Origin of the sequence: Acetivibrio sp. MSJd-27 (assembly GCF_018918095.1) — a bacterium.
Taxonomy (GTDB): domain Bacteria; phylum Bacillota; class Clostridia; order UMGS1840; family HGM11507; genus HGM11507.
Genome location: NZ_JAHLPV010000002.1, coordinates 57,672 through 146,331 on the forward strand (window position 1 = coordinate 57,672; position 88,660 = coordinate 146,331).

Genomic DNA, 88,660 nt, shown 5'->3' on the forward strand with positions numbered 1-88,660 from the left:
TCACAACGGCACACTGGGTTTTTGACACCAGTTTCTACTTTAAGTATTTGACGAACTGGGGGCAGTATTCCTTAGCTGTCAGCAATGACATCAAAAAATACTTAATGGATAATTACCATGTGCCGGAAGAACATATCAAGGTCACAATCAATGGTATTTCCACCCAGCGTTTTAACGATAAAATCAATTACTCCCACCTTTTAAAAGAGCTGAATCTGCAGCCGGACAATCGTCACATTGTGTATATCAGTAGGATGGACGTATCCCGCAGCCTTGTCGCTCACCATATCTGTGATATCGCACCTTATCTGTTTGAAAAGTATCCGGATATTGATATTACCTTGGTTGGAGACGGAGATGATTTTGCCCAAGTTCAGAAAAAAGCGGCCCTTCTTCAGGAAAAGTACGGTAAAAACAAGATTGTTATGGCGGGAGCGCGTACAAATATCAATGAGTTCGTATCCATGTCTGACTTTTTTATCGGTGTCAGCCGCTCTGTAATGGAGGCAATGGCAGCCGGCAAGCCAGTTATCGTATCTGGGAACGAGGGCTATATCGGCATTTTTGACCGTGATAAGCTAGAGCCTTCCATCCTGACGAATTTCTGCTGCCGCGGAGAACAGCCCGCCACCGCTCAGCTTTTAAAAAGGGACTTAACTAAGCTTCTGGAACTCCCGGAAGAGAAAATTGAGGAACTGAAAGCCTACGGAAAGGAAGTCATTTTGGAGCGGTATTCGATCCAGAAGATGACCAATGATAACATCGAAGTCTACAACCTGTTTTTAAACCGTTAATCCGTAAAAAAAGGAGCATATATATGATTGATATATTGATTTCCGGGTTCTACGGATTCAGTAACAGCGGTGACGAGGCCGTATTACAGTCCATTGTAGAACTATTGAAAACAAACAAGCCGGAAATAACCATCGGGGCTCTGACACAGAACGGAAAAAGTATTTATGTCAGAGGGATTCAGCCCGTCAACCGGACCAACCTGTTTCAAATTATAAGAATCATGAAAAAAAGCAAGCTGTTTATCAGCGGCGGCGGAAGCCTTATCCAGGACGTGACCAGCTCCCGTTCCCTTTATTACTATCTGGGCCTTATCCTGCTGGCTAAAATGATGGGAACCAAAGTGATGCTTTATGCCAATGGGATCGGCCCTGTCAACGGTTCTTTTAACCGCTGGCTGTCCAGACGTATTGTGAACAAAGTGGATTTAATTACCCTCCGGGAGACGGATTCCCAGCATGAGCTGAAAGCGATGGGAATTACCAAGCCGCCCTGCTATGTCACGGCCGATCCCGCAATCGAAATTCCTCCCATTGGAGAGCAGGAAATTGCGGCTTTAAAGAAAAAAATCGGAATGGATCCCGCAAAAAATACGGTTTGCCTTTCCATCCGAAAATGGGGAAAATACACGGATAAAATGGTGGATATCCTCGCAAGAACAGCCGACCGTCTGATAGAAGACAGCGGTGTTCAAATCCTGCTGCTTCCCCTGCATTTTTCGAACGACTATAAAATTTGTGATCGTCTCAGAAACACTATGAAACACAACTGTATCCTCCCCGACAAGGATTACCGGGTGCCTGAAATTTTAGGACTCATGAAAGGGTCTCAAGCCGTGATAGGAATGCGTCTGCATTCTTTGATTTATGCCGCTTCGCTGAATGTCCCTGTCGTCGGAATCGTTTATGATACCAAAGTCAAGGGCTTTTTAAATTATATCGGTCAGCCTTTTATGGAAACGGTGGAAGAGATTCAGTTTGAAAGTCTCTTTGAGAAGATAACATACGTCATACAGCAGCGCGGCGCCATCACACAGGAACTCGACAAAAGAATGGCTGAACTGCGGAAACTGACCAAAAAAGACGCGGAGATGGCTATCGGTTTTCTAGAGTAAATGCGCTGTATATCGTATGTCAGCGTCTAAGGAGGCACTATTTTGATAAAAAAAAATACGGCGGTCAAGACGGTCAGCATTATGTTTTTACTGACCTTCTCCGCAAAAATACTGGGACAGCTTCGGGAAATGCTTGCGGCCAGCGCTTATGGCACCGGCGATATGGCAAACGCTTACCAGGTGGCATCACAGATTCCGCTTCTGTTCTTTGAAATCAGCTTGGGTGCGGCAATCTCCTCCACCTTTATCCCGGTGTTCAATGAGATCATGCAGCTGGAGGGACGGGAAAAAGCCTTTCGCTTTTCCTCCAATTTTGTCTGGATTGTATGCGCGATAGCGGCATTTTTCAGCGTAATCGGCATCGTGTTTGCCGAACAAATTATCAGTTTTCAAGGCTCCGGGTTAAAGGAAAATGCGTACAATGCATATCTTATGGCTGTCAATATCCTGCGGATCATGATGCCCATTATGATATTCACGGCGGCTTCCTACTCCTTTGCCGGGATTCTTCAATCACTGGATGAATTTAATACCCCGGCTTCCATGAGCCTAGTTTCCAATTTGTTGGTTATTCTGTATTTTCTGCTATTAAACCGCTACCTTGGCGTCTATGGTTTAGCCGTATTTGTTCTGCTGGGATGGATACTTCAGCTTGTTATCCTGATTCCGGCCTTGAAGAAAAAGCAGTACCGTCTGTCTTTTGTATTCAATCCCAAGGACAGCGGAATCATCAAGACGGCAAAGCTCGCCCTTCCTGTCTTTATCAGTGTATGGGTACAGCCGATCAACAGCATGATTAACACCAAGCTTGCTTCCTATCTAAACGATGGACAGGCCGTTTCGGCTTTGAGCTATGCGAACAAGCTGTATGTGATTATCTCCAGCGTTTTCACATTGGTTCTGACCAACTATATCTTTCCGAAAATGTCCCGGCTGTATACCGCCGGGGATAAGGAGGGGGTTGCTGATGTTTTAAGATCCTCTCTGCGGATTGTTGTTTTGATTATACTGCCGATTATGATTTTGTTTATGACACTGGCAACGCCCATCATCCGTCTGATATATGAACGAGGTGCATTTGACGCAATGTCCACTCGTCTGACAGCTACCGCCTTGCTTTTCTACAGTGTGGGGATGCTGGCTTTGGGATTGATGGAGGTCTTCAACAAAACCTTTTATGCCATGCAAAAGTCTAAGATACCCATGCGGGTATCCATGATAGGCATTACCCTCAATATTATCTTAAGCATTGTGCTTTCCAAGGCGATGGGGTTAGGCGGAATTGCTCTGGCCTCCTCCATTGCGATGATTAGCATGGCCTTTCTTCTGGGATTTCAAATGCGCAGATATGTGCCGCATTTGTTCGACCGCGCTTTTGTGAGCAACACCGTGAAGATTCTGATTTCCGGCGGAGTGATGACGGCTGTTGTCCTGCTTCTGAATCCGATTCTCGCCGCACATTTCACAGGCGGATTTCTGAAAACATTTTTGTGGCTGGCGATTGCGGCCTCCGCCGGAGGAATCGCCTATCTGGCAGCCGCTGTTTTTCTGAGAGTAGATGAAATCATTATGGTTCTAAATAAATTTTTGAAAAAAGGAAGTGACTCCGATGCATGACAGCCTAATCTTAGGATTTTTTCTCCGCATTGCCGCCATATATCAGCAAAGTGGAATAAAACATCTGATTGACCGTATTTTTGATCCACTGAAAAAAAAGTGGAACGACAGTTTTCTGTATCATCTGCTTTTTTTGAAAAAAGCAAGCGATCAAGAATGCAGATTGCTCAGCAGTTTTGTTCATATTATCAACCGTATCATTCGCTGGTTATCCAAAAAACTACAGGCATTTTTCGGTCTTTTCAGCAACAGCGCAATTACATACGGAACGCGAAGTACCGTGAATTATCTAGCCAATCTTTTTCACAAAAGTTTTTTCGGCAAGCTTTTTTATCGGTATATGGAGTTGAAAATTCCGGAGGGATACAGCAGCGTTAATAAAAAAGCAGTTCTCTACACGATAGGAGCCTGGTTTTTGGTATCCCTGTTAGGTGCCGTTCTGCTGCCGCTGAAATATGCCGTTCTGTTAAGCGGCGGGATAGTCTTTGCCGCACTGGTTTTTGTATACCCTGTGTTTGGTGTTTTTACCGTTGTAGTGGGCTCCGCTTTTCTGCCCACAATGGCTCTGGTGGGAATGATTCTTCTAACCATTGTTTCTTTTATGGCAAGACTTATTAAACAGCCGAAGAAGCCTCTGAAAATCGATCTGCTGGGCATTGCCATCGGTGTGTTTTTCGTGGTCATTGTCATTTCCAGCCTGTTTTCTTATGAGCGCACAGAAAGCTTAAAAGTAGCCGCTGTTGTTTTGGTTTTTATGACTTTTTATGTTGTTTTATATAATCTGATTGAAAACAAGAGACAGCTGAAAGCTTTGATCTCCCTGTTTCTTTTGACCGGTCTGGGAATTGCCCTTATCGGCATTTATCAAAACTTTGCCGGAACATCGGCCGGAAACGTATGGATTGATCAGGATATGTTTTCGGATATCCAGGGAAGAGTCTACTCCACCTTTGACAATCCGAATGTGTTCGGTGAATATCTGCTTTTGCTGATCCCACTTTCTTTTGCATGGTTTGTCCATATGAAAAAGCCCCTGGCAAAGAGCGTCACTTTAATGAACACGCTGTTTTTGTGCCTGTGTATGATATTCACCTATTCCCGCGGATGCTGGCTTGGCCTCATCTTCGCCGTTGTCCTCTTTACGGCATTTTACAATAAACACTACTTTGTGCTTTTCGGGATTGTTGGCGTTGTAGCTGTTATGTTCCTGCCTGACAGCATTATCAACCGGTTTACCAGTATCGGAAATTTGGAGGATTCCTCCTCCCTTTACCGTTTATTTATCTATCTGGGTTCCATCGGTTTATTGAGGCATTTCTGGTTCTCCGGCATCGGCCCCGGTACGCCTGCCTTCAACCGAATATACCCCTATTATTCCTATAGCACCATCATTGCGCCCCATTCCCACAACTTGTATCTGCAGACCTTTATCGAATATGGACTGGCCGGGATCGTTTCTTTTCTGACTATCTGCTGCGTATTTTTCCAGAGGGCTTTTCATACTGTGAAGGAATATGGGGAAAACAAAGAAAAAATAATTGTAGTCGCAATGATTGCAGGGATGACCGGCTATCTGATTCAGAGTGTGTTTGACTATACGTTTTATAATTACAGAATGATATTGATATTCTATATGTATCTCTGTTTCAGTTCGCTATACCGCAAATTTTTACTCATCGAAAAGGAGCAGACAAATGCTGAAAGTATTTAACGTAACCTCCGATTCCAATATCGGCGGGGCGGGAAAATGTGTGCTGACTTACGCAAAGTATCATGATCGTTCCAAAATTGATTTGAGTGTCGTGATCCCCACCGGAAGTTTGCTTGAGCCCGCTTTAAAAGAGTTAAAAACCCGTTACTTTGCATTACCCAACTATGCGGATAAATCTCTCTCTTTCAAAGGAATCAAAGAGTTTTACAGGCTGTTTCAAAAAGAGCACCCGCAGATTGTTCATACCCACGGAAGTTTATCTGCCCGAATCGCCGCACGGCTTGCCGGCGTTGACAGGATTATCTATACCCGCCATTGCGTGTTTGAGCCAAAGCCTTTTCTTACAACACCGATCGGGAAATGGGTGTCCCGCCTGACCACCAAGCTGTTTACCGACAAAATCATTGCGGTGGCGGAAGCAGCCAAGGATAATATCGTTGCGGAGGGCGTATATCCCGATTACATCACGGTGGTCAAAAATGGAGTCGAACCCCTGTCCCCAGCGGATCCGACTGTCATTTCCGCCCTGCGGGAAAAATACCATTTCAAAGAAGGAGACTTTGTCACTGCACTAGTGGCAAGATTACATAAAGTAAAAGGACATGAATACTATATTCAAGCCGCAAAAATATTCAAAGAGAAAGGCTTACCCATTAAATGCTTTATTGCCGGTACTGGCGATGAAGAGGAAAACTTAAAGCAGCTTGCAAACGATTTGGATGTCACGGATTATGTGGTGTTCGCGGGTTTTGTGAGCAATGTATCTGAGATCATGAGTATGATCGATTTACAGATCAACGCTTCTTACGGCACCGAGGCGACCAGTCTCTCCCTTCTTGAGGGAATGAGCTTGCACAAGCCGGCTGTGGTCACCGATTTCGGAGGAAATCCCGGTGTGATTTATCCGGAGAAAAACGGCTTGCTGGTTCCGATTAAGGACGGTGACGCGCTGGCGAAAGCCGTTATCCGTATCTATGAGAATGAAGCGCTGAGAAACCAGTTAATTCGTGGAGCCCAAGAAGTCTTTGAAAAGGAATTCCGTGCGGAAATTATGACAAGAAACATCGAGCAGGTTTACTTCGATGTGATGGGAGGAAAAGTATGAGCAAAAAGAAATTGAACGTAATTGATTATGTGATCATTATTTTGATCATCGCCGCAATCGGAGTGGCGGCTTACCTGTTAAAGAGCACTCTAAACCAGCATTCCCAGGGAAACGACGCGTCCACCGTCACTTTTGAAGTGTTTCTGCAGGAGCAGAATACCTATATGGGAGAAGCTGTGCAGGCGGCTATCGGGGAAGAACTTCTTTTGAGCCAGAAGGAGAAAGATTACGGCACTTTGAAGGATGTAAAAGTGGAGCCCGCCAAAAGAGCTGTTCAGGATAAAGTCAGCGGAACCTTCCGGGAAGAAACCCTTCCAAACAAATATGATATCACCTTGGTTATTGAGGCAAAAGCGACGGTCAGCGATATGGGCATCTCCATCGGGCAGGCCCCGGTGAGAACGGGAACGCAGATGGTTGTGGGCAACAAGGCTTTTGCCGCCGCCGGATATATATTTAACATTACCGCAAATTAGAAAGAGGTGAGTCCCATGAAAAAGAAATTTAATGCTTTAGATATTTTGTTCATCGCTGTTATTGTTGTCGCCGTTATCGCCGTGGGGGTGCGCTTCACCTCGTCCAGGACGGCAAAGGCAACCTCTCCCGTCAAGCTGGAGGTTGTTGTCCGTGTGGATAATATCCGGGAATGCTCTGTCAATTCTATCAAGAAGTCTGAGACATTTTATGATAAGGATAAACTGTTTGGAAAGGTGAAAAACGTGACTGCTGAGCCGTTCCGGGATAACATTGAGAAAATTGACGGCACAGTAGTCAGCGCCGAAAATCCGGAAAAGTACACCGCTTATATTACAATGGACGTGGAAACCGTTCAGAACGATCACAATTATTTTACCCCTAATCTGAAGACGTTTGGTGTGGGTTCTTCCTTGTCTATTCAAAGCAAATATGTCGCCTTTGAGTCCAGAGTGCAGAGTATTAAGCTGATTCAGTAAGAGATTTTTATGTTCGGCAGATTGACCGAAAAAGGAAAGGGTGCTCCGTCTTCTAATAGACGGAGCACTTCCTCTTTTCATAAGGGGCATTGCCTCATTATGTAACAATGCAACAAGAGTTTACACTTCCATTGAAAAAAGAAGCATCTTTTCCGATGCTTCTTTTTCTTTCATTTTAGTTTGCCTTAAAAGTTATATTTGGTTTTGCCCCAAAACAAAGCAATCTGATTATTTTGAAGATTTGATGTTTGCCTGAGCAGCAGCCAATCTTGCGATCGGAACTCTGAACGGTGAGCATGATACATAATCGAGTCCCAGTTTGTGGCAGAACTCAACCGATGTCGGATCGCCACCATGCTCGCCGCAGATACCTACGTGCAGGTTCGGGTTGACCGGCTTACCAAGCTTGATAGCCATATCCATAAGCTTACCAACGCCTGACTGATCAAGTCTTGCAAACGGATCGTTCTCGAATATCTTTGCATCATAGTAAGCGTCAAGGAACTTCCCTGCATCGTCACGTGAGAAACCGTACGTCATCTGTGTAAGGTCGTTTGTACCGAAACAGAAGAAGTCCGCCTCTTTTGCGATCTCATCCGCTGAAAGTGCAGCTCTGGGGATCTCAATCATTGTACCAACCTCATACTTAAGATTGCTTCCTGCAGCTGCGATTTCAGCATCGGCTGTTTCTACAACCATCTGCTTAACGCATTTCAATTCCTTAACCTCACAGATAAGCGGAATCATAATCTCCGGAACGATTGTCCAGTCCGGATGAGCCTTTGAGACATTGATAGCCGCACGGATAACAGCCTTTGTCTGCATCTTTGCGATTTCCGGATAGGTTACTGCAAGACGGCAACCACGGTGTCCCATCATCGGGTTTGACTCGTGCAAGCCGTTTATAATATCCTTAATCGCCTCAACCGACTTACCCTGTGCCTTTGCAAGTGTTTCGATGTCAGCTTCCTCTGTTGGAACGAACTCGTGAAGCGGGGGATCAAGGAAACGGATTGTTACCGGATGTCCCTCAAGCGCCTCATAAATAGCCTCGAAGTCGCCCTGCTGCATGGGAAGGATCTTCTCAAGTGCAGCTTCTCTTTCCTCAAGTGTATCCGCACAGATCATCTCACGGAATGCATCGATTCGGTTGCCCTCAAAGAACATGTGCTCTGTACGGCAAAGACCGATACCCTCTGCGCCAAGCTCTCTTGCCTTCTTAGCATCAGCCGGAGTATCTGCGTTTGTTCTTACCTTCAATGTTCTGAACTTGTCAGCCCATGCCATAATTCTGCCGAACTCGCCTGCGATTGAAGCATCAACGGTCGGGATTATGCCGTCATAGATGTTGCCAGTTGAACCGTCAAGTGAAATAGCGTCGCCCTCATGGTAAACCTTACCGTTCAGTGTGAATTGCTTGTTCTCCTCGTCCATAACGATGTCGCCGCAGCCCGATACACAGCATGTCCCCATACCACGTGCAACAACGGCAGCGTGTGATGTCATACCGCCGCGAACAGTAAGTATACCCTGAGCAGCCTTCATACCCTCAATATCCTCAGGTGATGTTTCAAGACGAACAAGGATTACCTTCTCGCCCTTTGCACTCCATGCCTTTGCGTCATCAGCTGTGAATACAACCTTACCGCAAGCAGCGCCGGGAGATGCACCCAAAGCCTTGCCCATCGGAGCTGCAGCCTTAAGAGCAGCTGCATCAAACTGCGGGTGAAGCAATGTGTCAAGGTTTCTCGGATCGATCATCTCAACAGCCTCTTCCTCTGTTCTCATTCCCTCGTCAACAAGGTCACAAGCGATCTTCAAAGCTGCCTGAGCGGTTCTCTTACCGTTTCTTGTCTGAAGCATATAAAGCTTACCGTGCTCTATCGTAAACTCCATATCCTGCATATCTCTGTAGTGATTTTCAAGATTCTTACATACGTCCTTGAACTGTGCAAATGCCTCGGGGAACTTTTGCTCCATCTCGGCAATCGGCATCGGTGTACGAACACCTGCAACAACGTCCTCGCCCTGCGCGTTTGTCAAGAACTCACCCATAAGCTTCTTCTCGCCTGTTGCCGGATCACGTGTAAATGCAACACCTGTACCGCAATCGTCACCCATGTTACCGAACGCCATCATCTGAACGTTAACGGCTGTACCCCATGAATAAGGAATATCGTTGTCACGGCGGTATACGTTAGCTCTGGGGTTGTCCCATGAACGGAATACTGCCTTAACAGCTCCCATAAGCTGCTCCTTCGGATCGGTTGGGAAGTCCTCACCAATCTTTGACTTGTATTCCGCCTTGAACTGGTTAGCAAGCTTCTTCAGATCATCCGCTGTAAGGTCAACATCCTGCGTAATGCCCTTCTCCTCTTTCATCTTGTCGATGAGCTCCTCAAAGTACTTCTTGCCAACCTCCATAACGACGTCTGAGTACATTTGGATAAATCTTCTGTAGCAGTCCCAAGCCCAACGCTCGTTGTTTGACTGCTTTGCCATATAATCAACAACCTCTTCGTTGATACCGAGGTTAAGGATTGTGTCCATCATACCCGGCATTGACGCTCTTGCACCTGAACGAACAGATACTAAAAGCGGATTTTCGGGATCACCGAACTTCTTGCCTGTAATTTCTTCCATTTTAACGATGTGCTCGTTTATCTGAGCCTGGATTTCATCGTTTATTGTTCTGCCATCCTCGTAATACTTTGTGCAGGCTTCTGTTGAAATTGTGAAACCCTGCGGGACAGGAAGTCCGAGTTTTGTCATTTCCGCCAGATTGGCCCCTTTGCCGCCCAGCAGATTTCTCATAGAAGCGTCGCCTTCTTTGAAAAGATAAACATATTTATTGCTCATCTTTCATCCTCCTTACACATTGTTTTGTATCATTATAAATTTTCAGCGATAGATAAAAGCATTATCCTTTGGCTTTTCTGTACCGGATATAGCACCTGTATCCTTAATAGTTTAGCATATATCAAAGACGTTGTAAAGATTTTTTCATTTAATTAAGAAAGTTTTTGTCTTATTTTCTGTGAAATAATCCAACTTTTAAAAAACAACGTTACTTTCTGATTTTTTTGACACGGCGCATCTATTTGTATCAAAGAAACGGTTGAAGAGCCCTCAAACAGGTTTGCCATACTCTTTTTCAGCTCGTTTCGCCTCATCGGAAATTTTTCTGTTAAAGTCTTATTATAACCCTATTCTTTCTTTTTTATACTCTTATCCCAATTCATTTTATCTCTGTGATAAAAACAGCAGAAAGGAAAGAAAACAATGTGATTTTTAGAATCTTTTGAAATAATTAAATAAATAAATTTATAAAGATATTTGTGTGTGTACACAATTTCAGAGTGCCTTTAAGGGAGATTTCCGTTCGTTAAAGAATTCATCCTATAACTGCGGGCAAGACGTCCCCCGCCTCTTAAGCATTAGGGAGGCGAACCCTATATGCCCTGCACTTGTTAAACTTTCGCCTTTTCGGATTGTCGGTCTTGCAAGGCGTCAGCCTTGCTGCACTCTTACGCACCAAAAAAACGAAATTTTTCCTGCATGCAGGGTCGCAGAGTTTCCACAGAGCAAATTTTTTGTAAGACAAGGAAAAAGCGCAGATCATCCTGACGGATTGACGAGCATTTTGACGCAGGATTGCGGGAAATTTGCCTGTGGAAACCATATTGTGTTTGCCTCCCTAATGCTTAAGGCCGCAGGTTCCATATCCGCAATCAGCGGGAGTACAATCTCCCGCGCTGATCGCGACACTGCTATGCAGTGTCCTTGTCCTCGTTGAATGACGGGACAAACCCTTATTGAAAAATGGATCTGCAAGGATATACAGACAGAAAAAAAGGTCTTCCGCAAAACGGAAGACCTTTTTGATTAGTTAAATTTTTCACACTTCTGATTTGCCACCGTGCAAGAAGTTTTGCAGGCTGACTGGCAGGAAGTCTGGCATTCGCCGCAGCCGCCTTTTGCAGCCGTCTTGGCAAGATTCTGCCCTTTTAACGTTTTAATATGTTTCATTGGTATCAACCTCCTTACGCTATGTACAGATTTCTTTCCTTATCATACCACAAACGACGCCAAATGAAAAGTGTTTTTTTGTATTTTTATTTGCATATTTCACAGAATCCATACATAGTGTATACTAACAGATCAAACCGGGAGGATGACTTATGAACACACCGACGCCTTATAAGGAATTTCACGACAGCACAATCAGCATAAAAAGAAGCTTTACGACAGCACTGATCGCCATGGCACTGAGCGTTGTATGCTATCTTCTTTTTTCCCTGCTGATTTATCTTGGGCTTTTGAGTGAAAGAACCATCCGCCCAATTGTGTTTATCGTAACCTGCCTTTCAACCTTTACCGCCGGTTTTATGAACTCCAAGAAAGCCAGGCAATGCGGCTGGGCTAACGGAGCGGCTGTGGGCGGTATCTATATGGTTTTTTATTATCTTTTCAGCATTATCACCAGCGGTCAGTTTATTTTCTGCCTGAACATGATGGCTATGATTCTTCTGGGACTGTTGATGGCGGTTATCGGCGGTATTCTTGGAATCAATTTCAGGGCAAACAAAAAATGCAGAAGAACTTAATTTTCTTTTTTCAGCGGGAGTCACATTCCCGCTGAATTTTTGTAATGCGGCGGCTCCTTCTCTTCCGTGACTTTATTCTGCTGTTCGCCGCTCCATCCTTTGCTGATATTAAAAGCCTTTATCTGGGCAAGATGCAGATCCTCCAGCACTTTCGTCACACTCTCATACAATTCATAAAATGCTCTTTGGTAATCCGTCATTATTTCTTCCTCCATCCATCACTTTTGCATTTTTAGGGCACGGGGACATTCGCGGTCAATGCAATGCCTGCAATCCTCTTCCCATCTCTTTTCCAGACAGCACAGCATGTAATCACACTCGTCACAGCAACATTCGATCAAGGCTCCATCTTTTCCAATCTGTTCCCCGTTTCCGGCGCAATCCTTTCCGAGATTGCCCGGCGTCAATTCAATTCCGGTTCTGTCTATGATCATTTTTCTTCTCTTCCAAAATATTTTTCTATTTTTTGTTTACCATACGTTTATGTAACGTATTTTATCACGAAAATTATGTTAATGTCAAGTAAAATACGTGAATTTATTGTATATGAGGATAAAAATGAAGAAAATTGAATTTGATGGAAATAAAAACGTAATATACAAAAATGTAAAGCTTTTCCGAGTAAAAAGAGATTTGACACAAAGTCAGTTAGCTGCAAAATTACAAACAATGAATATTAATATTGATCAGCAGATGATAAGTAGAATAGAAAACAACAGCCGATTTGTAACCGATTATGAATTAGCGTGTTTATGCCTTATTTTAAATGTGGATGTGAAAGACATGCTTCAGGATTTTTATGATGGGCTGGATAAAGATTAAATAATATGAAATTTTACAATACGTAAACGGCAGGAGAAAACTCCTCCCTTACGGTAAACAGTAGACGGTATACTGGGCGGGGCGATGTGGGCATCGCCCCCTACAGTATGTGCCAAAGAATAGCGGCGGAATGCCACCTCGGCGGAACATGCCGTTCTACTGTATATTGTCAACTGTATACTCACTACTCATGTAGGGGACGATGCCCACATCGTCCCGAAACAAATCATTTGTAGAGCAGGAGCAGACTCCTGTGCTACAATATTAAATGAGATTGTATTTTGTAAAAGTTACGATGGGCGGATATTATCCGCCCCTACGGTGTGTACATGGTTTTGTTTTATTTTTCGGGAAGGGATGGAACCCCTCCCCTACAAGTCGACGTTTGTATTTTGCGGTACACATTGTCATTCCGAGGTACGAGGAATCTCCAATAAGGTACAGAGGCAAAGCACAAAGAAACTGTATTTTGTACGCTGCGCGTTGAGCTGGCTGGGCGATTTTTCGCTTTGCTCAGAATGACAGACTGCGAAAATACATCATAACCGTAGGGGCGAACTGCGTTCGCCCGTTCTTCAGTTCTCTTTTGCTCGGCTTTTTCCTCCGTTCCCCATCGAATCATCTCCAAAAGAAAAAAGACCGGAACACCGGTCTTTTCCCATTTATGCTTTTTCTTTTGTTTTGACTTCCTTGATACCCCATTTATAAAGGTGGACAGGTGTTTTTTCAACGGTACCCATCTCCATAACAATGGTTTCATCCTTTATTTTGGTTATCTTACCAAACATTCCGCCGATGGTTGTGACTTCATCCCCCACCTGCAGATTTGCCAGCAATTCCTTAAACTGTTTGTCCCTCTTTCTCTGCGGACGGATCAAAATAAAATAAAAGATGGCAACCATCAAAACCAACATAATAATAGGCTGTATATAAGCCGCCATTCCAACTGCTTGTGTTTCCATATTCCGCACACCTCCTTCATTTGTATATATTATAGTACATTATACCTGTTTTCTCTTAGAATAGCAAGCATTTTTTCAAAAATCCCAAACGAACGTCAAAGTTCGCGCTTTTTTCAATTATTCCGCCTTCTGCCTGTACAGGGAAGATTTTTCGCTGCGGAAGGAAGAAAAGGTTCCCTTATCCAGATGATCCCGGATATCCTGCATCAACTGATTATAGAAATACAGATTGTGCAGCACACAAAGGCGCATGGCAAGCATCTCTTTCGCCTTAAACAAATGGCGGATATACGCCCTGGAATAATGGCGGCAGGCTGGACATCCGCATTCCTCGTCGATCGGACGGTCATCCCTCTCATACTTTTTATTCAGCAGATGGATCACGCCCTGATGGCTGTACAGGGTTGCATGCCTGGCATTTCTGGCGGGCATGACGCAGTCAAAGAAATCCACACCTCTGGCCACCGCTTCTATGATATTGGACGGCGTCCCCACCCCCATCAAATAGCGGGGTTTGTCCTCCGGCATATAGGGTTCCACCGTCTCTATGGTTTCATACATTTCCTGTTCGCTTTCCCCCACAGCCAGACCGCCGATGGCGTATCCCTCACAGCCGATCTCTCGGATCTGCTTCATATGTTCTATTCTCAGTTCTGCATATGTGGATCCCTGATTGATACCAAACAGCATCTGATGAGGATTAAGCGTCCCCTCCTGTCTGTTTAGCCGATCCATCTCGTCCCGGCAAACCCTGAGCCATCTTGTGGTGCGCTCAATGGACTGCTTGGTATAGGAATATTCCGCAGGATTCTCAATACACTCGTCAAACGCCATCGCAATGGTGGAAGCCAGATTGGACTGAATCCGCATGCTTTCCTTCGGCCCCATAAAAATTTTTCTTCCGTCGATATGGGAATTGAATTGAACTCCCTCCTCGCTGATTTTGCGGAGCTTCGCCAGGGAAAAAACCTGAAATCCTCCGCTGTCGGTCAATATAGGGCGATCCCAATTCATAAATTTATGAATTCCGCCCATATCCCTCACAACCTCGTCTCCCGGGCGAAGATGCAAATGATAGGTGTTGGAGAGTTCTACCTGACAGCCTATCTCCTTTAAATCCATACTGGAAACCGCTCCTTTGATAGCGGCAATTGTCCCCACATTCATAAAGACCGGGGTCTGTATTTCTCCGTGTATTGTCTGAAAGGACCCTCGTCTTGCAGAACCTTCTTTCTTTTTAAGCTGATACATAGTTACTCCGTTTCTTTTATTTCTTGTTTTCTATCCCGATTCAATGGACGATTCCACTCCCGCCTTCTGCACAGGCGGAGATATTTTCGTTTCTTCCCATTCTATTCAATAAGGGCTTGCCCCGTCATTCAACGAGGACAAGGGCACTGCATAGCAGTGCCGCCTTAAGAGGCGGGGGACATCTTGCCCGCAGTTATATAATAAGCATGGCGTCCCCAAAGCTGAAAAAGCGATATTTCTCTTTGATTGCAATTTCATATGCCTTCATGGTTTTCTCATAGCCGGCCAAAGCCGAAACCAGCATAATCAAAGAGGATTCCGGAAGATGAAAATTCGTGATAAGTCCATCCAGAATTTTAAACCGGTAGGATGGATAAATATAGATTCCGGTGTAGCCGGACTGCTGACGCACTCTCCCTTTTTCATCCGCTACGGTTTCCAGCACTCTGCAGGAGGTGGTTCCCACACCTATCACCCGGTTTCCCGCCTGTTTTGTGCGGTTTATGATATCAGCGGTTTCCCCGGTCATAATGTAATACTCCTGGTGCATCTGATGTTCTTCGATATTCTCTGTTTTCACGGGGCGAAATGTTCCTAAGCCTACATGAAGGGTGACGAACACTACATTGATTCCCTTTTTCCTGATTTCATCCAGCAATTCATTGGTGAAATGAAGTCCTGCCGTAGGTGCCGCGGCGGAACCCTCATACTTTGCATAGACGGTCTGATACCTCTCTTTATCCTCGAGCTTTTCGTGAATATAGGGTGGCAGAGGCATTTCCCCCAGCCGATCCAACACTTCCTCGAAGACTCCTTCAAAAGCAAACCGCGCAATCCGGTTTCCGTTTTCTAGAACTTTTATGATTTCGGCAGAGAGAATGTCGCCTCCAAACCGGAATTTCGCCCCTTCTCTCGCTTTTTTGCCTGGGCGCACAAGAATTTCCCAATCGGTATGATTCATGCGCTTTAACAATAAAAATTCGATGGCTGAGCCGGTTTCTTCCTTTAAGCCGTGCAGCCTGGCAGGAAGAACCCTTGTGTCGTTCAACACAAGGGTATCTCCTTTATTCAAATAATCGATCACATTGTGAAAGGTTTTATGTTCCACACTATCTTTTCTTCTGTCCAGCACCATCAGCCGAGAGGCTGTGCGATCTTTCAGCGGAACCTGGGCGATCAACTCTTCCGGAAGATCATAATAAAAGTCATGTCGTTTCAACTCTGTTTGCTCCTCTATTTCCCTGTTGTAATTTCAACACCGGTATAATAATGTTTTAAAATCTGTTCATAGCTGTATCCATGATCCGCAAGCCCTATCGCTCCATTCTGGCACATTCCGACTCCATGACCGTTTCCTTCCCCTTTGATTACAAAGGATTCCGATACAGTGGGAAGTGTTTTGGGTACAACTTCACCATTCTCCACAGTCAGCACAGTGACCGCGTTTCCTTCTATTTTGGTGATGCCGTTGGCATCGAGCTTTTCTCTCCCTCCCAGATTCCAATACAAAAATCCACTGGCAGTCAGAATGCGGAATGTATTTTGCGGTACAATGTCATAAAACTGGCTTTTCAAATTCAAAATGGTGCGGGCTTGTTCCCGCTCAAACACTTTGGTCATCTTGTCACCGGTAATTTGTATTTTCAAAACTCTTCCGGTTGGCGTGCGTTCCAAGATCTCAAGGGACTGAAGGTTTCCAAAATCATATCCCTTGGCAAGAAGCGTCTGATTGATCGTGGAAAAATCCAGAGGAAGTTCCCAGCTGACATCTTTGCAGTAGGGATCCTCCACCGATTTCAAATAAGGATGCGGACTGCCCCATACATTTTCCACATCCTCCGTTCTCCCCCCGCAGCTTGCAGAATAAACTGCTGTTATAATTTTTCCGTCATAGGTCAATACCTGCTTATTCGTTTCATTGACGGCCTGCGTTGTGCTGTCTTTTTCCCAGCTTACCCCTTTATATACCTGACAATGCTGGGAATCGCACAGTGAAAAACCCATAGAAGCATGGCGGCCGCTGTTCTGCACCGCATAGGTTCTGGCGCACACTGCCTGGGCTTTCAAAGCTTCCAAACCGGAACCCGCAGGAATTTCAGACGGAGTTACACTGTACAGATATTCGTTCATCGAAACCTTTGAGATAACCGTCATATCGCTTGCGTCCTGACGGATAAAAACAACAGATCCCCTGTATTCCACCGAATCAATTAGCAGTGTGCCACCGTTTTTTGACGCAATCTCCAGATTTTCACCGGTTTGTTCACTGAACACCAGCTTTGTCTGTCCGCTTTTCTGATCGGATATCCGTATTCTCTTCTGATTGGGTTCAATCATATAGGCAGAGGGATTGGTTTGCCGAATTTCCCAAAGCAGATTGTTCGCATCGGTGTGATTCATTATTTTTTCACGGGCGGCATAGAACACATTATCCTCGTAATAGATCATATCATTTTTATTTTCTTCCGTATAGGTTAATGCACTATTATAATCCAAAAATCCGCCTTTTTCTATAATAAGGTAGGTTTCTTCATTATTAATTTGCGCCTTTTCTACCATAATGTTTGTTTCATCCAGAACAGCTACCTGCTTGCCGGATTCGGTCCCAATCCGAAAACCGTTATTGTTTTTTAAGTTTACCGATTTAACCGCTGTACTCCCATATTTCAGGCCAATTTTTATGGTTTCAGGCACAGCTATATCAGCCTGTACAAAAATACAGGACATTAATAACATGATTCCAATCAAAAAAATGGATTTATATCTCAAAACATTTTCTCCTTTTATACAGCAAGGATTTTTGCCGACCACACTTTTTTTTTTCATTTTCTACTGTTCAGACAAGATGATATTCCTGCAGTCAGCAAATAACGTTTCTTTCTTACAATAGAGCGGAAAATAATCTTCTTTTATTATAATATGTAAACCATTTAAAGTCAACGATTATCCTTGTTTTTCTAATATATATTTTTTAAAATGTTTCACATGAAACATACCTTGTTTTTTGTTTCACGTGAAACATTTTGAATCATTTCTCTTTCTTTTTTTTATAAAACATGATATAATAAAAACATGCCGTGGGCGGAAAAGGATCTTCCGGCGGCTGAATTCTTATTAAATCACAATACTGCGGCGATATTATGCCGTCTTCATTGTTGTGGTATCATAATTTTGTATAGATTGAAACATGTTTAGGATGTGATTTTGTGGCTAAAATTATAGCTGTAGCCAATCAAAAAGGCGGCGTCGGAAAAACGACTACGGCGGTCAATCTTGCCGCATGTATCGGCGCACTAAAGAAAAAAGTTCTTGTCATCGATTCCGATCCTCAGGGAAATGCTACAAGCGGATTGGGGATCGATAAAAATGAAGTATCCAAAAATTATTATGATGTTTTAATGGAAGGGGAGTCAATTGAAAACACGGTTATCCCCACAAATTATAAAAATGTTTCGGTCGTTCCCGGAAATATGGATCTGTTGGGTGTTGAGGTGTCCCTGGATAAAAAGGAAAACAAAGAATATATTTTGAAAAACAGCCTTTCTCAATATCAGAACGATTTTGATTTTATTTTTATCGACTGCCCCCCTTCCCTCAACTATATTACAATCAACGCATTTGCCGCGGCGGATTCGATTATTATCCCAATTCAATGCGAATATTTTGCTTTGGAAGGGGTTAGTGATTTGATTGAAAATATTAAACTGATCAAAAATTCAATCAATCCGAGACTAGAAATCGAGGGTATTTTACTTACCATGTTTGATTCAAGAACAAACCTTTCCATCCAGGTTGCCCAAGATGTGAAGGATTGCTTTCCAAAAAAGGTATATAAGGTTGCCATTCCCAGAAACACACGGTTGGGGGAAGCTCCCAGTTTTGGAACACCTATCATTTATTATGACAAATATTCCAAGGGTGCCGAAAGCTATAAAGCCCTTGCCAAAGAATTTTTAAAGCAAAACAGATAAGGAGGATTTACATGGCCAGAAGAGGTTTGGGAAAAGGACTTGCCTCCCTGATTCCCGAAGAGAAGCAGCTCTCTCCCTCCGGTGAAAATGTGGTATCTGAACTGAATATTGTGGATGTAGAGCCAAATAAAAACCAACCCAGAAAACATTTTGATGAGGATAAGCTGGAAGCCTTGTCCACTTCGATCAAGGAAATGGGTGTGATTCTGCCTATTATCGTAGTGAAACAGGAAAACGGAATGTATCTCATCATCGCCGGGGAGCGCAGATGGCGCGCCGCAAAAAAGGCAGGGTTAAAGAAAATTCCCGCCATTATAAAAGATTATGAATCCAAAGAAGCCGCGGAAGTGGCTATGATTGAAAATCTGCAGAGAGAGGATCTCAACCCGATTGAAGAAGCGGAAGGTTATAAATCTCTGATCGATTCCTTTTCTTTGACGCAGGAGGAAATCAGTAAGCGTGTCGGAAAGAGCAGGACAGCCATCACAAACTCTATGCGTCTTTTAAGTTTGCCTGATACGATTATTCCACTGATTATATCGGGCGATTTATCCAGCGGGCATGCCCGTGCGCTGATTACGTTACAATCAGATGAATTGAAATTGGAGATTGCCAAACGTATTATAAAGGAAGGGCTGAATGTCCGCCAGGTGGAAGCTCTTGTGAAACATTTAAATACCGAACCCAAAGAGACGAAATCAAAAGATGATCCAATCCAAATAGAAATCCAGCATATCGAATCTGATTTGTGTAAAAAATTATCCACCAAGGTTCATATCAAACATGGAGTGAAACGCGGAAAAATAGAAATAGAATATTATGGGAATGATGATTTGGAACGGATTTTGAAGTTTTTGAATTAAATGTAATAATATGTAAGCTAAAATTTCGCGTTCTATTTCATTTTTAAAACTACAGTAATGAAATATATCAAATGAAGACATTTTTTAAATACAGCTTGATTTTTTAGGTTTTAGGGTTTATAATAAAATTATTCCATTTTTAATTGGATGATAAACGGTTTTTTCATTCATTTTATTTTGTTAAATGAATTATTACAATAAATAGGAGGTTTGTCATGTTTGACATCAAATTGATCCGGGAGGATGTGGAACGGGTTCGCAAATTGGTTTCCACGAAAAAAGACAACTCCACTGATCTGGATAGAATTTTAGAATTGGATACGAAAAGAAGAGATATTACTTTTCAGGTTGAAAATTTAAAGAGTAAACAAAATATGGTTTCAAAAGAGATTCCAAGATTAAAAAAAGAAGGTAAGGATGTTTCTTCTGTTTTACAGGAAATGAAAGATTTATCCGATAAAATAAAAGAGGATGATAAAGTTCTTTCGGAGATCGAATCCGAACTGAAGGATCTTTTACTTCGGGTTCCGAATCTTCCCCACGAATCCGTCCCCATCGGAGATTCCGATGAGGATAATGTGGAAGTCAGAAAATGGGGCGATGTAAAAGATTTCTCTTTTGAGCCGAAGGCTCACTGGGATATCGGAGAAAAATTAAATATTCTCGATCCAACCCGCGCAGCCAAGGTAACAGGCTCCCGCTTCACCTTTTATAAAGGACTTGGAGCCAAACTGGAAAGAGCTATCATCAATTTCTTTTTGGATACCCATACCAAAAGCGGATATGAAGAAGTTTTCCCCCCTTTTATGGTAAACCGCGATTCTCTGACTGGTACCGGACAACTTCCAAAATTTGAAGAGGATGTCTTTAAACTGGAGGGAATGGATTATTTCCTGATTCCCACAGCAGAGGTTCCTGTAACCAACCTGTATCGGGATGAAATCCTGTCTGCAGATCAGCTTCCTTTAAAACATGTGGCTTACTCAGCCTGCTTTCGTTCAGAAGCTGGCAGCGCCGGGAGAGATACCCGCGGCTTAATCCGCCAGCATCAGTTCAATAAAGTGGAATTGGTGAAATTCGCAACACCGGAATCCTCTTATGAAGAACTTGAAAAACTAACAAGAGATGCGGAGCTTGTTCTTCAGCTTCTTGGTCTTCCCTACCGTGTTGTGTCAATCTGTACCGGTGATTTGGGCTTCACCGCGGCGAAGAAATATGATATAGAAGTATATATGCCAAGTTACGGCAGATATGTGGAGATTTCCTCCTGCTCCAATTTTGAAGATTTTCAGGCCAGAAGAGCAAATATCAAATACAAAGAAAATCCCAAGGATAAGGCGAAACTTGTTCACACCCTAAATGGTTCGGGTGTTGCTATCGGAAGAACGGTTGCAGCGATTTTGGAGAATTATCAGAATGAGGACGGCAGTGTCACCATTCCGGAAGTTTTGGTGCCTTACATGCATGGAATCACTGAAATAAAATAAAGTTTTACACATATTTTTCATGACTTTTCCCACGAAACGGTGGAAAAGTCATGAAATTTCCCTGTTTATCCGCATTTCGGAGTGTCAAAAACTTTATTTTCCTATATTTAAATTGATAACCATTTTTTTGAATTCAATTGGCAGATTGTCCAAAATAATCTTTGATTTTTATAGAATCTTCTCAATGAAAAACTTTTTTTATTTTTTGCTTGACAATCTTGTAATAAATGAGAAAAAGCTACATTTAAAAAATATCTTGATTTATCAGGTTTTAAAAAGTTTTTCACATGTTACGAAAATAATAGTATTATGTAAATAAAAAAAACTGAGCAATCCTTTGAAAACAGTGTTTTTCATGTTTTCCACTGATTTATTTAAGATTTTCCACCGATTTCGTGGAAAAGTAATTTTTCTTACAGAAAGCAGATATTCTCTGACTTAAATTTTTTTACATGAAGTTTACATAAAGATAATACTTTTTTTGATATGGTGTTTTCTGAGTAGAATAAGATTCTTATTTTTGAATTATTTGGAATCGAAAACAAATTTTAAAAAAAGAAAAAAGTCGAAAGAAAGAAAAAAATTATTTTCCACTTTATTTGTTTTATGTTAACTTATCGAAAGAGGCTAATTACTTTAGTTCCCTAAGAATCAAAGTTATCCACTGTTTTTAAGACATTTTTCCACCGATTTTGTGGATAACCCTTAAACCTTTCGTACAAAAGGGATAAAATGATTTTATTATGCCGCTTATTTCTTTACATAATGAACAGACCAACGAAAATTTAAATATTCCTATTTTTCGTTTTATGATATATAATTGATTTTTTCTGTCAATTGATTATATATGATAAAATGAAAAGAGAATTGGTTGAAAGAGTCATTTTTTATTACGTACAGAATGTATCTATTATCCACATAAATAGTGGATAACCTTGCTTTTTTATGTGCGTAACTTCTCTATTTCTATCCGTTCTCTCATAAACTTAAGAAAAAAGAGGTGGATAAATGTGCGAAATCCAGTTGACCTATGGAACGAGATGCTCTCTATCATAGAGAAGGAAGTATCTCCCCTGGGATTTGAAACTTGGATTAAAACGATTAAACCATATCGTTTTCAAAATCAAAATTTAATTCTCACCGTCCCATTGGAATGGAATAAGGATATGATTGAAAAGAGATATCTGCTTCTGATCAAAAACGCCCTTATTCTTCTTGCCGGAAATGACTGCAGTGTTGAAATTTTAGTGGAGGATGAGGCACAGAACTTACTTGAGGAAGATATGGCGTCGCCGGAAGATTTTTCAGGCGATATTCAAAAGATACAGGAACTTTCCAATTTAAATCCAAAATATACATTTTCCTCTTTCGTTATAGGTGAATCAAACAGGCTTGCCTGTGCTGCCGCACAAGCAGTCAGTGAAAAGCCGGCTGAGAGCTATAATCCTCTCTTTCTGTACGGGGATGTAGGGCTTGGTAAAACCCATCTGATGCACGCTATCGGAAACAGCATTTTAAAGAATAATAAGGAAGCGAAAATACTTTATATTACAAGTGAGATGTTTATCAACGATCTTGTAAACGCTATCAAGGACAATAAAAATGAAGAATTTCGCAATAAATACCGTAATCTGGACGTTTTGATGGTAGATGACATCCAATTTATCGGAAGCAAAGAATTAATGCAGCAGGAATTTTTTCACACCTTTAATCATCTGCACCAATCCAATAAACAGATTATCCTTTCCTCCGACCGGCCTCCGAAAGATATCAGTACTTTGGAAAGCCGCCTGAGATCCCGTTTTGAGTGGGGGCTTATCTGTGATATCAAACAGCCTGATTATGAGACCAGAGTGGCGATTTTAAAGAAAAAGGTACAGACCGACCATCTGGATATATCGGATGACATTCTCACCTTTATCGCGGAGAGAGTGAAATCCAATATAAGAGAACTGGAAGGGGTTTTAAACAGACTGACAGCTTACAGCCAGCTGACAAAAATGCCTATCACCAAGGATATGGTTCAGGATATGATAAAGGATATCACAGAGACAAAGGTAAACCGAGTTGTCAATGTGGATACCATTATTCTGGAGACTGCAAATTATTTTGATATGGATCCCAAAGAATTGAAATCCAAAACACGGAAGCAGGAAGTGGTTAATGTCCGTCAGATCGCTATGTATATTATAAGGGAATTAACCGGGCTTTCCTATAAAAAAATAGGAGAGGATTTCAGCGGAAGGGATCACACAACCGTTATGAGTTCCATCAATAAGGTAGAAGATCAAATCAATGAAGATGAGAATTTAAAAAATAATATTGAAGAAATTATCTCAAATATTAAAAATATGATGTGATAGATTTTCAACACAAAAAATTATCTTTCCACGTGGAAAGCGGTGTGTTTTGTGGATATTTATTGATTGCCACAGATTATCCAAAATACTTTTTTGTGAACACACATTATTATACCCATTTATAAAATTGACAACTTCATCCCATTCATAGCTTTCCGCGATTTTCTACTTATACACATAACTCTATTACTAATACTACTATAGAAATATAAAAATAATATATATCATGATCATAATGATTTATTTTTTTAAAATGAAAGGAGTTTTTCATTTGAAATTTTCATGCGACAAACAGATTTTAACAGAAAATATTTCTGTGGTTTTAAAAGCGGTTTCCCCAAAGAGTAACTATCCTTTGCTGGAAGGTATTTACATGAAGGTGACACCAAACAATGTAAAAATGCTTGGAAATGATTTTGAGATTGCAATTGAAAGTAATTTTGAAGCGCAGACGGAAGAAGACGGCGAGATTGTTTTAAACGCAAGAATGCTGTTTGAAATCGTTCGGAAACTTCCAGATGGAATTATCACAATCTCCAGCGATGAAAATCTGAAAACTACTATTTTTTCAGAAAAAGCGAAATATGAGATATTCGGTTTGAACGCCTCCGAATATCCAGCTATTGATTCCTTTGATTCGGAACAAAAATTCTCTATTTCCAAGCTGCAGTTAAAGAGTATTATCCGTCAGACGGCCTTTTCCATCGGAACCAACGAAAACAAAATAACATTTACCGGAGCCTATTTTGAGGTAAACGGAGACGTGCTGAAAGTGGTTGCCCTTGACGGTTACCGTATGGCATATCGGAAAGAAAACATCAGCAACACGTTACTAAACAGTAATTTCATTATCCCAGGGAAGACATTGAACGAACTCTCCAAGATTTTAAATGACAAGGAAGAGGAAGTTGAAATCTGTTTTTCCGATAAAAAGGCAACCATAAAAATTGACAATTATGTTGTGTATTCCAGGCTGATTGAAGGGGAATTTTTCAACTATGAACACATTATTCCCACAGTATCTGATTTGACGGTTACAACGGATACAAAAGATATTATCAATGCAATCGAAAGAACCTCTCTTTTGATTACAACCGATTCGAAAAGCCCGGTAAAGATGGATATCACAGAAAATAATATTTATATGAGCTGTATTTCGCGGATTGGAAAAGCGGAGGATAGTTTTTTCTGTGAAACGGAAGGAAATAATCTGGAAATTGGATTCAATCATAAATATTTATTAGATGCCCTGAAGGCATGCGAATGTGAAAAAATAAAAATGCAGTTTACCACCTCGTTAAGTCCTTTGGTGATTGTCCCCATAGAGGGAGATTCTTTTCTGTATCTGGTACTCCCTGTGAGGCTGAAAAATGAATAGTAAGGGCATTCAAATCAAGACAGAATTTATAAAATTAGATTCTCTTTTAAAATGGGCGGATCTGGTTCAATCAGGCGGAATGGCAAAGGAGATCATACAGGAAGGTTTGGTTCATCTAAACGGTGAGATCTGTACAATGAGGGGAAAAAAAATCCGCAGCGGGGATTGTGTGACGGTTTCTTTAAACGGGAAAACCGTTACGCTGGATGTCAAATGAAAATAGAAAGTATCACATTGCACAATTTTCGAAATTATGCGGATGAATCGATCCTTATGGGAGATGGGATCAACATCTTTTATGGGGAAAATGCCCAGGGAAAGACGAATATTCTGGAGGCGGTATACCTTTTTTCATCCGCAAAATCTCACAGAGGAGCAAAAGATAAAGAATTGATACGCTTTTCCAGCCCGGAAGCACAGATTTCTATGAAGTTTTACTCCCAGCAAAGATCGCAGGAAGCAAAGATGTATTTTTATCAAAATAAAAACAAGCAGCTTTTTATCAATGAAATTGAGCAGAAAAAGATAAAGGCACTGCTGGGGATATTTTCTACAGTCATTTTTTCACCGGAGGATTTGGAACTGATCAAGGATGGTCCTGAGGCAAGAAGAAGATTTTTAGATACCGACATTTCACAGCTGCGTCCGAATTATTACAAGATATTAAAAGATTATGGAAGAGTTCTTGAAATGCGGAATAATCTGCTGAAAAAAGAGAAAATAGATAAAGATTTACTGGAAGTTTATAGCATGAAATTGGCCAAATACGGTGCTAAAATTATGATTCATCGTCAATTGTTTATTGACAAAATGAAGCAGAAGGCAAAGGAAATTTATTTTTTTATTTCGGACAAGAAGGAAGAATTGTCAATATCCTATCGCCCCTCTATTGATAAAACTTATGAATTGAAGGAAAAAGAGATCGTACCAAAGTTATATGAGGCGCTTTCCTCCGGCGAGGATATTTTAAGAAGATCCACATTAAAAGGTCCTCATCGGGATGAAGTTATTTTTCTGATCGATGGAAAGGATGCGAAAAGCTATTGTTCACAAGGACAGCAGAGGAGTATTGTTCTTTCGTTAAAACTAGCTGAATTTGTTTTTATGGAAGAGGTTTTGGGAGAATCTCCGGTTCTGCTTCTGGATGATATCTTATCGGAATTGGATGCAAAGCGCCGGGAAAAATTAATCTCCTTTATCAAGGATAATCAAACAATTATCACCTGCACCGACAAGGATTTTTATTATCATCTGGATAAACCGTTTATCGCACGGAAAATTCAGAATGGCAGAGTGATAGGAAAGTAAAGGAATCGTTATGTATCTTCATTTAGGTCAGGATTATATTGTGAAAACAAAGGATATTATTGCTATATTCGATATGGAAAAGACCTCAATTTCACAGATAACCAAAAACTTTTTGAGAAACGCCAGTAAAAAAAATATGGTAACCTATGTCAGCGATGAATTGCCAAAATCTTTTATTGTGCTGAAAAATGAGAAACAGGAGCGCATCTATGTCTCCTCTATTTCCAGCACGACATTGGCTAAGCGGGCATCGCATAAAAAGAAAGGCTTTTTGAATTTATAGAGAAAAAATGTCCCCCGTCTTATTGGGCGGATGATTCCGTTTTTTTCGATGGTGATGAAATCCATCGCCGAAAGGTTTCATGATGGGACACTGCCCCTTCAATAAGGGCTTGTCCCGTTATTCAACGAGGACAAGGGCACTGGACGAAGAGGGAGATTGTAATCCCGCTTCGTGCGGATATGGAACCCGCCACCTAAAGAGGCAGGGGACATCTTGTCCGCAGTTATAACCTCGCTAAGAAAGCATTAGGATTCTTCAATATCAGAACATAGCGGCGCTTATACATCCTACTTGCTGCGAGGGTAAAACATTTTGCAAGGTGATTTTTGCCGCACGTTGTGCGCAAATGTGTTTTTATCTTGTTATAAAATCGAAAGATAACCTCTTTCAAAAATCTGCATGGGAGGCTAAATGAAAATGGAACAGAATGAACATGTATACGACACCGAAGTAAAAAATACATATGATGCCAGTCAGATTCAGGTATTGGAGGGACTGGAGGCTGTCCGAAAACGACCTGGTATGTATATCGGAAGTACCTCCATCCGCGGACTGCATCACTTGGTATATGAAATCGTAGACAACAGCATCGATGAAGCCCTGGCAGGATATTGTACTCATATTGAAGTGACGATCAACAAGGATAATTCCGTTACGGTATCGGATAACGGGCGTGGTATTCCTGTCGGAATACAAGAAAAAACGGGAAAACCAGCTGTGGAAGTTGTATTTACCATTCTGCATGCAGGAGGAAAATTCGGCGGCGATGGGTATAAGGTATCCGGCGGTTTGCACGGCGTTGGCGCTTCTGTTGTAAATGCGCTCTCCACCTATCTGGAGGTAACCGTATACGATGGACAACATATTCATCATCAGAGATATGAGCGCGGCAATGCAACCGGACCTCTGAAGGTGATTGGAGATACTGAAAAAACAGGAACTACAGTCACGTTTATGGCTGATCCTGAAATTTTTGAAGATATTCATTATGAGTATGACACTCTTCTCGCGCGTTTGAGAGAGCAGGCTTTCTTAAATAAAGGAATTCGAATCACTTTTACCGATTTGAGAGAGGAAGAGCCTGTTGTCAACACTATGAAATATGATGGCGGGATCATTGAATATGTAAAATATATCAATCATTCCAAAACACCGCTTCATCCCGATGTCATATATGTGGAGTATGAAAAAGACAGCACTTATGTAGAGATTGCAATGCAATATACGGACTCCTATACAGAAAATATTATCAGTTTTGCAAACAATATACACACAACAGAAGGCGGTATGCATGAAACTGGTTTTAAAGCGGCTTTGACCAGGACGCTGAATGATTACGCAAAAAAAAGCGGTATTCTCAAGGAAAATGACAAAGCATTGAGCGGTGATGATACCAGAGAAGGAATTTCAGCTATCATCAGTGTAAAGGTGATCGAAGCTCAGTTTGAAGGACAGACAAAGACAAAACTTGGAAACAGTGAAGTGCGCGGGGTTGTGGAAACCATGATCTCTGAAAAATTCGGAGACTTTTTACAGGAAAATCCGCAAGTTGCCAGAATTATCATCGATAAGGCGATGACTGCCTCCCGTGCCAGAGAGGCTGCCAGAAAAGCAAGAGAACTAACCAGAAGAAAATCTGCATTGGAATCTTCTACCCTGCCGGGGAAGCTTGCAGATTGCTCTTCAAAGGATACAACCATGACAGAAATTTATATTGTCGAGGGAGACTCCGCAGGAGGAAGTGCAAAGCAAGGAAGAAACCGGGAATATCAAGCTATTTTGCCTCTTTGGGGTAAAATGCTGAACGTGGAAAAAGCTAGAATCGACAGGGTTATCGGAAATGATAAACTGATGCCGGTCATTACGGCATTGGGTGCTGGAATCGGTGATGATTTCAATCTTGATAAATTAAGATACGGTAAAATTATTATTATGGCCGATGCCGATGTGGATGGTTCCCATATCAGGACGCTGCTTTTGACTTTCTTTTTCCGCTATATGAGACCCTTGGTGGAAAAAGGACACGTCTATATTGCACAGCCTCCCCTGTTTAAAGTGACAAAGAACAAAAAAGAGTACTATGCCTATACCGATGCAGACCTCCAAAGAATTTTGGAGGAGGTGGGGAAAGATCAGAATGTTCCGATTCAGCGCTATAAAGGTCTTGGAGAAATGAATCCGGAACAGCTCTGGGAAACCACCATGAATCCGGAAACCAGAATTATTTTGAAAGTCGAACTGGAAGATGCCGTGGAAGCCGACCGCATCTTTACCATCTTAATGGGTGAAGAAGTGGAACCCAGAAGAGAATTTATTGTCACAAATGCAAAATATGTAAAAAATTTAGATGTGTGATAAATAAAATAGATAAGAGAAAAATTCTGGTAAAAAATTCTATGTTTCATATGAAACATTTTCTCGAAATTTGGAGGGTATTTCATGAGTGAATTTGAAAATCAAAAGATAATTCCGGTTGAAATTGTCAAAGAAATGAAAAAATCCTATATCGACTATGCCATGAGTGTTATCGTCAGCCGTGCGCTTCCCGATGTCAGGGATGGATTGAAGCCGGTACATAGGAGAATTTTATATACAATGCATGAAAGCGGACTGTATCCGGATAAAGGATATCGGAAATGTGCCACAACGGTGGGTGACGTACTTGGTAAATATCATCCACACGGAGATGCCGCAGTATATGACAGCATGGTGCGTATGGCACAGGATTTCTCCCTGCGTTATCCCCTCGTTGACGGGCATGGGAATTTTGGTTCGGTAGATGGTGATCCGGCTGCTGCATATCGGTATACCGAGTCAAAAATGGCAAAATTGAGTGTACAAATGCTCAGGGACATTGAAAAAGAAACGGTTGACTTTACACCGAACTATGATGAGAGGCTGAAGGAACCTGTTGTTCTTCCCGCACGTTTTCCCCAGCTTCTTGTGAATGGGTCTTCCGGAATTGCGGTAGGAATGGCAACCAATGTTCCTCCTCATAACTTGAAAGAGGTCATTGACGGCGTGATCGCTTTGATCGATAATCCAGATATTACGATTGAAGAATTGATGGAATATATCAAAGGTCCCGACTTTCCTACCAGTGGTGTTATTATGGGAATGAGCGGAATACGCAGTGCTTATACCACCGGACGGGGTAAAATTATAATTCGGGCAAAGGCGGAAATAGAGGAAGACGGCAATCGGCAGAAAATTATTGTAACGGAAATTCCTTATCAGGTAAACAAAGCACGGCTGATTGAAAAGATTGCGGATTTGGTTAAGGACAAGAGATTGGAAGGAATCTCTGATTTAAGGGATGAATCCGATCGTGATGGTATGCGGATTGTCATAGAACTAAAAAGAGATGCAAATGCCAGCATCGTTTTAAATAATCTGTATAAATTCACACAGATGCAGGAAACCTTCGGAGTTATCATGCTCGCATTGGTTGACAACAAGCCGGCGATATTGAATCTGAAGGAAGTGCTGGAGCATTATCTGAAATTTCAGGAAGATGTCATTGTCAGAAGAACTAAATTCGATTTGAGAAAAGCGGAAGCAAGGGCACACATTCTGGAAGGTCTGCGAATTGCACTGGACAATATTGATGAAATTATCCGAGTTATCCGAAGCAGTTACAATGACGCGAAGGAAAAACTCTGTGAACGGTTTGGGTTGAGTGAGATTCAGGCTCAAGCAATTCTGGATATGCGTCTGGCAAGGCTGCAGGGGTTGGAACGGGATAAAATTGATCAGGAATACGCAGAGTTGGAAGAAAAAATTGCGTATTACAAAAAAATTCTTTCGGACGAAGGTATGGTTCTTGATATCATCAAGGACGAGCTAAACGAGATAAAGGATAAATATGGTGACGAAAGAAGAACTTCGATTTCTTTTGATTACTCCGAAATTGATATGGAAGATTTGATTGATGAGGAAGATGTCGTTATCACATTGACTCATTTTGGGTATGTAAAACGATTGAAAACGGATACCTACCGCGCTCAGAGAAGAGGAGGAAGGGGGATCTCCGGCCTCAGTACCCGGGAGGAGGACTTTGTGGAGGAATTGTTCGTCACTTCCACTCACAATTATATTCTCTTCTTTACCAATATGGGAAGAATGTTTAAACTCAAAGCTTATCAAATTCCGGAGGCCTCCCGAACGGCAAAAGGAATGGCGATTGTAAATCTGCTGGAACTGGAAGCAAATGAAAAAATTACAGCTACCATTCCGCTGAAGGAATTTGAGGATGGAAAATATCTGACAATGGTAACCCGTAAGGGAACCATAAAGAAAACCGGCCTAATGGAATATAATACAAATCGCTCCGGCGGTCTGCGCGCGATTGGGTTAGAGGAAGATGACGAGCTTATTCGGGTAAAACTTACCGATGGAACCAGAGATATTATCATCGGGACACATAAAGGAATGGCGATCCGATTTAATGAGCAGGATGTTCGTCCGATGGGAAGGACGGCGCACGGTGTTCGCGGTATCAAATTGAAAGATAACGATTATGTGGTTGGAGCTTCCTTGGTAAGTGAAGGTGTGGATCTCTTAATTGTATCAGAAAATGGTATGGGAAAACGTACGAACGTAGATGAATACAAAGTTCAGCAGCGTGGAGGAAAGGGCGTCAAAACCTATAAAATTACTGAGAAAACAGGAGATATTGCCGGAATCAAGACGATTGATGACAATCATGATATCATGCTGATTACCTCTGATGGTGTGGTAATTCGCACCGGTGCGAATGAGATATCTACTCTCGGAAGAGATACTTCAGGAGTAAGGCTGATGCGCTTGGCGGAAGATATCAAAGTTGTCGCAATTGCGAGAATAGACAAAGAAGAAGAGGATGTTACCGATGATGCGGAAACAGAATTGTCTGACGGGCAGAAGGAAGAGATAGCAGAGACGGAAGAATAATAGAATGAAATGAAAAGATCTCCAAATGAAAAATGCGGAGATCTTTTTGATTTTAACGGTTAGAGTATAATCCAGGCATTTGATACAAATATTATAGAATACAGAAAATAATTCATATTATTTAAGAGAAAAAGTTATAAATCAAAAAAAGCTTGCATTTCGAAATCTGTTGTGATATAATATTTTAGGTTTAATACGCACATTTCGTGATCTTACAGGCGGTGCTCTGGAAATAATGCTTTGTTTTCAAGGGTTCCTGTAAGAGTTGAGCGGAATGGAGGAAAAAATAATAACCAAACGGAGGATTTTAACATGGGCGTAATTTCGATGAAACAGTTACTGGAAGCAGGTGTTCATTTCGGACATCAGACAAGAAGATGGAATCCGAAAATGGCGGAATACATCTTCACTGAAAGAAATGGAATCTATATTATTGACCTGCAGAAAACCGTAAAGAAAATTGAACAGGCTTATGACTTTATCAGAAGCGTCGCAGAAGAAGGCGGCGATGTTCTGTTCGTCGGCACAAAGAAACAGGCTACCGACTCCATCAAAGAGGAAGCGGAAAGAGTCGGTATGTACTATGTCAACGCAAGATGGTTAGGCGGTATGCTGACCAACTTTAAAACCATTAAAAAGAGAATTGACCGTTTGTTCCAGCTGGAAAAAATGGAAGAGGACGGAACGTTTGATTTGCTGCCGAAAAAGGAAGTTATCAAATTAAAGGCGGAGAGAGAAAAATTAGAGAAATTCCTCGGCGGTATCAAAAATATGAAAAAACTGCCGGCAGCGCTTTTTGTAGTTGACTTGAGAAAAGAAAAAAATGCGATTTTAGAAGCAAAAAAACTGGGTATTCCGGTTGTTGCTATTGTTGATACAAACTGTGATCCGGACGATGTGGATTATGTTATCCCCGGCAACGATGATGCGATTCGGGCCGTAAAATTACTTGCTTCCACAATGGGAAATGCCATTATTGAAGGAAGACAGGGTACGGAAATGTCTGCTGAAGCAGAAAAAAATGAAAAAGAGGAAGAAAAAACCGAAGAGTAAGAAGGATATCCCCTGTTTGCCGGGTTCAATGGATTTTAGGAAACAGGGGATTTTAATAGAAAGATTTCTCACCAGGTATATTTCCGCCTTTTAGGCGGACAGGTTCTGGCTTCACAGCAAGCGGCGACAAGATATCCTCTGCTTGGCGAGATTGAAATATTTTTATAGTTGATTTTTATAATGTATTGAGATATAGGAGGAAATAGCAATGATTACATCTGCTATGGTAAAAGAATTAAGAGAAAAAACCGGCTGCGGTATGATGGACTGTAAAAAAGCCCTGACCGAAGCAAACGGTGATATGGAAAAAGCGATTGAATTATTAAGAGAGAAAGGTCTTGCAGCTTCCGCGAAGAAAGCTGGAAGAATTGCCGCAGAAGGTATTGTATCCGATTATGTGGAAGGTAATGTAGCTTCTGTGATTGAAGTAAACTCCGAAACCGATTTTGTCGGAAAAAATGAAGAGTTCAGAGCTTTTGTGAAAAAGCTGGCCGAGATTGTTGCAAAAGAGAATCCGGCAGATGTAGAAGCTCTTTCCGCATTGAAATACGATGATAAACTGACGGTTGCTGAAATGCTACAGGAAAAAATTCTGACCATCGGTGAGAACATCAAAATCAGAAGATTTGCAAGATTTGAAGGAAATGTAGCAACTTATATCCATGGGGGCGGAAGAATCGGCGTTGTTGTAAATTTTGATTCTGATGTTGCTTCCAATGATGGATTTGGAAGATTTGCAAAAAATATTGCAATGCAGGTTGCCGCTGCAAATCCGACCTATGTGAAAAAAGAGGATGTTCCGGCTGAAGTGATTGACAAGGAGAAAGAAATTCTCATGGCTCAGGCGATTAATGAAGGAAAACCTCAGAATATCGCTGAGAAGATGGTAAACGGCAGAATCGGAAAATATTATAAAGAAGTCTGTCTGGAAGAACAGGAATATATCATCGATACCGACCTGTCCGTAAACAAATATGTGGAGCAGACAGCAAAAGAATTCGGCGGATCCATCAAAATCAAAGAATTTGTCCGGTTTGAAAAGGGCGAAGGTCTGGAAAAAAGAGAGGACAACTTTGCAGAAGAAGTTGCAAGCATGTCCAAATAAAGGATTAATTAGAAAAGGAACACAGAAATGTGTTCCTTTTTTTTCAATAGGGGAAGTATATTGTTCTTTTGGCATTCAACAGGAGAAAAATCTCTAACTGCAAAAAAGAGGATATATTTGTAGAGACAGAAACGTATGGATGGCAGCTTTTGTGCAAAGTTGTGCGGAAAAAAATTGTTTTTGACTGTAATTTATATTTTAATCCGACTCCCTGATTAAAAAATCATTTTTATCATTATCTTTAAATGAAAACATTTTTCCATAGGGAAAAGACATCTTCTCCCCCACTTCTATTTTTTGCGATTGAAAGTGCGTATAAATTTCATCGATATGTTCTGTGCTTAAAATAACCGATGGATGAGAGACATTTGCTTTCGGATTCTGTGCCAGCATAACACCTTTGTCGTAGAGGACAAAGGAAGTCTCCGAAGATTCTTCCGGAGCGACTTCAATCCAGGTTACAGGACCCAAAGTCTGTTCTCTTTTCAGGATAAAACCGCATTGGTCAATCCAGAAATGTTTTGATTGCTGCTGATCCGAAACATAGAGCGTGATTTTTGAGATTTTCATTTGAAATCCTTTCTGTTGGAAAATGATATAACTGCGGGCAAGATGTCCCCCGCCTTTTAAGGCGGCGGATTCCATATCCGCAATCAGCGGGAGTGTAATCTCCCGCTGATTGCGGCACTGCTATGCAGTGCCCTTGTCCTCGTTGAATGACGGGGCAAGCCCTTATTGAACTTTGCTTCTGTGAGTATCCTAAGCGGAAAGGGTAGGAAAGGAGAACGGAAAGAGAAGATAATGTTTCTGAAGACGATGCATATCTTTCATTCCTATTATCTGTTGAGGATGGTAAAATATACGGTACAAAATACCGTTAAAAGAAAATTTAATCTTTTCATTTTGTATAAACTATGATAGAATAGATACAATGAAATATTATGGTTAGGTGGTAGAGAGATGAGCGCAAAATATAACAGAGTACTTTTGAAAGTAAGCGGTGAAGCCCTTGCCACAGAGCAGGGATTTGGTCTGGATTTTCATAAAATCAATAACGTCTGCGAGCAGATCCGGAAACTAGATGAAATGGGCGTAGAGGTAGCTATTGTTGTAGGAGCAGGAAACTTCTGGAGAGGAAGAAACGGTGCGAATATGGACAGAACACGGGCGGATCATATGGGAATGCTCGCAACCACAATCAATGCGCTGGCGATTCTGGATACCTTGGAAAGCATGGATGTACCGGCCAGAGTGCAGACAGGGATTGAAATGAAACAAATAGCGGAACCTTACATTCGAAATAAAGCAATCCGCCATCTGGAAAAAGGAAGAGTTGTTATTTTTGGATGCGGAACAGGCAATCCCTTCTTTTCCACTGATACAGCTGCCGCTTTGCGGGCAGCGGAGATTGAAGCCGATGTCATTCTCCTGGCCAAAAATGTAGACGGTGTGTATGATTCGGATCCCAATATCAATAAGGATGCCGTAAAATACGATTCCATCCGTTATATCGATGTGCTGAACAAGGGATTAAAGGTGATGGATTCCACTGCTATTTCCCTGTGTATGGACAATGATATTCCCATTGAAGTGTTCGGACTGGAACAGCCGGAAAACATCGTCCGGGTTGTGAAAGGAGAAACACTTGGAACATTTGTGGGAAATGAATTGAGGGAATCATTCAGAGGCGAAAAAATGTGTTAAAAAACGCAAAAATTTGCGGATAAAATAGGAGGGTATCAAATGCAAGAAATTTTAAAAGATGTAGAGATTAAAATGGGAAAGACCGTTGATATTTTAGCAAAAGATTTTGCCGCAGTCCGTGCTGGCCGTGCAAATCCTGCTATTTTAGATAAGGTAACCGTGGATTATTATGGAACGGCTACCCCGATTGCGCAGGTGGGAAACATTTCGATTCCCGATGCGAGAACGATTCTGATACAGCCATGGGATGCCAGCATTTTGGGCGATGTGGAAAAAGCGATTCAGAAAGCTGATTTGGGAATCAACCCGAACAACGATGGAAAATGTATCAGATTGTCCATCCCTGCGTTGACAGAGGAACGGCGTAAAGAATTGGTAAAAGATATCCATAAAATTGCCGAAAGCGCCAGGGTATCTATCCGAAATATCCGCCGTGACGGTGTGGATAAGCTAAAGGATATGAAAAAGAAAAGTGAGATTACGGAAGACGATTTGAAGGACGCGGAGGGAAAAGTACAGAAATCTACCGATAAATATGTTAAAGAGGTAGATACTCTGCTTGCTGCAAAAGAAAAAGAAATTTTGACTGTTTAAGAATGTAGAGTACCTCAAAAGAGGTACTCTTCTTTCCATATTTTAAAAATAAAAAGGTTTGAAAAAATGAAAGTAATTTTACAGATTGGTATTGTTTTAGGGATCTGTTTTTTGGGGGAAGGGATCGAAAAACTTCTCCCCTTCCCTTTTCCTTCCAGTGTTATCAGCATAATTCTATTGTTTGTTCTACTTTGCTCCGGATGCGTGAAGCAGAAGCATGTGAAAGAAAAGAGTGATTTTTTACTACAGAACATGGCTTTTTTCTTTATTCCGGCAGGTGTTGGAATTCTGTCAAATTATGATGCTCTGAAAGGCAGTATTTTGCCGTTGTTTGCAGTTTGTTTGCTGACAACAGTAATTACATTCACTGTGACTGCTTTTACGGTAAAAGGCGTTATACAGATTCAGAAAGCGAAGCGGAAAAAGGAGGATTAAAATGACAGAGTTTACCCAGTCTCCTCTTTTTGGTATTGTACTCTCTATCTTTGCCTATGAATTTGGGGTACAGTTAAACCGAAAATTGAGAACGCCGGTTGCGAACCCATTGCTTATCGCGATTACGCTGATTATTTTGGTGTTAAATATCTTCCATATTCCTGTGGAATCCTATCAGCAGGGAGGAAATATCATATCCCTGTTTCTCGGTCCGGCCACCGCGGTATTGGCGGTTTCCGTTTACAGTCAGTTGGAAACGCTGAAAAAGAATCTTCTCCCAATCATAGCGGGATGCCTTGCTGGGGCAATCGCATCGATGGGAAGTGCATTGCTTTTATGCAAGGCTTTCGGCCTTGATGATAAACTGGTGGCATCTATGATTCCAAAATCCGTGACGACACCTATTGCAATGGAAGTCAGCAAAAATCTTGGAGGAATTGTACCGATTACGATAGCAGCGGTAATTGTGACCGGAATTATGGGCGCGGTATTGGCACCGACCCTGATTCGATTGCTTAAAGTAGACAATTCTGTGGCGGCAGGTGTTGCGATCGGAGCAAGCTCGCATGCGGTCGGAACTTCAAAAGCGATTGAGATAGGAGAGACAGAAGGGGCAATGAGCGGGATTGCCATTGGGATCTCTGGTATTATCACAGTGGTTCTTTCGATGTTTCTTTAGGAGGATAATGCAATGAACGAGATGAGAAGAAAAGACAGGAAGATGGATGAAGATTTTGCGTGGAGTGTGTTTGACCGATCGGACTGCCAGGTTCTTGCCACCGTAAATAAAGACGGCACACCCTATGCGGTTCCTCTCTCCTGTGCCAGAATTGGAAAAGATATTTATTTTCATTGTGCCAAAGAGGGGCAAAAGATAGAAAATATGATAAACCAAGAGGATGTATGCATCACGGCAGTTGGAGAGATTCATATACCGACCGGGAAATTTACAACCGAATTTGAATCCTGCATTCTGTGCGGGAAGGCATCTTTTGTGGAGGGGGCGGAGGAAAAAAAGGAGGCGCTGCGTGCCATCTGCATGAGATACACACCGGAGAATATGAACCGTTTTGAAGAGGCGATCGAAAAAAGCATGAAGATCACCGCAATTGTGAAAATAGAGATATGCACTGTTTCCGGAAAAAGGAAGAAATATGGTAAAGACGGAAAAGAATTAAAATTCAGAGAGGCGGATAAATAGAAAAAATATGTTGTGGAAAGGAAGAAAAGGTATGGAAAAAGCAAAGGTTTATTTTACCGATGAAATTGCGCCGGAAGCGGTTATCAAACTTTATCAGGCGCTGGGCGCCCGCCTTCCGGGAAAGGTTGCGGTAAAGGTGCATTCCGGCGAGGCGGGAAATCAGAATTTTATAAGGCCGCCCTTTTTTGCGCCGATGATAAACCTTGTTGATGGAACGATTGTGGAGTGTAATACAGCGTATGAGGGAAAGCGGAATACCACAAAAGCGCATTGGGAAACCATGAAAGCGCACGGCTGGACGGATATTTCCTCTGTGGATATAATGGATGAGGAAGGAGAATTCACCCTTCCGGTGGAAAACGGAAAACAGATCCCAATCAATTATGTTGGAGATCATTTAAAAAATTATGATTCCATGCTGGTGCTGTCCCATTTCAAAGGACATCCAATGGGGGGATTCGGCGGCGCCATCAAAAATATTTCCATCGGGATCGCTTCCGCCCACGGAAAAGCATATATCCACGGAGCGGGAGATCCCGAAAAACTGTGGACGGCGGATCATGATTCCTTTCTGGAATCTATGGCGGACGCCGCAAAGTCAATCGTCTCTTATTTTAATGGTAAAATGGCCTTTATCAATGTCATGTGCAACATGTCTGTAGACTGTGACTGCTGTGCAGTGGCGGAGGATCCAGCCATTGCGGATATCGGCATACTCGCCTCCCTGGATCCGGTAGCGTTGGATCAGGCCTGTGTGGATCTTGTGTATCAGTCGGAGGATCCGGGGAAGCCGCATCTCATTGAACGAATTGAATCAAGAAACGGAATTCATACGGTTGAGGCGGCGGAAGCGCTTGGCTTTGGATCGAGAGAATATGAATTGATCCATATATTATAAAGAAAAGAGCCGGAGCAGCGTCAGAAAAGATGCTTCGGCTTTTGCTTTTTCATATCCTTAAGTGTCAAACTCGTAAAGATACAATATTTTGTCATCAGGGGAATACTGTACAATGATATAATTGGGGGAATATGTGTTCGGTCCGGGAATTTTAAAATTCATTGCACGCTCATTATAAAAACAGTAATAGCCGTTTTCCAATGCCGGTATTTCGGAATGAGTATAGCCGTCATCATTATATTCGGAATTTACATCACCATACAGATAAGAATAGCTTTCTTCATCGATCCGTTTCCAGTTTCCGTTGTTTTTGATATCCGTCTCTATCTTTTCGATTTCCGATCCGGTCAAATGATATTGCATAATACATTCGCCGTCCCCAAGAAAGCCGTCGTGGGTATCCTTTAGCTCATCCGGTTTTCTGTCGGGAATATATATCTGCATTTTGGAGCTGTATCGGTACTTATCTATGTAACCGGTTTTCAATATATAGGGAATATTGTACTGCACATTGTCAACCGAAAGAGTGTTTTCATCGATCCATACCAGATCATATTCTTCTCCGAAGCGGCCGTAACGCAAGCGTTTTTCTTCAGCCTTAAATGTACCGATGCCTATAAATACGTCTTTTTTGATATTACGTACATATAAACAAGTGTCACCGCCCAATGCGCCCTGATCGGATGAGACCGCCCATGCACAATAAGCTTCATCCGGTGAAGTTACGGTCTGTAGGATCGTATTTGAACCAAAATTACTGAAAAGCAGCATAATATACAGAAAAAACACACAAGGAACTGACAGAACAGCGGTCAAAATGCCTGCCGCGATCCGGATACCTTTTTTCTTTACCGAACTGAAAAATATAATAAGGGCGCATATCATAAAAACGGAAGATATAACCACATAGCAGAAGTTATGGGGTTCAATGTATTCCGGATTGAAATCAAGCACAAAGCCTGATGATATGACAAAAACAAGGGCAAACAGTGGCATAAGAGCCCCGAAAACAGCTGACAGCTTGCTGTTTCCCGCTCTGTTTCTGAGTGAAAAAACAGTCGCCGTGACGGCGCCGGCAATACAAAAAAGAAGGAATAATCCATAATTGACAGGCTGAAAAAGATAGTCTATGGCGTACAGAAAAATATTGATTGCCGAGAAAACAAGCAGGATCATTGCCAAAATGACATTGGTATTTTCTTTTTTCATGATCTTTTTTCTCTCTTCCTCTTGCTTTTAATGCGAAACCTTTTCGGTATGAACTGCAATTCCGTTTTCAAACATAATATCATACGTGATAGGATCAATAAACCCAGAGCCGATATAATATTCAAAGGTTCTGCCTTTGTATTCAGAGATGCTGGCAGGCTCTCCAAGCAGTGCGAGGATCTCCTGCTCGGTTTTTCCTGTTACATGATAATTGTTTTCCAAATCATCTGTCATATAAATGCGAAGTTCGTGATTAGTGTCCCATAATTTTTTGCGAAAGACGGATACATAAGAGACCGCGGCATTGAAAATGCCGTAGCTTGCAAGAAGAGCAAAGCCGGTCAGAATCAGCATGGCAGCCGGTTTCATCCAGTCGGAAGAAAGCTTTTTCCGAAAGATCACCGGCAGAATAAAAGCCAATATTCCCAAAAACCCGAACAGCAGGATCAAACCGCCGTTCCAAAAATGCAGTAAAAGAGGGCTGAAGCAAAATGCAAACAGAGAAAATCTCAAGATGATGAACCAGACAAAAGCGAGAAGGACATATAAAAGAACTGTTATGAGTTTATTGCGCATTATGACCACTCCTTTTAAAATCTTTCACATTATATTTCTTTATTTTTCCCTCACCTTTGTCAATATAGAATTCTGTATCGGAGATCGATCCATAGCCTGCTGGAACAGTTTCTCCCGTGAAATATTTTTTCGTAAAAAAGAGTTTCTTTTCCGTAAAATATATTTTTCCTCTGTACCCCCAAGCACCGATATCGATCCAGTTTGCTTCCACGGTATATTTTCCGTCCGGAGAGGGGTGAGATATTTTTTCTGTACCAAAAAGATAGAAAACAGAAACAGCGACAGAGTACATTAAAATGACTGTGATCAGAATGATACTTATTTTCAGCAATTTTTTCATTTCATCACCCGCTTTTAATATATCACGGAAAAGAAAATGCGTCAATCATTGATTTATTACAGCGGTTTATGCGGTGCAGTAGAGAGCATGGAAACAATGCTATTGAATGATAATGGTTTACGTGAGGATCCATTTTTTCAGCGCTTCTGCAACGCCGTGTTCCTCCGCTGTTCCAGTGATTTTATCGGCTGTCTTTTTGACTTCTTCGGGTGCATTGCCCATCACAATACTCAGTGCAGTGTACCGGAGCATATCCAAGTCATTGGGGCTGTCTCCAAAGCTTACGCTGTCTCTTTGAGTTAGATGGCAGTCATTCAGGACTTTTTCGATTCCCGTGGCCTTATTACATCCCTTTATGACAGCCTCCTGATAATAGGGATGCACAATTAAGGAGAAATAGTTATCCAAGAGAATTTTGGAGGCCTCGCCCGGCGTTCCGTAAAGAGTTAACTTTGTAATAGGATGGCCGGCCGCGAAACGGTCGAAATCCTCAGGATCTTTAAGAACCGGCCATTGTGTGTGTGAGGATTTCCCTTCGTTTATGACAAACATGGCGTCCTCCCCCTCCAGCACACAGGTCTGACCGTCGCTCCGGAAATGATGAAAAATTTCTCTTACCATATCTTCCGGCACCGATACGCGAAAAATTGTTTTATCACCGATTATAACATGGGAGCCAGCACCGCAGACAATGCCGTCAAAGCCAAATTCCAGTGCTTCTTCCGGGATAAAAGCATAGGAACGCCCGGTGCATAAAAAAGCCAGATGGCCTTTTTTTTGAAGCTTGCGGATTGCTTTCCTGTTTTCCGGAGACATATGATTTCCGTCAAAGGACAGTGTTCCGTCCCAGTCAAAGAATACTGCTTTTTTCATTTCCTTCCCCTTTCGTTTGCAATACTCCTTTTATTATACTTTATTTTTTTGTATATGCAATGATTCTGTCACAAATTTTTAAAACAGTATCCTTGACAGGCATCTCTTTTGAAATACATACAGGAATATGTGCATACTTCTGATAAAGGGGCATCCGCCTTTGAAGAAGTTCCGCCAGTTTTACTTCCATATTTCCTGCAAGCAAGGGGCGTTTGGTATCGCCGGAAAGCCGGGACAGCAGAATCTCCTTGGAGGGCATAAGGGAGACAACAATGTTATCCGGATTTTCAAAAAGCCGCTGCATACAGGAAGCAGTTTCCACGATACCTCCGCCTGTACTGATGACTTTGCCGGTTTCCGCACACAAATCCAAGGCGGTTTCCTCCTCAAGCTGCCGGAAATATCTCTCTCCTTTGAGAGAAAAAATTTGTTTGATTTCCATTCCGGTTTTCCGCTCGATCTCTGCGTCCAAATCCACCGCGGAGCTTTGGAATATCCTTCCGATTCCCTTCATCAGGGACGATTTTCCGGAACCGGGAGGACCGATCAAAATGATATTTTTCGGAAAAGAAAATCGTTCTAACTGTTTTTTTACCGTGTTTTCCACCGCTCGAAACTGTTCTGTGGAAAAGACGGCGTCATAAAAATATTTTTGTGCATAACCCGCCTGACAGACCAGCATTTGAAGCCCATTCACACCGGTTCCGCCGGAGAAGTTTACCGCATTGGTCAGCAGAGTGGAAATCGGATTGTAAATGGTGTCAAAGGCAAAGCTTATATGCCTCAGGGAGAACAGAGGAACGGGAGAAGCTGCGATGTTGGGATACATTCCGGCAGGGGTTCCCTGCAGCACAATCTCATAGTCTTCCTCTGGCTCTGTGATGACCGAAACCACTTTTCCGGTTTTCTCTTTGATTTCCCGCTGTGTATCCCCTGCCTTTGACTCGTCGCGCAGGCAGATGGTGACATCTGCTCCTGCGAGAACGCTCTCGGTAACCATCATCTTGGAAACACCGCCAAATCCTGTCACCAAGACCTTTTTATTCGCAAGATTTATGTTGTGGGAGCGAAGGCTCTCCAAAAAACCGTCCACATCAGTATTGTATCCACACAGGGAATTTCCATGCCGCACTACGGTATTGCAGGCATGATAAAGGCGCACCTTCTCATCCATTTGAGAGAGGTACGCAATGATATTTGTCTTATGTGGAATGGTCACATTAAAGCCGTCCAGCATAAGGATATTAGAAAAATCTTCTAGTGTCTTTCTGGCGTACAGATCGTATTGATATTCCGGTTTCCCGGCAAGAGAAAACAGCATCCGGTGAATTTCCGGAGAAAGACTATGTCCCAGCGGGTAGCCCAATAATCCGTATTTCATACCTGCCCTTCTTTCCGATTCAAAGTTCAATGGTTTGATAATTTCCCGTGATTTTAAAATAGTCAAAGAGATATCCCATGGATTCCAACTGGCTCTTCAAATTCTCCGCGTTTCCTTTCACGTCAACGTAAAAAAGATATTCCCATTTTCCTCCTTTCAGGGGCATGGATTCAATCATTGTCATGTTGAGTCCGCGCTGGGCAAAGTGCTGTAAAACGCGGGAGAGGGAACCCACATGATGCGGGATGGAAAAGATCATGGATATGGTGTCTGCACCGGTGAGCAGAAGCGGCTTTTTTGTGATGACAATAAAGCGGGTTTTGTTGTCGTCGGTATCCGCGATATTTTCCTCCAAAACCTTTAGACCATATAGATCTGCCGCCGCTTTGGATCCGATTGCTGCTGTATCAGGACATGCCGCGTCTCTGACCAGCTTGGCGGCGACAGCCGTGTTGGGGGCGGGGATTCTCTCAAAACCGTTTGAACGGATAAAACAGCCGCATTGGCTCAGTGCCTGCGGATGGGAGGTGACGGTTTGGACTTCCTCACGTGTGCCCATTCCCATCAGCACGTGCCGGATGGGAAGAATTGGACTGGCTGCAATATAGAGATCCATCTCGTTGAGTGCTTCGTAGACCTCCGTGACTGCACCGGCCGTAATGTTTTCAATCGGAACCACACCTGCCGTACAGGCTCCCTGTGAGACCTTCTCAAAAACTTCACGGAAGGAATCCGTGCGGGTGAACGCGGCATTGTGAAACAAGCGCGAGCACACTTCATGGGAATAACTTCCCGGAATGCCCTGATAGCAGACGGTCTTTGTATCACGAAAAAAAGTTTCACGGGAAACATGAGAAAAGGAAGGAACTGGGTTTCTCTTTTTTGACATCAATCTTTCCTGGTAATCACAGCTTATATCGATCATATTCCGGAAGAAAGACTCTGTCTCTTCGGTGAAACAGCTGAGATTCTGCAGTTTTTCCGCAATCAGATTATCTTCTCTGTCCTGATTTTTGACCGGAAGACCATGTTCTTTTTTATAGATACCGACCTCGTCAACCAAATGCATCCGTTCTAAAAAAAGTTCTTTGAGCTGACGATCCACCCGGTCGATATCCGGGCGGATTTCCTCTAAATTTCGCATACAGTTATTCTCCTACTCATGTGTGGTATTCAATAAGGGCTTGTCCCGTTATTCAACAAGGACAAGGGTACTGCATGGCAATGCCGCAATCAGCGAGAGATTGAACTCCCGCTGATTGCGGATATGTCCCCCGCCGCCTAAGCGGGGGCGGACATCTTGCCCGCAGTTATAACAAGTAATCCAGCATACCGATAGCCGTAATGCATTCAATAACAGGGACAGCCCGTACCAGAATGCAAGGGTCATGCCGTCCCTCAATGGACAGCTTATCGTTTTTTCCGGTTTTCAGATTTACCGTCCGCTGTTCTTTGTATATGGATGCGGTTGGCTTGATGCAGACTTTAAAATTCACTGGCATTCCACTGGTGATTCCGCCGAGGATCCCTCCGTTGTGATTGGTGTAAGTTTTGATCTGCCCGTTATCCATATAAAATTCATCGTTGGCTTCACTGCCTTTTTGCCTGGAGAAGCCGAACCCGGTTCCGAATTCGACTCCCTTCACAGCGGGAATACCGTATAAAAGGGAGGAAAGTCTTCCCTCCATCCCTTCAAACAGAGGACCTCCCAGCCCGGCAGGCATATGGAAGGCAGCACATTCGATTACGCCGCCGACCGAGTCCAGATTATCTCTGGCCGCCTCAATTCTCTGAATCATTTCTTTTCCCGTTTTATCATCAATTGCAGGAAAACTCTTTTCCGCCAAAGAGGGCAGATATTCTAAAAGAGATCTGTCCCGGACGCCGTCCAGCTCCAAAATGTGCGCGCTGACAGCAACACCTTTTTCCTTTAGAAGCTGTTTGCAGAGACTTCCCAGAAATACAATGGGAGCAGTCAGACGACCGGAAAAATGACCTCCGCCCCGGATATCATTAAATCCACTGTATTTCACAAAGGCAGTGTAATCCGAATGGGATGGACGGGGTAATTCCTTTAATTTAGAGTAGTCCTTCGAATGCTGATTGGTGTTTTCAATCAATACACAGAGCGGCGCGCCTGTGGTAACGCCGTCCAAAATACCCGATACAACTCTTGGAATATCCTCCTCCCTCCTCTGGGTAGACAGCCGGTTTTGCCCGGGCTTTCTGCGGTTCATGTCCTTCAGGATAGCTTCCATTGGAAGAGGAAAGCCCGAAGGAAAGCCGGTGATCACACCGCCTATCATAGGAGAGTGGGATTCCCCGAAGATGGTCAGGGATAAATTTTTTAAATCAATATGGCTCATGGACACGGCCTCCTGCCTCAATAAAGTCTTTATAAAATGCCGGATAGGATTTTTCAATGCAATAGGGCTCTCGAATCACAATGTCTCCCTGGGTTCCGAGGGAGCAGACCGCCAGAGCCATGGCAATACGGTGATCGTTGTGGGAGAAGATTTCTCCGCCGTGCAGAGGCTTTCCGCCGCGGATTTCCAGACAATCCTCCTCCATGCTGATATCGGCGCCCAGCTTCTGAAGCTCAGTGTACATGGCGGACAGCCGATCGCTTTCCTTCAGCCGTAGGCGTGCCGCATTATACAGACGGGTTTTGCCCTGAGCATAGCATGCCAAAACAGCCAGAACAGGAACCAGATCGGGGACGTCACGCACATCCACATCCGCAGCTTGCAGACGGCTTTTTTTCACATGAATGCAATCCTGTTCCACCGTGATATCAGCGTGAAAATCATTCAGAATATTTAAAATTCTCTTATCCCCCTGTCTGGAACAAAGATTCATTCCCGTCAGGCAAATATCTCCGCTGATTGCACCTCCGCACAGAAAAAAGGCGGCCTGTGACCAGTCTTTTTCAATGGTGTAATCTTTTAATGCCGGCAGGGTATTCTCAATCCGGTAAAACGATCCGTTTTCCTCTGCCGGAACACCAAACGTTCGGAGCATATCCAGGGTGATATCCACATAAGGTTTGGATTCAAAGTCTCCTGTGACCGTGATTTCAGCCGGTCTTTCAAACAGAGGCGCGCTGAGCATCAGCCCTGTGATAAACTGAGAACTGATGTTCCCTTTCACCTGAAAACTTCCTCCGAATAAGGTTCCGCTGACCGACAGAGGGAGGTAGTTTTCCTCATGGGAATAAGAAAGTTTTTTTTCGTCAAAGAGTTCAAAATAAACCGTAAGGGGGCGCTTGGGAAGCCGTCCCTCTCCGCGGAATATCGTTTCGTTTCCCAAGGCTTGGGAAAAAGGAATGAAAAATCGCAGAGTGGATCCAGACTCGCCGCAGTTCAAGCTCACCGGCATATTGCGTTTCAGGTGTGCCGGTGAAAAATGTACGGTACCGCCCTCCACCCTGGAGGTAACACCCAGAGCATTTAAGCAGTCCAGGGTGGCAATAATATCCTTGGAATAATCCACATTCCGGATGGTCGCGCCAGCTATTGCACCCAGCATCAGTGCACGGTGCGCTATGCTTTTGGAAGGAGGGATAAAATCAATTTTTCCCCGAAGGGAAGATGGACTACACACAAATTTCATCTGCGGCACCTTTGATCATCTCAAAGATGGACGGATAGTCCATTGTGAGAATGACTCCCTTTCCTGTTTCTTCAATTACAACCAGATGGATTCCGCTGTCGGTAGATTTTTTATCATTCTTTGTATATTCCAGCAGTTCATCCAGATTCTCATGCTTCAATTGGTATGGTATCTCATATTTGATTAGCAGTTCCCGAATATCATCCGAGACTTGCTGTAATTTTCTTTTTTTCTCATAGGCTCTCTGCATGCAGTACATGCCGATGGCCACCGCTTCCCCGTGGGTAATTCCGGTGAAGTTGTGATATTTTTCAATGGAATGGGCTAGGGTATGTCCGAAATTCAGAAGCATCCTCTCGTTCTTTTCAAACTCGTCTATCTCCACAATATGTCGCTTTACTTGAAGTGCCGAGAGAATAAAACGTTCCACATCCCTCTCAAAATGATCCGAATCCTTCAATTTTTGAAAGAGGGCTTTGTCCGCGATGAAAGCGGATTTTATAATCTCTGCCAGACCGCTTTTTATCTGAATCTGCGGGAGTGTTTTCAATGTGTCGATATCAATGACCACCAGGGATGGCTGCCAGAAAGCACCTACCAGATTTTTTCCGGCAGACAGATCCACGCCGGTTTTTCCCCCGATGGAGGAATCCACCTGTGCAAGAAGGGTGGTGGGGATCTGAATAAAGGGAATACCACGCATATAGCTGGCGGCACAAAAGCCGGCGATATCGCCCACAACCCCGCCCCCCAGTGCGATCACCAGATCACTGCGCCGGATTTTTGCTGTGGCCATCTTCTCGTAGATGGAGAGAACCGTCTGCATATTTTTGTGTTCCTCCCCTGCAGGCAGGACGGTGTGGAAAACCTGATATCCGCCTTCCTGCAAGACCGACCGGATCTCTTCAAAATAGAGAGGAAATACATTGGAATCGGTTATCACAAAAACATTTTTGGATTTCACGATGGGGTTCAGATAAGTTAAAAGATCGTTCCGCAAGCCTCTCCCCACAAAAATATCATAGGTTTTGGAGGAGGTGCGGACAGTGATTTGATTCATCCTCTATCATCCTTTTCTTCCATCCGGAGCCTGGAGTTTTTCAATGTTTCTCTAAGCTCCTCTGGATTGTGGTTTATCATTTCTTTTAAACGGTTCAGATTTTGTATCAAGGCATCAATCTGATTTGTCAGCATTTCCTGATTATCACAGAAAAGCTCGCTCCAAAGAACCTCATTGATCCGTGCCACACGGGAGACATCCTTGAAACTGCCGGCATGATAGCCGTCACATTCGGAAAATTCCTGCATCATGACATAGGCGACCGCGAGGACATGAGGAAGCTGGGATGTGTAGCCGATCAACCTGTCGTGATGAGCGGGGGTGGTGTGAACAATCCGGGAGAAGCCAACTTGACGGTAAATCTCTTCCAAATCCGGTTGTTCCGCCATCATTAGCATGCTCGCACCGGCAAATAAATCTTTATCCGCGTTTTTGATCCCGTTTACCTCCTTCCCTGCCATTGGATGGCAGCCGACATAGGTGAAACGCGAGGAATGAAAATCGCTGAAAAGGCCCTTTACGCCGCAGAAATCCGCCACAATGGCATCCTGCTTGAAATGAAATTCATGCTCCTGTAAAAAAGCCAGCGTATCTTTCGGATACAACGCCAGAAAGACAATATCACATTCGGAAAGCGCTTTCGGCGTATCTTCGCAATAAGCGTCAATATAGCCTTGCTCCACAGCAAAGGAGAGAACCAGGGGATCCTGGTCGATCCCCAGAACTCTGCAGTTTGCATAAGCCTTCAAAGCGAATGAAAAAGAACCTCCGATTAAACCAAGCCCTACAATTCCTACTACTTTTTCTTCGTTTTTCATGCTAAATACTGCGCTCCTCAATGTCAGCTATTTTTTTGATCTTATTGACCAAATGCTCGTACTGTTCAATCGTCAGGGACTGTTGACCGTCACAAAGCGCCTTTTTAGGGTTGTTGTGCACTTCAATGATCAAACCGTCTGCACCGGCGGCAACGGCAGCTTTTGCTAGAGGTTCCACCATCCATGACATGCCGCAGGCGTGGGAGGGATCGATAACAACGGGCAGATGTGTCATTTTTTTCAACGCGGGAATTGCGCTGATATCCAAGGTGTTTCTGGTGTATGTCTCAAAGGTGCGGACGCCTCTTTCACACAGGATAACATTCTCGTTTCCCCCGCTCATGATATATTCCGCAGACATCAGAAGCTCCTCTAACGTGTTGGCGAGACCTCTTTTCAGGAGAATTGGTTTATCCACCTTTCCAAGTTCCTTGAGCATCTCAAAGTTTTGCATATTGCGGGCGCCAACCTGGAAAACATCCACATATTGATTGAACATATCGATGTGAGAGGCGCTCATAATCTCGGAAACGATGGGAAGCCCGGTGACCTCCTTGGCTTCCTTGAGAAGCTTCAGTCCTTCAAACTGCATCCCCTGAAAAGCATAAGGGGAAGTACGCGGTTTGTATGCGCCTCCTCTTAGAAATTTCGCACCTGCCGCTTTCACACCTTTCGCCACTTCAATGATCTGTTCCTCGGATTCCACCGAGCAGGGGCCTGCGATCAGAGCCAGTTTTTTCTTATCGCCGATGGTGTTTCCAGAAACGTTCACAACCGTTGGTTCTGGATGAAAGCGGATATTGGCTTTTTTGTACGGCTCACTGACCTTCAGAACTTTTTCGATGATAGGATGCTGGGTTTCCAGCGCGTCGGGATCGATGATGGTGACATCTCCCAACAGTCCGAGAACGGTTCTGTCCACACCAGTGTTAATCTGTACATCCAGATTTTTGCCCTTTAATTCGCTGATCAATTCTCCCGTCAAATCTGCCGGGGCATTGTTTTTTAGTACGACTACCATGCTACAAATCCTCCTATTTGTTAAAAAGTGTTTTTTAATGAATATATATAAAAAGCGCCTCATATATCTATGAGGCGCAATCCATATCAATATAAGATTACAGAGAAACCAGATAAATGAAATTACCCGATAGGCTCACAGATACATTCTTTTTTGAGACAACCGAAAATAGCCGCAAACATAAAATAATAGTAAGCGGTAAAGAAGCTATAAAATCGATTGCTGAAAGAATGAAGCTTAGCCATTTCGTCTCTCCTTTTTAAATTCTTGTTCTCATGATACACCTATTTTTTCAGAATGTCAACACGAAATTTATCTTTTTGCATCCAAATCCGAATGAAACATCAAAAGAATTCGTAAAATCAGAACAGGGAAAGCTGGGAGGAATCGGGCAGTCCCTCCAGACAGCCGTGCTTTTCCAGCATCTCCAGCAAAGTGTTGGAAAGGCGGGTGCGCGCCATCAAATCTTCTTTGGTGAAAAACTCTTCCGTTCTGGCTTCCACAATACTCTCCGCAACGGAAAGTCCTAAGCCTTTAATAGCAGTGAAGGGGATGCGGATATTGTTATCCTCAATCAGAAATTTTTTCGCATCGGATTTATAGAGATCCACGGGCAGGAATTCAATTCCTCTCGCGTACATCTCGTTGCACATTTCCAGAATGGTCAGCACACCTTTTTCCTTAACGTTTAGATTTCCGCGGGATTCCATCTCTTTGATATTATTCTGAATGATATGCTTTCCGCCAGTCATTAAATCCGCGTCAAAATCATCGGCGCGGACCGAAAAATAGGTTGCATAGTAAGCCAACGGAAGGTGTACTTTAAAATATGCAACACGGAACGCCATGGTGACATATGCCACAGCGTGCGCCTTTGGAAACATATATTTGATTTTTTTACAGGAATCAATATACCATTCCGGAACATCATGTTCTCGCATTGCCTGCTCCTGATCTTCCTTTAGCCCTTTTCCTTTACGGACCTGCTCCATGATCACAAAGGATTGCTTGGGATCCATTCCCCGGTGCAGCAAATACAGCATGATATCGTCACGGGTACAGATGGTATCCTTCAATTCCGCAATTCCCTGCTGGACGATGGTTTGTGCATTGTTCAGCCATACATCGGTGCCGTGGGACAGACCGGAGATACGAACCAGCTCCGCAAAGGTAGTAGGCTTGGTATCCTCCAGCATCTGGCGGACAAATTTTGTGCCAAACTCCGGAACGCCGAAGGTTCCGACCTTGGAGTTGATATCCTCCTCTGTCACGCCCAAAGCGCTGGTATTTAAAAACAGGCTCATGGTGGCCTCGTCCCCCAAGGGGATGGTTTTGGGATCCAAACCTGTTAAATCCTGCAGCATGCGCAGCATGGTCGGATCATCATGCCCCAGGATGTCAAGCTTCAAAAGGGTATCGTGCAGCTTGTGATAATCAAAGTGGGTGGTGATAATATCGCTGTTGACATCATTTGCGGGATGCTGAATGGGGGTAAACTCAAATACATTGTTCTCTTTGGGGACAATCATGATGCCTCCGGGATGCTGACCGGTGGTTCGCTTCACGCCGGTGCAGCCCTTTGTCAGCCGGGCAATCTCGGCATTATTGGGATTTCTGCCCCGTTCGTCCAGATATTTTTTCACATAGCCGTAAGCCGTTTTATCCGCTATCGTACCCATGGTTCCTGCCCGGAATACATGTCCCTCGCCGAACAGTTCCTCAATATATTTATGGGCGCGTCCCTGATATTCGCCGGAAAAATTCAGGTCAATATCCGGCTCCTTGTCCCCATCAAAGCCCAGGAAGGTTTCAAAGGGAATATCGTGACCGTCCTTTTTCATGACCTGTCCGCATTCCGGGCAGACTTTATCCGGCATATCACAGCCGGAGCTGTAGGAACCGTCGTCGATAAATTCGCTGTGTTTGCAGTTCTCGCAGATATAGTGAGCGCAGAGGGAATTTACCTCTGTAATTCCGGAGAGAAACGCTACAAAGGAGGAGCCGACAGACCCCCTGGAACCGACCAGATAGCCGTCGTCCAGAGATTTTTTTACCAGCTTCTGGGCGATCAGATACATCACGGAGAAGCCGTTGTTAATGATGGAGTTCAGCTCTTTTTGAATCCGTTCCTCCACCAGCTGCGGGAGGGGATCACCATAGATCTCATAGGCCTTGCTGTAAGTCATACTGCGGATGTCATCCGCGGCGCCCTCGATAACCGGAGGATGTTTCACTGAAGGGATTGGTTCAAAATTTTCATCGATCATGTCTGCAATAAGGTTGGTATTGGTTACAACCACTTCAAAGGCGGTATCCTTTCCGAGATAGGAAAATTCTTCAAGCATCTCATCGGTGGTTTTAAAATACAAAGGAGCCTGATTATCCGCGTCGGAGAATCCATGACCGGCCATCAGAATGGCGCGGTAAACAGCATCACAGGGGTTCAGAAAATGAACGTCACCGGTTGCCACAATCGGTTTGCCGAGCTTCCGAGCCAGATCTACAATCCGGCGGTTGATGTCCCGGATTTCCTCCACGGACTTTAAGGTGCCGTTATTGAGCATAAACATGTTATTGCCTTCCGGCTGAATCTCCAGATAGTCATAAAATTTCGCGATTTTGCACAATTCATCATATGGCTTTCCGGCAAGCATGGCCCGGTACAGTTCGCCAGCCTCGCAGGCACTTCCCAGAATCAAGCCTTCCCGATACTGCATCAGGACACTTTTTGGGATGCGGGGACGCTTGTGATAATAGTTCAGATGGGACATGCTGATAAGTTCATACAGATGCCGTAGTCCCTTTTTGTTTTTTACCAGAATAACAATGTGGTAAGACTTTAAGTTGTTTAGATTTTTTTCTCCGCTGTGGGCTTTCTGATTGATTTCATTGATGCAGGTGATTTCTTTCGCCTTGCATTTTTCCAGAAAGATTTGAAAGATCCCGGCAAGGCATTCCGCATCGTTTACCGCGCGGTGGTGTCCTTCCAGGCTGACGCCCAAATGCTCCGCGACAATATTGAGTTTGTGTCTCTTCAGCTCCGGCAGAAGAGCGCGGGACATCTCCACCGTGTCGATATAAACTGGATGGAATGCATAACCGCATTCAACGGATTTCTGCTTGATAAAGCCGATATCAAAGTTCGCGTTGTGTGCAACCAGAACCCGGTCACCCACAAATTCCAGAAAGTCTTTCAGCACCACATCAATGGTCGGCGCATCGGCAACCATTGTATCGGTGATGGAGGTGAGTTCCACAATCTTTGGAGGAATCGGAATCTGAGGATTTACAAAGGTGGAGAACCGTTCCAGAACCTCCCCGTTTTTCATCAGAACGGCCCCGATCTCGGTAATTTTATCATTGGTTGCGTTCAGACCAGTGGTTTCAATGTCAAACACAACATACTCGTCATCCAGAGAATAATCTTTGGTGCCATAAACAATCTCAACTGCGTCGTTGATCAGATAACCCTCCACGCCGTAAATCAGCTTGATATCATTCTTTTTTGCGGCCGCATAAGCGTCCGGAAAGGCCTGTACCACACCATGATCGGTCACGGCGATGGCTTTATGACCCCAGCGCTTTGCAGTTTTAATCAAATCCTGAACCGGCGTCATGCCGTCCATCTCGCTGACATTGGTATGCATATGGAGTTCCACGCGTTTTTCATTGCTTTTGTCCTGACGTAAGGTTTTATCGATGACCTCAATGTCCTTTGGCTTCACACTCAGCACAAAATCAGAGATATATTTGTCGTACATGGTCTCGCCCTTGATGCAGACGCAGGTGCCGTCCTTTAACTCGTCCGCAAGCTCGTAAAGCGTTTCCTTTCGGTCGATAATTTTCACGATCAGCGAAGCTTCATTGTCTGTCATATAAAGGGTATAGCAGCCCTTGACCGAATTGTTAAATTCTCTGATTTCAGACTGGAATATCTCCCCCTGTACCATAACTTTGCCGCTGTATTGCGTGATATCCTTCATCTGCATAGGCGCATAGCTGATACGATAATCCCCTCTGTCGGAGGAACGCTGGGGTCTGTCCCCCACAGGGGAAGAATTCTCCTTCGGCTTTTTGAATTCGGGGGCTGCCGCGACTGTTTTTCGAATATTCTGGAGCATCTCGTCTTCATTGCGGGCGTGTTCCGCGATAATCTGAGAATTGCTTTTGGTTCCCTCTGTCTTGCGTATTTGGACGTTGAGATCCAGATCGAACTCGTCCTTTAGGAGCTCATGGATAATACCATCCATATTGTTATAGGATAGAATGTCAAGACCATTTTCTTTCAAGGTGATAAGCAGCGTATCCCCGGTATATTCCATCCTGCAGCCTTCCATGAAGCAGTAAAGGTGAGGAAACTTCTTTTCTATGTAAAACAGGATCTGTGGATAATAGTCTTCGTTGAACAGTTCTTTCGGGTATTTGGCCAGCAGCTTGATTCCTCGCAATCCGTATAAATTACGGATTTCATTCGACACATCGATCAGATATTCTTTTTTGATAATCACGGGCGAATGCAGAGTGAGTTCCATCCTTTTCTCGGAACGGAACATGGAGACATTTACAATCTTTGCCTGATCAAAAATTTCCTGATATATTTTTAATAGTTCGCTTTTGTCAAAAATTTCGCTTAATTTCAATTTGCTCCCCCTCTAAAAAAGGAAGGGACAGCCGATGTCTTTCCAGAGATACGGCTATCTCCCTTTCATGATAGCTTTTCCATCTCAAGAAGCAGTTCCTTCACGATGTCCTCTTCCTGAATGGTTCGGATGATTTCTCCCTTTTTGAACAATACGGCACATCCGTCGCCGCCGGCAATGCCGATATCAGCTTCCCGTGCCTCGCCGGGGCCGTTTACCACACATCCCATCACGGCTACCTTGATCGGCTTATGAATCTTGGCAAGAGCCTCCTCCACCTTGGAAGCAATGGGAATCAGATCAATTTTGGTTCTGCCGCAGGTGGGGCAGGAAATGATGGTCGGTTCGTTAACCAGATGTCCTGCGGCCTTTAAAATCGCTTTCGCCGCCTTGATTTCCTCTTTGGGAGCGGCGGTGAGTGAGACGCGGAGGGTATCGCCGATACCGTCCAGAAGCAAAGATCCTATGCCGACAGAGGACTTTACGATTCCCTGATACAAAGTACCTGCCTCGGTGATTCCCAAATGGAGGGGATAGTCATAGATCTCCTTAAAATACCGGTAGGTCTCTACCGTCAGCTTGGTATCCGAGGACTTTAAAGACACTACGATATCGTCAAAGTCCAGCGATTGGAGCAGCTCGATATGCCGTTTTGCCGCAAGCAGAAGAGCCTCCTTGCAGGGCTTTTGATAGGTTTGCAGAATATCTTTCGGGACAGAGCCTGAATTGACGCCGATACGGATGGGAATATGGTGCGTTTTGCAGGCTTCCACCACCTGCTTGATATACTCCTTCTCCTTGATATTGCCTGGATTCAGACGGATTTTATCTACGCCGTTTTGAATGGAGGCAAGTGCCAGACGATAATCGAAATGGATATCGGCAACCAGAGGAATGTGGATGCTCTTTTTGATTTCCCGCAAAGCTTCCGCGGCATCCATATCAGGAACTGCCACACGGATGATATCACATCCCAACTCTTCCAATTCCAGAATCTGGCGGATGGTGGACTTTGCATCCCGGGTGTCTGTGTTGCACATAGACTGAATAGCGACCGGCTGGCCGCCGCCAATTTGTATCTTACCGATTTGTATGATTTTGCTCATTTTACTTTGCTCCGTTCCATCAGTTTACGCATCAGGCAATGGGCTGATGCCTATGAAGTGAAAAGACGAAGGATATCGTTGGATGTAGCATAGAGCAGAAGCCCAATCAAAAGGATGAAGCCGATGGCATGGAAATATCCTTCCACCTTCGGGTTCAATGGTTTTCGAGTGACTGCCTCGACTCCCAGGAACAGAATTCTGCCGCCATCCAGCGCGGGAAGCGGCAACAGGTTCATCAGTCCCAGATTTATCGTAATCAAGGCGGCCAGCCAGAGCACATTTTTAAGCCCCATAGAAGCCGCCGTTCCGATTTCCGACACGATACCGATTGGCCCGGACAGGTATTTTGGGGAAACCTTTCCGCTGATTAGTTCCACGATGGAAACGACCACCACTTTTCCCATAAAGCAAGCCTCATAAAAGCTCTGGGAAAGGATTGTACCAATATTTTTATCCTTTTGAGAAAAGACAATTCCAGCCACATACTGTGTCTGATAAGCTTCGGTTGTATTGTCATCCAGTATCTGTCCGTCCTGGCTGACTTTGATTGCTTTCGGTGCGAAAACAAAGGACAGGATTTCGCCGTCCCTGCGTACTTCAAGCTGAATTTTAGAAGGATCGTTATTATAAAAATTATAATCCTGGCGGATGTGTACCCGACTTCCGTTGACACGAACGATCTCATCCCCCGGGCGCACACCAGCTTCATAGGCGGGATAACCCTGATTGACATCGGCCAGTGTCATGGAATAAAAATTCTCCTTTGGCGTAAACGCGGAGGAGAGCAGGATCAACAGCAGAAAGCCCAGCACAAAGTTCATAAATGCTCCGGCAAACAGAATGATAAACCGCTGCCACTTGGGTTTCATGTTAAAAGAATTCGGATCGTGATTATCCTCATCCTCCCCCTCCATCTGACAAAAACCGCCGATGGGAAAAGCTCTTACCGAGTACAGAGTCTCACCCTTCTGCTTTTTCCACAGCTGGGGTCCCATGCCGATGGCGAATTCATTTACCTTTACGCGAAACAGCTTTGCCGTTATAAAATGTCCGAATTCATGGATAAAAATAATCAAAGAAAAAATAATGATTGCCCAGATTATCGTTGCTATCAATGTATCACCTCATTTATCAGCAAGAGAGCTTCCTCTCTTGCCCAACTGTCACATTCTATAAAATCGTCCAATGTATAATCCGCTTTCGGTTTATGACGCTTTAACACCTCTTCATTGATATCTGCTATGTCCGTAAAGCGGATTTTGTCTTCTAAAAATGCCTGAACCGTCATTTCATTGGCGCCGTTCAGCACCATGGGGGCGGTACCATCCGCCGCAAGGGCGTCGTAAGCCAACTGTAAAAGGCGAAAGGTCTTTTTATCCGGCTCAAAAAAAGAAAGATTCCCAATTCGGAAGAAATCTGGTGAATCAACAGGACAGGGCTGCCTCTCCGGATAGGTAAACGCATATTGAATCGGAATTTTCATGCTGGGAACGCCAAGCTGCGCAATGACCGAGTGATCCCGATATTCCACCATAGAGTGAATAATACTCTGGGGATGAACGACAACATCAATGTCGGCGGTGTCAAACAGCCACCGGGCTTCGATTACTTCAAACCCTTTATTCATCAGAGTTGCGGAATCGACCGTTATTTTTGCACCCATACTCCAGTTGGGATGCTTCAGCGCATCTTTCCGAGTCATGCCGCGCAGTTCATCCAACGATTTGCCGAAAAACGGCCCGCCGGAAGCGGTCAGGATAATCCGTTTCAGATCCTTGCGCTCGTTTCCCTGCAGTGCCTGGAACACGGCGCTGTGCTCGCTGTCTACAGGAATGATTGGAACGTGGTGCTTCTTTGCTTTTTCCATTACCAGCTTTCCGGCCGCTACCAATGTTTCCTTGTTGGCGAGCGCAATTTTAACGCCGCTTTCAATGGCTTTTACAGTGGGAAAAAGACCGATGCTCCCAACCACGGAGGTGAGCAGGGTATCCGGCTCACCCGACAGCGCGAATTCACACAAGGAATCTTTTCCATATAAAACCGTTGTATTGGTATCCTTCACTTTGAGCGCCAGCTCGCGTCCTTTTTTTTCATCATATATATGGCAGAACAGAGGGTGGAATTCCCGAATCTGCTCTTCGAGAAGTGCAATATTAGAACCGGCAGAAATACCACATACCCTGATGTTTAAATGACGGCAGATATCCAGAGCCTGGGTACCGATGGAACCGGTAGAACCCAGTATATTCAATCGTTTTGTTTCCATTCAAGCGCCCCCTTAACCGATCAGCGGAAACATGCTGACGAACAGAAAAACAAATGGCGTCGTCAGGAGCAAGCTGTCAAACCGATCCATAATTCCGCCGTGCCCGGGCATAATATGTCCGAAATCCTTGATCCCGTTTTCCCTCTTGATGATAGAAGCAAAGAGATCCCCCATCTGGGAAGTTACAGAGCCGACAATACCCATAGCTGTCAAAAGCCAAGGATTTACAACTGTCTGAAATCCAAACCACAGAACTGCCTGATAGATAAACAGACCTGCAACGCTGCCTGCAATTCCGCCCAGCGCCCCCTCAATGGTCTTTTTTGGACTGATTTTTTCGCAAAGCTTATGCCTGCCAAAAAAACGGCCTGCAAAATAGGCGGCACTGTCGGTACACCATGCAACGATAAAGGGAAGCCACACATAAAACGGTCCGTTTGGAAGCCGCTTTAAATAGGCGATATTGGAAAACGCAAAAGTGATCACCAAAGTGACAAACACATAGGTTCCGATATCCTTGGTGGAGAAGCTTTCATGCCGTGCCAAAAGGAATAGGACCATCAGTATCAGAAAACCGAAGGCGAAAGCCATGATGGTAAGTCCTTCAAAATAATTTCCGAACGAGAAAGCAAGCGCAACCAAAAGGCCGAGAAACAGCAGTATTCTTATTTTATGAAAGTGATAGGCGCGATATACTTCAAACAGCGCGATGGATGTCACAATCAAAATAGCGATAGAGAGCACTGATTTTTCCGAAAACATGACAATAAAAAACAAAACCAGCCCTACAAGAGCGGAAACAACCCGTTTGAGCATATAATCCCTCCTTACACCTTTCCAAAACGGCGGTTTCTTTTCTGATATTCTTTGATGGCATCCGCCAGGTTTTTCGCCTTGAAATCCGGCCAGAGAATATCGGAATAATAAAATTCCGTATAGGCACACTGCCAGAGAAGAAAGTTGGATATTCGCTGTTCCCCGCTGGGGCGGATCAGCAAATCCGGATCTGGAACCCCATGTGTATACAAATGCTCGGAAAACAGAGAAGCATCGATCTCATCCAGAGAAATCTTTCCGTTTTTATAATCCTGTGCAATCTGTTTTGCCGCGCGGAGTATTTCATCTCTGCTTCCATAGTTTATCGCAAAGTTCAGGACAAAGCCGGAATCTTTGAATTGTCTGGAATAGGCTTCCACCTCCAGCATCTTCTGTTTCAGCTTATCACCCAGACGATCCTTTTCCCCGATAAAACGCACTTCTGCCTGCCGGTCGCCCATCAGTTCCACATAATGGTTCAGATTTTCGGCGAACAAATCCATCAACGCCGTCACTTCCTGAAGGGGACGGTTCCAGTTCTCTGTGGAAAAAGCATATAGGGTCAAAGCCTTCACGCCGATATCATAGCAGAAATGTGTAATATGCCTTAAATTCTCAGCCCCTCTGGCATGGCCGGCACTCCGGGGGAGGCCCCTCTTCTTTGCCCAGCGTCCGTTGCCATCCATAATGATGGCAATATGCTTTGGAAGATTTTCCAAATCCAATCCGTATGTATTCAGCTTTTTTTTCATTGATTCGCTCCGTTAACACGTATTCCGTGCTTCGCAGAATTGCGGGATGAACGCTTTATGCGAAAAGACACGGTGCTGATGTTCTTCCCCTGCACGGCAGGGAAGAACATAATATATTTAGATTATTATACCATAAAAGCTGAGCATAAATCCATACTTATGGAAAATTAAAAGAAAATTAATTTTTTGAAACCTATTTTCATTTATTTTTATACATGGTATAATAACCTCACAAACCTCTAGAACATTGAAAATGTTAAGAGGTTTGGAGAACGATTGAATCACAATGCTGCGGCGACATTCCGCCGCCTCCGTTGTTGTGATATAATATGCGCAGGGCATATTATACAGGATGTCCGGGGTTCTCGTCCGGAACAAGTCCAGACCACCGAAGCCTATGGACAATTATACCATGAAAAGCGTTGCTTTTATGGTATCATAACCTCGCAAGAAACATTCCGATGAAATATTACGTGATATATCGCTGTCTTCCTTGCTGTACTTTCGATGCCAGCAAGATTTACCAAGGAATGGCGGATCATTAAAAAAATCAATAAAAGAGGAGTGAAGCAAATGCACCGGAAGGGAAAGAGCAATTATTATTTGGATATTGCGCAGGCGGTGGCACAGCGCGGCACCTGCCTACGCCGGAATTTTGGAGCCATCATTGTCAACCATGATGAGATTATATCCACCGGGTATACCGGATCCCCGCGGGGCAGGAAAAACTGTAACGATCTTGGCGTATGCCTGCGCGAAAAAATGGGAATTCCCAGGGGAGAGCGATATGAGCTGTGCCGTTCCGTCCATGCGGAAGCGAACTGTATTATCAGCGCTTCCCGCCGCGAGATGCTCGGCGGTACACTCTATCTGGTGGGAGTTGACGTACAGACTAAGGAACTGGTGGCGGAAGCAAACAGCTGTTCCATGTGCAAACGGATGATTATCAATGCAGGTGTCGAGAAGGTGGTCATACGCAGGACACCCACAGAGTATGAAATCATCAATGTACGGGATTGGATTTATAATGATGATACGGTGCTGAATTCTCTGGGATATTGAAATATCATATAACTGCGGGCAAGATGTCCCCCGCCTCTTAAGGCGGCGGGTTCCATATCCGCAATCAGCGGGAGATTGTACTCCCGCTGATTGCGGCACTGCTATGCAGTGCCTTTGTCCTCGTTGAATGACGGGGCAAGCCCTTATTGAAGAATTGGCTCATACCGTTTTATGCGGCAAAAAGGCTGTCACTCTATGTTTGCAGAGTGACAGCCTTTTTTAAAAATTCTGTGAATGAATCAAATCATATACTCTTTTCAGAATCACGGCCATTTCAGCCCGTGTGGCGGTATCCTTGGGTGCAATCCCGTATTCTTTGCCTTTGATAAGGCCGTTTTCTGTCATAGCGGCCAGCGGTTTTCGGGCGTAATCAGAAATAAGCGCATTATCTCTGTAACTTTTCAAAACCGAAAGATCTGCCTCAGGATCAATTGCCTTTGCATGTACCAGCGTCCTGTAAAAGATAGCGGCCATGTCCTCCCGGGTGATGCTTTGTCCCGGTGCAAAAGTGCTTTCTGTCACGCCGCTGACAATATCCAGATCTTTTGCCGCCAGTACCGCATCATAATAGTAATCGGACGGAGTTACATCCTGAAAGGATGATTCTGCGTCAGGGGATGAAGCCAAATCGAACATGCGGGATAAAAGCAATACAAAATCTCCCCGGATGATATTGTCGTTTGGCGAGAAGGTTCGGTCTCCTGTTCCGGTAACAATCCCTTTAGCCGCCAGAAATGCGATGGATTCCTCGGCCCAGCTTAAATCAGGAGGGATATCGTCGAAGGGATTTGCGGACGGAAGCGGTGTTTCGGTCGGTGCGGCAGTGGGGGTGGCAGTCGGTGCCGCGGTCGGCGTGGCGGAAGGTTTGGGAACAGAAGAACCTCCCCCGCCTCCGCCTCCCCCGCCGGAATTGGAGCCGGTGACCTCAACAGGATAACTCTTTTCCAGAGTGAGCGTTTTTTTTGTGTTTTTTTCTACCGCTGTTACCTGGATGGTCAGAGTTGCGGCGCCTTTTGCGATTCCCTTTATCGAGCACAGATCACTGTATGCCCCCAAAACGGAATTGTTGGAAGAAAAAAGGAAAATGTCTTTGACAGAGAATGAATCCGGCTGCACCGAAACGGATAATTTTCTTGCACTGTTGGAGATCGAAATACTTTGCGGCACATTCGCCGAGATTTTGGGTTCTGCGTCTATATTTACCGCCGTGCGCTGCAAAGCGGCTGTTTTGCCGGATTCATTTTCCACGCCGAAAAAGAGCGTTTCTTTTGAGGAAGCGAATATATTATCAGGAATTTCAATCAACCAGCCCTGGGCATCGGTTTGGATTCCCAGCTCTGCAGTGAACAGAGGCGCATCATTTTGATTATCCTTATAAATCTGTATAAAATCCCCCTGCACGGGGAAACCGTCTTTTTGTGCAATGTAGGCCCAGTCTTTTGAGGGGGACGGCAGGTTGACGGTGTAGGATACGGAAGGACCTTGCAGATTAGGGGCTTTTTCCCGGATCGTAATGCGTATCTTGGGGACGTAATCGTTTTTTAGACCGCTTATGCCCTGGGACTGCATATCCGCAGAGTCAAAGATTCCCGTTGCGGTGATGATATGGGAAGGCGTTTCTGCATCCGTTCCCGGTTCCTGCGCGGAGACTGGAAACAGAATACAAAAAATCAGTAAAAAGGCAATCTGTTTTTTCATTCGGTCATCCCCTTTTGATTGGATATTTTACAGAATTTCAGCGCTTCTGTTTTGGAGCGATCAGGAACGCCGTCTGTCTTCATAACATAGGAAATTGCGCGGAATCGTGCGCAATTGCATGTTTCAAAAAACAGCGTGCGAAGCGCAGATGCGTTTTTCAGAAGGAAAAACTTTTTATAATGTTATTTTACCATAAAAATTTCAGAAAAAAAAGGGGATAAAAGGAACCTTTCACCTATAGAGAATGCAGTATTTGGAAACTTCAATGCACTATTTGAAAAGCGATAGGAGGAATCGCTTCTAATCTCATTTCTATATACAGAAAAAATGAGCATAGATCGAAAAAGAGTAAATCCGGTTGGTGGATCTACTCTTTTTTGTAAGCTTATTTTTTATCCAATTTATTTGTAATATAATCACGCAGCACAAAGTTGATATATTGGGAAAATAATCGATTGTTTTTTTCAGCTAATTCTTTTAATTGTTCAACCATATCTTTATCCAATGAAATGCTGACTTTTTCTTTTAAAGGCCGCATAATATCCACTCCTGAAATTTCGATTCATTGAGGCTCGGATTTATTTACACTGTTTAGATGTTCCCGCAAAATAACATTAATATACTGAGATAATGAACGGCTGTCAGCATCCGCAAGCTTTCGAAGTTTTTGCAACAGGTCTTCATCCAAAGTGACACTTACACTAATTTTTCCAGGTTTCATTAAATTCACCTCATATATATCATACTATAAATGCGTAAAAAATATTGATAAATAGGATAAAATAAGATAAATTAGGATTATAAAAATAATTACAAAAAAGGTGATTTTTATGAGGTTGAATATAAGTGGATTAAATATTAGACATTATAGAATTATGAGATCACTTTCTCAGAAAGAACTGTCTGATCTATTAAAAGAAAGAGGAAGAAATATATGGAAAGAGGATATACGATTGATAGAAGAAGGGAAAGTTTGTGTATTTGACATTGACATTCCTATTCTGGCAGATATTCTCCATGTGAAAATGGAAGATTTATTGATAGAATCAATTTCCTAATACCCTTCCGGCACATGTTTTTCTTCAGAAAATAAAAAAGTTTTCATTGCTATAGAAAGACTGCCGCAGGTTCTTGTGCGGCAGTCTTTCCCTATTTTATATAAGCGCTGATTTTGAACAGATTGGTATCCGAAGCAAAGTTGGAGGCGCTGTAGAGCATCAAAACATCGGTGATTCCGTTTTCTTCCAGATAAGCGACGGGATCCAGATTATAATAGCGCGGATCGATCATATGGATCTCTTCATAATGATTTGCAAGAAAGGGGACAATATTGTGCGCATAGGAATCCTTGAAAACAGCCAGCTTTTTTCCGTTTTGAAGGGAACTGGTGATTTTGGTAATGGGGTGGTTTCCGCCCAGATACATGACATATTTGTCCTTCTGGCTGAGCGCTTCCAAATCGTAAAGCCCCTCTAATTTTTTGTTTTCTCCAATAAATTCGGTAGTGAAGCTGATATCAAAATTGGGCTCGAACAGATAGATGGTATCGGGCTCAATATCCGGCAGAGTTGCCTCCGACCAAGTTGTGCCGTAAAAGGAACGGGACATTTCTCTGACGGTGAAATCCTCTATCCGGTAAGGAGCGAAGCCCAGTTCCTGTGCCAGGACTTGATACGTATAATAGCCTCCGTAGGCTGTCTGGTGGTGATCGGTGCGGTAATAGATATACTCCTCCCTGTGCTCATTCAGAACCGGATAGGGATCGATGAGGGCAACCCCGCTTTGCTCAAACAAGGAAGAAGTCAGAGAGACAATGTCCCGCTGAACGGGCTGGTAAGCATATGCCGGAAGCTTATCTTTTTCTATCTCATAAGCGGTGGGAACCAAGGCAACTTTGATGTTAAATTTGTCAAGGCTGCTAAGCTTTTTGACGGCCGCTGTATTGGTGCTTAAAGTACGCAGATCCAAAGCCGGAACTTTCTGTATCAGATAACTGTCTTTTCCAAAATAAACCCCGTTATTTTCTCTCTTTCCGGCAGCGCGTTCTGCTCCGGCTTTGATTGTGATAAAGAAATCCCGGCCGATAAACTGGTCGGTCGAATAGCTTTCAAAGTCAGTCATAAAGTCGCCGGAAAGGATGCTTTCTGCCGACGGCATGGGAAACTGTGCCAACGGCCGGTTTTCGTTGTCGGAAAAAGCTTTCTGAGGCGTTGCCACATTGACAATGCAAAAAGTGAGCAGCACAGCAGAAAAGAGAATACAATACCATTTATTTAGTTGTTTCACGGCGGCACCTCCTAAAATCTGAAGTATAGAAACGGGTTGTAGGTGGAATCCACCAGATAAGCGGTGCAGAGAAAGAATAGGATCATCGCAAGAATGGGAACGATCACATTTCTTTTCCCTGTGGCAAACCTGCGCATCCATTGTGCCGGCTGGGGCAGGCAGCCAATTATCATGATGATAATTACCGGGAAAAAGGAAGAAAGCTGATACAGGAATGTAGCGTCCATGAATCCTCCCGCACCAAAGCCATACAATGTTTTCAGATAAGCGAGCAAATCGGGCATGGATTCTACCGCATAAAAGGTCATTCCGGTAATCACCACCAGCAACGCGTAAAAATGCTGGAAAAATGCCGGTATCTTCTTAAGAAGCTTTCCGAGAAAGGCTTTCTCCAGAGCAATAAACACGAAGAAATAAAGCCCCCAAAGCACAAAGTTCCAGTTGGCGCCATGCCACAGACCAGTCAGAAACCAGACAACCAGCAGATTGAAGAAAACCCGCGGCAGCTTCACCCGGTTCCCGCCCAGCGGAATGTATACATATTCCTTAAACCAGGTGCCAAGGCTGATATGCCATCTGCGCCAAAATTCAGATATGCTTTTGGAGATATAGGGATAATTGAAATTTTCCATAAATTCAAATCCCATCATCCGGCCGAGACCAATGGCCATGTCAGAATAACCTGAGAAGTCAAAGTAAAGTTGCAGCGCCATAGCGATGATTCCAAGCCATGCCGTCATCGTAGACAGTTCGCCGGCAGGCAGAACTTTTATGGTGTCCCAGAGAAAACCGATATTGTTGGCAAGCAGAACTTTTTTTCCTAGGCCTGTCATAAATCGGGAAATGCCGGAGGCGAATTTATCATAACTCTCCTCCCTGTGTACCAGCTGCTCGGCGATGGTGTTATACCGGACAATCGGGCCTGCGATTAGCTGAGGAAACAGGGTTACATATGCTCCAAAGGCAAAAACGTTCTTCTGTACCGGCGCGTCGCCGCGGTATACGTCGATAGAGTAAGACATTGTCTGAAAGGTGTAGAAGGATATCCCGATGGGAAGCGGCAGGTATAGAAGCGGAATGGAGAGGCCAAACAGGCTGTTTATATTGTTAATCATAAAATCGGCGTATTTGAAGAATCCGAGAATAGCCAAGTTTCCCACAATCGCAATGATGAGAATCACCTTGGGCAGAATGCTCCGCTCCCTGTACCGGTCGATCAGATAACCGTTGGTGAAGTCAAACACAGTGGAAAACAGCATAATAAGTACATAGATTGGTTCACCCCATGCATAAAAGACAAGGCTGACCAGAAAAAGCGTCACATTTCGGAATCGTTTCGGTGTGATAAAATACAGCACCAGTGCCACGGGAAGAAAATAAAACAAAAAAAGCACACTGGAAAAAACCATAGAATCCCCCTTCATAAGCATTGGATTATTTCAATGAACAAGCGTTGCGGCATCCTTTCCCCTGGAATGGAAGAATTCGAATCAACGCCCAAAGCATATTACATAATTTGCAGGGCAGGAACGGTTCCCTGCCCTGCATCAAAAGAATGTTATTTTATAGCGTATAGATAGAATGCGACATTCTATTTTAATGCGGCGTTAAACGCGCTGACTGCTTTATTCTGACTGTCCGCACAGACAAAAGCAACGTATAAACCGTTGGAAGTGATCACGGATTGTTTTACTAGCTCATACTGTTCCGGCAGATAAGATTTCCACTGTTCAATCAATTTGTTTTTCCGATTTTGCAGGGTTTTCTTCGCCTCGCTGACGCCTGCGGAGTCTTTTGCTTTGATCAGAATAATTTCATTGGCGTGAACTCCCATCATGGAGCCGTAAACCAAAACATCCTCATACTTTGATTTGTCAATCTGATACACATTTCCGATAAAGTCGTCGGGAATCTGGGACAGTGAATAGGAATCCGCTGGCAGAGCTCCGATCATTTTGTTCATCAGGGCGGAAAGGGTGACGGACGGAGCAGGTGCCTGAGTGGGTGTCTGGGCAGTCGACTGTCCTCCATTGCTGCCGCCGGATGGAGTTCCGTTGGAAGAGGAATTATTTGAGGCTGGTTTCTTTGTCGGGTTTTGCGCTGGTTTTTTTGTGGGATTAGAACCGGTTCCCGTGGCGGCATCTTCATTGCCTTGAGCGGGGCTGTTCTCGGGGGTAGTGGCCGGGTTCTCCTGCGGGACTTCCGTCCCTTCAGGGGATGCGGTTTCGGTAGGTTCCGGCGTGGGAAGGGGCTCCTCGTTTTTGGAACAGCCCGCAAAAGCGGTCCCTGCCAATATAGCGGAAAGAATCAGAGCGATTGTTTTTCTTTTCATAGGTTATGTACCTCCTTAATGGCTTGTAATCATTTGTATTTATAGACGGGGGATTTAAAAAAAAGTTTCATATTTTTAGAAGAGAAATTTATTGTGCTTTCCGCATAAAGTATGGAACTCATTCTTTGCAGACGGCCGAAACCATTTTTATTTTCCCGAGGAAGACTGTATTTCCTCTGAATCGCTTCATAGCAGGGCAACACCCCTTATTGAGAGGAAACGCTTTTATAGCGGCTTTTGCCTTGCAAAAGTGTCTCATTCTTGTTATAATAAATAAAAAGAGTCTTTTTCGGCAAGCGGAAACTTGCCAATTTCATACGATTCATTTTCAGCCTGCCGGTTTGAAAATCGAATCACAAAAAAATAAAAGAGGTGATCGTATGAGCAATCTGGTTATTACCATTGCAAGACAATTTGGAAGCGGCGGCAGAGAGATCGGAAAAGCATTGGCGGATAAGCTGGGGATTGAGTTCTATGACCGGGAGCTTCTGCGCCTGGCCGCAAAAGAGAGCGGCATTGATGAAGAACTGTTTGAAAATGCGGATGAACAGCCCTCCAACAGTTTTTTGTACTCCGCGGTTATGGGAAACCATGTTTCACTCAACAGCTTTTTGGGCTATAACGACTGTATCACCAACGATAAACTTTTTATCTTCACCATTGAAACGATCCGGAAGCTAGCACAGGAAAAGTCTTGTGTCATTGTGGGAAGATGCGCTGATTATATCTTAAAGGATCACGAGAATTGTGTCAACGTGTTCATTCATGCCAATTATGAAGATCGGCTAAAAACAGTGATGGAGACCAAAGAACTGACAAAGGAACAGGCCAAGAGTCTAATCAAAAAGACGGATAAGCGCCGTTCCGCTTACTACAGCTATTATTCCGACAAAACCTGGGGTGATGTGAACGAGTATGACCTGTGCGTCAACTCCAGCAATCTGACCGTTGAGAAAGCGGCTGATGTCATCGATTTTTATATCAAAAACAGAAAATAGCTGCCATTTAAGAAGCAAAATGAAATCCCGCTGAAAAATTTTTCGGCGGGATTCTTCTATTCCGAATAAACACGAAAGGCAGGTAATTTGATAAAGCAACTGTCTATGTAATATGAAAATCTATATCGGGAAAAATTTTGCAAGGCGGGCTATATGTTTGCAAGAGTGAGTAATCCCAGAAACAGGATTACTGTGGCTGTACCGATTAAGCCCAGCACATTCAGGAATTTTATTGTTTTGTGTTTCCATATCTTTGACAATAGGATAAATGTTCCAACCCCAAGAATGCCGCCCAAGGTATTCCCGAGCAAATCCGTAATATCACTTGCACCCAACGCAAAGATATACTGTAAAATCTCATAGGACAAGCTGACCAAAGCGATTGAAAGAATTTTTTTGGATACACTTCCTTCCGGAGAAATCATGGATAAATAAATCCCAAACGGAAGAAAGGCAATCACATTTAAAAGGATTTCCGCAACATCAACGCTTCCATTCACAACAAGGGAACCGGCGAAAGGAATCAGATTAACGCTTCTCTGATGCATTCTTTGAAGCAATGAGAGATTCGTTTCCATTTTAAATAGAATGATCCATGTCAGCACCGCTAAATAAATCCCGCACAATACGATGGTGGTCTTTTTGCTTTTTATGATATACACCTCTTTTTTGAAGAGTTTTGCTATAGGGACAGCAGATGCAGAACCTGTTCCACCAGGAACACGGCGGCTGCAGATGCGAGAGAAACGGTAAGCAACCCCTTTTTCTTCCAGGCAAGCAGCAGAGCCACAATAAATCCGATTCCTGCAGACACGGTGTTTCCAGTTGCATAGAAAATAGCCGGAAAGGTCATTGCACCTAAGACGGTAAAAGGCACATAGCTCAGGAAAGAGCGAATGTAGATATTGGTAATCCGTTTCTTGAAAAGTGTAATGGGAAGCATCCGTATGAGATAGGTTGTAAGCGCCATAACTGACACGGCGGCATAAATCTTAAAGTTACTCATTTTCCATGCCTCCCTTCAGCGGAAAGCAGACAGCGCCAATTCCGGAACTTACCAGTGCGGCGATAATCACAATCCACCCTACCGACAGTTCTTTCAATACAGGCGTAAAATAAAAAAGACAGCTGATTGCAATAGCCGTCAATGTCACGACGGTGATGGGTTTGGATTCTTTGGCTGGTTCCACAATGATTGCAATAAACATGGCATACAGCATAATGCCGAGGGCATTTTGGATGCTTTGCGGAAAGATATTTCCGCTGTATGCACCCAGAAAGGTTCCCAATGACCATCCAATGATTGGCAGAGTCATTAGTCCCATAAAATAAGTAAAATTAAAATCCATCTTCCGCTGGGACGCTACCGCAAAGATTTCATCGGTGATTCCGAAGGACAGAATTGCCCGCTGGTACCATGGAATCCCCTCCTCTATTTTTTGAGAGAGAGAAAAGGACATCAGCATATAGCGTATATTGATGATAAATGTGGTAAGTGCCAGTTCCAAGAGTGTTCCGCCTGCCGCCAGAATATTGACCCCTGCAAATTGTCCGGCTGAGGTCAGATTGGTAAACGAGATCAGAACCGATTGGAATATGTTTAATCCGCATTGAAACGCAATGATCCCAAATGCAAATGAAACAGACAGGTATCCAAGACCGATTGGGAGTCCGTCCTTTACGCCGGTAAAATAATGATTATTTGTCATGTGCAGTCCCCCTGTTTCTTTCCAATATGATAGTATGTTCCTGGCTTTCTGTCAAGGTTTCCGGAGGGGATTCGGAAAAATTTCTAAAATTTTTATTGACAATTTGAAAAGAATCGGTTATATTATGACTGTATTAACTGTATTATTAATCATAGTACAGATGGAGAAAGGAGTGGTATCTTGTTTACGCTGGATTATACCGAAAAAAAAGCATTGTACGAACAGGTGAAGGACAAGATGAAAGACATGATCCTAAACGATATACTCAAAGAGAACGATCAGCTGCCGTCCGTCAGAGAGCTATCCATGCAGCTTACACTGAATCCCAACACCATCCAGAAGGCATACAAGGATCTGGAGACGGAAGGATATATTTATTCGGTCAAGGGAAAGGGAAATTTTGTCGCGAGGGTCAGCACCATCAACCGAAACGAAAAGTGTACGGCACTATACCGGCAGATGAAAGAGCTCGTCCGGGAACTGATCTTCATTGGGGAGACCAGAGAACAGATAACCAGTCAGATGGAAGCATTCTTTTAAAAGGGAGGGATAATCTTTGATTCAGGTAAATCATATTACGAAATATTTTGAGCAGTTCAAGGCACTTGACGATCTTTGTCTGCATGTGAAAAAGGGTTCTGTCTATGGCTTGATCGGTCCAAACGGAGCTGGGAAAACCACCGTCATAAACCATATTACCGGTGTTTATCGTCCCAATGGCGGAGAGGTACTGGTGAACGGTCAAAACTGTTATGAAAATACAGCAGTAAAGCAAAAGCTTCTCTACATACCGGACGACCTTTATTTCTTTGCAACTTTTTCCATCCAGCAAATGGCGAAATTTTATGCCGAAACCTATAAGGATTTCAACTGGGAGCGCTATGAAACGTTAAAACAGGTGTTCGGAATCCATGAGAAAAAGCTGGTCAGCAAGCTGTCAAAGGGAATGAAAAAACAGGTTGCGTTCTGGCTCGCAATCAGTTCCATGCCGGATGTGCTTGTTTTGGATGAACCGGTGGACGGGCTGGATCCTGTTATGCGGAAAAAAGTCTGGAACCTGGTTGTGCAGGATGTGTCCGAACGCCAGATGACGGTTTTGGTATCCTCCCATAATTTACGTGAACTGGAGGATATCTGCGATACCGTAGGAATTCTCCACAGAGGGCATATGCTGCTGGAAAAGGAGCTGGATGATTTAAAGGGTGACATCCACAAATTTCAGGTTGCCTTCCCGCAGGACGGCGCTGTGGAACAGCTGGAAAAAGAATTGGAAGTTCTGCACGTCAGCAAAATGGGTTCCGTTAGCCTGCTGATTATCAAGGGCGACCGAAAAAAGATCAGCGATAAAATCGCGGAATACAATCCATTGATTTCGGATTCCGTTCAGCTTACGCTGGAAGAGGTATTTATCTATGAGTTAGGGGGGATTGGTTATGACATCAAAGACATCTTTATTTAACAAAAGCATATTTCTAAATAACCTCAGAAGGCTTTGGTGGGGTTCTCTTCTCTACTTTATCATTTTGGTACTGGTCATGCCGATGCAGATTTCCATGTCAGGAGTCACCTATTATGCGGAATTCCAACAGGCAAGCAACCCGCCTTCCGTGTTTGACTCACTTCTGTTCCGGAACTCTTTTTCGCTGTTTGCGATTGGGCTTTTGATTGTCGTACCGGTGCTGGTATCCCTGCTGCTGTTCCGCTATCTGCACGTGAAGAAGCAGGCGGCGGCCATCCATAGCTTGCCGGTGACGCGGTTGAGCCTGTTTGTGACCAATTTTGTGTCCGGTATTGTTCTGATGTATCTGCCTATCCTGTTAAACGGCATCATTTTGATGTGTTACTGTACGTTTGGCGGCTACTGTTCGGTTATGCCGATGACTAGTATTTTTGCGTTTGTGGGGCTTCAGCTTCTGTTTTCCGCTGTTTTGTTCGCTGTCCCTGTCTTTTTCGCAATGCTTACAGGGAACACCATTTTGCAGGTCATCTTTACATATGCTTCCTATTATCTGCCCATCGGGCTTTGTACGGGCGTCTCTTACCTGATGAGCTTGGTTCTGTTCGGCTACCGGGATAATATCACTTTTCTGGATCCTTTGTTTGAGCAGATTCCGATTTTCCAGCTGATACGTGCTTTTAATGGAGATCATACCTTTGGCGCAATTGACGTGATTTTTCTGCTGATACTTACCGTTTTGCTGCTTGTGTTTGCCTATCTGTTTTACCGCCGAAGAAATCTGGAAACAGCCGGGGACGCTATCAGCTTCCAATGGCTGAAGCCGGTTTTCAAATATCTCGTGACCATATGTCTCTGTGTTCTGGTGGTAACCTACTCATCGGCTTTAAACAACCAAATCTCTGTCCTGACCGGCATTTTGTTCCTAACAGCGGCTGTTGTCGCTTACTTTGGAAGTGAAATGCTGATGCGGAAAAGCTTTCGGGTCTTTCACTGCTGGCGGGGCTTTCTGGTTTTTATCGCCATTGTCGCGGTCATTTCGGCCGGCGTGAAGGCGGATGTTTTTGGTTACGAAAAACGCATTCCGGATATCGCCAATGTATCGTCTGCCTCTTATGGCACGGAAGATATGAACATACGGGATGCTCCGAAGTTTCCGGTTGCACCGGCGTCTGCCTCTTATGGCACGGAGGATATGAACTCTCTAACGGAAGATTTTGCAACAAATACCGAACGGGTAGAGGGGGAAGTCGACAATCCGGAAACGATTCAGCTCATCGCCGATGTGCACCGCTCTATCATTGCACACAAACAGGAACTTCTGGAAGCTCCATATCCGGATTCTGCCGGAAACCGCCGCTATTACAGAACCATCAGCTACCGTATGAAAGACGGAGAGATCTTCACCCGCCACTACCGAATCGATGAAGCAGTGATAGAGGACGCACTAAAACCACTGTATGAAAGTCAGGATTATAAGAAGGCTTATTTTGACGTGGTCCGCCGTTTTCAGGATACTGATTTCACCAGTGCGGAAATACACAGCTCCTACAGTTATTCCATGGACAGCGACACGGCAAAAGAAGTTTACCGGCTGGTTCTTGCAGATATTGATACACTTGGCTATGAGGATATTAATCCAGCGGATAAAGATGTGCTGTGCACTGTGAGTTTTACAAAAATGGATGATAAAAAGCAAACCGTTGCGCGCAGCGCGGATATCCATATAACCCCCAACTTTAAAAACACCATTGCCTATCTGCGGGAACACAATATCTATCAAAGAGTTGTCATAAGTCCCGCGAATGTAGAAAAAATCATGGTCAGCGTTCTCAATGAAACAGTTGGCGAGGTGACAGATAAAGAAGCGATACGAAAGCTTCTTGAAGACTACCGAAAAGGAAATTTTCTGAAAAGTGTCACGGGGGAGGAAAATTATGAAATCATTGCAGTGATGGAAAACGGAGAACAGTTTTCACTGGGTGTTATGGACACCGCCCCTTACTTTATGAAAACACCCGCCGAATAAGAAGGTTTTTCCATCCGCTTTACTTGCGGCAGAATCCGTTTTCGAACCCCTGGCTCCCTTAAAAAGGCAGACACATCAAAATTCATTGTGTGTCTGCCTTTTCTTTGCGGCTCTATTTTAGCCGACGGTTATTTTATTTTTCGATGGATTTTCGTCCGCTGTCCCCTGCTTTAAAAGCATCTCGCCAATCTGAAAGACATTTCCGGCACCCACGGTTATCACAAGATCCCCTTCCCCGGCCCGCTGGCTGACATAGTCAACAATCTGTGTAAAATCAGAAAGATAAACCGCTCCTTCAATACGCTCAGCCAAGTCCTTGGAGGAAATGCCGTAAACATTTTGTTCCCGGGCAGCATAAATATCGGTAATAATCAGTGTTTCCACGCCGCTTAAGACCTTCACAAATTCGGGAAATAAAGCTTTGGTGCGAGTGTAAGTATGGGGCTGGAATATCAGGTAAAGATGATTGTATTCCATGTTGGATATGGAATTTAGTGTGGAGGCGATTTCGGTAGGGTGATGCGCATAATCATCGTAGACCGCGGCGCCTTGAAACATACCCTTGCGTTCAAAGCGGCGTTTCGCACCTTCGAAATGTTTTAATCCCGCCGCAATATCATCAAAACAAACGCCTAGAAGCAAAGAGCAAAGTGTTGCGGCCAGCGCGTTTAAAATGTTGTGACTTCCCTTTATAGCAAGCTCCGCTCTGCCCAGCTTTTTCTCTTCATAGATCACATCAAAGGACGGGTGTCCCTCTCTGTCATAGGTAACGTTTTTGGCATAAATGTCATTCTCTTCACGCATACCGAAGGTATAAGTTCTGTGCTTTATCGCCGGCCGGATTGCACGGCAGTTTATATCGTCGCCGTTCAGAAGGACAAAACCGTTTTCATCGGTTCGATCGGAAAATTTCAGAAAGGCGGACTTGATATGCTCAATATCCCTGAAATAGTCCAGATGGTCTGCTTCAATATTCAGGATCACAGAAGCGTAAGGATAAAATTGCAGGAAGCTTTCCACATATTCGCAAGCCTCGCAGATAAAATAATCCTTTTTTCCGATATTTAGATTGCCCTCAATTCGGTTGAAATCTCCTCCTACCGATACGGTAGGATCCAAACGGGCATCCAAAAATATGCTGGCTATCATGGAGGTTGTCGTCGTTTTTCCGTGGGTTCCCGCCACGTTAACGGGATAGTGGTATCCGCGCATCATTTCGCCCAAAAGAACACAGCGCTCCACCGTCAGAATCCCTTTTGCTCTGGCCTGGCGCAGTTCCTCGTTGTCCTCATGAATCGCCGCCGTGTAAACCACCAGATCAAAATCCCTGATATTTTCTGCCGCATGTTTGTAGATCACTTTTATACCAAGCTGCTCCAACGCTTTTGTATTGGAAGAGATATTGGCGTCAGAGCCGGAAACGGTGTGACCGTCATGAAAGAGAAGCTTGGCAAGAGAGCTCATGCTGACACCGCCGATTCCAATAAAATGAATCCTGCTGTTTTTCTGCCTCAAAACATCTATGACTGAATGCAAGGAAAATTCCTCCTATCATTAATCTTATTATATATTATATAAAATAAACTGACAATTAGTCAAACAAAATCCCCAAAAAACATAAAAAAGCTGAAAAATCAGAGGAAACCGGTGAGAGTATTTGAAACATAAATTCATTGTACGGTTAACTTCCCTCCTCTTTTGATTGGCAGTCTTCAAAAGTTGTCATTTATCAGCATTCCACTATGAAAATGGGATGATTTTCCTCAAAAAATCATATTAGGTTTGACGCTCTAACGCTTCGTATGAGTGAAAAATCAAAAAAACATTTTACAAATTGAAAAATTTGTGTATAATAGAAATATACATAGGTTTTTCAATTAAGATTTGGCAGACGGCTGTTAAAAAAGTGGTTGCAATAAAAGGTGGGACAGGCGTTAAGTCAGTACAGGGAGGTGACAGAGGAATGAATATCACAGATATTCGTGTTCGTAAGGTGAATTCTATCGGCAAGATGAAAGCTGTGGTTTCTATTACTTTGGATGATTGCTTCGTGGTTCATGACATTAAAGTAATTGAAGGGCAAGAAAAGCTTTTTATCGCTATGCCAAGCAGAAAAACACCGGAGGGGGAATTCAAAGATATTGCCCATCCGATCAACACCGAAACGAGGGAATTGCTGGAAACGAAAATTCTGGCGGCCTACGAGGAAGCTCTTTTAGAAGCTCCGGAAGACTCAGAAGAAGAATAATTATGAAAATTTGGAGAGTGTATGGCCTATACGCTTTCCAAATTTTATGTTCAAAACAAGTTGGCAATGTATGGAATGTGAAAAATCAAATATCTTGGAGAGTGTTTATTGTATGGATCGTTTTTCCGCTGTCATTCTGGCGGCCGGTGAGGGCACAAGAATGAAATCGTCCACCCCGAAAGTTCTGCACAAAATTCTTGGAAAACCAATTATCAGCTGGATTGTGGATGCACTGACCACGGCACAGGCTGATGATATTCTCACTGTGGTCGGCCATGGGAAAGAGCAGGTAATGGAACATTTGGATGGAAAAGTAAAATTCGGTGTGCAGAAACAGCAATTGGGTACAGGTCATGCCGTCATGCAGGTGAGAGATCAGATCGGCAGTTCTTCTACCGTGCTGGTTCTCTGTGGCGATACGCCTTTGATCGGCAGCGAGAGCATCAATGAAATTTATGAGCATCATAAAAATGCCGGCAACAGTGTCACCGTGGTCTCTGCGGAGCTGGATAACCCCTTTGGCTACGGCCGTATTGTCAAGGATGGCTCCGGCAATCTTTTGAAAATCGTTGAGCAAAAGGATGCTACGCCGCAGGAAAGTTTAATCTGTGAAATCAATTCAGGAATGTATATGTTTGAAAAATCCGCACTGCTGGGTGCTTTGGATTCCCTGCGCAATGATAACGCTCAGGGAGAATACTATTTGACGGATACCGTGGAATTGATTTTAAAGGGCGGTGGGAAAGCGGGCACCTATATCATGAAAGACTCCCGGGATATTCTGGGAATCAACAATAGGGTGCAGTTGGCGGAGGCCGCAAAAATTCTAAAGCAGAGAGTGAATGAAAATTATATGCTTGACGGCGTCACCATTGTTGACCCGGAAAACACTTACATAGAACCGGGAGCGGTGATCGGAAAAGATACAGTTATCGAACCCAACTGCCAGATAAAAGCAGGGAGCCATATTGGGAGTGAATGTGTTATCGGACCGGATACAATAATAAATAACAGCACGGTCGGTGACAGGACAACCGTATTAAAAGCGGTTGTCAATGACAGCAAAATCGGCGCTGATACAACGGTAGGGCCATTTGCCTATATCCGCCCGAACAGTGATATCGGAAGCCATGTCAAGATCGGCGATTTTGTGGAGATCAAGAAATCCATAATCGGCGACAATACAAAAGTATCCCATTTAACATATATCGGCGACGCACAGGTTGGGGAGCGGGTAAATTTCGGTTGTGGTACCATCACCGTCAATTATGACGGAAAGAACAAATTTCAGACTGTGATAGAGGATGACGCGTTTATCGGCTGCAATACCAATCTGGTTGCTCCAGTGACGGTGAGGGAACATTCCTTTATTGCGGCAGGCTCTACCATTCACAAAGAAGTCCCGAAGAATGCCCTTGCCATTTCCAGGGTAAGGCAGGAAAATAAAGAGGAATGGGTTTTAAAACGGGATGAAAAACGAAACGGAGGAAAATAAAATGATAACTCACGGTAAGGACATTAAGATCTTTGCTGCAAATTCCAATCCACAGCTTGCGAAGGACATTGCCAACATCCTGGGGGTGGATGTCGGGCAGTCTATCATCAACCATTTTTCCGATGGTGAAATTGCTGTGAACATCTATGAAACTGTCCGCGGATCTGATGTTTTTGTTGTGCAATCAACCTCAAACCCCGTAAATGACAACTTGATGGAATTATTGATCATGATCGATGCGTTCAAGCGTGCTTCCGCCGGCCGTATCACTGCGGTCATTCCGTATTTCGGATATGCGCGGCAGGATAGAAAGGCGAAAGCCAGAGATCCGATCTCCGCGAAACTGGTTGCTGATCTGCTGACAGCAGCGGGAGCGGACAGGCTGCTCACAATGGACCTGCATGCTCCGCAGATTCAGGGATTCTTCAACATTCCTGTTGACCATTTGCTGGGTTCCGCTGTCCTCTGCCCGTATTTTGCGGAAAAATATGCGGATTATGATAACCTGTGCATCGTTTCTCCGGATTTGGGAAGCGTTACCAGAGCACGGTTCTATGCGGATAAGCTGGACTGCCCCATCGCCATCATTGATAAACGCCGTCCCAAGGCGAATGTCTGCGAAGTGATGAATATCATCGGCGATGTGAAGGATAAACATGTTATTATGATTGACGATATGATTGATACCGCCGGAACCATCGCGAACGCTGCAAAAGCGCTGAAGGATCGCGGTGCTATCACAGTAAACGCCGCCTGCACTCATGCGGTATTCTCCGGCCCTGCCATTGAACGTCTGGAGCAGGCGCCGTTTGACGAGGTTGTTATTCTGGACACCATTGCCCTGCCGGAGGAAAAGAAGCTGGACAAAGTGAAAATCCTTTCTGTTGCGCCGGTGTTTGCGGAGGCTATCGATCGGATTTATGAGGATCTGTCCGTCAGCACACTGTTTGTGTAAAAAAGCAAAAATGAAATAACGGAGGGGGGCTGTTGAAAAGACAGTCCCTTTTGGGCGTTTTCTAACGCCGGCGAAAGGAGGACAACATATGAAAATCATTGCGGCTCTGGGAAATCCGGGCAAACAATATGAATTTACACGGCATAACGCCGGTTTTTTGATGGCGGATTTTTATGCCCAAGAGCATAACTTCTCCATAAACCGGATAAAATTTAAAGGGCTGACTGGAGAGATCATGATAAACGGTGAAAAAATTCTATTTTTAAAGCCGCAGACCTTTATGAATCTGAGCGGTGAAAGTGTCCGGGAAGCCGCTGATTTCTATAAAGTACCCCCCGAGGACATCCTCGTTATCTATGACGACGTGTCCATGGAATTGGGAAGACTCCGCATCCGCAGAAAAGGAACGGACGGAGGACATAACGGCATTAAAAACATTATCTATCACATGCACAGCGATGCGTTTCCCCGCATAAAAATCGGGATAAGTGAGAAGCACTTTGGGGACTTGAAGGATTTTGTCCTCTCCCCTTTCTCAAATTCCAGTCTGGAGGTATTGCGGGAGATTGCAAAAATCAATATGGGTGTGATAGACACTTTTATAAAAGATGGGGTAGATGCGGCGATGAACCGTTACAATGCCACGAACCTGGGAAAGAAAGAAGAAGGAGAAGAAACCGATGATTAAACATATCGTTATGTGGAAATTAAAAGAGAACGCAGAGGGAAAAACCAAAGAGGAGAATGCGGAAATTATCAAAAACGGCTTGGAGGGTCTGAAAGAAAAACTGGATTTTCTGCGGGCTGTTGAGGTGGGCATCAATTTCAACGCAAGCGAAATGGCATATGATGTAGTGCTCTATACCGAATTTGACTCCAAAGAAGATTTAAACCGCTATCAAAATCATGAGGAGCATTTGAAAGTCGCAGGCTATGTACGCAAGGTGAATGCGGCCAGAGTTGTGGTTGACTATGAGGTCTAATACCTGAAAAAACAGAATATATTGAAACGGGAGGTGATCATTTGGACGGATTTCAGACACTCTTTCATCAGATAGAGGCCTATGAAAACAGCCTGTCTTATTTAAAAGAGAAAAAAACACCTCTGAATATAACGGGGATTACGGATCAGGCGAAAGCGCACTATATTTCCGGCTTAAAAGAAGCCGTGGGGAAAAATATCCTTGTGGTTATGAAGAACCGCCAGGCTGTTCGGAACATGAACCAAATGCTGGCCTTTTTTGGTGTGGACAGCCATATTTTCTGGGAACGTGATTTCAATTTTTATAACATTGAAGCGCAATCGCGGGAAGTCTCACAAACCCGGATTACATGTCTTTATCAAACGCTGGAGCCGGGTACAAAAATTTATCTGGCAACACTGGAATCTCTCACTCAGCCTATTCTGCCGAAACAGCGGCTCGCGCGGGAAACGTTCCGGATTGGAGATATGCTTTCGGTTGAAGAATTCACAAAATGCCTCACGGTTTATGGGTATAAAAATGAGGATGTAGCGGAAAGTCCGGGCCAGTTTTCCCTCCGGGGCGGCATTCTGGATATTTTTCCTTACACCGCATCCCAGCCGTACCGGATTGAGTTGTTTGGGGATGAGGTTGACTCTATCCGCACCTTTGACGAAAAAACACAGCTGTCCCTGGAAAACCGTCAGGAATTTACAGTCACAGTGGCGGCCGAGATTCTCTTTGACGATGAAGAGAGAAGGCGGATTATCAAGGAACTCAAACAGAAAGAAAAATCCACGCGGAAGGCCAATCTGAAGGAACAGCTGCAGGAGGATATCGAGCACTTTCAAAGTCAGCGCTATTTCGGTGCGATGGACCGTTACCTGGATATCATTTATCCGGCTGGAGAAACCTTCCTCTCCTATTTTTCTCTCGAGGATACTATCATTATTGTGGACGAACCGCTTCGTCTTTCCGAGACCAAGGATGCCCTTATGATGGAACAGGCACAGACAATTACCATGCATGTGGAAAATGGTTTGCTGAGGAAGGGAATCAAACTGTATCACGATTATTATGATATGTTAAAACGGATGCTTGCATTCCCCTTTATGGGAATTTCAAGCGTCCTTTCCTCCTGTCCGGATTATCATCCGGTGGCTTCCCTTTCGGTATCCGCCATTGACACGCCCAGCTATTATGGGAAAATAAATTTGTTTGTCAGCGATGTGGAGAGCTATCTGGAAAAGGGATATCAAGTGGTTGTCCCGGTGGGAAGCAGCAAGCTGGAAAATTTCAAGACGCTTCTGTCCTCCAACGGAATATTCAGCAAGACATCGGACGGAAAGGATTTTCCACTCCGAAAAAAGGAGGTCGTACTGCTCCCTAAAAAAGGAGTTTCCGGCTTTTGCTATCAGGAAAACCGATTTGTCCTCCTTTATGACGCATCCATCTTTGGAAGCTATAAAAAAGAACAGAAGAAGAAAAAGAAACAAGGGGAAAACGCCATCACCTCCTTCGCGGATTTGAAGGTGGGGGATTATGTGGTGCACAATGTCCATGGAGTCGGTCAGTATGTCGGGATTGAGAAACTGGTCGTGGAGAAGGTGAAGCGGGATTATCTGAAAATCAAGTATCAGGGAACCGACTGCCTTTATATACCGGCCAGCCAGCTGGACAGCTTAAACAAATACATCGGCGCCGGAGAAAGGAACATCAAGCTGAACAAACTGGGCGGAGCAGACTTTGCCAAAGTGAAAAGCAGGGTAAAAAAGGCCTGTGATGACTTGGCGGAGAAGCTGATCGCCCTTTATGCGGAACGGGAAAAGAAAGAGGGATACGCCTTTTCCTCCGACTCGGACATGCAGACCATGTTTGAGCAGACTTTTCCTTATCAGGAGACCGAAGATCAATTACGCAGCATAGACGAGACAAAACAGGATATGCAAAGTCCCCGCCCGATGGATCGTCTGCTCTGCGGTGATGTGGGCTACGGGAAGACAGAGGTAGCGCTTCGCGCCGCATTCAAGGCTGCCGCTGACGGGAAGCAAACCGTTTATCTTGCTCCTACCACTGTATTGGTACAGCAGCATTACAACACTTTTAAACAGCGGATGGCAGATTTCCCGATCAATATTGAAATGATTTCTCGTTATCGAACCCCCAAGCAGCAGAAAGAAATCATTCGGAAGATGCGTTCCGGTGAGATTGATATTCTCATTGGCACCCACCGGGTTCTCTCCAAGGATTTAGCATACAAGGATCTGGGACTTCTGATCATAGATGAGGAACAGAGGTTTGGCGTAGAGCATAAAGAACGGATCAAGGAACTGAAAAAAAATATTGACGTGCTCACTCTTACGGCAACGCCGATCCCCCGCACCCTTCACATGTCGATGCTGGGTATCCGGGATATGAGTGTGCTGTCTGAACCGCCCAGCGACCGTTTTCCCGTGCAAACCTATGTGATTGAATATAATCCCATGATCATCAAGGAAGCCATAGAAAAGGAACTTTCCCGGGGCGGGCAGGTCTTCTATCTTTATAACCGGGTAGAGGGAATCAACAAAGTTGCCGCCAGGGTAAAGGAGCTGTGTCCGGATGCCACGGTGGCGGTTGCTCATGGTCAGATGAGCGAGGGGGCGATGGAAAAAACATTTATCAATATGCTTAACGGAGAGATTGATGTTTTAGTTTGCACCACCATCATTGAAACAGGGCTGGACATTGCCAATGCAAACACCATGATCATCGAGGACAGCGACCGTCTGGGCCTGTCTCAGCTTTACCAGCTTCGTGGGCGGGTCGGCCGTTCCAACCGTCTTGCATACTGCTATCTCACCTATCAGAAAAACAAAGCATTGACCGAGCAGTCGGAACACCGTTTGAAAGCAATTAAGGAGTTTACTGAATTCGGTTCCGGCTTTAAGATTGCCCTTCGGGATCTGGAAATCCGGGGCGCGGGGAATGTTTTAGGTGCAGAACAGCACGGCCATATGGACGCAGTCGGTTATGATATGTATTTGAAAATTCTGGAGGAGGCTGTCCGGGAGAAAAAAGGCGAGCAGTCCAAGCCGGAAGCCAGTGCTCGTATTGATATTAAGGTGAACGCTTTCATTCCGGATACCTATATCAAAAACCACGATCTTCGCATGGATATGTACAAGCGTATTTCCTCCATTCGTTCCGAGGAGGACTTATCGGATACGCTGGACGAGCTTCTTGACCGGTTTGGGGATATTCCTGAAAGCGTGGCCAACTTGACGGATATCGCATATATCAAGGCTGTGGCGGAAACACTGGGGATCTGTGAAATCAACGACACAATGAGTTCTGTCACTTTCCTGTTTGAAAACGCGGAAAGTCTGAACTTTGAAAAAATATCCAAAATCGCCGGGCAGTATAAGGGGCGGATTCTTATCAACGCGAACAATAAACCCGGATTTACTTACAAAACAAAAGGCGGTGAACAAAACCGCAAAATCGAAAATATTAAAAATATATTACAAATGCTGAAATAACCGTTACAAACATACCTTTTTATTGTATAATAACCTCACAAACCTCTAAGACATTAAAAATGCCAAGAGCTTTAGAGAATATTGAGGCGCAATATTGCAGCGGCGGCAATCGCCTTCATGGTTGCGTTATAGATAATCTCTATAAACAAATTAAGATAGAAGGAGTGTAAAAAATGAAAAGGACAATCGCAGCCCTGCTTTGTCTTATTATGGTGTTTGGAGCAGCCGGTTGCTCTATTGTTGACCCTACCGTTCTCACTATAAATGGGACAACCGCGGATTTACCGGAATATAATTATTATCTTGCCATGCTGAAAATGCAGGTGACCCAATCCGTCAGCGCCGATCAGCTTGATATCTACTGGGATACGGAAAAGGACGGGAAAACCACCTTTGAGATATTGAAGGACAAAGCTCTCACGGAAATGACCAACATGCGTATCGTATCCGAGAAAGCCAAGGAATTGGGGATTACGATGGAATCACAGGATTCCCAGATGGTTTCCCAATACAAGCGTCAGATGCTGGGGCAAACGTCCGAGGAGACTTTTTACAAGGAGACAAACACCAATCAAAAAGCTTTTGACAACATTATCCGCATGATGCTGCAGCGTACTGCGCTTCTTCAGCAGCTGATGATGGATGAAAACTCTGGTTTCAAAGTATCTGAAGATTCCATTAAAAAGACCTTTAATGAAGAATACTGGAAAGCGAAACACATCCTTATCAAAACCGTAGATGACTCGAACAATCCTCTTTCGGAAGAACAGCAGAAAGCGGCACAGGAAAAAGCAAAGAGCATTTTGGAAAGAGCGAAAAACGGCGAGGACTTTGATGCCCTGATGAATGAGTTTTCTGAGGATCCAGGGAGCAAATCCCAGCCAGACGGCTATATCTTCACAGCTGGAGAAATGGTTGCAGAGTTTGAAGACGCAACGAAGAGCCTGGAGCCGAATCAAATTTCCGATCTGGTAAAGACCAGCTATGGTTATCATATCATCAAAAGGCTTCCTTTGAGCGTGGAAACTGATCAGGAAAAATATGACGAGATGAAAGAAAACATATATAATGCAGCTGTAACAAAAGAACTGGACAGACAGATTGAAGAGTGGAAAAAAAGCATGACGATTGAAGTGAACCAATCTGTGGTGGACAAAATTACAAAGGATCAAATTTAGGAAAAAAGAGAGAAGATTTTCTTCTCTCTTTTTGGTAAGAAAAATGTTTTTAGATGATTTAAAAAAGGAAGCGCTGGCTCATAAAATTGAATATATTCACATTCTGCCCTTTTCCTATGAGAAATATAAAAGTGTTGTTGTCGCTCTGCTTCCCTATTATGCGGGAGAATATTTCTCATGCCTGTCACGTTACACAAGGGGGCTTGATTATCATGTTGCAGGAAAGCAAATTCTTAACGGTATCCTGGCTCCGCTGGCACAGCGGTATGAATTTTCTTACCGTGTTTATGTAGACATCTCTCCCTTGGATGAGAGGAGGCTTGCACTGAAGGCAGGATTAGGCTTTCTGGGCAAAAACAATCTGGTTATCAATGAAAAATATGGATCCTATTGCTTCATTGCAACCGCGGTGACGGAGATGGAGGTCGGAACGGAACCACAGCCAATTAAAAACTGCATCGGCTGTGGCGCTTGTATCCGTCATTGTCCGGGAAAGGCAATCAGTGAGGAAAGTGTTGATTACCTGCGCTGCCTGTCCCGGATCAACCAGGAGAAGAAAATTTCAACCGGACAGGCGGATCTTATCAGCCGGCAGGAATCCTGCTGGGGATGTGATATCTGCCAAACGGTTTGTCCCTGCAACCGGAATCCGAAAATTTCTCCTATTTCAGCATTTACAAGAGAGCTGATTTTAAACATCAGCGACATTGACAGCCTTTCCAACCGTACATTCCGGCAAAAATACGGAAAATATTCCTTTGCTTATAAGGGTAGAGCCATTGTGGAGAGAAATTTGAAGCTGATAAGGAATAAACATTAGAGAGGCGAACCTTCATGCAACAGGATTAGGTTTTTGTTGAAAAAGTGGGAAAACACAAGGCGATGAAGTTATTTAAAATATCAGGAATAGCGGACGGCTATCAGCCGTCCGCTGTTCTTCTGCTTTTTATGTATTTATCTTAAGAATAATAAGGCAATTAATGCCACTATCAGGAGCCAGTCATTACAATCCTCATAGAGTAGAAAGAATAGAAGTCCGATGATTACAATATCATCCACAGCCACATTTTGAAAAAGGCCCCCTGCCAAACTATCGGTTTTCACCTCGGGCTGTTTTTCTTCTTCCTGCGGAGCCTGTGCAACGTTTACATCCTTTGGAATTAAGCGTTCCTCATAAGGGTAAACTGGCTTTTCCTCATTGGTGCTATAAGTACGATACATCCAATACCATCTCCCGTTTATAACGAAATGAAGATATTCCCCGCCCTATAAGCGGCGGATCCCTTCCTTTTTCTGTGGCAGTGTAACCCACCACAGAAGCGTTGAATGACGGGGCTACACCCCTTATTGAACAAGATGAATGCTTTTGTAAAGCAAAAACCACCTTAAAAGCGTTTCAACCTCGCGAAGCGGGGATATTTGTACGCCGCTTGCTCATAAATTTGTATCTGACCCTCTATAGGGATGGGGACATTATAGGCGAGGTTATTTTATATTTCGAATTCCAGAAGAAAAGTTCATCACCTGAATCAGCCGTACCATCATGTCAATTCCGGACGATCTTCCCCCTGCCATAAAAGGTTTTATGGCATTGAGCAGTACAATCCGATTATCGCTTGTATCATTGAAACGGTCCATCATATTTTTTGCCTTGACCAGCATTTCCATATTTTCTGGAGTGAATCCCGTTCCGCCCAGCAAATCGCCCAGATTTCCCAAACTGCCGCTTTGTCCGCTGTTTTGATTTGAATTGTTTGGCTGACTGGGCTGTGATGTGGAATCATTTTGGTTTTGCTGGCCGCTGCCGCCGTTATTTCCAAGCAGGCCGGAAAGCATATCCTCCATCTTTTCTTTGGCGCCGTCCTGGGAAAGCATATTCATCAGATTTCCCAGCATATCATTGTTATTCGCCATAGCATCACATTCCTTTACTTAAGATCGTTCAACTTTCTTAATAAAGTTTCTTTATCCATATGACTGAGCATATTCTCCAAATCCTGATTGCTGATATTTTTACTGTTAGCCATATTGCCCAGGCGGTTGAGTAATTCCTCTTTACTCATACCGTTAAACTGCTGCATCAACTTTTGTTTTTGCTGCTCAGTCAGCATATTGTTGATGGCATTTTTCGCTTTCATCAGCGTATTGGGGTCAATGTTTTTAAAAAAGTCATTCATACGTTTTAGGCTCCTCTGATATAAGCATGGAACACAGTATACAGACTTAGCCACTGTGCTCCATACTTAGGATGAAGGTGACTTAAATTATTCTCTCAAACAGTTTTAAGTCACCCGTGATGTATCTTTACTTTATTCTTATGGTACCGGAAGGTTTAATATGCAAAAAGTACTAAAAAAACAAGGATGAAAAACAGAATCGAGCTGTTGTTTCCACAGCAGTCATCTTCACAGCCACAGTTATTTCCGCAGCCGCATCCTCTGCCACCAAAAAATGAATTTAAGAATCTCATAGTTAGTCTCCTTTCAATATTCATAAAAAAGGGGGGCACTAATATTTTATTCCCCTTCCTATTTTCGGTGCATAATAAATAGTTGAAAGTTAAAATTAGAAATGTTATAATAACCTCACGAACCTCTAAGGCATTAAAAATGCCCAAGAGTTTCGGAGAACATTGAAACGCAATATTCCGGCGACGACAGCCGCCTTCATTGCTGCGTTTTAGATAACCTCACGAAGCTCTAAGACATTAAAAATGCTCAAGAGCTTTGGAGAACATTGAAAACGTTTGCGCAGCAAAAGTTACCTTAATGGCGTTTCAACAGAGCAAAGCGCAAGATTATGTTTGCCGCTTGCTCTTTTAACAAGGTATCCACCACTTCAGAAATAGGAGATATACAGCGAGGTTATAATGAAACGAATTGTATTGTTCTCCGATTCCCACGGCAGAACAGAAAATATCAAAAATATACTCAGACAGATACCAGGGATAGATTATGTGCTGTTTTTGGGAGACTGCCTGCGGGACATCTATCCAGTTGAACAGATGAATCCGGACATTGTTTTTCATTATGTCCCTGGCAATAATGACTTTAGCGTTTCTCTTCCAAGCGAAAAGACAGTTGAAATTGGAGGGGTGCGTATTTTTATGGCACACGGGCACCAATATCAAGTGAAGATGACCTGTGACCGCATCTTTTACCGGACGGGAGAGCTCCAATGCCAAATTGGACTGTTTGGACATACACATCGTGCGGTTAAGGTGCAGGACGATGGTATTCTTCTGATGAATCCGGGAAGTGTTTCTCTGCCTTACGGCGGGAATCCGTCTTACGGCATTATTGAGATCGAAAACGGCAGCCCGTCTGCTGATATATTATATATTTAGAGGTTTTTTATGTTCCGTTATCTTTATATTGATCAAGTTTCTTCGACCAATGACTATGCAAAAGAACTGGGACTGCAAGGGGACAATAATATTGCCGTCATTGCGAAGGAACAAACCAAAGGCAAGGGAAGGCTGGGGCGCAGCTTTTCCTCCCGTCAAAATAATGGTTTGTACCTATCTCTCCTTTTTCAGCCGGAAGACCCCCTGCTTGTTCCTGTTATCGCAGCGCTCAGTGTTTATCAGGTTATCGCGAAGTACAGCAGAGATCCGGTATCTATTAAATGGCCCAATGATATTTTGGTTAAAATGAGTCCAGCGGATAAATACAAGAAAATATGCGGTATTCTCTGCGAATCTTTTGTAAGAGAGAAGCGTTTCCATGTCATCTGCGGCATTGGCATCAATATTGCAAATGATTTTTCCGAGGAATTGAAAGATATTGCAACCTGTCTGCAGGATCATTGTGATTTTGATGGCACTGCCGGGGAGTTGGGGCAGGAAATATGCCGTATTTTTGAGACTCTGATGCAAAAAGAAAAGCCGCAGTTGATTGCAGAATACAAATCGCATCTGAGAAACTTAAACCGCAAGGTCCGTGTCCTGAAAGGACAGGATGAAATCATCGGTACCTGCACCGATTTGAACGAAAAAGGGGAACTGTTGATACAAACTGCACAGGGGGAACAGATCACGGTTCATTCCGGGGAAGTTTCTATCCGGGATTTATAAACCTTGTTCTATGCCATCCGATTTTGTACGCGGTGGGTATCTAATCCCATTTCGCAAGGTCGAAACGCTATTAAAGTAGCCTTTGCTACGCAAAAGTTTTCAATGCAATCTTGTTATAACGAAAGGAAGATGTCCCTGTCTGTGCTCAAAAAAGTTTTTTGGACAAGCCCTCTGCAAGATGGTTCTTGAAATTCACAGTCCTATTCTCAGAAAAGGAATGAAAATATTATGCCAAAAGAAAATTTCAATCTACAAGAAAATACAGTGTTGAGAGAAGGGTTAGAAGACTTCTCCCTTTCCAGCGGCATAAATTCCTTTGCAGTGAATACAAAAGGGAAGCTTGTTTTGTCTTATCAGGCTTTTTGTCCCTTATCGAAACACCAATTCCCCGAATGCAAAGAGTGCGAGCAGCATTTTCGATATGGCTGCTTCCATTCCAGTTACTTGAGGGGGCAATTTCAATTTTTCTGTCCGGTAGGGCTTTTGTTTCTCATCTCACCTGTCGCTGTTGGAAACAAATTGGAAGGGGCTGCTGTCGCCGGACCATTGTTAACAAGGGATTTTAAAGAGATTGAGCCGCTTGGATCTCACCGCAAGGCAGAGATGACGAGGGCGATTCAAACCATTCCTGTTGTAAAACCGGAAAGAGTTTTCGCTCTTTCCAAGACACTCTATTACCACATTTCATATGCCTTTGAGTACATTTTGCCTGGCGGCGCAAAAGCCTTCTCTCTGTTTAATGCCTTGCTCTCCAATTTTAAAAATCTTTTGGCCAATCAAAAGGGGCTGATTTGTTTTTCAAGGATTAGGGAAAAAGAGCTTATAGGCTTTATTGAAAAAGGAGAACGAGGGAAAGCGGAACAGAAAATTCACATGATTTTGGACTATTTTTACGTTGTATGTGACGGAAACTTCGATATGTATCGAATTCATATGCTGGAGTATCTCATGTTCCTGAGTTATATCGCATCGAAAAACAATACTGCCCCTGAACAAATCCTTGGAATGAATTATTCTTCCTTGAATTTGCTTCGGGAAATCAGAAATATGGAGCAGCTTCAGGACTGGCTTGAGGGTGTTTTGCAACACTTTTTCGACTGTGTGTTTGCCCAGAGCCAAGTCAAACATGTAAATATCATTTATAATGCGATCCAGTATGTACAGAAGAATTACAACCAAAAAATATATCTGGAGGATGTAGCTGGTATGATATATCTGAATCCCTCCTACTTCAGCAGAGTGTTCAAAGATGAGATGGGAGTAACATTTCACAGCTATCTGACCAACTACCGCATAGAGATGAGCAAAAAATTTTTACTGGATCCATCCATCCCAATTCTATCGGTTGCATCGCTGGTAGGTTTTGACGATCAGAGTTACTTTACGAAAGTATTTAAACGCAAGAACGGAGTGACGCCGAAAGTGTTTCGGAGCCGGAACTAAAAAGTGCTGCAGCGGATTGCTTTTCTTTTCAAGTATTTTCGATTTTATCCTCCGATGAAATAATTATAGAAGGAACAAAGATTTATTTTGCAGTCAAAAGGGCATACTGTATCTGAGGTGACTAACTATTAAAAGTCAAGACATTTTTAAAAAAATTAAGTAATTGAAAAATAGGCGCACTTAAACAAGCCCTATGTTTCAAGGACTAAAAAAATATTAGATAAAGATTATCTCAAA

Annotated in this window: 83 protein-coding genes (1 of these 83 running past the window's edge); 43 read left to right on the forward strand and 40 right to left on the reverse strand. The window is 43.7% G+C overall.

Annotated features, from left to right (window positions below):
* The 7 genes in view from KQI32_RS01335 to KQI32_RS01365 are tightly spaced (at most 42 nt apart) and all read left to right on the forward strand, a layout consistent with a single transcriptional unit that may run on beyond the window.
* Nucleotides 1-794: the 3' portion of a glycosyltransferase gene (locus KQI32_RS01335; protein WP_177691720.1), read on the forward strand. The gene continues 334 nt to the left of window position 1, outside the view; only the last 794 of its 1,128 coding nucleotides appear in the window; its start codon lies beyond the left edge, outside the window; its stop codon occupies nucleotides 792-794.
* A 23-nt stretch (nucleotides 795-817) separates the two neighbouring features.
* Nucleotides 818-1,906: a polysaccharide pyruvyl transferase CsaB gene (gene csaB, locus KQI32_RS01340; RefSeq protein ID WP_216423634.1), complete on the forward strand. Its 1,089-nt coding sequence runs from the start codon at nucleotides 818-820 to the stop codon at nucleotides 1,904-1,906.
* A 42-nt stretch (nucleotides 1,907-1,948) separates the two neighbouring features.
* The gene (gene murJ, locus KQI32_RS01345; protein WP_216423635.1) at nucleotides 1,949-3,523 is read left to right on the forward strand and encodes a murein biosynthesis integral membrane protein MurJ; all 1,575 of its coding nucleotides are present in this window, start codon (nucleotides 1,949-1,951) and stop codon (nucleotides 3,521-3,523) included.
* A complete protein-coding gene (locus KQI32_RS01350) occupies nucleotides 3,516-5,234 on the forward strand; it encodes an O-antigen ligase (protein ID WP_216423636.1) in 1,719 nt (572 codons plus the stop codon). The genes murJ and KQI32_RS01350 overlap by 8 nt, the downstream gene beginning before the upstream one ends.
* Nucleotides 5,218-6,339, forward strand: coding sequence for a glycosyltransferase (locus KQI32_RS01355; RefSeq protein ID WP_177691724.1), 1,122 nt, complete (start codon nucleotides 5,218-5,220; stop codon nucleotides 6,337-6,339). Before KQI32_RS01350 ends, KQI32_RS01355 begins: the two co-directional genes overlap by 17 nt.
* Nucleotides 6,336-6,815 (forward strand): DUF4330 family protein, encoded by a 480-nt coding sequence (locus KQI32_RS01360; RefSeq protein WP_216423637.1) that lies wholly within the window; start codon nucleotides 6,336-6,338, stop codon nucleotides 6,813-6,815. Before KQI32_RS01355 ends, KQI32_RS01360 begins: the two co-directional genes overlap by 4 nt.
* A 15-nt stretch (nucleotides 6,816-6,830) precedes the next feature.
* Nucleotides 6,831-7,292 carry a DUF4330 family protein gene (locus KQI32_RS01365; RefSeq protein WP_177691726.1) on the forward strand — a complete coding sequence of 154 codons (462 nt, stop codon included), beginning with the start codon at nucleotides 6,831-6,833 and terminating at the stop codon, nucleotides 7,290-7,292.
* 228 nt (nucleotides 7,293-7,520) lie between these two features.
* On the opposite strand, the gene ppdK is transcribed toward KQI32_RS01365, so the two are convergent.
* The gene (gene ppdK, locus KQI32_RS01370) at nucleotides 7,521-10,151 is read right to left on the reverse strand and encodes a pyruvate, phosphate dikinase (RefSeq protein WP_216423638.1); all 2,631 of its coding nucleotides are present in this window, start codon (nucleotides 10,149-10,151) and stop codon (nucleotides 7,521-7,523) included.
* Between the two features lie 1,026 nt (nucleotides 10,152-11,177).
* Nucleotides 11,178-11,321 (reverse strand): six-cysteine ranthipeptide SCIFF, encoded by a 144-nt coding sequence (gene scfA, locus KQI32_RS01375; RefSeq protein WP_216423639.1) that lies wholly within the window; start codon nucleotides 11,319-11,321, stop codon nucleotides 11,178-11,180.
* Nucleotides 11,322-11,473: 152 nt separating this feature from the next.
* On the opposite strand from scfA, the gene KQI32_RS01380 reads away from it, so the two are divergent.
* On the forward strand, nucleotides 11,474-11,899 hold the full coding sequence (locus KQI32_RS01380; RefSeq protein ID WP_216423640.1) for a TIGR04086 family membrane protein: 426 nt from the start codon (nucleotides 11,474-11,476) through the stop codon (nucleotides 11,897-11,899).
* Nucleotides 11,900-11,919: 20 nt separating this feature from the next.
* Here KQI32_RS01380 and KQI32_RS01385 read toward each other — a convergent pair whose 3' ends face one another.
* Nucleotides 11,920-12,099: a hypothetical protein gene (locus tag KQI32_RS01385; RefSeq protein WP_216423641.1), complete on the reverse strand. Its 180-nt coding sequence runs from the start codon at nucleotides 12,097-12,099 to the stop codon at nucleotides 11,920-11,922.
* 18 nt (nucleotides 12,100-12,117) lie between these two features.
* Nucleotides 12,118-12,333, reverse strand: a complete 216-nt coding sequence (locus KQI32_RS01390) for a hypothetical protein (protein WP_216423642.1) — start codon at nucleotides 12,331-12,333, stop codon at nucleotides 12,118-12,120.
* A gap of 124 nt (nucleotides 12,334-12,457) precedes the next feature.
* Between KQI32_RS01390 and KQI32_RS01395 the strand changes: the two genes are divergently transcribed.
* Nucleotides 12,458-12,721, forward strand: a complete 264-nt coding sequence (locus tag KQI32_RS01395; RefSeq protein WP_216423643.1) for a helix-turn-helix domain-containing protein — start codon at nucleotides 12,458-12,460, stop codon at nucleotides 12,719-12,721.
* Between the two features lie 662 nt (nucleotides 12,722-13,383).
* Here the strand turns inward: KQI32_RS01395 and yajC are convergent.
* The 4 genes from yajC to KQI32_RS01415 form a co-directional block, all read right to left on the reverse strand.
* Nucleotides 13,384-13,683 carry a preprotein translocase subunit YajC gene (yajC, locus tag KQI32_RS01400; RefSeq protein WP_253290972.1) on the reverse strand — a complete coding sequence of 100 codons (300 nt, stop codon included), beginning with the start codon at nucleotides 13,681-13,683 and terminating at the stop codon, nucleotides 13,384-13,386.
* Between the two features lie 117 nt (nucleotides 13,684-13,800).
* Nucleotides 13,801-14,934 (reverse strand): tRNA guanosine(34) transglycosylase Tgt, encoded by a 1,134-nt coding sequence (gene tgt / locus KQI32_RS01405; RefSeq protein ID WP_216423644.1) that lies wholly within the window; start codon nucleotides 14,932-14,934, stop codon nucleotides 13,801-13,803.
* Between the two features lie 193 nt (nucleotides 14,935-15,127).
* The gene (gene queA / locus KQI32_RS01410) at nucleotides 15,128-16,153 is read right to left on the reverse strand and encodes a tRNA preQ1(34) S-adenosylmethionine ribosyltransferase-isomerase QueA (RefSeq protein WP_216423645.1); all 1,026 of its coding nucleotides are present in this window, start codon (nucleotides 16,151-16,153) and stop codon (nucleotides 15,128-15,130) included.
* Between the two features lie 14 nt (nucleotides 16,154-16,167).
* Complete coding sequence (locus tag KQI32_RS01415) at nucleotides 16,168-17,703, reverse strand: SpoIID/LytB domain-containing protein (RefSeq protein WP_216423646.1); 1,536 nt, start codon at nucleotides 17,701-17,703, stop codon at nucleotides 16,168-16,170.
* A gap of 437 nt (nucleotides 17,704-18,140) precedes the next feature.
* Between KQI32_RS01415 and KQI32_RS01420 the strand changes: the two genes are divergently transcribed.
* The 12 genes from KQI32_RS01420 (at nucleotide 18,141) to tsf (ending at nucleotide 33,674) form a co-directional block, all read left to right on the forward strand.
* Nucleotides 18,141-18,905: a ParA family protein gene (locus KQI32_RS01420; protein ID WP_216423647.1), complete on the forward strand. Its 765-nt coding sequence runs from the start codon at nucleotides 18,141-18,143 to the stop codon at nucleotides 18,903-18,905.
* A gap of 11 nt (nucleotides 18,906-18,916) precedes the next feature.
* Nucleotides 18,917-19,768, forward strand: coding sequence for a ParB/RepB/Spo0J family partition protein (locus KQI32_RS01425; protein WP_216423648.1), 852 nt, complete (start codon nucleotides 18,917-18,919; stop codon nucleotides 19,766-19,768).
* A gap of 215 nt (nucleotides 19,769-19,983) precedes the next feature.
* On the forward strand, nucleotides 19,984-21,255 hold the full coding sequence (gene serS, locus KQI32_RS01430) for a serine--tRNA ligase (protein ID WP_216423649.1): 1,272 nt from the start codon (nucleotides 19,984-19,986) through the stop codon (nucleotides 21,253-21,255).
* Between the two features lie 1,040 nt (nucleotides 21,256-22,295).
* A complete protein-coding gene (gene dnaA, locus KQI32_RS01435) occupies nucleotides 22,296-23,615 on the forward strand; it encodes a chromosomal replication initiator protein DnaA (protein ID WP_216423691.1) in 1,320 nt (439 codons plus the stop codon).
* A gap of 271 nt (nucleotides 23,616-23,886) precedes the next feature.
* The gene (dnaN, locus tag KQI32_RS01440; RefSeq protein WP_216423650.1) at nucleotides 23,887-24,993 is read left to right on the forward strand and encodes a DNA polymerase III subunit beta; all 1,107 of its coding nucleotides are present in this window, start codon (nucleotides 23,887-23,889) and stop codon (nucleotides 24,991-24,993) included.
* Nucleotides 24,986-25,210, forward strand: coding sequence for an RNA-binding S4 domain-containing protein (locus tag KQI32_RS01445; RefSeq protein ID WP_216423651.1), 225 nt, complete (start codon nucleotides 24,986-24,988; stop codon nucleotides 25,208-25,210). The genes dnaN and KQI32_RS01445 overlap by 8 nt, the downstream gene beginning before the upstream one ends.
* Nucleotides 25,207-26,301, forward strand: a complete 1,095-nt coding sequence (gene recF / locus KQI32_RS01450) for a DNA replication/repair protein RecF (protein WP_216423652.1) — start codon at nucleotides 25,207-25,209, stop codon at nucleotides 26,299-26,301. Before KQI32_RS01445 ends, recF begins: the two co-directional genes overlap by 4 nt.
* A gap of 10 nt (nucleotides 26,302-26,311) precedes the next feature.
* A complete protein-coding gene (gene remB / locus KQI32_RS01455; protein WP_216423653.1) occupies nucleotides 26,312-26,584 on the forward strand; it encodes an extracellular matrix regulator RemB in 273 nt (90 codons plus the stop codon).
* Nucleotides 26,585-27,001: 417 nt separating this feature from the next.
* Nucleotides 27,002-28,939 carry a DNA topoisomerase (ATP-hydrolyzing) subunit B gene (gyrB, locus tag KQI32_RS01460; protein ID WP_216423654.1) on the forward strand — a complete coding sequence of 646 codons (1,938 nt, stop codon included), beginning with the start codon at nucleotides 27,002-27,004 and terminating at the stop codon, nucleotides 28,937-28,939.
* 84 nt (nucleotides 28,940-29,023) lie between these two features.
* The gene (gene gyrA, locus KQI32_RS01465; RefSeq protein WP_216423655.1) at nucleotides 29,024-31,516 is read left to right on the forward strand and encodes a DNA gyrase subunit A; all 2,493 of its coding nucleotides are present in this window, start codon (nucleotides 29,024-29,026) and stop codon (nucleotides 31,514-31,516) included.
* Between the two features lie 312 nt (nucleotides 31,517-31,828).
* Complete coding sequence (rpsB, locus tag KQI32_RS01470) at nucleotides 31,829-32,569, forward strand: 30S ribosomal protein S2 (RefSeq protein ID WP_216423656.1); 741 nt, start codon at nucleotides 31,829-31,831, stop codon at nucleotides 32,567-32,569.
* 208 nt (nucleotides 32,570-32,777) lie between these two features.
* Entirely contained in the window at nucleotides 32,778-33,674 is an 897-nt protein-coding gene (gene tsf / locus KQI32_RS01475; RefSeq protein WP_216423657.1) for a translation elongation factor Ts, read from the forward strand.
* A 198-nt stretch (nucleotides 33,675-33,872) separates the two neighbouring features.
* On the opposite strand, the gene KQI32_RS01480 is transcribed toward tsf, so the two are convergent.
* A complete protein-coding gene (locus KQI32_RS01480) occupies nucleotides 33,873-34,244 on the reverse strand; it encodes a VOC family protein (protein ID WP_216423658.1) in 372 nt (123 codons plus the stop codon).
* A 390-nt stretch (nucleotides 34,245-34,634) separates the two neighbouring features.
* Between KQI32_RS01480 and pyrH the strand changes: the two genes are divergently transcribed.
* From pyrH to KQI32_RS01510, 6 genes are all read left to right on the forward strand, one after another.
* Nucleotides 34,635-35,378, forward strand: coding sequence for a UMP kinase (gene pyrH / locus KQI32_RS01485; RefSeq protein ID WP_216423659.1), 744 nt, complete (start codon nucleotides 34,635-34,637; stop codon nucleotides 35,376-35,378).
* Nucleotides 35,379-35,417: 39 nt separating this feature from the next.
* Nucleotides 35,418-35,972, forward strand: a complete 555-nt coding sequence (gene frr / locus KQI32_RS01490; protein ID WP_177692042.1) for a ribosome recycling factor — start codon at nucleotides 35,418-35,420, stop codon at nucleotides 35,970-35,972.
* 66 nt (nucleotides 35,973-36,038) lie between these two features.
* A complete protein-coding gene (locus KQI32_RS01495; protein ID WP_216423660.1) occupies nucleotides 36,039-36,407 on the forward strand; it encodes a CidA/LrgA family protein in 369 nt (122 codons plus the stop codon).
* Nucleotide 36,408: 1 nt separating this feature from the next.
* Entirely contained in the window at nucleotides 36,409-37,086 is a 678-nt protein-coding gene (locus KQI32_RS01500; RefSeq protein ID WP_216423661.1) for an LrgB family protein, read from the forward strand.
* A gap of 12 nt (nucleotides 37,087-37,098) precedes the next feature.
* Nucleotides 37,099-37,608 (forward strand): pyridoxamine 5'-phosphate oxidase family protein, encoded by a 510-nt coding sequence (locus tag KQI32_RS01505; RefSeq protein WP_216423662.1) that lies wholly within the window; start codon nucleotides 37,099-37,101, stop codon nucleotides 37,606-37,608.
* A gap of 31 nt (nucleotides 37,609-37,639) precedes the next feature.
* A complete protein-coding gene (locus tag KQI32_RS01510; protein WP_216423663.1) occupies nucleotides 37,640-38,506 on the forward strand; it encodes a DUF362 domain-containing protein in 867 nt (288 codons plus the stop codon).
* A gap of 57 nt (nucleotides 38,507-38,563) precedes the next feature.
* On the opposite strand, the gene KQI32_RS01515 is transcribed toward KQI32_RS01510, so the two are convergent.
* From KQI32_RS01515 to KQI32_RS01595, 18 genes are all read right to left on the reverse strand, one after another.
* Nucleotides 38,564-39,715, reverse strand: coding sequence for a hypothetical protein (locus KQI32_RS01515; protein WP_216423664.1), 1,152 nt, complete (start codon nucleotides 39,713-39,715; stop codon nucleotides 38,564-38,566).
* A 27-nt stretch (nucleotides 39,716-39,742) separates the two neighbouring features.
* The gene (locus KQI32_RS01520) at nucleotides 39,743-40,291 is read right to left on the reverse strand and encodes a hypothetical protein (RefSeq protein ID WP_216423665.1); all 549 of its coding nucleotides are present in this window, start codon (nucleotides 40,289-40,291) and stop codon (nucleotides 39,743-39,745) included.
* Nucleotides 40,281-40,631: a hypothetical protein gene (locus KQI32_RS01525; protein WP_216423666.1), complete on the reverse strand. Its 351-nt coding sequence runs from the start codon at nucleotides 40,629-40,631 to the stop codon at nucleotides 40,281-40,283. The genes KQI32_RS01520 and KQI32_RS01525 overlap by 11 nt, the downstream gene beginning before the upstream one ends.
* Nucleotides 40,632-40,748: 117 nt before the next feature.
* Complete coding sequence (locus KQI32_RS01530; RefSeq protein ID WP_177692050.1) at nucleotides 40,749-41,504, reverse strand: HAD family hydrolase; 756 nt, start codon at nucleotides 41,502-41,504, stop codon at nucleotides 40,749-40,751.
* A gap of 40 nt (nucleotides 41,505-41,544) precedes the next feature.
* Nucleotides 41,545-42,885 (reverse strand): shikimate kinase, encoded by a 1,341-nt coding sequence (locus tag KQI32_RS01535; RefSeq protein WP_216423667.1) that lies wholly within the window; start codon nucleotides 42,883-42,885, stop codon nucleotides 41,545-41,547.
* Between the two features lie 19 nt (nucleotides 42,886-42,904).
* Nucleotides 42,905-44,029, reverse strand: coding sequence for a bifunctional chorismate mutase/prephenate dehydratase (locus tag KQI32_RS01540; RefSeq protein WP_216423668.1), 1,125 nt, complete (start codon nucleotides 44,027-44,029; stop codon nucleotides 42,905-42,907).
* Nucleotides 44,030-44,195: 166 nt separating this feature from the next.
* Nucleotides 44,196-45,251: a chorismate synthase gene (aroC, locus tag KQI32_RS01545; RefSeq protein ID WP_216423669.1), complete on the reverse strand. Its 1,056-nt coding sequence runs from the start codon at nucleotides 45,249-45,251 to the stop codon at nucleotides 44,196-44,198.
* Nucleotides 45,238-46,497, reverse strand: a complete 1,260-nt coding sequence (aroA, locus tag KQI32_RS01550) for a 3-phosphoshikimate 1-carboxyvinyltransferase (RefSeq protein ID WP_216423670.1) — start codon at nucleotides 46,495-46,497, stop codon at nucleotides 45,238-45,240. The genes aroC and aroA overlap by 14 nt, the downstream gene beginning before the upstream one ends.
* Nucleotides 46,481-47,557 (reverse strand): 3-dehydroquinate synthase, encoded by a 1,077-nt coding sequence (gene aroB / locus KQI32_RS01555; RefSeq protein ID WP_216423671.1) that lies wholly within the window; start codon nucleotides 47,555-47,557, stop codon nucleotides 46,481-46,483. Before aroB ends, aroA begins: the two co-directional genes overlap by 17 nt.
* Nucleotides 47,554-48,375 carry a prephenate dehydrogenase gene (locus tag KQI32_RS01560; protein ID WP_216423672.1) on the reverse strand — a complete coding sequence of 274 codons (822 nt, stop codon included), beginning with the start codon at nucleotides 48,373-48,375 and terminating at the stop codon, nucleotides 47,554-47,556. The genes aroB and KQI32_RS01560 overlap by 4 nt, the downstream gene beginning before the upstream one ends.
* Nucleotide 48,376: 1 nt before the next feature.
* On the reverse strand, nucleotides 48,377-49,396 hold the full coding sequence (gene aroF / locus KQI32_RS01565; protein WP_177692057.1) for a 3-deoxy-7-phosphoheptulonate synthase: 1,020 nt from the start codon (nucleotides 49,394-49,396) through the stop codon (nucleotides 48,377-48,379).
* A gap of 122 nt (nucleotides 49,397-49,518) precedes the next feature.
* Complete coding sequence (locus KQI32_RS13500; RefSeq protein WP_256443622.1) at nucleotides 49,519-49,641, reverse strand: hypothetical protein; 123 nt, start codon at nucleotides 49,639-49,641, stop codon at nucleotides 49,519-49,521.
* Between the two features lie 117 nt (nucleotides 49,642-49,758).
* Nucleotides 49,759-54,036 carry a PolC-type DNA polymerase III gene (locus KQI32_RS01570; protein ID WP_216423673.1) on the reverse strand — a complete coding sequence of 1,426 codons (4,278 nt, stop codon included), beginning with the start codon at nucleotides 54,034-54,036 and terminating at the stop codon, nucleotides 49,759-49,761.
* A gap of 65 nt (nucleotides 54,037-54,101) precedes the next feature.
* Nucleotides 54,102-55,142 (reverse strand): flavodoxin-dependent (E)-4-hydroxy-3-methylbut-2-enyl-diphosphate synthase, encoded by a 1,041-nt coding sequence (gene ispG, locus KQI32_RS01575; RefSeq protein WP_216423674.1) that lies wholly within the window; start codon nucleotides 55,140-55,142, stop codon nucleotides 54,102-54,104.
* 50 nt (nucleotides 55,143-55,192) lie between these two features.
* The gene (locus KQI32_RS01580; RefSeq protein ID WP_177692060.1) at nucleotides 55,193-56,257 is read right to left on the reverse strand and encodes an RIP metalloprotease; all 1,065 of its coding nucleotides are present in this window, start codon (nucleotides 56,255-56,257) and stop codon (nucleotides 55,193-55,195) included.
* Nucleotides 56,254-57,408: a 1-deoxy-D-xylulose-5-phosphate reductoisomerase gene (gene dxr, locus KQI32_RS01585; protein ID WP_216423675.1), complete on the reverse strand. Its 1,155-nt coding sequence runs from the start codon at nucleotides 57,406-57,408 to the stop codon at nucleotides 56,254-56,256. Before dxr ends, KQI32_RS01580 begins: the two co-directional genes overlap by 4 nt.
* A gap of 12 nt (nucleotides 57,409-57,420) precedes the next feature.
* On the reverse strand, nucleotides 57,421-58,224 hold the full coding sequence (locus KQI32_RS01590) for a phosphatidate cytidylyltransferase (protein ID WP_216423676.1): 804 nt from the start codon (nucleotides 58,222-58,224) through the stop codon (nucleotides 57,421-57,423).
* Nucleotides 58,225-58,235: 11 nt separating this feature from the next.
* Nucleotides 58,236-58,976 carry an isoprenyl transferase gene (locus KQI32_RS01595; RefSeq protein ID WP_177692063.1) on the reverse strand — a complete coding sequence of 247 codons (741 nt, stop codon included), beginning with the start codon at nucleotides 58,974-58,976 and terminating at the stop codon, nucleotides 58,236-58,238.
* A 573-nt stretch (nucleotides 58,977-59,549) separates the two neighbouring features.
* Here KQI32_RS01595 and KQI32_RS01600 point away from each other — a divergent pair.
* Nucleotides 59,550-60,038, forward strand: coding sequence for a cytidine deaminase (locus KQI32_RS01600; RefSeq protein WP_177692064.1), 489 nt, complete (start codon nucleotides 59,550-59,552; stop codon nucleotides 60,036-60,038).
* 219 nt (nucleotides 60,039-60,257) lie between these two features.
* Here the strand turns inward: KQI32_RS01600 and KQI32_RS01605 are convergent, their stop codons facing one another.
* The 6 genes from KQI32_RS01605 to KQI32_RS01630 all read right to left on the reverse strand — a co-directional run bounded on the left by KQI32_RS01605 (nucleotide 60,258) and on the right by KQI32_RS01630 (nucleotide 66,354).
* Nucleotides 60,258-61,736 (reverse strand): S-layer homology domain-containing protein, encoded by a 1,479-nt coding sequence (locus KQI32_RS01605; protein ID WP_216423677.1) that lies wholly within the window; start codon nucleotides 61,734-61,736, stop codon nucleotides 60,258-60,260.
* A gap of 385 nt (nucleotides 61,737-62,121) precedes the next feature.
* Nucleotides 62,122-62,274 carry a ribbon-helix-helix protein, CopG family gene (locus KQI32_RS01610; RefSeq protein ID WP_177691323.1) on the reverse strand — a complete coding sequence of 51 codons (153 nt, stop codon included), beginning with the start codon at nucleotides 62,272-62,274 and terminating at the stop codon, nucleotides 62,122-62,124.
* Between the two features lie 24 nt (nucleotides 62,275-62,298).
* Nucleotides 62,299-62,457: a TraY domain-containing protein gene (locus tag KQI32_RS01615; RefSeq protein WP_216423678.1), complete on the reverse strand. Its 159-nt coding sequence runs from the start codon at nucleotides 62,455-62,457 to the stop codon at nucleotides 62,299-62,301.
* A 428-nt stretch (nucleotides 62,458-62,885) separates the two neighbouring features.
* Nucleotides 62,886-64,022, reverse strand: coding sequence for a DHHW family protein (locus KQI32_RS01620; RefSeq protein ID WP_216423679.1), 1,137 nt, complete (start codon nucleotides 64,020-64,022; stop codon nucleotides 62,886-62,888).
* Between the two features lie 11 nt (nucleotides 64,023-64,033).
* On the reverse strand, nucleotides 64,034-65,431 hold the full coding sequence (locus tag KQI32_RS01625; protein ID WP_216423680.1) for an MBOAT family protein: 1,398 nt from the start codon (nucleotides 65,429-65,431) through the stop codon (nucleotides 64,034-64,036).
* A 182-nt stretch (nucleotides 65,432-65,613) separates the two neighbouring features.
* On the reverse strand, nucleotides 65,614-66,354 hold the full coding sequence (locus KQI32_RS01630; RefSeq protein WP_216423681.1) for a DUF4358 domain-containing protein: 741 nt from the start codon (nucleotides 66,352-66,354) through the stop codon (nucleotides 65,614-65,616).
* A gap of 380 nt (nucleotides 66,355-66,734) precedes the next feature.
* Here KQI32_RS01630 and KQI32_RS01635 point away from each other — a divergent pair, with 380 nt between their 5' ends.
* On the forward strand, nucleotides 66,735-67,352 hold the full coding sequence (locus tag KQI32_RS01635) for an AAA family ATPase (RefSeq protein WP_177691318.1): 618 nt from the start codon (nucleotides 66,735-66,737) through the stop codon (nucleotides 67,350-67,352).
* Nucleotides 67,353-67,501: 149 nt separating this feature from the next.
* On the opposite strand, the gene KQI32_RS01640 is transcribed toward KQI32_RS01635, so the two are convergent.
* Genes KQI32_RS01640 through KQI32_RS01650 form a run of 3 tightly spaced genes read right to left on the reverse strand, consistent with a single transcriptional unit; the run spans nucleotide 67,502 to nucleotide 69,061 of the window.
* Complete coding sequence (locus KQI32_RS01640; RefSeq protein ID WP_308167025.1) at nucleotides 67,502-68,014, reverse strand: VanZ family protein; 513 nt, start codon at nucleotides 68,012-68,014, stop codon at nucleotides 67,502-67,504.
* Nucleotides 68,015-68,034: 20 nt separating this feature from the next.
* Nucleotides 68,035-68,358: an AzlD domain-containing protein gene (locus KQI32_RS01645; protein WP_177691316.1), complete on the reverse strand. Its 324-nt coding sequence runs from the start codon at nucleotides 68,356-68,358 to the stop codon at nucleotides 68,035-68,037.
* Nucleotides 68,351-69,061 carry an AzlC family ABC transporter permease gene (locus KQI32_RS01650; RefSeq protein WP_216423682.1) on the reverse strand — a complete coding sequence of 237 codons (711 nt, stop codon included), beginning with the start codon at nucleotides 69,059-69,061 and terminating at the stop codon, nucleotides 68,351-68,353. The genes KQI32_RS01645 and KQI32_RS01650 overlap by 8 nt, the downstream gene beginning before the upstream one ends.
* 180 nt (nucleotides 69,062-69,241) lie before the next feature.
* Here KQI32_RS01650 and KQI32_RS01655 point away from each other — a divergent pair, with 180 nt between their 5' ends.
* From KQI32_RS01655 to KQI32_RS01665, 3 genes are read left to right on the forward strand one after another with little or no spacing between them, the layout of a single operon-like run.
* Nucleotides 69,242-69,601: a GntR family transcriptional regulator gene (locus tag KQI32_RS01655; RefSeq protein WP_177691314.1), complete on the forward strand. Its 360-nt coding sequence runs from the start codon at nucleotides 69,242-69,244 to the stop codon at nucleotides 69,599-69,601.
* 16 nt (nucleotides 69,602-69,617) lie between these two features.
* Nucleotides 69,618-70,520, forward strand: a complete 903-nt coding sequence (locus KQI32_RS01660; RefSeq protein ID WP_216423683.1) for an ABC transporter ATP-binding protein — start codon at nucleotides 69,618-69,620, stop codon at nucleotides 70,518-70,520.
* Nucleotides 70,495-72,546 (forward strand): DUF6449 domain-containing protein, encoded by a 2,052-nt coding sequence (locus KQI32_RS01665; RefSeq protein ID WP_216423684.1) that lies wholly within the window; start codon nucleotides 70,495-70,497, stop codon nucleotides 72,544-72,546. Before KQI32_RS01660 ends, KQI32_RS01665 begins: the two co-directional genes overlap by 26 nt.
* Before the next feature lie 117 nt (nucleotides 72,547-72,663).
* Here KQI32_RS01665 and murC read toward each other — a convergent pair whose 3' ends face one another.
* The gene (gene murC, locus KQI32_RS01670) at nucleotides 72,664-74,082 is read right to left on the reverse strand and encodes a UDP-N-acetylmuramate--L-alanine ligase (RefSeq protein ID WP_253290974.1); all 1,419 of its coding nucleotides are present in this window, start codon (nucleotides 74,080-74,082) and stop codon (nucleotides 72,664-72,666) included.
* A gap of 427 nt (nucleotides 74,083-74,509) precedes the next feature.
* Between murC and spoVG the strand changes: the two genes are divergently transcribed.
* The 8 genes from spoVG (at nucleotide 74,510) to KQI32_RS01710 (ending at nucleotide 83,725) form a co-directional block, all read left to right on the forward strand.
* Nucleotides 74,510-74,794: a septation regulator SpoVG gene (spoVG, locus tag KQI32_RS01675; protein WP_216423685.1), complete on the forward strand. Its 285-nt coding sequence runs from the start codon at nucleotides 74,510-74,512 to the stop codon at nucleotides 74,792-74,794.
* A 112-nt stretch (nucleotides 74,795-74,906) separates the two neighbouring features.
* Nucleotides 74,907-76,289, forward strand: coding sequence for a bifunctional UDP-N-acetylglucosamine diphosphorylase/glucosamine-1-phosphate N-acetyltransferase GlmU (glmU, locus tag KQI32_RS01680; protein WP_216423686.1), 1,383 nt, complete (start codon nucleotides 74,907-74,909; stop codon nucleotides 76,287-76,289).
* 1 nt (nucleotide 76,290) lies between these two features.
* Entirely contained in the window at nucleotides 76,291-77,244 is a 954-nt protein-coding gene (locus KQI32_RS01685; RefSeq protein WP_177691308.1) for a ribose-phosphate pyrophosphokinase, read from the forward strand.
* A gap of 88 nt (nucleotides 77,245-77,332) precedes the next feature.
* Nucleotides 77,333-77,932 (forward strand): aminoacyl-tRNA hydrolase, encoded by a 600-nt coding sequence (gene pth, locus KQI32_RS01690; protein WP_177691307.1) that lies wholly within the window; start codon nucleotides 77,333-77,335, stop codon nucleotides 77,930-77,932.
* Nucleotides 77,925-78,227, forward strand: a complete 303-nt coding sequence (locus tag KQI32_RS01695; protein ID WP_177691306.1) for a Dabb family protein — start codon at nucleotides 77,925-77,927, stop codon at nucleotides 78,225-78,227. Before pth ends, KQI32_RS01695 begins: the two co-directional genes overlap by 8 nt.
* 41 nt (nucleotides 78,228-78,268) lie before the next feature.
* Nucleotides 78,269-81,727 carry a transcription-repair coupling factor gene (gene mfd, locus KQI32_RS01700; protein WP_216423687.1) on the forward strand — a complete coding sequence of 1,153 codons (3,459 nt, stop codon included), beginning with the start codon at nucleotides 78,269-78,271 and terminating at the stop codon, nucleotides 81,725-81,727.
* Between the two features lie 173 nt (nucleotides 81,728-81,900).
* Entirely contained in the window at nucleotides 81,901-82,905 is a 1,005-nt protein-coding gene (locus tag KQI32_RS01705) for a peptidylprolyl isomerase (protein ID WP_177691304.1), read from the forward strand.
* A gap of 43 nt (nucleotides 82,906-82,948) precedes the next feature.
* A complete protein-coding gene (locus KQI32_RS01710; RefSeq protein WP_216423688.1) occupies nucleotides 82,949-83,725 on the forward strand; it encodes an epoxyqueuosine reductase in 777 nt (258 codons plus the stop codon).
* A 134-nt stretch (nucleotides 83,726-83,859) separates the two neighbouring features.
* Here the strand turns inward: KQI32_RS01710 and KQI32_RS01715 are convergent, their stop codons facing one another.
* From KQI32_RS01715 to KQI32_RS01725, 3 genes are all read right to left on the reverse strand, one after another.
* The gene (locus tag KQI32_RS01715; protein ID WP_177691302.1) at nucleotides 83,860-84,126 is read right to left on the reverse strand and encodes a hypothetical protein; all 267 of its coding nucleotides are present in this window, start codon (nucleotides 84,124-84,126) and stop codon (nucleotides 83,860-83,862) included.
* 264 nt (nucleotides 84,127-84,390) lie between these two features.
* Complete coding sequence (locus tag KQI32_RS01720; RefSeq protein WP_216423689.1) at nucleotides 84,391-84,819, reverse strand: hypothetical protein; 429 nt, start codon at nucleotides 84,817-84,819, stop codon at nucleotides 84,391-84,393.
* A 14-nt stretch (nucleotides 84,820-84,833) separates the two neighbouring features.
* Entirely contained in the window at nucleotides 84,834-85,082 is a 249-nt protein-coding gene (locus KQI32_RS01725) for a hypothetical protein (RefSeq protein ID WP_177691300.1), read from the reverse strand.
* A 692-nt stretch (nucleotides 85,083-85,774) separates the two neighbouring features.
* On the opposite strand from KQI32_RS01725, the gene KQI32_RS01730 reads away from it, so the two are divergent.
* From KQI32_RS01730 to KQI32_RS01740, 3 genes are all read left to right on the forward strand, one after another.
* A complete protein-coding gene (locus KQI32_RS01730; protein ID WP_177691299.1) occupies nucleotides 85,775-86,251 on the forward strand; it encodes a metallophosphoesterase in 477 nt (158 codons plus the stop codon).
* Between the two features lie 9 nt (nucleotides 86,252-86,260).
* Nucleotides 86,261-86,980 carry a biotin--[acetyl-CoA-carboxylase] ligase gene (locus KQI32_RS01735; protein WP_177691298.1) on the forward strand — a complete coding sequence of 240 codons (720 nt, stop codon included), beginning with the start codon at nucleotides 86,261-86,263 and terminating at the stop codon, nucleotides 86,978-86,980.
* Between the two features lie 228 nt (nucleotides 86,981-87,208).
* Nucleotides 87,209-88,423 (forward strand): helix-turn-helix domain-containing protein, encoded by a 1,215-nt coding sequence (locus KQI32_RS01740; RefSeq protein WP_177691297.1) that lies wholly within the window; start codon nucleotides 87,209-87,211, stop codon nucleotides 88,421-88,423.
* Nucleotides 88,424-88,660 lie beyond the last annotated feature (237 nt).

Bases quoted from the DNA above. Each gene is read 5' to 3' on its own strand.
- remB (WP_216423653.1), top strand. From the start codon at position 26,312: ATGTATCTTCATTTAGGTCAGGATTATATTGTGAAAACAAAGGATATT.
- KQI32_RS01530 (WP_177692050.1), bottom strand. From the start codon at position 41,504: ATGAAAAAAGCAGTATTCTTTGACTGGGACGGAACACTGTCCTTTGAC.
- gyrA (WP_216423655.1), top strand. From the start codon at position 29,024: ATGAGTGAATTTGAAAATCAAAAGATAATTCCGGTTGAAATTGTCAAA.
- tgt (WP_216423644.1), bottom strand. From the start codon at position 14,934: ATGTATCAGCTTAAAAAGAAAGAAGGTTCTGCAAGACGAGGGTCCTTT.
- KQI32_RS01355 (WP_177691724.1), top strand. From the start codon at position 5,218: ATGCTGAAAGTATTTAACGTAACCTCCGATTCCAATATCGGCGGGGCG.
- KQI32_RS01380 (WP_216423640.1), top strand. From the start codon at position 11,474: ATGAACACACCGACGCCTTATAAGGAATTTCACGACAGCACAATCAGC.
- aroC (WP_216423669.1), bottom strand. From the start codon at position 45,251: ATGAGCCATATTGATTTAAAAAATTTATCCCTGACCATCTTCGGGGAA.
- KQI32_RS01605 (WP_216423677.1), bottom strand. From the start codon at position 61,736: ATGAAAAAACAGATTGCCTTTTTACTGATTTTTTGTATTCTGTTTCCA.
- KQI32_RS01595 (WP_177692063.1), bottom strand. From the start codon at position 58,976: ATGAAAAAAAAGCTGAATACATACGGATTGGATTTGGAAAATCTTCCA.
- gyrB (WP_216423654.1), top strand. From the start codon at position 27,002: ATGGAACAGAATGAACATGTATACGACACCGAAGTAAAAAATACATAT.
- KQI32_RS01505 (WP_216423662.1), top strand. From the start codon at position 37,099: ATGAACGAGATGAGAAGAAAAGACAGGAAGATGGATGAAGATTTTGCG.
- dnaA (WP_216423691.1), top strand. From the start codon at position 22,296: ATGCTCTCTATCATAGAGAAGGAAGTATCTCCCCTGGGATTTGAAACT.
- KQI32_RS01730 (WP_177691299.1), top strand. From the start codon at position 85,775: ATGAAACGAATTGTATTGTTCTCCGATTCCCACGGCAGAACAGAAAAT.
- KQI32_RS01685 (WP_177691308.1), top strand. From the start codon at position 76,291: ATGATAACTCACGGTAAGGACATTAAGATCTTTGCTGCAAATTCCAAT.
- pth (WP_177691307.1), top strand. From the start codon at position 77,333: ATGAAAATCATTGCGGCTCTGGGAAATCCGGGCAAACAATATGAATTT.
- scfA (WP_216423639.1), bottom strand. From the start codon at position 11,321: ATGAAACATATTAAAACGTTAAAAGGGCAGAATCTTGCCAAGACGGCT.
- KQI32_RS01725 (WP_177691300.1), bottom strand. From the start codon at position 85,082: ATGAATGACTTTTTTAAAAACATTGACCCCAATACGCTGATGAAAGCG.
- KQI32_RS01720 (WP_216423689.1), bottom strand. From the start codon at position 84,819: ATGGCGAATAACAATGATATGCTGGGAAATCTGATGAATATGCTTTCC.
- KQI32_RS01645 (WP_177691316.1), bottom strand. From the start codon at position 68,358: ATGAGTAACTTTAAGATTTATGCCGCCGTGTCAGTTATGGCGCTTACA.
- pyrH (WP_216423659.1), top strand. From the start codon at position 34,635: ATGAGCGCAAAATATAACAGAGTACTTTTGAAAGTAAGCGGTGAAGCC.
- KQI32_RS01610 (WP_177691323.1), bottom strand. From the start codon at position 62,274: ATGCGGCCTTTAAAAGAAAAAGTCAGCATTTCATTGGATAAAGATATG.
- KQI32_RS01560 (WP_216423672.1), bottom strand. From the start codon at position 48,375: ATGAAAAACGAAGAAAAAGTAGTAGGAATTGTAGGGCTTGGTTTAATC.
- KQI32_RS01360 (WP_216423637.1), top strand. From the start codon at position 6,336: ATGAGCAAAAAGAAATTGAACGTAATTGATTATGTGATCATTATTTTG.
- rpsB (WP_216423656.1), top strand. From the start codon at position 31,829: ATGGGCGTAATTTCGATGAAACAGTTACTGGAAGCAGGTGTTCATTTC.
- KQI32_RS01710 (WP_216423688.1), top strand. From the start codon at position 82,949: ATGTTTTTAGATGATTTAAAAAAGGAAGCGCTGGCTCATAAAATTGAA.
- KQI32_RS01350 (WP_216423636.1), top strand. From the start codon at position 3,516: ATGCATGACAGCCTAATCTTAGGATTTTTTCTCCGCATTGCCGCCATA.
- KQI32_RS01695 (WP_177691306.1), top strand. From the start codon at position 77,925: ATGATTAAACATATCGTTATGTGGAAATTAAAAGAGAACGCAGAGGGA.
- KQI32_RS01590 (WP_216423676.1), bottom strand. From the start codon at position 58,224: ATGCTCAAACGGGTTGTTTCCGCTCTTGTAGGGCTGGTTTTGTTTTTT.
- KQI32_RS01740 (WP_177691297.1), top strand. From the start codon at position 87,209: ATGCCAAAAGAAAATTTCAATCTACAAGAAAATACAGTGTTGAGAGAA.
- aroF (WP_177692057.1), bottom strand. From the start codon at position 49,396: ATGGTAGTCGTACTAAAAAACAATGCCCCGGCAGATTTGACGGGAGAA.
- KQI32_RS01525 (WP_216423666.1), bottom strand. From the start codon at position 40,631: ATGAAAAAATTGCTGAAAATAAGTATCATTCTGATCACAGTCATTTTA.
- dxr (WP_216423675.1), bottom strand. From the start codon at position 57,408: ATGGAAACAAAACGATTGAATATACTGGGTTCTACCGGTTCCATCGGT.
- KQI32_RS01665 (WP_216423684.1), top strand. From the start codon at position 70,495: ATGACATCAAAGACATCTTTATTTAACAAAAGCATATTTCTAAATAAC.
- KQI32_RS01535 (WP_216423667.1), bottom strand. From the start codon at position 42,885: ATGAAATACGGATTATTGGGCTACCCGCTGGGACATAGTCTTTCTCCG.
- ppdK (WP_216423638.1), bottom strand. From the start codon at position 10,151: ATGAGCAATAAATATGTTTATCTTTTCAAAGAAGGCGACGCTTCTATG.
- KQI32_RS01705 (WP_177691304.1), top strand. From the start codon at position 81,901: ATGAAAAGGACAATCGCAGCCCTGCTTTGTCTTATTATGGTGTTTGGA.
- aroB (WP_216423671.1), bottom strand. From the start codon at position 47,557: ATGAATCAAATCACTGTCCGCACCTCCTCCAAAACCTATGATATTTTT.
- KQI32_RS01365 (WP_177691726.1), top strand. From the start codon at position 6,831: ATGAAAAAGAAATTTAATGCTTTAGATATTTTGTTCATCGCTGTTATT.
- aroA (WP_216423670.1), bottom strand. From the start codon at position 46,497: ATGAAATTTGTGTGTAGTCCATCTTCCCTTCGGGGAAAAATTGATTTT.
- csaB (WP_216423634.1), top strand. From the start codon at position 818: ATGATTGATATATTGATTTCCGGGTTCTACGGATTCAGTAACAGCGGT.
- KQI32_RS01425 (WP_216423648.1), top strand. From the start codon at position 18,917: ATGGCCAGAAGAGGTTTGGGAAAAGGACTTGCCTCCCTGATTCCCGAA.
- KQI32_RS01520 (WP_216423665.1), bottom strand. From the start codon at position 40,291: ATGCGCAATAAACTCATAACAGTTCTTTTATATGTCCTTCTCGCTTTT.
- KQI32_RS01615 (WP_216423678.1), bottom strand. From the start codon at position 62,457: ATGAAACCTGGAAAAATTAGTGTAAGTGTCACTTTGGATGAAGACCTG.
- KQI32_RS01600 (WP_177692064.1), top strand. From the start codon at position 59,550: ATGCACCGGAAGGGAAAGAGCAATTATTATTTGGATATTGCGCAGGCG.
- KQI32_RS01650 (WP_216423682.1), bottom strand. From the start codon at position 69,061: ATGACAAATAATCATTATTTTACCGGCGTAAAGGACGGACTCCCAATC.
- KQI32_RS01625 (WP_216423680.1), bottom strand. From the start codon at position 65,431: ATGGTTTTTTCCAGTGTGCTTTTTTTGTTTTATTTTCTTCCCGTGGCA.
- serS (WP_216423649.1), top strand. From the start codon at position 19,984: ATGTTTGACATCAAATTGATCCGGGAGGATGTGGAACGGGTTCGCAAA.
- yajC (WP_253290972.1), bottom strand. From the start codon at position 13,683: ATGGAAACACAAGCAGTTGGAATGGCGGCTTATATACAGCCTATTATT.
- frr (WP_177692042.1), top strand. From the start codon at position 35,418: ATGCAAGAAATTTTAAAAGATGTAGAGATTAAAATGGGAAAGACCGTT.
- KQI32_RS01715 (WP_177691302.1), bottom strand. From the start codon at position 84,126: ATGTATCGTACTTATAGCACCAATGAGGAAAAGCCAGTTTACCCTTAT.
- KQI32_RS01635 (WP_177691318.1), top strand. From the start codon at position 66,735: ATGAGCAATCTGGTTATTACCATTGCAAGACAATTTGGAAGCGGCGGC.
- KQI32_RS01480 (WP_216423658.1), bottom strand. From the start codon at position 34,244: ATGAAAATCTCAAAAATCACGCTCTATGTTTCGGATCAGCAGCAATCA.
- spoVG (WP_216423685.1), top strand. From the start codon at position 74,510: ATGAATATCACAGATATTCGTGTTCGTAAGGTGAATTCTATCGGCAAG.
- KQI32_RS01495 (WP_216423660.1), top strand. From the start codon at position 36,039: ATGAAAGTAATTTTACAGATTGGTATTGTTTTAGGGATCTGTTTTTTG.
- KQI32_RS01445 (WP_216423651.1), top strand. From the start codon at position 24,986: ATGAATAGTAAGGGCATTCAAATCAAGACAGAATTTATAAAATTAGAT.
- KQI32_RS13500 (WP_256443622.1), bottom strand. From the start codon at position 49,641: ATGGCTAAGCTTCATTCTTTCAGCAATCGATTTTATAGCTTCTTTACC.
- glmU (WP_216423686.1), top strand. From the start codon at position 74,907: ATGGATCGTTTTTCCGCTGTCATTCTGGCGGCCGGTGAGGGCACAAGA.
- KQI32_RS01390 (WP_216423642.1), bottom strand. From the start codon at position 12,333: ATGATCATAGACAGAACCGGAATTGAATTGACGCCGGGCAATCTCGGA.
- KQI32_RS01395 (WP_216423643.1), top strand. From the start codon at position 12,458: ATGAAGAAAATTGAATTTGATGGAAATAAAAACGTAATATACAAAAAT.
- KQI32_RS01630 (WP_216423681.1), bottom strand. From the start codon at position 66,354: ATGAAAAGAAAAACAATCGCTCTGATTCTTTCCGCTATATTGGCAGGG.
- ispG (WP_216423674.1), bottom strand. From the start codon at position 55,142: ATGAGCAAAATCATACAAATCGGTAAGATACAAATTGGCGGCGGCCAG.
- recF (WP_216423652.1), top strand. From the start codon at position 25,207: ATGAAAATAGAAAGTATCACATTGCACAATTTTCGAAATTATGCGGAT.
- KQI32_RS01540 (WP_216423668.1), bottom strand. From the start codon at position 44,029: ATGCGAAATTTAGAGGAAATCCGCCCGGATATCGACCGGGTGGATCGT.
- KQI32_RS01385 (WP_216423641.1), bottom strand. From the start codon at position 12,099: ATGACGGATTACCAAAGAGCATTTTATGAATTGTATGAGAGTGTGACG.
- KQI32_RS01735 (WP_177691298.1), top strand. From the start codon at position 86,261: ATGTTCCGTTATCTTTATATTGATCAAGTTTCTTCGACCAATGACTAT.
- KQI32_RS01500 (WP_216423661.1), top strand. From the start codon at position 36,409: ATGACAGAGTTTACCCAGTCTCCTCTTTTTGGTATTGTACTCTCTATC.
- tsf (WP_216423657.1), top strand. From the start codon at position 32,778: ATGATTACATCTGCTATGGTAAAAGAATTAAGAGAAAAAACCGGCTGC.
- KQI32_RS01510 (WP_216423663.1), top strand. From the start codon at position 37,640: ATGGAAAAAGCAAAGGTTTATTTTACCGATGAAATTGCGCCGGAAGCG.
- KQI32_RS01515 (WP_216423664.1), bottom strand. From the start codon at position 39,715: ATGAAAAAAGAAAATACCAATGTCATTTTGGCAATGATCCTGCTTGTT.